We start from the raw sequence: 115,343 nt of genomic DNA, 5'->3' as shown, positions 1-115,343 counted from the left end.
CAGGAAACGGTATCGTGATGCTCGGAATCGTCACCGGAGGCTTCGGCACAATCTTCGCCACCTGCCTGTAGTACGGCAGATACACCGTGGGGCGGTGGCCCATCTTTGCCAGCGTCTTGGGCAGAGCGCTCACAACATCCGCCAATCCGCCGGTCTTGGCCCAGGGAGCACACTCCGAAGCTGCAAATACGATATTCATGCTGCCGTCCTTTATATCCAAACCGTTAGTCTATAAGAGCACAGTCAAAACAGTTGGATGCAAAAACGAAAACCGAAACTCGGCCAGAACTTTCTCGTGGATGACACCGCGCGCCACGCCATCGCGGACGCACTTGGCGATATTAGCAAACGCACCGTCATCGAGATCGGCCCAGGCCACGGAGCCATTACCGACATCCTCGCGGGCCGCAGCCGCAGCCTCATCGCGCTGGAGCTCGACCGCGCCCTCGCCGCAGAACTCACCTTCCGCTTTCGCAACCAGCCGAACGTGAAGATCGTCGAGACCGACATCCTCAAAACAGACCTCCAGTCGCTCATTCCCGCTGGCGAGACGGCGGACGTAGTCGGAAACCTACCCTACTACATCACCTCCGATATCCTGCTGCATCTTTTTGCAGCAGGCAGAGAAGGCGCACTGGCGCGTGCCATCGTGATGATGCAGCGCGAGGTAGCCGAGCGGGTCGCCGCCACGCCCGGCGTACGCGACTATGGCCTGCTATCGGCCACCGCGCAGATGAACGCCCGCGTCGAAACCCTGTTCACTCTGCCGCCATCTGCGTTCTCCCCGCCGCCAGAGGTCTACTCGACCGTGCTGCGTCTGGACTTCGCCCCCCGCTTCGCCGAACTAGGCGTCGACACCGCCGGCTTCGACACCTTCCTGAAGCAGTGCTTCGCACAAAAACGCAAGACGCTCCAGAACAATCTGCGCAACGCCGGGTATTCCCTCCAAACGCTCGCGACAGCATGGCCAGAAGGCACGCCTCCACTGGCACGCGCGGAGTCACTGACACTGGAGCAAATGGCCGCGATATATCGCGCACTCACGCAGCCCGGAGTTTGAACAAAGCAACCTCTCGTGCACAATGTTTGCTGAGCAGAGGAGAGCCCATGCTTCGTCCTGTAAAAACAGCAATCGCAATATGCGCGATCGCCGCTACATATCTGGCCACGGCGCAAACGCTGCCCCCCCATCCACCGCGCCCGACACCACCCACCCGCGACCCGCACACGCCGGGCTATGTCTCCGCGAAGGAACTACCCGATGGCGCGATTCCTCCCGCGGACCAGGACGGCAACTTCATCCTCGGTCCCACGCACACTCCAGCGCCGGAGATGACCGTGCACGACGGAGTCCCTCAGGGCACCGTGTCGGAGTTCACGATGAGCTCCGCCGATAGCAAGCTCTATCCCGGCATCGCGCGCGACCCCGGCACGTTCGGAACGCCCGATCCGCATGATCCAGCCAAGCTGATCGTCACCACCAATCATCCCGCCCCATACACCCGCCGGGTAACGGTATACGTGCCGAAGCAATACGTCCCCGGCACCGTTGCGCCTTTCATCGTAGGCGCAGACGGCCCTGACCGCGGCCTCTTCACCGCGCTCGACAACCTGATCGCCGAACACAAGGTCCCGGTCATGATAGCCATCTCCATCAGCAACGGAAGCGGCGACGCGCAGGGCAGCGAGCGCGGCCTGGAGTACGACACCATGTCAGGACGCTACGCCGAGTTTGTCGAACACGAGGTGCTGCCGCGCGTGGAGACGCTCTACCACGTGAAGCTCACCCACGACCCCAACGGCCGCGCAACGATGGGAGGAAGCTCCGGCGGATCATGCGCCATGATTATGGCCTGGTATCACCCTGAGCTCTATCACCGCGTGCTCACCTACTCCGGCACCTACGTGAATCAGCAGTGGCCATACAATCCGAAAACCCCGCACGGAGCATGGGAGTTCCACGAGCACCTGATTCCTAACAGCCCGCGGAAGCCGCTGCACATCTGGATAGAGGTGGGTGACAGAGATCTCCTGAATCCAAATGCAATGCGCGACGGAATGCACGACTGGGTAGTTGCCAACGAAAATATGGCGCGTGTGCTGGCGGCAAAGAACTACCACTACCAATTCGTCTTCGCCCGCAACGCGGGACACGTGGATCACGCCACGAAGCAGCAAACCCTGCCCGAAGCTCTTGAATACGTGTGGCAGCACTACCGGCCAGTCACTCGATAACGTGAAGCACAGCCGCGTCGTTGGCTTCATCCGCGAAGTGCGCACGAATCTTCTCGGCCGTCGCAGCATTGACGACCGCGGTAAGCGCATCCGGTGGTGCCTGCTTAATCCCACGCAGGCTGCCGAAGTGCTCCAGTAGCCGCTGACGCGTGCGCGGGCCAACGCCCGGGATGGCAAGCAGCTCCGAATCGCGGTCGCGCATCTCGCGCCGCTTGCGATGGTACGTGATGGCAAACCGATGGCTCTCATCGCGTATCTGCTGCACCAGGTGCAACACCGGCGAGCGCCGATCGAGCACGACCGGCTCGTTCTCCTGCCCGTAGACGTAGATGATCTCTTCCTTCTTCGCAATCGAAGCAAGCGGCTGCGACGTGACGCCGATCTCTTCCAGCGCCGAGAAAGCTGCATGAAGCTGTCCCAGCCCGCCATCGATCAGCACCAGCGACGGAAAGGGCTTCTTCTCTTCCAGCAGCCGCTTGTAGCGCCGCTGAATAATCTCGCGCATCGACGCAAAGTCGTCCACCCCACTTACGGTCTTCACCTGAAATTTGCGATAGTCGGCCTTCTTCATCGCGCCATCTTCCCACACGACCATGCTGGCCACAGTCTCCGCGCCCTGAATGTGCGAGATGTCGAAGCACTCAATGCGTGTCGGCAGCTCCTCCAGCGTGAGCGCGTCCTGCAACGCTTCCTGAATGGCCTTGATGCTCGGCTTCATCACACGGAACCGCTGATCGTACGACTGCTTCGCATTCTGGCTCACAAGATCGACGAGCGAGCGTTTCTCGCCACGTTGCGGCACAAGAATCTCAACCCGCTTGCCGGTCTGCGCCGAAAGCATCTCGGTCAGCAGCACGCGATCAGTAAAATCCACCGGCACCAGCACGGTACGCGGAACATAATTCTGATCGAGATAAAGCTGCTTCAGAAAAGCAGAGAAGAAAGCGGCGGCACTGAAGGTACTCGCAATCACCCCCGAAGGAGCATCAGCTTGCTGCTGCTCATCGCCTGCGACTTCATCCGTATCAAGAATCAACTCCGCCAGGTCTTCCCAGAAGAAGTCGCGTCGATCAACGATCTTGCCTCCGCGCATGTGGAAGAGGTTCACCGCGAGCATCTCGTTTTCGTAGTGGAAGCCGAAGACATCGCCGTCCTCATTCTCTACGCTGGCAATGCGCTGCTTGTCGTGCAACTGGCTAAGCGTGATGAGCTGATCACGCAGCCGCGCAGCCTGCTCAAACTGCTCAGCCGCTGCAGCCTCCTCCATACGTTGCGTCAGCGACTGCTCCAGCTCGCTCGGCTTGCCTTCCAGAAAGAGCTGCACATCGCGGACAGCCTGCTTATAAATCTCCGGCGTGGTGAATCCCTCAACACAAGGCCCCAGGCACCGCTTGATGTAGTACTGCAAACATGCCCGCGGATGATAGCGCGACAAGTCAACCTTGCAGCTCGGAATCAAAAAGCTGCGATGGATGAGATCGACGATGCGGTAGGCCAGGTTGCCGGGAAAGTACGGCCCAAAATACTGCGAGCCATCCTTACGTAGCCGCCGCGTGACGAAGACCTTGGGGAAGCGGTCGGCGAGCGTCAGCTTGATATACGGATAAGTCTTGTCATCGCGCAGCAGGATATTGAAGCGCGGCTTCTTCTGCTTGATCAGGTTGTTTTCGAGCGCCAGCGCCTCATGCTCGTTGGCGACCGTGATGTACTCCAGATCGACGGCCTCGCGCATCAGCGTGCCGGTCTTGGCATTGGCCTGCGAGGCGGCCAGAAAGTACGAGCGCACCCGCGCACGCAGGTTTTTGGCCTTGCCGACATAGATGACCTCACCCTCGGCGTTTTTGTACAGATAGCAGCCCGGGCTGGTGGGCAGGGTTCGAATTTTCTCGTACAGATCCATAGGTGACGCGAGATGACGCGGAAGTTCAGTGTAGACGGGTGCTTACCCGCCCGTATGTGCATGGAATTGCAGCGTAGATTTGACGCGTTTCACGAACAAAAGTTCCAGACAAGATGGAGGGAACTGTGAGAGCGATTCTATTCATATTATTGAAAATATTTGGTTTATACCTTGAAAAATGTTTGGCAAGCTGATTGCTCTTACCTCAGTGTCGAGATTTGACACCGAGGAGAAAACATTCCATGAGCTCGAACTTTCAGAATGCCAGCGTGACGCTGTCGAAGATGAAATCTGCCTGCGCGGTGGCTGCGGCCAGCGTGTTCGTCATTGCATTGACGGTCGGCTGCTCTTCTAAGAACTATGTGAGGTCGCAGACCGCACCAATCATCCAGCAGACCAATGAATTGGATGCCAAGACTGCTGCCGACCATCGCTCCATCACCGACACCGATGAGCGCGCGCAGAAGGGAATCAGTGGCGCGATGGACGCGGCCAACACGGCTGACCAGCACGCCCAAGCTGCGGGACAGTCTGCCGATGCGGCCAACAAGTCCGCGCAGGACGTGGCGAACCGCGTAGACAGCCTCAACGGCGTTGTCGCCAACCTGGACAACTACAAGACCGTCTCCGACGTCACCGTGACGTTCGCCTTCGACAAGTCCAACCTGAGCTCTTCCGACAGGAGCCAGCTTGACGCCCTCGCCGACAGTCTTGCTGCGACCAAGAGCTACATCCTCGCCGTCACCGGCGGCACCGACACCATTGGTGATGCGAACTACAACTACGCCCTTAGCCAGCGCCGCGCCGACGCTGTCGTGCAGTATCTGGCCGCGCAGCACAACGTTCCTCCGCACAAGTTCTACCTCATCGGCATCGGCAAGGACGTTCAGATTGCCACCGACCGTACTGCTGCCGGTCGTGCCAAAAACCGCCGCGTCGAGATCAAGGTGATGTCGAATATGAACCAAGACCAGACTCCGGCCACCGCGTCGGTAGCGCAGCCATCAGTACAGCAGCAGTAATTCTTCCAGCATAGCGAAGCGCAACCAGCAGAAAAAGATGCGCCCGGCGAACCACCGGGTGCATCTTTTTTGGCTGGTGGTAGCAGCATCAACGCGGGCGCACGGGGCGCATTTCCGGGCAATCGAGTAAAGTTGAGACATGGCTCTGCCAGCCCCACGAATCCAGCCTGCGGCCGCGACGCCCGACGCGAGCAGTGGCGCAGCCGCAATTGCCGAAGCCATTGCGATCATGGCGAGGCTACGCGGACCGGGTGGCTGCCCCTGGGACCGCGAGCAGACCTTCGACACCATCAAGCGCTACACGCTGGAAGAGACCTACGAGGTCTTCGACGCCATCGAGCGCCGCTCCTGGCCCGACCTCAAGGACGAGCTCGGCGATCTGCTCCTGCAAGTGCTCTTCTACGCGCAGATGGCCTCCGAAGCCGGCCACTTCACCATCGCAGACGTAGCGGCCAACCTCAACGCAAAGCTCATCCGCCGCCACCCCCACGTCTTCGGCGACGCCGAAGCCACCGATGCCAACGCTGTCCTCCGCAACTGGGAGCAGATTAAACGCGAGGAGAAGAGCGCTGCCGAGCCCGCACAGGCCTCCATGCTCGACGATGTACCCCGAACCATGCCCGCCATCATGGAAGCCGGCAAACTCGGCTCGCGCGCCGCAAAGGTGGGCTTTGACTGGCCAGACGCCGAAGGCCTCTTCGACAAGCTGCAGGAAGAGATTGGCGAGCTTCGCGCCGAGATAGAAATATCAGCGCAGAACAAAGCACATCGCATGGAAGAAGAGCTGGGCGATCTGCTCTTCACCACCGTCAATCTCGCACGCCACTTAAAGCTCGACCCCGAAAGCGCACTCCGCAAGGCCAATGCGAAGTTCCGCGAGCGATTCACCACAATGGAGACAAGCGCAGGCGGCCGCGATGCCCTGGCAGCCATGAGCCCTGCAGAACTGGACCAGCAGTGGACTGCGGCAAAGCGCAGGACGGCAAAGCACAGGACGGGGGGCGAATCCTCCCAATGACCAGGCAATCCAGCATCGACATCCGCCCGCTCAGCACGCTCGAACAATTCGAGCGCTGCGTCGTCCTGCAGCTCGAGGTCTGGGGATACAGCGACGGCGACCTCATCCCGCGCCGCGTCTTCCTCGTAGCGCAAAAGATCGGCGGCCAGGTGCTCGGCGCCTTCGACGGAGAAACGGTCGTAGGCTTTGCCATGTCGCTGCCCGGCTACCGCGATGGCCGCTCCTACCTGCACTCGCACATGCTCGCCGTCCTGCCGCAGTACCGCAACCACGGCCTCGGCCGCAGTCTCAAGCTGGCCCAGCGCAACGACGCCATCGCCCGCGGCTTTGACCTCATGGAATGGACATTCGATCCCCTTGAGATTAAGAACGCCCATCTGAATATCGCCCGCCTGGGCGCGATTGTCCGCCGCTATCAGCCTGATTTCTATGGCCCTTCGTCTTCCCCATTGCAGGGAGGCCTGCCGACGGATAGGCTATACGCGGAGTGGTGGTTGAACTCCCCGCGTGTCCGAAGCGTCCTTGCCGGGGAGCAGCCACAGCTCAACATCACCGAACGTGTCACCGTCCCGCATGCCATCTACCAGTGGAAGCAGGACCCCGGGCAGCGAAGCCTGGCGCACGAGCTGCAAGCCCGTAACCGGGAGGCATTGCAGTCGGCATTCCACCGCGGCCTCGCCGTCGTGGGCTATGAACGCGATCCAGACGGCAACGGTACATTCCTGCTGGGGCCGTGGAACGAAGAATCCGCCAGATGAGGGCCAGATGCAACTCCGAACATAATCGCGAGACCTGAACACAATTCATCTCAAGCTTCCACCGATTGAACCACGACAGGAAACCGACATGCTCAACATCGATGCCATCCATCTGCGCGAGATCAACATGCCGCTCGCTCATCCCTTCGAGACCAGCTTTGGAATGACGACAGGCCGCCGCATCCTGCTGGTCGAGCTTGAGTCCGACGGCCTCACTGCGTGGGGAGAGTGCGTCGCGGGTGAGCACCCTTACTTCAGCGACGAGATGATCGACACCGCCTGGATCATTACCGAGACCGAGCTGGCGCCGCGTCTGCTCGAAGCCGACCTCATCGGAGGAGGCAGTTGCCCGGAGGTCTTCAAGCAGGTGCGCGGCCATCGCATGGCCAAGGCAGCTCTCGAAAACGCCGTGTGGGACCTCCATGCCCAGGTAGAGCGCGTCCCTCTCGCGGAGCTGCTCGGCGGTACGCGCCAGAAGATCCCCTGCGGCGTCTCCATCGGCATCCAGACATCCAAAGAAAGGCTGCTCGACATCATTGAAGCCGAGCTCGCCGCCGGCTATCAGCGCATCAAGCTGAAGTGCAAGCCAGGCTGGGACAACAACATCTTCGAAGCTGTACGCGACCGCTGGCCCAACATCCTGCTCAGTTGCGACGCAAACTCGGCATACCGCATGCGCGACTTCGACCACATCACCACATGGGAGAATTACGATCTGTTGATGATTGAGCAGCCGCTCTGGTACGACGATTTCTACTTCCATTCGATGTTGCAGAAGCGTCTCGCCACGCCAATCTGTCTCGACGAATCCATTCGCAATCGCCGCGACGCCCTCGCAGCCATCGACATGGAGTCCTGCCGCATCGTCAACATCAAGGTAGGCCGCGTCGGCGGGTTCAGCGAAGCCATTGCCGTGCATAACGCCGCCGCCGAGCGTGGCATTCCAGTCTGGTGCGGAGGCATGCTAGAAACCGGCATCGGCCGCTCGCACAATATCGCACTCTCATCGTTGCCGAACTTCTCCCTTCCCGGCGACGTCTCCGCCTCCAGTCGTTACTGGACGCAGGACATCATCGAGCCTGCTGTCACCGTCAGCACAAAGGGCGAGATCACCGTCCCCACCACACCAGGCCGCGGCTTCGAAGTGCAGAAAGACCGCATCGAAGCCCTCACAGTCCGCCGCCAAAGCCTCTACGCCAAAGCCCGCGTCACGGCCTAGCCGGCTGGACTTCACCTGTAAATCAGGCTGTCATCCTTGCCAATAAAGCTGTCAACCTCAGCAGATAAAGCTGTCACCCTTCGCAAATAAAGTTGTCATCCTTCGCCGCAGGCGGAGGACGACCTGCTTTTAAATTTGCGTCTCAACCGCGTTCAGCCTTGATCATTTCACCGGCAGCGGCGTGTTGAGCAATATCTTGATCGCATCCTGATACGTCATCGGCCCGGGCAATATCTGAAAATCCGACGTATCGATCTGCGCGTGAACATTCACCGTCTTCACCATCAGCGCACGCACGCTCACGTTCTCAGTAAAGTGCGTGAAGACCCATCTGCCACGGCCCGCATCGGCCTGTTCCAGCAGAAGCGTTCCACCCGGATAGATGTGCGCCACCAAGCCCCAACCCAGATTCACAGGCCGGAAGATGGTTCCTTCCATGCGAACAACATGCTTCGTCTTCACGTCGATCCACGCTCGCCCTCTTAACCCCGTCAAAGCCTCAGCCGTAATGGTTGGCGGCCTGAACTTCGGATTCGGCGCATAGTCCAGCACAATCTGCGGCCCCGCGAAGCCCGCCGCCTGCGGTTGCCCTGGAGTGTAGGTGTAGATCATCGCGTCGGGCATCAGACGCAGCAGGTCATCGGCGAGCTTCCGTCCCGTCGATTCGTCCTTGATGTGTTTGGTGAACTCCGACGGATGCGCCATCATGTCGTTCAGACGCTGGAGCTCGGCCTTGTCCTCATCGGCGGTCAGGGGCTGGCCATTGCGCAGAATCATCCTCGCCACGGTTCCTTCCTGGCTTTCGATGACGTCGCGCGTCATGTCCCGCCGCTCATCCACAATGTGCATGCGATACCGCATGTACGAGTTCGGATGGTGCAGCGCAACCAGCTCATTGTTCACCGCCTCCACCACCCACGAGCGTGGAGGCACAGCAAGCATCGCCGCGTCCGGCTGCGAGATCGCGGTGGTCTGGCGGGACGCGCCATAACTGGCAACGCACCAGGCGGCAGCAAGCGCAGCAGCAAACCATCTCACCTGCACGCGACGAGCAGAGCGCCACGCTCCCTGGGGTACGTCTGAATTCTTCAATGCCTGGCGTTCCTCGCCTTTCTGCGCTTTATCTCGTCTATCTTACGTGCGTAGATAATAAGACGCCGCCCGCGTGTCAAAGTATCCTCGGTTTGCTTACACGCGAGGGCTTGGGTATAGTTCGGCCTAGCGCGTCTGTAAGCCGACCATCCTACTTTGGAGAGTAATGACCTCATGAAGGCAGCAGAAGGTTCCACCGTTATCGGCAAAGCCGTGGTTATCCGTGGCGATCTCTCCGGCAGTGAAGACCTCTACATGGACGGAGACATTGAAGGCACCGTCACGCTCTCCGAGAGCCGGCTCACCATCGGCCCCAATGCACGCGTTCACGCAGACGTTCGCGCCCGCGACGTCGTCGTCCTTGGCCGCCTCACCGGCAACATCACCGCGACCGGCCGCGTCGATCTGCGCGAGTCGGCAGTCGTGGCCGGTGACGTCATCGCCAATCGGCTCGCCATCGAGGAGACCGTTACGTTCAAAGGCCGGGTCGAGTTGAAGGGAAATCCAGAGGCTCCGGCAGCATCGGCGCCGGCACCCGAGGCATCGGCCAAGACACCGCTCTTCACCCAGCCCGGGGCATAGCAGAAAAACCAGGGCACAGCAGAGAAAGGGAAATCCGCCGTATGCGCCATCTTTTCGGCAGCAGCGACTCAGGCACGCACAAAGCATCAGACGAGAGCAGGCATCCACGCCACTCCAGCGGGTGGAAAGAGCTGCTGAAGCATCTGCGTTCGCAGGAGTCGCTGCGTGTGCTTGACATCGGGCCAACCTCGTCGACCAATATCAACTACATCACCAGCCTCGGCCACAGCATCTATATGGCAAACGTCGTGGAAGAAGCGGCGAAGCCCGAGTGGCTCACACCAGGCGCCGGAGACGAACCGCCCACCTTTAACGTCGAGAAGTTTCTCGAGAGCAACCTCAACTTCTCCGGCCGCATGTTCGACGTAGTCATCCTGTGGGACACGGCAGACTATCTGCCTGAGCCGCTGATCGCCCCCGTCTTTTCGCGCATTCACGAAGTGCTGCAGCCAGGCGGCCTGATGCTTGCCTTCTTTCACGCCACCGGCGCATCAGACACGGCCTTCTGCCGCTACCACCTCACCGACACCGAGGTGGTAGAGATACAGCGGGCAGGGAACTACCCGCTGCTGAACTCCTACAGCAACCGCGCGATCGAAAACCTGCTGCGCGACTTCGCAAGCTATCGCTTCTTTCTTGCAAAAGACAGCCTGCGTGAAGTCATCGTCACGCGCTGAAGCACTCGGTCTGCGGGGATACGCGAAGTATTACTTTGATCCCTGCTTACGCCGATCCGCCCAGCGCTTCTTCATGGCTTCAGAGATGCGCTTGCGGCCCGCCGCGCTCAACTTGCGCTTACGCGGAGCGGAAGCAGCTGTGTTCTTGCTTCCCTTAGGACGTCCCGGGCCGGTGCGCACGGCAACTGTTCCAGCCAGCAGCGCGCGCGCCTGCTGCAACTTCGCGATCTGACCGTCAATCTCATTGATGATGCGGCTAACTTCCACGGAGTACCTCCAATTGGCGTACCGACAAGCCAGTTATCCAGACTAACTAGAACCAGCTTCTGGATACCTATTTCCATCTACAACCATATAGAAGCAATTAATCGGGTGCAAATTAATTTCGCGATGCTATCAAGCAATATCAAATTAGTCGAGCAGATAATAACGTCGAATGACAGCGGAATTATGCAAAGATGCTAGACTCATGGCGATGCGACTGATTCCATCGCGGCTCTGGGCGCTGGCCGTCCTTTCCGGCATCCTTCAGGTCTTACCCTTTCCCATCGCAGGCCCCGTGCCCATGTTGCGCACGGAGATATGCTGGATAGCGCTCCTGCCACTACTCGCCGCATTAGTAAGTGAGAACAGACAAGGCAATCCGCTTACTCTAACTCAAGGTGCTGTCCTCGGTTATGTATGCGGAATCATCTGGTATCTGGGCAACTGCTACTGGATTTACCAGACAATGTACCTATATGGGGGCCTGGCAAAGCCAATCGCGGCTGGCATTCTTGCACTCTTTTGTCTTTACCTGGGCCTATATCATGCCTTGTTTGGCACATTGCTCGTCACCCTTCGCCGCAAGTTTGGCCGTCAGGCTGCATTACTTCTCGTACCATTCGTCTGGATCACCGTAGAACTCGCGCGCGCACGTATTACCGGCTTCCCTTGGGACTTCCTCGGCATCACGCAGATAGATAATTCATTCCTGACACGACTTGCTCCGGTAACAGGTACATATGGACTATCTTTCGTGATCGCAGCAGTCAACGCACTCTGGCTCGTGCGTGTTCGCGCGCGTGATCATAAATTTATCCGCCCTGCACTTACTTTGTCTGTGGCTATTATTGCCATCGTGTTTATAGCAGCAGTGAACCGGTCTAGAAATCTTCCATCATCACCTACAACAGCCACGGCCACGCTAGTACAGGAAAATCTCGGCGTAGGCGCAGAAAGCATGGGTGCGCAAGAGACCAAGCAACAACTACTTGAGTCCTTCGCCCATCTAAGTCTCTACCCATCAGACCAATATTTCCTTGGCATCCCAGAACTATCTAGCACACCAGCAGTTGTCTTACTTAGAAGACACTCCCCTATCAACGGAGTCGACGCCGACACCCCACTTCCATCGCCGACTGACCTGATAGTCTGGCCCGAATCACCGGCTCCCTTTGCCGACTACGATCCGGAATTCCGCGCAGCAATATCGACGCTCGCGCGCACTGCGGACGCACCCATCATCGTCGATAACCTTGGAGTTACTCCCAACCCATCCGCTCCCGGAGGCTATGATCGCTTCAACTCCGCATCCTTTATCGCGCCCAACGGAGACTTCGTAGGCCGTTACGACAAGATGCACTTAGTCCCCTTTGGCGAATATGTGCCCTTTAAATCCATCTTCTCCTTCGCCGGAGATCTCCTCGCCGAAGCAGGCGATCTCTCACACGGTACCCGTCGCACCGTCTTCCGCGACGGAGGCCACGCCTATGGAACCTTTATCTGTTATGAGTCCGTCTTTCCCAATGAAGTCCGCCAATTCGTCCTCGAAGGTGCCGACGTCCTCGTCAACATCTCCGACGACGGATGGTACGGAGACACCAGCGCCCCTTGGCAACACCTGAATATGGTGCGCATGCGCGCTATCGAAAACCATCGTTGGGTCCTTCGTGCAACGAACACTGGTGTAACGGCAGCCATCAACCCATACGGACGAGTCACCGAAGCAGCTCCACGTCATATCCGCACCAGCATCCAGGTGCACTTCGGCTACGAAAACAACCTAACCTTCTACACGCGTTACGGGGATGTCTTCGCGTACCTCTGCGCATTAATCACATCGTTACTTTTTGCCGCAAGCCTATGGCCAAAGATCCAGTAAGTCACTCACGCCAGCAACTAAAGTAAAATAGTTACATGCTTAGTGATCTCGAATACTCTTACTCCCCGGTCCGCGAGAAAGTGCGCGATCTGCGGGAGTATCTTTGACTCCGCCCGCCTTCGCCGTGAACTAGCTGCTATTGAAGAAAAGACAGCCGACCCCACCATCTGGGCCGACCCCGCACGCTCGCAGCCACTCATGCGCGAGCGCAAGCGCATCGAAACACTGCTGGCCGATGACACCGAACTCGCCCGCCGCACCGACGACATCGAAGCCTACTTCGAGCTCGCCAAAGAAGGCGAAGACACCGAAGCCGACCTCGCCCGCGAGATTCCCGCGCTGCTCGCATTCACCGAAAACCTCGAAGAAAAAACCATGCTTTCTGGCGAAAGCGACCCACTCAATGCCATCGTCGTCGTTCACCCAGGTGCAGGGGGCACCGAGTCACAGGATTGGGCTGAGATGCTCATGCGCATGTACATCCGCTGGGGCGAGCGCCAGAACTTCAAGGTCGAGATCAACGAAGTGCAGGATGGCGACGAAGCTGGCATCAAGTCCGCAACCTTCACCATCTCGGGCGAATACGCCTTCGGCCTGCTCTCCGGCGAAACCGGCGTCCATCGCCTCGTGCGTATCTCGCCATTCGACTCCGCCAAGCGCCGCCACACCAGCTTCGCCTCGGTCTTCGTCTCACCAGAGATCGACGATACGATCGTCATCGACATCAAGCCCGATGACCTCCGCATCGACACCTATCGCTCCGGCGGCAAGGGCGGCCAGCACGTCAACACCACCGACTCCGCTGTACGCATCACGCACCTTCCGACGGGCCTCGTCGCAGGCTGCCAGAACGAACGCTCGCAGCACAAGAACAAAGAGAAAGCAATGAAGCTGCTCCGCTCACGCCTCTATGAATATGAGTTAGAAAAGAAGCGCGCCGTCTCGAAGAAGCTCGAAGACTCGAAGCTCGACATCAAGTTCGGCTCGCAGATTCGCAGCTACGTGCTCCAGCCCTACCGCATGGCAAAGGACCTGCGCACGCGCGTAGAAGTAGGCGACGTAGACCGCGTCCTCGACGGCGATCTCGAACCCTTCATCCGCGGCTACCTCAAGATGCGCCGCGAAGGAAATCTCCCGGCCGAGATGGCGGAAGAAGATCTCGCATAGGTGAGAAATCTTTCCGCACCTCACAACCCTGCCGAGCATCCAACCTACCATTATGGCTGATGGAGGCAGAATGCTCGGCAAAGCCAACCGCACCGACCAATCGCAGCGCTCTGTAGACGCACTGAAGCCGTTACGCGAGCAGCTAGTAGCCCTCTTGCGCGGCGGCCACGCGCACGTCACCTTCGACGACGCGATTGCAAATGTGCCGGAAGAGCAGCGCGGCGTTGCCCCGAAGGGCCTCGAGCACTCCGCCTGGCAGATACTCGAGCACCTCCGCATCGCCCAGCGCGACATCCTCGACTTCTCCGTGCCGCCCACCGGAGGTTACCAGCCCATGCAATGGCCCGACGATTACTGGCCCAAATCGCCAGTTCCGCAGGGGCCGCGCGCATGGGAGCAATCCATCGCAGCCATCCGCAAAGATCAGGAGACCTTCGAATCGCTCATCCTCAACCCTGACGCCGATCTTTACAAGCCTTTCCGCTGGGGTGAAGGGCAGAACCTTCTACGCGAAGCGCTCCTCATTGCCGACCACAACGCATACCATCTCGGCGAGCTCATCTTCCTTCGCCGCCTCCTCGGCATCTGGAACAAGTAGACTGCCGACATGAACGAATCCGAAACCATCCGCACCATGCTCGGCACACCGCCTCGCACCATCGCCGTCATCGGTCTCTCGGCAAACCCAGCCAAGCCCAGCCACTACGTCCCCGAATACATGCAGCGTCACGGCTACCGCATTCTTCCGGTCAACCCGACCGTAGACGAAGTGCTCGGCGAAAAATCCTACGCCTCGCTCTCCGATCTTCCCATCAAGCCCGACATCGTCAACGTCTTCCGCCTTCCGCAATACATTCCCGCCATCGTCGAAGAGATGCTCCAGCTCGGCCTCCAAAACCTCTGGGTGCAACTCGGCATCCTCAACCGTGAAGCAGCCGCACGAGCCGAAGCCGGAGGAATCCACGTCGTCATGGACCACTGCATCATGGTCGAACACCGCCATCTCAGCAGCCTGTAACCAACCTCGCCCCATCGAAGTCCTACAATCCATACAGATGACCATGCGCCGTCTCCAAACACTCTTCCTGCTCGCACTCTGCGCACTCCTGCCCAGCGCACCAGCCATCGCGCAGATTCAAGTCGTCGGCGACGGAGGCCCCGGCCCCGCGAAGTCGCAGCATCTCACCGTCGAACTCATCTCCGCTGCAAATCAGATTGCCCCCGGCGGCACAGTTCAGGCCGGCCTGCACTTCACCCTCGACAGCCACTGGCACGTCTACTGGCAAAACGCAGGCGACTCCGGCGAGCCGCCAAAAATTACATGGACGCTGCCGCAAGGCATCACCGCCGCGCCGATGCAATTTTCCATCCCCACGCGCCTACCGCTCGGCCCGCTGATGGACTTCGGCTACGAGAACAGCGTCACCTTCCCCATACAAATCACCGCCGCGCCAGACGCCAAACCCGGCCACATCCACCTCGACGCAAAAGTCGACTGGCTCGTCTGCCGTGAGGTCTGCATCCCCGGCAAAGCCCATCTCGGCCTCGACCTCAACGTAGTCCCCGGAGCCGCACCCGCCGCGCCCACAGGCGACCTCGCACAAGCCCTCAGCCTCATCCCTAGGCCACCACCGTCCGGCACGCGCTTCACCATCACCGGCGGCAAATCCGACTTCGTCCTCACCCTCACCGGCCGCACTGCGAACAACGCCGAGTTCTATCCCTTCGACCAGGAGCAAATCGCCAACGCCGCGCCCCAAACAGTCGAAGCAGTCCCCGGCGGCGTACGCCTCCGCGTCCCACGCGCGCCAGAGCTGACGAAGCTCCCCGCCACACTCCACGGCGTCCTCAAACTCAGCCCCACCGAAGCCTACGACGTCACCGCGCCCGTCACACCCGGCGAAGTCCCGGTCGTCGCGAAGAAGTCCTCAACGTCCACACTCGCAGCCATCGGCCTCGCCTTCCTCGGCGGCATCATCCTCAACCTGATGCCCTGCGTCTTCCCGGTGCTCTTCCTCAAGGGCCTCGCGCTGGTGCAGTCCTCCGGTGAAGAGCGCAGCCGTCTCCGCCGCCACGGCCTCGTCTACACGCTCGGCATCCTCGTCTCCTTCTGGATCATCGTCGCCGTGCTGCTCGCGCTGCGCTCCGGCGGCAGCCAGGCAGGATGGGGCTTCCAGCTCCAATCCCCCACCTTCGTCGCGCTGCTCGCCTCCGGCATCTTCTTCTTCACACTCTCGCTCGCCGGACAATTCGAGCTCGGCCTCTCGCTCACCAGCGTCGGCGGAGACCTCGCCCAAAAACCCGGCTATACCGGCAGCTTCTTTACCGGAGTCCTCGCCACCGTCGTAGCCACCCCCTGCACCGCCCCGCTCATGGGCGCAGCCATCGGCTTCGCGCTCGCCCAGTCCACCGGAGTCACCTTCGCCGTCTTCACCGCACTCGCCCTCGGACTCGCCACACCCTACCTCGCACTCAGCTTCCAGCCCGCATGGACGCGCGTGCTCCCACGCCCCGGTCCGTGGATGGAGACGCTCAAACACCTCACCGCCGTGCCGCTCTTCGGCACCGCCATCTGGCTCGCGTGGGTCTACGGCTACCTCTACTCCGGCGAAGGCGGAGTCGGCGTCCCCGGCGTCGATCACGCCGTCCACCTCCTCTGGTGCTTCCTCGTGCTCGCCATCGCCGGCTGGGTCCTCGGCAAGTGGCCCGCACGCTGGAAGAGCGCCATCGCCGCCATCATCATCGCCGCCATCGCGCTCGCAATCCCGCTCTACCAACCCAAAGACACCACGCTCACCTGGCAGCCCTACTCACAGCAATCGCTCGACCAGGCCCGCGTCCAAGGCCATCCGGTCTTCATCGACTTCACCGCCGCATGGTGCCTCAGTTGCCAGGTCAACGAGCGCCTCGTCCTCAAGTCCGCTGAAGTCCAGCGCGAATTCCGCAAGGGCAACGTCACGCTCCTCAAAGCCGACTGGACGCACTACGACCCCGCAATCACCAGCGAGCTTGCCTCGATCAACCGCAGCGGCGTCCCCACCTACGTCATCTACCCCGCAAGTAAAGACGCCGACGCCGATGTGCTCCCAGAGCTCCTGACAAAACAAATCGTGCTCGACGCTCTAAAAAAAGACGTGCACCCATGACCACTCCCAATCAAGACGAGCAGCAAATCCGAGCCGTCATCGACACCTGGGCCAAAGCCACATTCGAGGGCAACCTCGACGCCCTGCTGAACTTGATGACCGAAGACGTCACCTTCCTCATCCCCGGAAGACCACCCATGCACCGCACTGAATTCATCAGCGCGTTCCAATCCATGGTCCGCTCCGTTCAAGCCCTGTCCCGCTCCACGGTACAGGAGATCACCGTGAAGGGCGACCTCGCACTCTGCTGGAACTACATCGAAGTCGATATCGTGCCCATTTTCAGCGGTACAACAACGAAGCGCGCAGGCAACACCCTCACCGCCTTCCGCCGCGGCCCCGACAACCAGTGGCGCGTCTGGCGCGACGCCAACCTCGTCACCGCCGTCTAAGGCCTGCACATTTTTCTTCTCGTCACCTTGTATTTCCATTCCGTAGCGTAGCGGAGGATTGTTCCAGTCAATACTTCAGTTGTCATCCTTCCGCCGTAGGCGGGAGGACCTGCTTTTTCCTACCACATCCTCACCAATGCAGAAGATGGCAGACATACACAGCACATTTCAGCGCTTACTCTTCTTAATCCGCGCAATCTCATCCATCCGCTGCGCCAGCAGCTTCTCTCGACCCTCGCCAGTCGGAAGATAGTACCGCCGCCCGGCCAGCGAATGCGGCAGACACTCCATGTCCGCGACCTTCCCCTCAACATCATGCGCATACTGATAGCCTTTGGCGTAGTCCAGCTCCTTCATCAGCTTCGTCGGAGCATTCCTCAGATGCAGCGGCACCGGCTCCGCTGCCGTAGCCTCAATGTCCGCCTGCACCGCGCCATAGGCGGTGTAAACCGCATTCGACTTCGGCGCGAGTGCCAGATAAACCACCGCCTGCGCCAACGCCAACTCACCCTCCGGATGCCCCAGAAAGTGCATCGCATCCTTCGCGCTCAGGCAAAGATTCAGCGCCTCAGGAGCAGCCAGCCCAATGTCCTCAACCGCCATCCGCACCACACGCCGCGCGACATACATCGGGTCCTCGCCCGCCTCCAGCATCCGCCCCATCCAATACAGCGCAGCATCCGGGTCCGAGTTCCGCACGCTCTTATGCAGCGCCGAGATGATGTCATAGTGCTGCTCGCCCTGCTTGTCATAGAGCAGCACCCTCCGCTGCAAAGCCTCTGCAGCCAGCGTCTTCGTAATCCGCTTCTCGCCGCGCCCTTGCGCCAGCTTCGCCGCAACATCCAGCGCATTCAGAGCATTGCGCGCATCGCCGCTGGCGTAGGCCGCAATCGTAGCCAGCGCCTCATCATCCGCATCAATCCCCGAAGCACCAAGCCCGCGCTCGCTGTCATGCAGCGCACGCACGAGCAGCGAAACAATCTGCTCCTCCGTCAACGGCTGCAGCGTATAAACACGACACCGCGAAAGCAGCGCGGCAATAATCTCAAACGAAGGATTCTCCGTCGTCGCACCAATCAGCCGAATCGTCCCGCGCTCCACATACGGCAGAAACGCATCCTGCTGCGCCTTGTTGAACCGATGAATCTCATCGACAAATAAAATCGTGCGCGAGCCATAGCCTGCGGCCTTCTCGGCCTCAGCCATCACCTGCTTGATCTCCTTAATGCCAGACAGCACGGCCGAAAACTCAATGAAGCTCGCCTGCGTCATGTGGGCGATGATTTTCGCAAGCGTAGTTTTGCCCGTCCCCGGAGGCCCCCAGAAGATCATCGACGTAGGATCATCGCCCTCAATCGCCAGCCGCAGCGGCTTGCCCGGCGCAAGCAGATGCTCCTGCCCCACATACTCATCGAGCGTCCTCGGTCGCATCCGCTCCGCCAGCGGAGTCTGCCGCGAAACACCAGCCGCCTTCGCAACCGGCGAAGCATCGAACAAACTCATCGCGCCACCTCAGCAGGTGCAGTGCGCGCGGTTTTATAGCGATGGGAGGAATGAACCGCCGCTCTCTGTCGCGAAGCCTCATACAGCAGCACCGACCCTGCAACCGCAGCATTCAGGCTCTCAACCGGTCCCGGGCAGGGAACCGTCACCCGCGCATCCGCCAACTCCATCCACTCCGCACCAAGCCCCGCGCCCTCATTGCCAATCATCAACGCGCACGCACCCGCAAAGTCCGCATCCACAGCAGACTCCGTGCGCCCATCCGCCGAACCCACCGCAGCAAACAGCCGCACCCCGCGCACCTTCAACCCACGCAAATCGTCAGTACTCACCCCAACCACTGGCACACGAAACACAGACCCTACACTAGCCCGCAGCGCCTTCTGGTTCCACGCGCTCACCGTCCCCGGCGTCGTCAAAACGCCAGTTGCCCCAAACGCCTCAGCCGACCGCACCAGCGTCCCGAGATTCCCCGGGTCCTGCAAACCAGCCGCAATCACCAACAGCGGAGTCCCAACCAGCGCGTCCTCCATCCCAAACGACGGAGGAGCAATCAGCGCCGCAACCCCCTGCGGCGAAGGCGTCTCCACCGCACTGCGAAACACCGCCTCCGTCAGCCGAACCACCTCAACCCCACGCGGCAGCTCCGGAACCTCGCGCCCGTCAACAAGAAACACAGTCTCCGGCACAATCCCCGACCGCAGCGCCTCTTCCAGCAGATGCAGGCCCTCAATCGCAACCAGCCCGCCGCCCAGCCGCGCATTGCCGTCAAAGGCGGCGCGCAACTGCTTCACCCGCGTATTCGTCTTGCTTGAAATCAGCATCTTAGTGACTGGTGTCTCGAACCCGTTGAGGTAAATCTTACGCTGTTCACGCGCGTGACCTCACCTGTCATTGAGCCGTGCCGAGCGGTGTGCTATGGTGCGGAATTGTGGTCCAATCGCCACGGCCAGCCCCGCGCGGCGACCAGCAAGACACAGGAGACCAACAGTTTGACGGCAGAAACCCTCCGCATCCATCCCGACGAGCCCGAACCCGAGCTGATCAGCCACGTCGTCCAAAGCCTCAACCATGGCCACGTCGTCGCCCTGCCCACCGACACCTTCTACGGCCTCGCCGTCGACCCCGTCAACCTCAAAGCCGTCGACCGCATCTACGAGCTCAAAACCCGCGCTCGCCACAAGCCACTCTCGCTGCTCATCTCCGAGGTCGCCCAGGCCTACGAGCTGGCCCGCAACATCGACTCCGCCTTCGACCGCCTCGCCGAAAAATTCTGGCCCGGCCCGCTCACCATCATCGTCAAAGCCGGCTCGCGCCTCCCCTTGCGCGTCACCGCCAACACCGGCAACCTCGCCCTCCGCGTCCCCGAAGCCGCCATCCCGCGCGCCGTCGTCAAATCACTCGGCCTGCCCATCACCGCAACATCGGCCAACCTCTCCGGCCTGCCCGAGTGCACCTATGCCAGCGGCGTGCGCGAGCAGCTCGGCGACCAGATCCCTCTCATCGTCGACGGCGGACCCACCGCCCGCTCCACCCCCACCACCATCGTCGACCTCTCCGGCGGCGGCAACTCCTGGATGATCGTCCGCGAAGGCGCCATCCCCACGCACGAGATCGTCCTCACGCTGCAACGCTAGCAGCCGCTATACACTAAAACCTCTGCCGGTTCTCTGACGATGATCGTTCCCCAGACCAACCTGCGCCGACGCGGCGGCATTGGCGGCCAACTCTTCCGTCACCTCTCCGTGCTCGCAATCCTGCTTGCGGCGGGCTGGTGCCTCTGGGTCTACTCACAGATCAACACCGTCGCCAGCCAGGACAACGCGCAGCCCGCCGACGCCATCGCCGTCTTCGGTGCAGCCGAATACAACGGCCGTCCATCGCCCGTCTACCACGCGCGCCTCGACCACGCGCTCGACCTCTACCATCGTCAGATCGCGCCCATCATCATCACCCTCGGCGGCGGCGGCGACAAAGACTCCGGCCTCACCGAAGGCGGCGTCGGCCGCGACTATCTCCTCGCCAACGGCGTCCCCTTCGGCAGCATCATCGCCGAAACCCGTTCCACCGACACCCAGCAGCAGGTCGCCCGCCTCGCCGAGATCGCCCGCGAGAACGGCTTCGAGCACATCGTCGTCGTCTCCGACGCCACCCATCTCTTCCGCATCCGCGCCCTCTGCGAAGACGCCGGCCTCGAAGTCTACACCTCGCCCCGCGCCACCATCGGCCATCTCGACCGCTACGACAGCGCCTCGCGCTACTTCCACGAGATCCTCAGCTACACCGCCTTCCGCCTCGGCCTCAACACCAGCTGGTTCGAAGGCAAAGAAGACCCCTACTGAGACCGGTTGCCGTATCGCTTCAATAACGGGTGCCCCAGGTCTCGCTTTTGAGACCTGGGACCTTTGCGCAAAGCGCGAACCGCTTTTTTCCGAACCGCCACAGCCGCTCGGGTGCCCCATCCATCGCGGCTTTATGCGATGGGTGGGAAAGTACAAGGCCCAATCAGCAGCTTTCGCATTTCCATTCCGCAGCGCAGCGGAGGAATCTGCTGTTGCTCTTGTCGTTTCTCACCTACCCCCAACGCTGTCATTTCGACCGGAGCGCAACGGAGCGGAGAAACCCGCTTCTCTACCGATATCTTCCATACTCTTCAGAATCACCACCGCCCCAACACCCCCGCCACCGCCGCCGCAAACAAAGTCGAAGCAAAGTTCACCCAATCATTCCCCACCCACCCCCGCCGCTCCACCGTCGCGCCAAGCAAGCTATCAAAAACCAGCCCCGCACAAGCAGCAACAAACACCACCAACCCCTCCGGCCACAAAGCATGATGCAGCCCGCCAAAACCCACAATCACCAGCGCAGCCAAAACACCCGCAACCGTCCCCACTAAACTCACACCGCCATCGGTTCCCGGAGAAACCCTCCGCCACGAAGTAATCAGCCACGCGGGCCCGCCAACAGCCTGCCCAATCTCCGACGACACCGTATCCGCCGCAGTCTCCGCCAGTGCCGCAATGCACCCGGCATAGCTGCCCACAGCCGCAGCCAGCGCAGCTACACCCAAGTTGGCAACAATCTGCGAAGCAGCGCGCAGCCCCTTGCGCGCCTCCGCCAGTCCACGAGCAGCCTTCCTGGCCCGCCCAAATCGAGTCGCCACATAAGTCAGCACAAAGACCGCAACCAGCGCAGCAATCGCCGGATGAAAGACAATCCGCCCCGAAACCGCAGACGACACCACAGGCCGCCCAGCCAGAATGAAGCAGACAAAAAATCCCATCACCGCCGCCGCGCCGGTAGCCGCGCGCAAAGCCCACACCAGCAAAGCAAACATAGCGCTTAACAGGAAGGGAAGCGCCACCACCCGCAAGCCGCGCCATCCGTGAAAGTCCACCACCACCGGCGCAACCGCGGCCACTGCCAGCAGCGTCCCCACCACCCACACCAGCGCCCGCGACTGCCACCGCTCCCGCTCCGCAGGAACCCGTTTCAGCACATCCGGCATTTCTTCCTCCCGCGCCAACTTCATCCCTCGCTCTGATTTACAATCAAACCTTGAGCATAGCCAACACCAGCCGTACCGTGGGAGCAGTTTTGCGTTTAGCAAGAGTTGAAGCAGAAGGAATCACCCCGTCCGAGCCGTCCCGGCGTTCCAATCGTTCCCTCGCGCGGACCATGCGCTCCGTCGTCGCCCTTGCGGCAGGCGCGGTTGTGTTCGCAGCGCTGGCAGGATGTGGCGATCAATACCGCCCAGTCGTTACGGCCATCAACCCCGTCGGCCCGGCGGGTCAGCCCACCAAGTACGCCATCGCCATCTCCAGTACCGGTCCTAATACGCCCGGCCTGGCTACCATGGTTGACTTCTCCGGCGACACGGTCCTCATCACCGCAAACGTAGGCGTCAACCCCTACTACCTCGCGCTCGATACCTCCGGCGTCAACGCCTACACGCTCAATAGCGACAAGACCCTCACCAGTTTCCCCATCACCACCAGTCTGCTTAGCAGTCAGGTGCTTGAGAGCACGCTGCTCGACAACAACGGTATCCTTCCGCCCAGCATCAACCCCGAAGGCCTCAACACCTACATCTCGCAGCCCGGCCGCAACTCCGTCGCCCAGTACACTAGCACGCCGCTTGCACTGAAGCAGGAGCTGCCCATCGACAGCGCCTACACGCCCACTTACGTTGTGGGTGTGGCCAGCGCGCCGCGCGTCTACGTCGTCAGCAAAGCCAACAGCGGCAGCAACGGCACGGTCTCCACCATTGAGACCGTCAGCAACACCATCGACGTCAATCCCATCGCAGTCGGCATCGATCCCGTCTACGGCGTCATGACCGCCGACACCCGCCGCGCCTTCATCATGAACCAGGGCAGCAACGACATCTCCGTCATCAACGCCCAGACCAACCAGCTCGATACAACGCCGACCCTCACCGATCCGAACGGCACCGCGCCCGTCTGGGCCGACTTCGCCCCCACGCTCAACGAGCTCGTCGTTGCTAATGCGGGTGACGGCGTTCATCAGGGGTCGATCAGTATCTTCAGCATCCCGCTCTGCTCGGCAATCGCCCAGCCCACCAATCCGAACTGCGACCCGAACAACCCGGTCGACGCCGTCGGCTTCGGCACGCTGATCGCCAACGTACCAGTAGGGATCAACCCGGTCATGGTTGCGGTGCTGCAGGATGGCACCCGCGCCTACGTCTTGAACAAGGGCAACGTGAGCCAGCCCTGCGCGGCACCCACGGCCTCAGCGCCGCTGGGGAACTGCACGGTCTCGGTCGTCAACCTGACCAGCAACACGGTCACGGCGACGATTCCCTTGCCGCTGTCGACCGACCCGCTCTCCGCGGCGGCGAACGGGCACCCGAGCTGGATTGCGGCGACCACCGGAACTCCTACCGGCAAGATTTACGTCGTGTCGCCGGAGTCGAACTTCATGACGGTCATCCGGACTGACACCGACGCGCTGCTGACGACGGTCCCTCTGCAGGGAGCAGGCGTCAGCGTCCGGGTCACCCAGCCTTGATCTATCTGTAGAGAGAGGGTACCCCCCTCCCCCTGCTTTTAGTGTCAAAGTCTTCGAAACAGGTGACATAGGTCTGGACTTCCTTTTGAGGTCAGGAATAGAAAAAGCCCGGACGGTGTCCGGGCTTTTCTTCATTCTTTCTATAGTTTAACGGGTGGAGTGAAACTAAACCGCCAACTTTCATGGAGAAATATCTGGCTTGCCATGTGTTAGTTATGGAGTTATGCACAGGTTTGAGGGGTTGACAGCATTTGATTAGAAAAGGCAATGCCAACGATGAGCACATTGGCGATCATGCACTCATCGAGATCTGCCGGTTCAGATGGCCGACAAGCCGCCGTCGACGTTCAACTCTACTCCATTCACGAAGCTCGAATCGTCGGAAGCAAGAAACAGTGCGGCCGTTGCGATTTCCTCTGGGCGGCCCATCTTTCCCCGCGGGATTAAGGATTCGAACATCCGCTTCGCCTCCTCGGTGAGGACCTGATCCTGCATGGGTGTGGCGATCGGCCCGGGGTGCAGGACGTTCACCCGGATATTCCTGCCTTTCAGCTCGTTGAGCCATCCGCGCGCGAATGCATGCAACGCTGCCTTGCTCGCCGAATATACGCTGTAGCCAGGAAAACCTTTTACTGAAGCAACTGATCCGGTCATGATGATCGATCCACCATCGTTGAAAAGCGGCAACGCCCTCTGAACTGTAAACAGCGTTCCACGCGCATTCAGGTCGAAGATCGCATCGAAGTGCTGCTCGGTAATCTCGCCCAGTGGTGCGGCCTCGCCCCACCCTGCGCTCGCGTAAAGGATGTCGATCTTGCCCTTTTCCCGCTTGACTGTATCGAACAGGCGGTCGAGATCGCCAAGATTGGACGAGTCGCCGCGCACGCCGGTAACGTTCCGGCCAATCAGCTTGACGGCCTCATCGAGCTGAGCCTGTCTCCTGCCCGTGATGAAGACGTAGGCGCCCTCTTCAACAAAGCGCCTGGCACTCGCCAGCGCCATACCGCTTGATCCTCCCGTGACGACTGCAACTTTACCTTCAAGCTTTCCCATAATTGCTCCCTTCGGTGGATGTCCGGCATCCACTACTGAGGAGTAGATTTCTTTGATGGTGGACGAGAACTGCTCAGGCGTCCTAATTTTTTGTCTATTCGTCCAAGCGGGGAGGCTAATTTGGATCCGATAACAGACATCTTCCGAACGATGCACGTAACGGCTTTCGGCCAGCACAGGCTCGAAGCCACAGCCCCGTGGGGCCTGGTACAGGAGAAACAGATCGAAGTCACGTCTTCTGGCAACAAGATTTCGCCCACGGATTTAGCGCACTTTGCGATGCTTTCGCGCGGCAACTGCTGGCTGAGCGTGGAAGGGATTCCGGAGCCGATTCCGCTCACCGGCGGTGATTGTTTTTTGCTGGCCCGGGGGACTTCGATTGTTTTGCGCGACAGTCCGCGAACCCGTCCTAGGCGGAGTTTCCGCGAGATCGGCGCCATGGCCAAAAACAATGTCGCTCATTATGGAGGTGGCGGCGCACCGACGACGATCGTCTGTGGGTCCTTGAGTTTCGATCGCGCCAGTCTGAAGCCGATCTCTCAGTTATTGCCGAACTTCATTCTGATTAAGGCCGATCAAGCCCACACGCTTGCTCTTCACAGCACAATGCAAGCGCTGACGTTAGAGATGGCAGAACAGGCTCCGGGATCTGAAGTAGTCGCGAGCCGGCTGGCCGAGGTTCTGTTTATTCAAGTACTCAGGGCGCATATAGCGTCGGGACCGGAAGGCAACAAGGGATGGCTTCGTGCGATCTTCGATCCTCAAATAGGCACTGCCCTGTGCGCCATTCACGACAGAGTGAATACGCCCTGGACGGTGGAATCGCTGGCCGGGGCGACGGGCATGTCTCGCTCCGCATTCGCAGCACGTTTTAAAGCGCTACTCGGACAGACACCGCTGGAATATGTAACCGAGTGGCGGATGCAAAAGGCGATGCAGTTACTCGAACAGCGTGACAAGAAGCTCGTAGACGTTGCCCGGTCGGTTGGTTACGAGTCCGACGCTGCGTTCAGTAAAGCCTTCAAGCGAGTTGTCGGGGCCAGCCCTGGTGGATACCTCAAAAGCGCCCTGTCTCGACCACAGACTTCGGGCAATGCGTTCCCAGGCTGAATGCTGGCATGTTAGACCCCGGGCCCGAGGAGCGTGCCCGGCGATTGGTTTGTCATCTGAAGCTGCGATGATTTAGAAAGACGGACAATGGCTGGTTCAAGTTCACCTGTTCCTCCGGATGAGGTTCCATGATGCAGGATTTCTCGAAGTTGCATACACCTACTGGCGCGCTCGGTCCGCTGCCCGCGGATCGAGATGACTGGCAGCGATATCGCCTCAATGATGAAAGGGTGGAGGCGTTTCACCGCGACGGATTTCTGGCTGGCGTGCAGGTCCTCGACGACGGCCAGGTAGAGGCACTCTGCACAGAACTGGCAGGGCTGATGGAGCCGTCCCATCCGTCGCACAAGCTGTTCCACGAGTATCACTCGAACGAGTCCGGCAACCCGGACACAATCCTCTTTCATGCGCTGGGAGCGTGGCGGACCGGGCCAGCGTTTCACGACGTGCTCTGGAGTCCTGCATTTCTGATGGCGGCGTCACAACTGCTGGACGGGGCTGTGCGGTTGTGGCACGACCAGCTCTTCTGCAAGCCGGCGCATCACGGCGGTGTGGTGGCGTGGCACCAGGATTACTCCTATTGGACGCGGACGCAGCCGATGGCTCACCTGACGTGCTGGCTGGCGCTGGACGATAGCACGCGCGACAATGGCTGCCTGTACTACGTCCCGGGGAGCCACCGATGGAACCTGCTGCCGGTCACGGGACTTGCGGGCGATATGAACGAGATCATGACGGTGTTGGATGAGGAACAGAAGCAGGCGTTTCACCCGGTACCGATCGAACTGAAGCGCGGGCAGTGCACGTTCCACCATCCGCTGACGGTGCATGGGTCCTATGAGAATCGCTCGAAGCATCCGCGGCGGGCGACGCTGGTGAATGTGTTCCGCGACGGAGTGCAGTCCGTAAGCGACGAGCCGTTGCTGGCCGGCGTGCCAGTGATTCCGAAGGGACAGAAGATCGAGGGGCAGTTCTTCCCGGTGCTATTCGATCCACGAGGAGTGGAACAAGGCAGTGACGCTGCGCGCTGACGCCGGGTGAAGACTTCGTTGCCGCTGTTGCTTGACAGGGCAATGTATTATGGGCGCGTGCCGAAATCATCTGGAAGACTGTTTTCTCTGCCTACCTCTGGGACTGCCGAACTCTCTCGTATCGACCGTCGTGAATTCATCAAAACCACTTCTCTGGCTGCTGGTGCGGTCGCGCTTGGTGCGCCTGCGCTTTTGCGTGGCCAGAATCTGAACAGCAAATTGAACATCGCCTGTATCGGAATCGGCGGGAAGGGCCGGAGCGATACGGATGCCTGCGCTGGCGAGAATATCGTCGCGCTGTGCGATGTGGATTCAGGTTCCACGGCTTACGAAGTGCAGACGAAGAAATATCCGGACGCGAAGTTTTACAGAGATTTCCGGCAGATGCTGGAGCAGATGGGCGATCGGATCGATGCGGTGACGGTATCGACGCCGGACCATATGCATGCGATTGTGGCGTCGCTGGCGATGAAGAGGAAGAAGGCGGTGTTCTGCCAGAAGCCGCTGACGCAGACGATCTATGAGGCGCGCTATCTGCGAAACATGGCCCATGACAGAAAGCTGGTGACGCAGATGGGCAATCAGGGCAGCGCCGCGGACGGTTTGCGCCGCGCGGTGGAGACGATTCAGGATGGACTGATTGGACAAGTGCACGAAGTTCACGTCTGGTCGAACCGCCCGATCTGGCCGCAGGCAATGACGCGCCCGGCCGGACAAGACCCCGTGCCTGCGACATTGGAGTGGGACACCTGGATTGGCCCCGCTCCCATGCGGCCGTATATTGGCAGCCGGAACCCAAAGGATCGAGATGGAATTTATGAGCCGTTCAACTGGCGTGGCTGGCAGGATTTCGGCACGGGCGCGCTGGGCGATATGGCATGCCACACAGTCAATGTGCCGTTCCGCGCTTTAGATCTCGATTACCCAACGGAGATTGAAGCGACGCCTCTCGGACCGGTGAACAGGGAATCGTATCCTATTGGCGCCACAATCCGCTTTGCTTTTCCGAAGCGCAAAGGGCATATTCCGCTGGAGCATCCGCATCTGTTCCACCATGACAGAACGATTGAACACGATGCGGTGACGCTGTGGTGGTACGACGGCGGAAAGCCTGATCCGGCGCTTCGTGGCGGTCACGATTTGAGCAATAAGCCTCCGAAAGAGCTGACCGTCGACATTGTCGCGCTGCAGGGCAGGGTTCCGGATAGCGGATGTCTGCTGATTGGCGATGGAGGCACGGTTTTTTCGCCGGATGACTATGGGTCGAATTTCTTCGTGAAGCTGAAGGGTGAAGAGAAATTTGTGCAATACCTGAAGCACCCGGCTGTGGCGCAGTATCCGGAGAGGATTGCTCGGAACCCTTATGCCTCTGCCCCCGCAAATTTCGGCGTTGCTCATGCGCAGGAGTGGATCACGGCTATCAAAGAGAACAAGCCGGAGATGTGCTACTCGCGTTTTGAGATCGGCGCACGGCTTACCGAGATCATGCTGCTGGGATGCGTGTCGTTGCGGGCCGGGCAGAAGATCGAATGGGACGGGCCGAAGATGGTTGCGAAGAATTGTCCGCAGGCAGCGCGGTTTATACGGCGAGAAGACCGTTCGGGCTGGGCTCTTTCGTGAGGGATTTATCTTCGGCAAATATGGACGCCATGTCTACTGCCATCTGAGTGCTTGTTTTTAGGATGGCGGTACGTCTTTGAGGGGCATTCGGATGAATTTGATTGTCTTGCGATTCCAGGTGTAGGTCATCAGGAGATCGCCATTGGTGGCCTGGATGAGGGCTGGGTAGGAGAATTCTCCGGGTGTGTTTTCGAGTGTGGTGAAGATGTGGAAGTGTTCTCCGTCGCGGCTGACGGCGAGGTTCAGTGGGGAGCGGCCTCGGGTTGTGTCGTTGAAGATGAGGACGATGCGGCCGTCTTTGAGGCGCACGGCGTCGATGCCTGAGTTGTTGTTCGGCAGGTCGAGGAAGCGGGCTTGCGTCCAGGTGAGGCCGTTATCGATTGAATCGGCTACGGCGATCTTTGAGGCGATGGTTTGGGAGCGTGCGTACATGCGGAGGTGTCGGCCGCCGAGCGAGACGATGGAGGGTTGGATGATGCCGACGGTGTGGCGCGGGCCTTTGCTCTTGGCGTCGAAGCCGGGGTCGCCGGGCTTTGGATCGGGCGCGGGCGTTGTTGCTTCATCGACTGCTGGTGAGATGGTGATTGGGCCGATCTTGGCCCAGGTTTTGCCGTCGTCGGTGCTGCGCTCCACCCATGCGGCCCAGGTCTTGTATGCCTCGAATGAGGTGCCGGCGACGATGGTGCCGTCGGGCAGCACGAGTGGCTTGGCGCGGATTGGGCCGAGCAGGCCGGCGGGCAACTGCTCGGGCTTCGACCAGGTGAGTCCTTCGTCGGTGGAGAACATGCGCCGCGCTGACCACTCACCGGGAGATGGCCCAACTTTGTAGTAGAGCCAGAGCTTACCGTCTTTGGTGTGGAAGAGGACAGGGTTCCACTCGGGGATGTTTGGTTCGCGGGCGAGCTCGATGGGTTGGCTCCAGACGCCGTGGACGTTGCGTGAGGACCAGATGGCGACGTCGGGGGCGCGCTCGTGCGTGCCGCCGAACCATGCGGCCATCAGGTCGCCGTTCTTGAGTTCGACGATGGTGGAGGCGTGGCTTGATGGGAATGAGGTGCTTCCGGGTTCAAAGATGAATTTGCCGGTTTGTGCGTTTGCGAGCATCGAGCAGGTTGTAGCAATGCAAATGAGGATGTGTCGCAATGTTTTCACGTTTGCCGTCCGTTTGGTTTATGGGTGATCGCCGTGCGTTGATGCGAGCGGTTTGTTGGTGGCTCATTGAGAGAAAAGCGTACCTCAGGGGCTAAAGCCCCAAAGATTTATCAGCGTTTGCGGCACGGCTGAAGCCGTGCCCTTAAGCAAAACAGAGTTTTCACACCCTCAGGAGGAAGAAGTGGTCATTGAGAGGAAACCGTACCCCAGGGGTTAAGAGACGCGTGAGAACAGCGAGCATTACCGGGGCGTAAAAAAATACAGGGGTCTCTCCACTGCGGCGGCAAAATGCGCCGCCTCCGGTCGAGATGACGTGCGTTTTGGCGTGAGAGGGAAGAGGTGTAAGAGCAGATGATTTTCATCAGAGATTCCTTATGGATACTCTGCTAGGATGCAGCTTCCAACTTCAATTGTTAAGGAGTTTGTTTGATGGGCTTCGATTCTGTTTCGCGCCGCTCGTTTATGAAGTATCTGGGAGCGGCTGGAGTTGCTGCTTCGACTAAGGCGGCGGCACAGGGCAGTGATGAAACGCCGCGTGATTCCGCTGCGCAGGCCGCTACGCGCGCGCAGCGGCTGGCCTGGTGGCGCGATGCGAAGTTCGGGATGTTCATCCACTGGGGGCTGTACAGCGTGATTGGACATCAGGAGTGGGTGTTGGAGTCGGAGGGGATTCCCATTCCGCAATATGAAATTCTGGCGAAGCACTTCAAGCCGAAACCGAATGCGGCGCGGGAGTGGGCTCGGCTGGCGAAGGCTGCGGGGCAGAAGTACATGGTGATGACGACGAAGCACCATGAAGGCTTCTGCATGTGGGACACGAAGCAGACGGATTACTGCGCGATGAAGCAGGGGCCGGGGCGCGATCTGGTGCGCGAGTTTGTTGAGGCTGCGCGGGCGGAGGGATTGCGTGTTGGGTTCTACTACTCGCTGATGGACTGGCACCATCCGGATGGAATGCGGTGCGCGACGGATGAAGCGGCGCGAAAGCGGTTTGTGGATTACACGCATGGGCTGATTCGTGAGTTGATGACGAACTACGGGAAGATCGACATCCTTTGGTATGACGTGGACCTGCCATTGACGCCGGAGCAGTGGGAGTCGGAGCGGATGAATCGGATGGTCTTCGAGCTGCAGCCGGAGATTGTGGTGAACAATCGCAATGGGCTGGAGGGTGATTTTTCGACGCCTGAGCAGAAGATTGAGGCGTCGGGGAGCGGGCGGGCGTGGGAGTCGTGCATGACGCTGAATCAGGGATGGGGATTTCAACTGCACGATGATGAGTGGAAGTCGCCGCGAGCGATCATCGATAATCTGGCGACGTGCGCGCAGCAGGGAGGGAACTATCTGGTGAACATTGGCCCGGAGGCGGACGGGACGGTGCCTGCCGCGTCGGTGCGGATTCTGGAGACGGTCGGGAGGTGGCTGGAGGTGAATGGGAGGGCCATCTACGCGACGGATGGCGGCGCTTCGATCAGCTTTGGCAACTATGACAACTTCACGCGCAAGGGCAACACGCTGTTTGTGCATGTGTACTTCTGGCCTTCGGGGACGCCTGCTGCGGAGTGGCTTGAGTTTTATAAGCCTGCGACGGTTGTGGCCTTTGGTGGGCTGAATGCGAAGGTGGTTTCTGCGAAGGTGCTGAAGACGGGCGAGAAGATTGCGTTTACGCAGGATGAGATTTCGGTGCGGTTGACGGGGCTTCCTGCGTCGGCGCCGGATGATCCGGTGACGGTGCTGGAGTTGGAGTGCGACCGGCCTCCGGTGGTGGACCACCATTCGATTCGTGGGAAGTGGCCGCGGTATCGCGTGGGGATTAGCGGATAACTATTTTCGGGAAGGCGTTTTGCCGGGCGGTGGCTGGGTCTTTGGATAGGTGCCATTTGCGCGGCAAATTTTTAACTTGACATATTCTTATATGGGAATATATTTACAACATGGCACGGGCAGCAACAACGACGGATGTTTTTAACGCGATTGCGGAGCCGAAGCGGCGCGAGTTAATTGGAGTGCTGGCGGACGGTCGCGAGTATGCGGTGGGTGATGTCGTGCTGCGGTTGCGGATGCCGCAGCCTGCGGTCTCGAAGCACCTGGGTGTGCTGCGGAAGGTTGGCGTGGTGACGGTGGTGAAGCGTGGGCAGCATAGGATGTACAAGCTGAACGCGGCGGAGTTGAAGCCGGTGCATGACTGGGTGAAGGTGTTTGAGCGGTACTGGACGCATCAGTTGAGCCAGATCAAAGAGCGGGCTGAGCGGAAGGCGCTGGAGCGGCTGGTTTCGGATGGATCGGGCGAGAAGCCTTGAAAATAATTTGAACGAGGGAGCGGTAAACAACTGACAAGGAGATGATGATGGCTACGACGACGGAAGTGGCAGTGCAGACGTTTGAGATTGTGAAAGAAGAAGAGATCGCGGCGCCGATCGGGATTGTGTTCGAGACGATTCTGGAGCAGATGGGGCCGCTGAATGCCGGGGAGGCGGGAAGGCCGATGCCGATGGTTCTGGAGGCGTGGCCGGGCGGACGGTGGCTTCGCGACCTGGGCAACAACTCGGGACATTACTGGGGCACGGTGCAGGCGATTAAGGCTCCGGCGCTGCTGGAGATTTGCGGGCCGCTGTTTATGTCGTGGCCGGCGGTGTCGAATGTGCAGTATCGGCTGACGGAAGAGAATGGCGTGACGCGGGTGAAGTTTGTCCATCGCGCGATGGGATGGATGGATGGTGTGCCGCCGGGCGGTGGTGTGAATGAAGGCTGGGCAGATTTGATGTCGCGGATTCGTAGCGCGGCGGAGAAGAAGGCTGCTCGGTAGTTTCCAAAGTGCGGCTAACAGGGCGCTGCTTACTTTCCCATCCTTCGCGAAGCGAAAGATGGGTACCCGGGCAGATATGCTCGTTGAGGATAAATCCGAAAGGAGAACCACATGTTGATTGCACAATCCTTACTTGCGGAGTTTGAGGCCCAGGCGCCGGTTACGCGGAAGTTCCTTGAGCGCCTTCCCGCCGACAGGCTCACGTGGAAGCCGCATTCCAAGTCCATGACTGCGGGGCAGCTGGCATACCACTTGGCCTTCGTGCCTGGAGGGGTCGTTCGCGGCGCTCAGCAGGACCAGATCGCACCGCCAGGCTTCCAATTTCCCCAGCCCGCCACGGTGCAGGAGATTCTCGATACCTTCGAACAGAGCATCGTCACGGTGCGTGAGGTTCTTCCCAGCTTCGATGATGCTGCCATGAACGCAACATGGCGCATTGTTGACGGCGATCAGGAGATCGCAGCGATGCCGCGTGTCGCTTTCCTGCGAAACATCATGCTCAACCACTGGTACCAGCACCGCGGCCAATTCTGTGTCTATCTGCGCCTGCTTGAAGTTCCAGTGCCGTCAAGCTGGGGGCCCAGCGCCGACGAGGGATCCGCGCTCCAGCGTGAACCTCAGCCGGTGTAACAGCGCCGCAACTGGGGAAGGTGAACGAATGACAAAGGAAGCGAACGACAAAAGGAGAAGAAACAATGAGCTCAAGTTCAGTTGATCTGGGACATCAAGTCGCATCGAGTCAGGAGTGGCTGGCGGCGCGCAAGGCGCTACTGGCAAAGGAGAAGGAATGGACGCGGATGCGCGATGAGCTGAGCCGGATGCGTCGTGAGTTGCCGTGGGAGCGGGTCGAGAAGAATTATGTGTTCGAGGGGCCTGAGGGAAAGGTGACTCTGGCGGAGCTCTTCGGTGAGAAGAGTCAGTTGGTGATCTACCACTTCATGTTTGGGCCGAGCTGGGAGCAGGGCTGCCCGAGCTGCTCGATGGTGGCGGATGGATTTGATGGGGCTATGGTGCATGTGGCGGACCGGGATGTGATGTTGATGGCGGTTTCGCGGGCGACATTGCCTGAGATTGAGGCGTTCCGGAAGAGAATGGGCTGGAAGTTTAAGTGGGTGTCGTCGAATGGGAACGACTTCAACCATGACTATCATGTTTCGTTCACGAAGGAGGAAGTGGAGAAGGGATCGATGTACTACAACTACGCGATCAATCCGTTTCCGAGTGAAGAAGGGCCAGGCGTGAGCGTGTTCTACAAGGATGAGAGCGGGGAGGTGTTTCACACCTACTCGACGTTTGCGCGTGGAGGCGAGCCGCTGATTGGAGCGTATGCGTATCTCGATCTTGCTCCGAAGGGGCGGAATGAGGAAGGGCTCTCGTTTCCGATGGCGTGGGTGCGGCACCATGACCGGTATGCGGGTGCGCCGGTGACGAAGGCGTCGTGCTGTGCGGGAGATCACGCGTGATGGATTGCGTGTGCGAACAGAAAAGGCGGGCTGTTGATGGCGGCCCGCTTTCGCGCTCCGGACGCGGAACTCAGGCTTCGGGGGTGGTGCTGCCTGGGGTGCTGATGGTGTTGGTGCCGAAGTGTCCTATGTGCGTGGCTGCTTATCTTGCCATGGCTGGCGTGGGGATTTCGGTTTCGGCGGCTGCGTGGTTGCGGTGGGGAGTGCTGGCGGCGTGTGTTGTAACGATGGTTGTGTTTGCAGGGCTGGCGTTGCGGAGAAAGATGCTTGTGACTTCGTAGTACGGCGGAGAAAAAGACCGCTCAGTAGTTGCTCTTCGATTTACGGAACGAACCCCATTCATGCCGCGGTGAAGATGTGGCATGAATGGGGTTGGATGTTGAGCGGTAGATTCTAATTTCTGACGTTGACGACGGGGTGCGACTCGTTCACCTTGAGGTAGTTGCCGTAGCCGACTACGACGGTTGAGCCGACCAGGAGCAGAAGGCCTGCGGTAACGAGTGCTTTTGTGCGACGGCTGGTTCCGCGCCACTCTTTGAGCGCGAGGCCCCAGAGTGTGGCGAAGATGATGATGCTGGCCATGTGGAGCGTCCACGACGAGAAGTCGTACTTGCCCATCTTGGTTTGGCCCATGGAATAGAAGAAGAACTGGAAGTACCAGATGACGCCTGCGAGCGCGGCGAAGAAGTAGTTGGCGACGAGGGTCTTTGGCGCGAGGCGGTCGTAGGTCGATGGGTCAGTGGGGTCGAAGTCGACGAGTGTTTCGCCGGTGGCGTGTGTGGCGCGCATGGGGTTGTAGCCGGGCTCGCCTGCGTACTGCTTGACGGAGCGGTTTTTAATGATGAGGACAACCGACCAGATGAAGTTGGTCAGGAAGCCTCCCCAGAGCACGACGATGAGGATGGGCAGGTTCTGCCAGAGGTCGAGGCGGCCGGTGGAGAGCAGCTCGTGTTTGGCGATGTCGCCGATAGGCTTGCCTGCGTCGAGGCCGAAGGCGAAGAAGCTGCTCATGATGCCGGCGAAGATGGCGACGGCGATGCCCTTGCCGAAGTTGTAGTCAAGCTCGCCCGCTTCGGCCTTTTCTTCAGGAGTGATTTCGTGTTCTTTGGAGACGCCTGCCGCTCCATTGACGGCAACGGCGATGAGGCAGACGAGCACTCCGAGCAGGATGACCTGGCCTGAGGTCTCATGGAGTATGGCGTGCATCTCGCCATGATAGATGGGCGGGACGATGGTGCCGAAGACCATGCAGAGGCCGAGCGCGATGGCGTATCCGAGGGCGAGGCCGAGGTAGCGGATAGCGAGACCGAAGGTGAGTCCGCCGACTCCCCAGAGTATGCCCCAGAGGACGGGGTAGTAGATGCTGCCGGGATCAGCGATGTAGGCGGCGTGGAGGATGCTGAGTGGGTGTGGGACGAAGATGCTGGCGAGGAGGATGGGAGCGACGATCCAGGCGGCGAATCCCTGGACGAGCCAGTAGATCTCCCACGACCAGCGCTTGATGCCGCGGAAGGGGATGAAGTTGGTGGCGGAGGCGAAGCCGCCGATCCAGTGGAAGATGACGCCGACGAACGGATTGGTTCCCACGTGTCCTCGTTTTGGGTAGAGGTTTTGATTCGATGATAATGGTTGCCGCGTGCTGGCGGCTGCGACTATCGTACCTGAAGGGGTTGCGTTAGGGGAATACGGTCTCTATTGGATTTTGTGTGAAATCAGCTTTTTATTGATAAAAATATAAGAAGGGTATTGGGAGGCGGTTCTGCGAGTTTCGCTGTTTATTACGTGCTATAACGACACGCTGTTTCCGGAGACGGGCAAGGCCGTGGTGCGGGTTCTGGAGCGGCTGGGGCACACCGTGGAGTTTCCGAGCGGGCAGACATGTTGCGGGCAGATGCACTGGAACACGGGGTATCAGGCGGAGGCGCTACCGCTGGTGGCGCGGTTTGTCGAGCAATTCCGCAATGCAGAGGCGGTGGTGGTGCCGTCGTCGAGCTGCGTGGCGATGATGCGGGACCACTATCCGAAGATGGCGGCGGAGTTGAAGGACGAGCGGCTGATGGCTGAAGTTGAGGCGCTGCTGCCGAGGGTGTTTGAGTTTTCGGAGTTTCTGACGAAGCGGTTGGGGTTGGAGGATGTGGGTGCGTACTATCCGCATCGGGTGACGTATCACGCGAGTTGCCATGGGCTGAGGAATTTGGAGTTGGGCGATGGGCCGATGCGGCTCTTGAGGGCTGTTCGCGGGATTGAGTTGGTGCCGCTTGAGGGGCTGGAGCAGTGCTGCGGATTTGGCGGGACGTTTGCCGTGAAGAATGCGGATGTTTCGAGCGCGATGCTGGCGGAGAAGACGACGGCGGTGCTGAATACGGACGCGGAGGCTTGTACAGCCTGCGACAATAGCTGCCTGATGCATATTCAGGGTGGGCTGCATCGGCAGAGGACCGGGGTGAAGACGGTGCATCTGGCGGAGATTCTGGCCGGGGATGAGGTGGGGCGATGAATATTTTTCAGCGGGGAGATTGGGCGGGAGCGGTTCGCGCTTTCGCGCGAATGGCCCACCTTAGCGACGATAAGGCCGTCGCGAAGATGGGGCACCCGGTTTTGTGGCTGCCAGGATTTTGTGGGGTAGAGCGATGAGTGGTGTGCTTGATCCGCGGACTTCGCCGCCGTTTCCGATTGTGGCGAAGACGATGCTGGGCGACTCGCAGCTCAGGAAGAATGTGCGCCATGCGACGGATGTGATTCAGACGAAGCGCGCGCGTGTGGTGGGCGAGATGCCTGACTGGCAGGCGTTGCGTGAGGCCGGGCGGCAGATTCGTTCGCACACGATGGAGAATCTTGACTTCTATCTTGAAGAGCTTGAGCGCAACTGCACGCGCGCTGGGGGTGTGGTGCATTGGGCGCGGGATGCGGAGGAGGCGCGGCAGATTGTTGTTGCGTTGGTGAAGGAGTCGGGATCGGATGAGGTCATCAAGATCAAGTCGATGACGACGGAGGAGATTCATCTGAATCCGGCGCTGGAGGCGGCGGGGATTCATCCGTATGAGACGGATTTGGCGGAGTTGATTATTCAGCTTGGCGAAGATTGGCCTTCGCATATTGTGGTTCCGGCGCTGCATAAGAATCGTCAGCAGATTCGGGAGATCTTTCAAAAGAAGATGAATCTGCCGGAGCTGGGCGAGCGTCCGCAGGACCTGGCCGATGCGGCTCGGATGTTTTTGCGCGAGAAGTTTCTGCGGGTGAAGACTGGTTTGAGCGGCGCCAATTTTTTGATTGCGGAGACGGGCGGCGTTTGCATTATCGAGAGCGAAGGCAATGGGCGCATGTGCCTGACGCTGCCGGAGACGCTAATTACGGTGGCGGGGATCGACAAGGTACTGCCGCGTTATCAGGATCTGGAAGTGGTGCTGCAGCTTGTGCCGCGTTCGGCCACCGGCGAGCGGATGAATCCTTACAACTCGATCTGGACTGGAGTGAACGCGAAGGATGGGCCGCGGAATTTTCATGTGGTGCTGATGGACAATGCGCGGACGGAGATTCTGGCGGATGAGGAGGCACGGCAGACGCTGAACTGTGTGCGCTGCGGCGCGTGCCAGAATGCTTGTCCGGTGTATCGGCAGACGGGCGGGCATGCGTATGGCTCGGTTTATGCGGGGCCGATTGGCGCGATTCTGACGCCGCAGTTGCAGGAGATGCATCACGCGCAGTCGCTGCCGTATGCGTCGTCGTTGTGCGGGGCGTGCTATGAGGTTTGCCCGGTGAAGATCAATATTCCCGAAGTGCTGATTCATCTGCGCAACAAGGTTGTTGAGCAGAAGGGTGTGAGCGCTGAAGCGTTGGCGATGAAGATGATGGGCATGGTCTTCATGAGCGAGCGGCGGTTTCGCGCGGCGCAGAGGATGGGGCGCATGGCTGAGGTTCCGCTGGTGCGGAAGGATGGGCAGGGCGTGGGCTGGATTGGCTGGCTGCCGGGGATGCTCGGCGGATGGACTCAGGTGCGCGATTTGCAGGAGATGCCGAAGGAGACGTTTCGTGACTGGTGGGAGAAGCGAGGCAAAGATGGCAAGTGAGGTGATGGCTTCTTCGGCAAAGGCGGAGATTCTGCGCCGGATTCGTGCGGCGAATGGACGGGCTTCGTCGCTTGATGCGGGCGGGGTTGAGGCTGAGTGGACTTCGGTTGAGCGCGAGTATCGACGGGGGACTTCGCGGGAGCGCGAGGCGGTGCTGGAGTTGCTTGAAGATCGGCTGCGTGACTATGACGCACATGTGGTTCGTGTGGCGAATACGGGTGTCGCGGCCACGGTAGCGAAGATTCTTTCAGGGCGTGGGAAGAAGCGGATGGTTGTGCCTGAGGGCGTGGCTGCTGAGTGGTTGCCTGCGGGGTTTGAGTTTGTGATGGATGCCGGTTTGAGCGCGACTGAGTTGGATGGATTCGACGGCGTGATGACTGGCTCGACGCTTGCGATTGCAGAGACGGGCACGGTTGTTTTGCAGAATGTTGCAGGGCAGGGACGGCGCGCGGTAACTCTGGTACCCGACTATCACTTGTGTGTTGTGCGGGTGCAGGATGTTGTTGAGACGGTGCCGGAGGCGATGGCGCGGTTGCAGCAGACGGCTGGATTGACGACGACGTTCTTCTCCGGGCCCTCGGCTACAGCGGACATCGAGATGACGCGCATCAAGGGCGTGCATGGGCCGAGGTTTCTGGATGTGGTGCTGGTGGCGTAAGTCGGGCTTTACTTTGCGATAACGAGTACGGCCAAGCCGTGGGCTGGGACTGTGATGTGGAGTTTGCCTCCGGTGAGGTGGGCGTGCTCTGCCGGGGCCATTGCGCCTGCGGCTTTCAGCCTGGCGACCTGTTGCGGAGTGAGGTCTCCTGGGGGGCGACCCATTGCGTTGAAGGCTTTGAGCACGTTGCCGTGGTTGTCATCGATACGCCAGATTTGAACGTTGGCGTTGGGTGTGACGTGCTTCAGGGTAAGAGTGAAGTCTTTCGCAGGAGCGGCGGGACCACTCGGCATGGTGTAGTGCGGGCCTGTGCCGTAGGGTGGGGCGTAGTCCCAGAGCGCGATGACGAGGTTGCCGGCGGCGGTCCTGGTGGCGAGTGCGGAGTCGGAGTCGAGCGCGATGCGGCGTGTGCCGAGTTTGTGGAGCGCGCGGAAGACGTTGAGTGCAGGCTTAGGGATTCCGTCAGTGGCGATGAGTCCGTAGCCGCCGTAGAAAGGCGTGCGTACGATGCCCTGTTCTTCGAAGACATCTGAGAAGGACCAATAGTCCATGCTCTCGGTCAGTCCGTCGCATAGGCGGATGGTATTAGCGAGCCACGGGCCCATGAAGGGCGAGTCTGTTACGTTCGGCTCGTTGGCGTAGCTGGCGTTGTACTCGGAGAAGATGAGCGGCATGTGCGGATAGGGTGAGTGCTCAATCTCTTCGTGGACCATCTTCACGGCGCGATAAACCATCTGGTCGCGAGGAACATCTTCATCGGTGTGCAGTACATCTTTTGCTGTGTCGTTGGCGTAGACGTGGGTTGAGACGAAGTCGGCGGGGACGTTTGCTTGCTTGATGTGCGCGAGGAAGTCTCCTACCCATGCGGCTTGTGCGGTTGCGGGGCCTCCGACCTGTAGACGCGGGGAGACTGCTTTGAGGGCTCGGGCGGTGTGATCGTATAGCTCCCAGTAGGTGGCTTGCCTGGGAGAGCCGCCCCAGAAGTCGAGGTTCGGCTCGTTCCATACTTCAAATTTCCATTTGGCTACTTCGTCGATGCCGTAGCGGGCGATGAGGTGAAGAGCGAAGGCGCTAATCATTGTGTCCCAGTCGTCGTAGCTCTTTGGTGGAGCGACGTTGGGGTGGTACCAGAAGGGATGGCGGGCGTTGGGGTTGGAGGACATCTTGTACGGCATGAAGCTTAGCTCGACGTATGGTTCGACGTGATGGGCAAGCAGGCCGTCGTAGATCTGGTCGATGTAGGTGAAGTTGTAGGCGGAGTTGTCATCGGAGGCTGCGCCTTTCTGGCCAGCGGTCTGCGCGAAGTTGATGGCGCGGCGGTCAGGGTCGTAGAGGCCGACTTCATCGTCGAAGATGCCGTGGAAGCGGATGGATTTGAAGTCGGTGGCCTGCTTCACGGTGTCGAGATCGTCGCGATAGCTCTGGCGGAGTGAGAGGATCGCGCGGCCGGAGCCGAAGGTCTGTTCCCAGAAGTGGGGAAAAGGAGTCGAGGAGCTGCTGGAGTCGATCTGAATCCGTTCCTGCGTCTGCGCGTGGACCGTCCGGGGGGAAGAGAAAGAGAGAAAGGACGAGAGCAGAAGGAAGACAGGCACGGCTTTGAGAGAATTCATTGTGTGACAGGACCCCATTAGTTAATGGATTTAGCTGTATCGAGATTCTACTGTGAAGAGCATCCTGCCGGGAAAGAGCGATAGGCAGCGGAAACGCAGATTTTCTTCGAGAACCACAAATGGGTTGAGGCAATCGTTTGCGCAGATAACGGTATTTCGGCCATCGCGTGGCTGTCAAGAGGGCCGGTCGCATCGGCATGCAAGCATTTCGAAGTTATGAAAGACTTGCGGCGTGGCTCCTTCCAGCAAAAATGGTGGACGTTCGGGTAAGAACCAACCTTCTGGCGCACCCGTTTCTTTGGCGACACTTGCCCAGCATCTTGGGTTATCTCCCGCGTCCATCTCGCGCGTGCTGACGGGCGCGCCTGCGGCGACTTCGATTCCTAAGGCTACGCAGGACCGGATATTTGCGGCGGCAAAGCGGCTGAACTATCGGCCAAACGTGCTGGCGCGGTCTCTGCGGCGGGGCTGGTCGATGACGATCGGCGTGCTGGTGCCGGAGGTGTCGGAGGGCTATACGACGCTGGTGCTCTCGGGTATTGAGCAGGGTCTTGTACGGGATGGGTACTGCTATTTTCTGCTCAGCCACCATCATCACGAGGAGATGATTGCACGCGCGCAGACGATGTTTGCGGAGCGCTCGGTGGATGGGCTTATCGCCGTGGACACACCGCTGCATCATGCGCCGCAGCTACCGGCAATTACTGTGTCGTGTCCGGTAATGCATGAAGGTATCACCAATGTCGTGCTTAATGAAAAGCGTGCTGCGGAGCTGGCCATCGATCATCTTGCGGGTTTGGGGCATAAGCGCGTCGCCGTCATCAAGGGACAGGCTTTCAGTTCAGGCACTGAGTCTCGCTGGCAGGCGATTCGCCATGCTGCTGAACGGGCACACCTGGTTTTAGAGCCGAAGTTGGTTGTGCAGCTGGAGGGCGATCAGGTTGGCCACGAGCCGGGATACTTTGCAACGCAGCGTCTGCTGGCCTCGAACGCGAGATTTACGGCGTTGTTTGCCTTCAACGATATTGCGGCAATCGGTGCTGTACGGGCATTGCGAGAGGCGGGCCTGCGTGTTCCACAGGACGTATCCGTGGTTGGGTTCGATGATGTACAGTCGGCAGCGTTTCAGAATCCTGGATTAACGACGGTGCGTCAGCCTTTGCGGACGATGGGCATACTTGCCGCCGAGGCGATGGTGCGCCGGATCAAGGAACAGGTTCCCGATCCGGCGAGGCAAATATTGGTGGACCCTGAGTTGATTGTGCGCGAGTCTACGTGCCCACCACCCCTAAGAGGGAGCAGATAGAGGCTAAGTCCATTTGGCGGAATATTCTGGTATGAGCGGAAATCCTTTTGACAAATGGTCGCAGGATGGTGCACTCTGCTGGTAATTTCAATAGAGAGTATATTTCTATTTATGAAATAAGGTTGAGGGGGCACGAGGACGGCGATGAGCGCAGCGCAAGAAACAGAACGGGTATGGGCGGCACTGGATGGGTTTCACATCGAGGTCCCGTCGTGGGGATTCGCCAATACAGGCACGCGGTTTGGGAAGTTCGTGCAGGGTGGCGCGGCGACCACGATTGAGGAGAAGTTTGCCGATGCTGCTGAGGTGAACAAGCTGACCGGCGCAAGCCCGACGGTGGCTCTGCATGTGCTGTGGGACCTGCCTGGGGGCAAGGCGGATGTGCCTGTTATTCAAGCGCTCGAAAAGAAGCATGGGGTGAAGTCCGGCTCGATCAATCCAAACCTGTTCCAGGATTTGGAATATAAATTCGGGTCGATTGCGAACCCTAGCTCGGAGATTCGTGCCAATGCGTTGGCACACCTGCTCGATTCGGTGGAGATTGGCCGGGCTCTGGGATCGAAGGATGTCTCGCTGTGGATTGCAGATGGGTCGAATTATCCTGGCACGCAGAGCATCCGCAAGCGGATTGTATGGATGGAAGAGGTGCTTGGAGCAACACATGCCGCGCTGGGCGAAGGACAGCGGATGTTGATTGAGTACAAGCCATTCGAGCCTGCGTTCTATCACACGGACATTGCGGACTGGGGAATGGCGTTGGAACTGGCTCGCCGTGCGGGTCCGAAGGCCAAAGTGCTGGTGGATACAGGTCACCACTATCAGGGCACGAACATCGAGCAGATTGTGGCTTGGCTGCTGCATGTGGATCAGTTGGGTGGGTTCCACTTCAATGACCGTAAGTATGCCGATGACGATCTGACGCTGGGATCGATTGATCCTTACCAGTTGTTCCGCATCTTCCACGAGATTCTAAACTCTACGAAAGAAGACCAGGCTGGGATTGCCTTCATGATCGACCAGAGCCATAACCTGAAGGGCAAGATGGAGGCGATGGTGCAGTCGGTAGTGACGGCTCAGGAGATCTATGCGAAGACTGCGCTGGTGGACCGTGCACGGCTGGCGGAACTGCAGCAGGCTTGTCGGTTGGTGGAAGCTGAGGAGTGCTTCCGCACGGCCTTCTGGCAGGACGTACGGCCGCTGGTGCGGGAGTGGCGTAAGTCACGTGGCTTGCCGGTCGACCCACTGAAGGCGCTGACCGAGAGCGGGTACGTCGAGAAGATTACGGGGGAGCGCGAGAGCAAAAACGCGAAGAGCGTATCGAGCTACGCCTAACCTTCACATACTTTCTGCGAAAACTGTTGCATGTCGTCCTTCTACCCCTCAGTGGGTAGAAGGACGCATTCCGACAGGCGGTTTTCCGCGCGAATTTTAGATTTTTTCCTTTGTTTCCACTTGGCGAATGCAATTTCATTAACGAAACTGAGGCTATTTGTCGCATAATGGAGCGGCTGAGTGCTTGTTCCTCAACAGGAGACGAATGGCAACACGTAAGACGACAAAGAGACTGTATCTGATTCCGGTGCTCTCGAAGGCGCTGGATATTCTTGAGCTTTTACAGGCCGAAAACCAGCCGATGACGCTGGAGGCGATCCATCGGCAGACGCGCATCTCGAAGACGACGGTGTACCGGGTACTGAAGACGTTCGTGCACAGGGGCTATCTGGCGCAGTCGCCCGATGGGCTTTACCGGCAGGTGACGCGGCCGAAGAAGATGCGCTTCGGCTTTGCGGGGCAGAGCGCCGATATGCCGTTTTCCGTGGAGGTTTCGGAGAGCCTGAAGAACTCGGCTGCGTCGGTGGGTGTTGATCTGCTGATTCTGGACAACAAGTACGATGCGGCAACGGCGCTTAAGAATGCTGAGGAGTTTGTTCGCAGCAAGGTGGACCTTGTGATCGAGTTTCAGGTGGAGCAGGAAGTGGCTCCGATGATTGCAGACAAGATCGCCGAAGCGAAGATTCCGATGATTGCCATCGATATTCCGCATCCTCATGCGACTTACTTTGGTGTGGACAACTATCGCGTGGGCGTTGAGGCTGGCGAGACGTTGGCGAAGTTTTCCAACGAGAACTGGGGCGGCAAGGTGGATTGGGTGCTGGGCCTGGATCTTGCTGAGGCCGGCCAGCTTGTGCAGAGCCGCATGACCGGAGCGTTTGAAGGTGTTCGCAGCGGTATTCCCGACCTGCCGGTGGAGTTGTTTGTCAGGATGGATGGGCGTGGGATGCGTGACCGCAGCAAGAAGCTGGTGTCGGACTTTTTGCAGCGGCACCCAAAGGACAAGCACATCCTGATTGCTGCGGCGACGGACTGGAGCGCGCTGGGAGCGCTGGATGCTGTCTACGAGCAGAAGCGTGAGAAGCATGTGGTGATCGTGGGCCAGGACTGCATTGCGGAGGCGATTGCCGAGATGCGGCGGGATCGTTCGCCGCTGATCGCGTCGGTCTCGCACGAGACGAACTCGTACGGGCCGAACCTGATTCATCTTGGGCTGTCGTTGTTGCGCGGACAGACGGTGCCTCCTTACAACTATGTAGAGCACAAGCTGGTGACGCGGGAATCGCTGTTGTAGGAACGTGGAGGTTAAGTAGGACAGTTGACGGTAGAGAAGCGACCAATGAGCCGCTAATTCTGCTTCAGGCTGCTCTCTGGACAGTCGGAGAAGATAATGGCCAGGCGATCAGCTATACGTCTTACTTCAGTTACAGAACACGGGAGTCCTCATCTATGAGAATCAAAGTTATTGGTTCGATGGTTTCTGCGCTGCTCTGCGGCTCCTTCGCGTTCGCCACCCCTATTGCCTACACGTTCACCAATGCCTCGAATTTCACACTGAACGGGACCAGCTACACCGGACCGTATCTCGGTATCCCTCCCTCTGCTCCACAACTGACATTTACGTTGAACGCAGATACAGACAATGTGTTTTCGTCTGGAAGCTTCAATGGCAGTACACCAGGAACCGGATACATCCTGAATAAGATTGGGACGACTACTGTCAGCTACGGCGGCACTACGCTGGCGACACTTACCGATCCGACTGCCTTTGTGATCAGTACGTTTTTCGGCGGTACGGTCTCTTTGGTCGATGAGGTGAACGGAGACATGCTTATCTCCGATCCGCTTGGAATTGGGTATAACGGAATAACCAACTTTCCGGGTACAAACCTTCTGACGGGCGGCTATCCATTCAGCCCGATTGACACCAGCGCAGGCCAACTCGTGATTACTTCCTCAGCCTATCAAGGTCAATTTAAGGCTGCGGTTGCTCCTGCCGTACCTGAGCCGTCGACGATAGTTCTTCTCGGTAGTGGGGCTTTGGGTTTTGCCGGTCTGTTGCGGCGCTGGTTCATTGCGAGTCAGCCCTAAATTAATTAAAAAGAGATATTCAGCGGCAGGCCCGGTCTCGCGGTGTAACAGAGAAGCCGGGCCTGTAGCAGTTTAAGATGGCTCTTTTCTTTCTGGTTTGAAATAGTTGCCGTATTGATGTTAATAGTGGAAAATAAACTGACGGATTTCAGGCGAGCGAGGTTTTCAGATGGCGGGCAAAGGCGGTTTGCGGTTTCTTGAGGACAAGTGGGACGACGCGGTAGCGGCAAAGTTTGATGGCCCGGAGTTGCTGCGCTATCGTTCGAACCTGCTTGGTTCCGATCTGCGGATTACGAACTTCGGCGGCGGCAATACCAGTTCGAAGCTCGAGCAGGTTGATCCGGTGGATGGGAAGACAAAGCAGGTGCTGTGGGTGAAGGGCAGCGGAGGCGACCTGGGGAGCATTAAGCGCGCAGGATTTGCAACGTTATATATGGACAAGCTGCTGGCGCTCGAAGATGTTTATAAGGGCGTCGATTTTGAAGACGAGATGGTGGACATGTATCCGCTGTGTACGTTTGGGAACAATCCTGTCGCGGCCTCCATTGACACTTCGCTGCACGGGTTCTTGCCGTTTCCTCATGTGGACCATCTGCATCCGGACTGGGGCATTGCGCTGGCGGCCTCGGCGAACGGCAAGATCAAGATGGACGAGTTCAACAAGGAGTTCGGCCACAAGCTGGCGTGGCTGCCGTGGCAGCGTCCGGGGTTTGAACTGGGCATGATGCTCAAGAAGATTGTTGCCGAGACGCCGGGTTGCGATGGCGTTGTGTTGGGCGGACATGGCTTGTTCACGTGGGGTAACACGCAGCGCGAATGCTACCTGAATACGATCACGATCATTGACCAGTTGGGCCAGTTTATCGAGCGCCATGCAGGGGCCGCGGGGTACAAGCCGTTTGGCGGCGGGCAGGTGAAGGCGCGTGAAGACCGCGGGGAGATTGCGGCAGGCATCATGCCGTATCTGCGTGGAGCGGTGTCGCGCAAGCAGAGATGGATTGGCAGCTACACGGATGCGCCGAAGGTGCTTGAGTTCGTGGATTCGGCGCATGCAGAGAAGCTGGCGCATCTTGGGACGAGTTGTCCGGACCATTTCATCCGCACGAAGATTCGCCCAATGTTCATCAAGTGGAACCCTGCGAATGATCCGGCGGAGTTGAAGCCGTTGATCGAAACTGCTCTGGAGACTTATCGCGCCGAGTATGCCGAGTATTACGGCAAGCATGCGGTGAAGGATTCGCCTGCGCTGCGCGATGCCAGCCCGACGGTGGTGCTGGTGCCAGGCGTGGGGATGTTCAGCTTCGGCAAGAACAAGACAGAGTCGCGGATTACCGGCGAGTTCTACATCAACGCGATTGGCGTGATGCAGGGCGCGGGTGCGCTGGGTGCGGGCGTGGAGTGCAAGGAGATTCCGCAGGCCGGACCTGCTGCGAGTGCGGATCAGTTTACCGTCTACTCGAACTATGTTGCGTTGCCGCCGAGCGAGGCGTTTCGGATTGAGTACTGGAAGCTGGAAGAGGCGAAGATTCGCCGCCAGCCGCCTGAGAAGGAACTGAGCCGGAGGGTTGCGCTGGTTGTGGGTGGAGGCAGCGGCATTGGGCGCGAAGTTGCACTACTGGCTGCAGAGCGCGGCGCGCATATCGTTGTTGCTGACCGTGATGTGAAGGGCGCTGAGTCTGTCGCGGCTGAGGTTGCGGCGATTGTGGGCAAGGAAGCCGTGACCTGGACCAGTATTGACATTCGCGACCGTAAGGCTATTGGTGCTGCAATTGCCGCGACGGTGAAGCAGTTCGGCGGAATCGACATTTTAATCAATACTGCGGCGCTGTTTCCATCTTCTCCTGATGGCATTATCTCGGACGCACAATGGGCGCTGACGCTTGAGGTCAATGTCACGGCGAACTATCTGCTGACCGATGAGGTAGCGAAGATATTTGCTGAGCAGGGAATTGATGCGAGTGTAGTCCTGACCAGTTCTGCGAACGCGGTTGTTGCCAAGCGGGGCAGCGAGGCCTATGACGTGAGCAAGGCAGCGCTGAGCCATCTGGTGCGCGAGCTGGCTGTGTCGCTTGCGCCGAAGGTGCGGGTGAATGGCATCTCGCCGGCGACAGTGGTGAAGGGCTCGACGATGTTTCCACGTGATCGTGTGATTGCGTCGCTCAAGAAGTACAAGCTGCCGTTTGATGAAAAGGACACGGATGACGGCCTTCGCAATGTGCTCGCGCAGTTCTATGCGACGCGCACGCTGACACACCAGCCTATCGATCCGAAGGACTGCGCTCAGGCGATCATGTTCCTTGCAGGACCTCTGACGCGCTGCACGACCGGGCATCTGATTCCTGTGGATGGCGGACTGACCGAGGCGTATCTGCGATGAAACGTGCGCCGAATAAGGCGTTGAAACCGAAGGACAAGCGGGCGCTGATTGCGGTAGACCTTGGCGCGGAAAGCTGCCGTGTTTCTCTGCTGCGTTGGATGTCGGGCAAACCGGAGATAACTCTGGTACATCGCTTCGGGAACACTCCGCGTGAGGTTGACGGCGGACTGCGCTGGGATTTTGCCATGATTACGGCAGGGCTCGATGAGGGCCTGCGCAAGTGTGCTGCGATTGCAGATGAAGGAGTGCGGTCGATCGCGGTCGATGGGTGGGCCGTCGATTATGTGCGTGTTGACGCGGACGGCACGCCATTGGCGGACCCGTTCTGCTATCGCGATGAGCGCACGATTAAGGCAGAACGATCGCTGCATCGGAAGATCAGCCCGGACAGAATGCGCGAGCTGACAGGCATCCAGTTGCTGCGGATTAATACGCTGTATCAGCTTTATGCCGATGCGCAGGATGGATTACCTGAAGGACGGCAATGGCTGAATCTGCCTGAGTATGTGCTGTCACGCTGGGGCGGTGCCCCAGTGGCTGAACACACCACTGCGACTCACACGCAGATGGTGGAGCTTTACAGCCGGCAGTGGTCACGCGAGATATTTCAAGAGGCGCAACTGGATTTGGCATGTGCTCCAAAGATTGTTCCTCCTGGCACTGAGGTGGGTCGTCTGCGCGGACCGCTTGCGGAGTTGCCAGCCTTTCGCGACACGGTTTTGATTGCCCCAGCTTGTCACGATACTGCGTCGGCGATTGCGGGCATTCCTGCGACGGGAAACGACTGGGCTTATATCAGCTCGGGTACGTGGTCGCTGGTTGGAACGCTATTGGAGCAGCCCCGCAATGGCGCGGCTGCGGCGGAGGAGAACTTTACCAATCTTGGAGCGGTTGGCGGCGGAATCTGCTTCCACAAGAACGTCAATGGTATGTGGCTTATTCGCCAGTGCATCGATCAGTGGGCTGCACAGGGCCGTGCATGGACTGCTCCTGAGTTGGTTGCCGCAGCGGAGAAGATCGATAAGCCGCACGGTTTGCTTGATGTGGATGATCCTGATCTGTTGCTGGCGGGACGAATGCCGCAACGGATCAATGCGCAGCGTGTGCGCAAGGGCTTTGATCCGCTTGATGAGTCGCCGAGCGCGGCGCCAGTGTTTGCAAGCCTGATCTTTCATAGTCTGGCTGCTCGCTATGCGAAGGTTTTGGATCGGGTTGCGTTTCACAGTGGTAAGAAACTCAAACGCTTGTTCGTCGTCGGTGGCGCAAGTCAGAATGATTTTCTTAACCGGCTGACTGCGGAGGCGACTGGTCTCGAATTGTTTCGGGGTTCGCCGGAGAGTTCGACGGTTGGTAACTTTGCGGTACAGATGGCTGTGCTTGAGGGCACACGTGATCCCGTTACGGGTGCGTATGCTGAGCAGGTTTCTCGTTGGGCAGGACAGTTTGTTGCAGCGCTGGAGCATGCCGCGCCAGTTGCGTGATAGGCTGGCGGTGCATGTCCACGCATCCATTTGATCTTGCTGCTGCTGCAACTGCGGAGATGATCCGCGAGGGGTTTCATCCAGGCTTTCCAAACGGGACCGAAGAACAGGTTCAGGAGATTCGTGCCGATGGCCACGTGGCCGTTCCGGGTGGAAGTCTGCGCGATCTGCGCGATCAGGTGTGGTCTTCAATTGACAACGATACGTCACGAGACCTCGACCAGATTGAGGTCGCTGAGCGTGTGAAGGATGGCATCCGTGTGCGCGTGGGGATTGCGGATGTATCGTCCTCGGTGTTGAAGGGAACGCCTATCGACAAACATGCTGCCGACCAGACCCAGACGATTTACACGGCGGTGAAGAACTTTCCTATGCTGCCGAATGAGCTTTCGACGGATCTGACATCGTTGAATGAGAATGAAGATCGCGCGGCGGACGTGGTGGAATATCTGGTGGACGCGCAGGGTGTTGTGGGTGAGTCGAGCATCTACACGGCTGTGGTGCGGAACAAGGCCCAGCTTGCCTACAGCAAGGTTGGCCCGTGGCTCGAAGATACGGGTGGGCCAGACCCGAAGGTGGCGGCTTCGCCTGATTTGCAGGCGCAATTGAAGCTCCAGAACGAAGCGGCGCTCGCCTTGCGCGCAGAGCGTGTGCGTCAGGGCGCGCTTGAGTTCAATCGCACGGAGGCCGATCCTGTCGTCATCGATGGCGCGGTTCGCGAGATTCGCACGGCGACCCACAATCGCGCGACAGACCTGATTGAAGAGTTCATGATCGCGGCCAACGGTGTGGCGGCGCGGAAACTCAAGGATGCGAAGCGGTCGTGTCTTCGACGCGTGGTGAGAACGCCGCAGCGGTGGGACCGCATCGTCGAACTCGTAGCACGTCATGGAACGAAGCTGCCTGCGACGCCAGACTCAGGTGCACTGAACGCTTTTCTTCAGGCGCAGCGGACGAGCGATGCGGTGCATTACCCAGACCTTGCATTGGCCATTATCAAGCTGATGGGGCCGGGCGAGTACGTGCTGACGCCTGGCGATGACCCGAATCCGCTGGGGCACTTCGGCTTGGCTGCGGAGGACTACACGCACTCGACTGCGCCGAACCGGAGGTTTCCCGACCTGGTTACTCAGCGGATTGTGAAGGCGATGCTGGCGAATCAGCCTCCCCCTTACTCGGACAACGAGCTTGCAGCGATTGCGCAGCAGTGCAACATGCAGGAACGCGCGGCGCGGAAGGTGGAGCGCACGATGCAGAAGCGGGTCGCGGCGGTTGCGCTGGCCGATCGCATTGGGCAAGTCTTCCATGGCGTTGTGACGGGCGCGGGCGACAAGGGGACATATGTGCGAGTCTTTCATCCTCCGGTCGAGGGGAAGGTTGTGCATGGGGAGCAGGGGCTGGATGTGGGCGATACGGTGGATGTGAAGCTGGTCCACACCGATCCGGTTCATGCGTTTATCGATTTCGCTCGGGCGTAGTTTTCGCCGTTGATGGCGATCCGTGGCATTGTGCGTAGGTGAAGCATTGGTCTCCGCCAGGTAGTTAGGTCGCGACTCCATTCGGCAGGAACGCTAAGAGTATAGTTGTGCGGATGAGAGTGACGGTTCTTTTTGGGTTGGTTCTCTTTTGGGGGGCTGCATTCAATCAGCCGCGTGCGGTGGCTCAGGATGCTGGTTCGCAGACGGTGTTTCAGTTAGGGACGTTTGATCGGTCTTCGTATGAGTTTGCAGATGGAGATCCGAAGCAGCCGGTGAACTTTGTTGTGGGGAAGAGTGATCCGGCGAAGGACTGGTATGGGATGCAGGCGGTCGCTGTGTTCTCCGGCGCGAAGGAGAGCGGAGTAGATGCGGCTCCGCGTGCGATTCATTTTTCACTGAGTGGTGCGCCTGCCTCGGCTTATAAGCTGCATGTTGCGGTGCTGATTGTGAGCCAGGCGGTGCCTGCGTTGCGGGTGAGCGTCAATGGCAAGGTGGGGACGTTCTATCTGCATCCGCGATTGGATTACAGCAATGGCGATCAGTGGGACTCGTTCGATCCGGCATATTCGTTTGCTGAGGTCGAGGTTGCTTTTCCAGGGAACTATCTGCACAAAGGAGACAACGCCATTACGTTGCAGGCGGTGGAGGATGCCGATATTCCCGAAGGCACGATTGCTTATGACGCAATTGCGTTGAGCCGGGATACTGTGAAGTTTCGTTCGGAGGCTTCATCGGCGCAGATCGTGCCGACTGTGTTTTACAAGCAGCAGGGCGGTGAGCTGGACGAGTTAGTGGATGTGTTTGTGCGGTATGGGCGCGCGGCGAAGGCGGGCTCTGTTGTCGATCTGACTGTCGATGGCAAACATTATCATGGAGCGCTGCGCGGTGGACAGGATTTTGGTGAGGAGAAGGTGGAGTTTGCGGTCGCGGAGTTTCCAGCAAAGTCCGCAGCGGAGGCCTTGTGGAGTGTTAGCGGACGGCGCGAGCATTTTGACGTGGAGATTGATCCGCAGAAGAAGTGGACGCTGTATCTGGCTCCGCATATCCATCTGGATGTGGGGTACTCGGATTATCAGGCGAAGGTTGCGGCCATTCACAGCCATGCGATTGATGAGGCGATGGAGATGACGGCGGCGCATCCTGATTTTCGCTTCAGTTTGGATGGCATGTGGCCGTTGGAGCAGTTTATGAAGACGCGGACGCCGGGGCAGCGGGCGCGTGCGATTGATGCGATCAAGAAACAGCAGCTTTTTGTTCCAGCGAACTATGCGAATTTGCTGACTGGTTTTCCGACGGTGGAGACGCTGATTCGGTCGCTATATCCGAGCGCGGATTTCAGCCGCGACCATGGGACGGCTTTCAACTACGCGACGATTACGGATGTGCCTTCGTGGTCGTGGTCGTATGCTTCGGTGCTGGCGGCAGCTGGTGTGGATGAGCTGCTGGGTGGGAGCAATAACTATCGTGCGCCTGTGCTGTTGCAGGGGCGGTTGAATGAGGACTCGCCGATTTGGTGGGAAGGGCCGGATGGCGGGAAGGTGTTGCTGTGGTACTCGCGGCATTATCAGCAGATGGAGATGCTGTTTCAGCGTAAGCCTGTGCTTGCGGCTGGGCGTGATACGGTGCCGCTGTTTTTGCAGATGTATGAACGGCCGGGGTACCGCGCTGACGCGGCGATTATTTATGGGACGCAGGTGGAGAACTCCGATCTGGTTGCGGCGCAGGCGGAGCTGGCGGAGAAGTGGAATGCGGAGTATGCATACCCGCGGATTGAGTACTCCGGATTTCATGATGCGCTTGCGAAGATTGCTAAGCAGTTTGGTGATGATATTCCTGTGATGCATGGGGACGGCGGACCTTATTGGGAGGATGGGATTGCTTCGGATGCATACTATGCGGCGATGGAGAGGCAGAACGAGAGCCGCGCTCCTTCGGCGGAGAAGCTGGCGACGTTGAGCACGGTGGTGAATCCTTTGCTGGCTGCGGACAAGGCGGGGCTGGACGCGATGTGGAGGAACATGGTGCTGATGGATGAGCACACGTGGGACTCGTATAACAGCGTCTCGCAGCCGGCGAGCAGGGAGGCGCAAGAGCAGTTGCGGATCAAAGACCAGTATGCCGTGAACGCAAAGGCGCAGGTGGACTGGCTGGCGAAGAACAGCATGGCCGCGATTGTGAACTCGATTGCCGCAGGACGCGGGAGCCTGGTGGTGTTCAATACGCTGAACTGGAAGCGCAGCGGGCCGGTGTTTGTTGATGTGGACGAGAGTGACGAGATTGTGGATGCGGCGACGGGAGCGGTTGCGCCGATGGAGGTGCTGAGCAATCACAACGGATTGAACCATGTGCGCTTTGTCGCCGAGGATGTGCCTGCGGTTGGGTACAAGGTCTATACGGTTCGCAAGGGCCAGAAGACGTTGCTCCATGTAACTGACCAAAAGCTCGATTCGACTGTGATGGAGTCTCCGTACTATCGCGTGACTCTGGATGCAACTTCGGGTGCGGTGCGGAGTGTCTATGACAAGGAGTTGAAGCGCGAGCTGGTGAACCAGCAGGCGGCTTATAGGTTTGGGCAGTATCTGTATGTGACGGGCGCGGACAAGGGGCCGAATACGGTGTTGCAGTACAGCCCGGTGGCGCCGAAGCCGCAGCTTGAGGTGCATCCGGCGAGTGGAGGAAGTCTGGTGTCGGTGGTGCGCACGCCGGAGGGGTGGGTCGCGCGGATGAAGAGCAGCGATGTGAATACACCGGAGATTGTGAGCGAGGTGAGGCTGTTCGATCATGAGAAGAAGATTGAGTTTACCGAGGACGTGGACAAGGCGAAGGAGGGTAGCAAGGAGGCAGTGTACTTCGCGTTCCCGTTTGCGATGAGCGCGCCGGAGTTTCGGTATGAAGTGCAGAATGGCGTAGTCGATCCGGCGAAGGATATGTATCCGGGGGCTGGGCATGAGTGGTTTTCTGCGCAGCACTGGGTTTCGGTGGAGCAGGATGGGGTCGCCGGGTCGGTGATGCCGCTGGATGCTTCGCTGGTGACGCTGGGTGATATCTTTCGCGGAAAGTGGCCGGAGAAGTTTGGGGAGCGGCAGGGGACAGTCTTCTCGTATGTGATGAACAATTATTGGGACACGAACTACGCCGCGGAGCAGGGTGGGCACTTCCGGTTCAGGTATGTGGTGACGAGTGCGGCTACTACGGATGCGGCTGCGCTGAGTCGCGTGGGATGGGAAGAGGCGACTCCGCTGGAGGTGGACGCGGTGGCGGATCAGGATAAGGCTTCGGATGCGCCGCGTCCGCTGACGGCTGAGGCTGGGAGTTTTTTGGATGCTGCGGACCCGGATTTGCTGCTGGAGACGTGGAAGCCCGCGGAGGATGGCAATGGGACGGTGCTGCGGTTTCTCGACCTTGGTGGGGCGGCGCGGACTGTGACGGTGCGGATGCCGCTACTTCATTTGGAAAAGGCGTGGGAGACGGATGCTGTCGAGAGAGATAAGCAGCCGCTTGCGATTGTGGGCGGGGATGGGTTTCAGGTGGCGGTGCGTCCGCATGAGATTGTTACGGTGCGGGTGGTGGGGAGCGATGTGCTGAAGCCTCCTGCGCTATAGGTTGTGCTGGCACCTCATTCATGCCGTGGTGACGCTGCGGCATGAATGGGCATCTGTCTATTTGTTACTGCTAGGCTAAGGAAGACGTTTTTCGGATCGCGACTACTCGACGACCAGAGGTGCAGATAGCTTTGCAAATACCCATTGTGCCGCTTCTCCTCACCTGTGGTCCCTTTGTGCTCGCGTCCTTTTCGTGTGTTCTGCTATTCAAGTCAAGTAGCACTGGACGGCCTCGACCTTCCGCCCTTTGGGCGGCGGGGGTTGTCATGGTTGTCTCAGGCTACGCTGCTTATACTTTCCTTTATTACTCTCTAAAACCACCTTTAAATCTGCCTCCATGGAAGGACCCGGAAACTCTGGACCTTGGCCTGCTGTTTCTTCTTGGTCCGATTGGCATCATCTTGACCGTTATTGCCGCAGCGCGCGGTGCTTCCAAATCGGTGGTGGTTCCGCTCATAGTTGCTTCGGCGATTTTATTTCTCGTAGGGCTTCTTGAGGGAATGTCTGTATGAATTGAATCACTGAGAGGCTCCGGTGGTGAGGAGAATCTTGCCGAGGATGCCGGAGGGGATGGGTTTTACCTTGTCGAGGTCCTGCATCTGGAAGCGGTCGCCGTATTTGGCGATGAGGGGTTTGTAGTCGTGTGGCGGTAGCGCGGACCAGGCGTTGAGGGCCGTGTTGTAGACGTGGATCTCGATGTGGTTCTTGCCGGGCTTGAGGAATTTGTGGATGTCGAGCGAGTATGGCGGGTGCCAGAGTGCGCCCGCGCGCTGGCCGTTGATGTAGACGATGGCCGCTTCGTGGACGGGTGGGTCGTAGTACGCGTGCATGCCTGGGCCGGGGCGTGTGATGAGCGGGTTCGGCAGGCCGTTCGGGAGCAGGGCTGGGTGTTCGGGGGCTGAGTTGGGTGCGCCAGGGAGTGGCTTGCCGCCTTCGATTTCGATCGTGGCGTGGGTTTGGTTGGGGGCGAGGGTGACGTCGCGTGAGTAGATGGCTTCGCCGGAGTAGTGGAGGGTGGCTGGGTCTTGCGTCCAGTCGGTGAGGGTGGGTTCGGTTTCGATCTGGTGGAGGCCGGTGAAGTTGACCTTCCAGTTGGTGCTGAGGTCGATGGAGTGGCCGGTTTTAATGTGCGACGGCGTGGGCTTGGCGGGTTCGTCGGAGAAGACGAAGATGGCAGAGCCGTAGGGGGCGAGGCTGGTCGTGATGCGGTTGTTGAGGACCAGAGTGGCTGGCGAAGAGGCTGTGCCATCGTCGGGGTTCCACTGGCTGACGTATTTGTGGGTGGTGCTAAAGGTGCCCAGGAAGCCGACGGGTGAGTTGCCGGTGTTGGCGACGAAATAGATGTCGGCATTGGGGAGCTTTCTGCGGATATAGCCGACTTGGTCCTGCTCGGTGACGGCCATTGGGTTGGTTTGGCCGAAATCGATCTGGAGGTCGGGCTTTGCGGCGTTCCATAAGGCTTGGGGTAGCGCGGAGGTGTCGGGGACTACTGGGATGAAGGCGGTGGTGGAGGCGTCGAGTGGTTTGCCTTCGGCGTCGATGGTGGGGACGTGGCCGATGGCGATGACCTTGCCTCCGGCTTTGACCCAGGCGGCGATTTTGTTGAGCGTGTCGACGGGGATGCGGTCGGTTGGTGGCAGGACGAGGATCTGGTGGGTGCCGAGGCCGACGGAGTTGATGGCGTCGGCGTCGATGAAGTCGGCGTTGTAGCCGGACGAGAGGATGGTGGACATGAGCGCAGGGGTGATGAGGCGCTGCATGGCTCCGGTGACGGTGACGTGGCCGGGGGAGAAGCTGGCCCAGGCGTCGTCGGTGGGGAGAAGGATGGCTACTTGATTTGCCGGCTCGCCTTGTCGCAGCAGGTAGCTGATGCGGGCGATGTAGCGGGTCACGTCGGGCATGACCGGGTGCCAGGGGTTGTGGTCGTTGAGGGCGGCGGCGGCGTAGAGGCTCCAGCCGGGCTCGGGGACTTTGTGGTCGGGTGGCGAGTAGGGCCAACCGTGGCACATGATCTGGTTTTCGCCGGTGAGGAAGTCAACGTCGGCTTCGGACTTCATGTCTAGCGGAGTGGCTCGGAAGACGGGCGAGTGGAGCCAGGTGAAGGTCTCGCCTGAGGTGACGGTGTGGCCGAAGACGTGGTTGGCGGAGGTGGCCCAGCGGAGTGTGGAAAACTGGCGCCACTGCGGACCTTCGCCTTCTGCAAGGGCTACGAGGTTTTGACTTGAAAAACTAACTGCTGGTTCACCATAGGTTTGTGAGCGGAACTTCGTGTTGTGCTCGATGGCCCAGTGATTGATTTGGTTCAGGTAGTTTTCGTTGATGAGTTCGGTAAGCGTCTTGCCCCAGTCATGGCGGACACGCTCGGCTTCGGGGGTTCCTCCGGCGACGAGTTCGGGGAGGTGGGGGATGAGGTCGTAGCCGTTCTGCTTCTGGAACTCGGCGGGAAGGTCGGGGGTCCAGTCGGCCCCGTAGGCTTCGAGCGAGTCGGAAAAGATGGCGTAGGGTGGGGTATTGCCGAAGGCTTTGACGAGCGGCTCGCCTACTTTTTCAAGATGTGTGGCGACGGCCTGGTGGCTGAAGGGATCGAGGACGTAGCCTTCGGCTCCGACGGCGGCGCGCTTGACCTGCTGGCGGGTGTGACTGGCAATGAAGAAGAGGGCTACGCGGGGATGGTCGGATGGACTGACGACAGCAGTACGGTTGGTGAGAGTAAAGGGACGGGCGGTGGCTGGATCGAAGTCGGCCGGGTGGGGCTGCGCGAGGTGGCCTCGGCTGCGGGGGTGGGTTTCGGGCGGCAGGGGTTTGGAGTCGGCGATGGCAAAGGAAATGAGAGAATCGCCTTCTTCCATCTGCGGTTCGGTTGCTGACGTTGCGCCTGCGGGGACGGGGACTTCGGCGACGCGGAGGCGTCCGGCGGCTTCGGCGAGCGTGGTGTTTGAGCCGCCGTAGGGCCAGCCGCTGCCGAGAGTGACGTCGATGCGGAGGCCAAGCTTGCGGCCTTCTTCCTGGGCGTAACGGACGTCGTCGAGAAATTCGGGCGAGAGGAATGGGAGGTTTTTGAGCCCCTTGGCGGGGTCGTCGAGGACTTGCGGGTATTCGAAGGCGAGCTCTGCGCCCTGCATTCCGTCCGCCTTCATCTGCTGAAGCTCGCGGAGGATTTCGGGCTTTTCGACGGCGAGGCCGAACCACCACCAACGCACCATCGGGCGGGCTGCGTTGGACGGGGTCTGAAAGTTCTGCTCGATGGTTTGGATGGATTGTGCGTGGGCCGGGGCGATTGCAGAAAGTAAAAGCGCCAGCAGCACAGAGGAGGCAGCCTTGGAGGACTGCTGGCGGAGGAAACCTTGCATGGGGTAGAAACTCCTGACGGTGCAACGGTAGTTCATTTGGGAGAATGTTTCAAGGGGGAATTTTTAAGGTTTGGTGGAAGTGTTGGTAGTGAAGTGGATTTCTGCTCCTATGGCTTTGGTCAAAATGACAAGGCTCGCTCTGCACGAATGAACCCAGGTCTCAAAACCGAGACATGGGCATCCGTATTTTGGGGGCGCTACTTCTCAGCCATGAGACTGCGCTGCTGTGCCGAGATGACGAGATTTTCCGAGTGAAATGCACGTGTGAAGCTGCTTGAAGCTGTTGATTGATGCGATGAAAATGACACGCGCGCGGGTGTGGGTGAACCGGCAACTCTCGCGGAGAAGATGGCCGTCCTAAAGGGTGTGGGGAAAATAAAACTTTGTACCGAAGTGAAAGCGGCGTCGGTAACCGGAGGTTTGCTGACATGCTGCGTGGTAAAAAGAGGCTGTTTCTAGGCTTCATCTATTTGATGGCGGCAGTGCAGTTTGTGTGGTGCTATATGTCGCTGTCGGAATCCTGGATATCCACCCCGTTGTATGAAAACGGTCTGGCGAAGATGCCATATCAGGGACGGATGTTGATGATGTTCCCACTCCGTTGGGCACATTCGGACATGTTGTTTCACCTTCTGGCGGACCCGCTTCACCTGTCGCACTACTGGTTCAGCAGGCATAACGCGCCGGAGGTGTTAGTCCAGGCGGTGATTAATGTGCTGTGCGTGTTGCTGGCGGGCTATCTGACGACGAAGCTGTATGTGGTGAGCTCGCGGACGGGCTTGCTGCGTGACCTGGTGTTTCCGGTGTTTCTTGTAGCCTGCACGGCAACGTACATCATGCATACGGCGCAGAATCTGCGGTTTGTGTATGACCTTCCGAGTTTGGCGTTCTTTTCGGTGGCGATGTGCCTGATCTATTTCCGCAAGCATTGGGGCTATTTTGTCGCTCTCTTTATTGTGGCGACGGTGAATCGAGAGACGACGCTGTTTCTATTGCCTCTCTTCATGCTCGACCGAGCAGTGGAAGATGGAAGGCTGAACTGGCGGCTGCTGTTTCGACCATCAACGCTGGCTGTGTTCGTGCCGCTGGGTTTCGCGTGGATCGGGTGGGAGGCGTTTGTGCACCACCTTTATGCGCATAATCCGACGGAGATGTATCCGAGGCTGTGGTGGAACGAGAAGTCGCTGCTTCTGGTGTATGCGTGGCCGCAGTTGTTGAGTACGTGCGGATTCCTGCTGCCATTTATGTTCTTGCTGCGGCGGAAGATTCGTGACCCGCAACTGGTCGCGTGGATGTGGATCGTCCCAGTGTGGGGAGTGTTCATGTTTGTGTTTGGAATTCTGGTGGAGACACGGGTGTTTGGTGAGCTGATTCCGTATGTGGTTTGCACGTCGTCGCTGATCTTAGAAGACCTTGTGATTGCCAAGGTGCAACGGATGAAGAGGTACGGCTACCAAGTGCATGAGGAAGGGATTTCTGTGAGACGAGCTGCATGACCTGGGATTAACCACTGATAACAGAATAGGGGTATTCTTTTGGCCTGCGATTTTTAGCGGGAGGGGAATATGTCGATTCGTCCGGTTAAGAGGTTGATTGAGTCCAAGCCAACGATGGAGGGTGCGGGGGTGCACCTGCGGCGGGCGTTTGGGTTTGGAAGCACGTCGGAGTTTGACCCGTTTCTGCTGCTGGATGACTTCCGCAATGATGTGCCGGCGGATTATCTGGCGGGGTTTCCGTGGCATCCACATCGAGGGATCGAGACGATCACGTATGTGCTGGCGGGTGAGGTGGAGCATGGCGATAGCATGGGCAATCGCGGCGTGATTGGCGCTGGGGATATTCAGTGGATGACGGCGGGGAGCGGGATTATTCATCAGGAGATGCCGAAGGGCGATGTGGCGGGACGGATGCACGGGTTTCAACTGTGGGCGAATCTGCCTTCGTCGCAGAAGATGACTCCGCCGCGGTATCAAGAGGTGAAGGCGCCGGATATTCCTGAGATTGTGGATGATGACGGTACGGTGGTGCGGGTCGTGTGCGGTGGCTTCTGGGGTAAGAAGGGGCCGGTGGATGGAATTGCAACAGACCCGACGTATCTGGATGTGTCGGTGGGGCCGGGGAAGCGGAAGTCGTTGCCGGTGGAGACGCGGAGCCAGGCGTTTGCGTATGTGTTTGCGGGGTCGGGGAAGTTTTGCAATGCTTCGGGGCCGCTGGCCGTGCCGACAGAAGGGGTGCAGTGGCTGGATACGAAGCCTCCGGCAGAGGTGGATAACCGGTCGCTGGTGCTGTTTGATTCGGGTGACGAGGTGACGGTGCAGGCGGGCGAAGAGGGGATTCGGTTTCTGCTGGTTTCGGGGCGGCCTCTGCGCGAGCCGGTGGCGTGGTATGGGCCGATTGTGATGAACACGCAGTCGGAGCTGCAGAAGGCTTTTCTGGAACTGGAGCAAGGGAAGTTTTTGAAGGAGCGGTGAAGAGGACAAAAACCCATCTTAGGCGCAACGAAGCCGTGCCTAAGATGGGCGTTTTGTGTCTGTGTGTGGACTAGTGTGGGTGATTCATGGCGTCGTTGAACTGGTTGAAGAAGGCTGTGTATTTTTCGGGGCCGGCGGCTTCGGCGAAGCGGAGGGGTTTGACTCGTTCAACGAGGACTTCGGTGGCGTTGGGTTGAGTCTTGAGAATCTGGATGACTTCGGCGATGAAGTCTTTGAGCGGCATGGCGCGCGGGTCGGAGGCTTGAGCGGAGCCCATCAGCTCGGTCTGGACGTAGGGTGGGGCGATTTCGATGATCTGGACTTTGGTGGATTTGAGCTGATAGCGGAGGGACTGGCTCCAGGAGTGGATGGCGGCTTTGGTGGCGCAGTAGGTGGGAGTGACGGCCATTGGAATGAAGGCGAGACCGGAGCTGACGGTGAGGATGGCTGCGCTGGGCTGTTTTTCAAGTTGTGGCAGTAGGGCAGCGGTGAGGCGAATGGGGCCGAGGAGGTTGGTGGCGATGGTGGCTTCGGAGTCGGCGAGGTTGGGCGCGAGGAGGTTTTCGGGGCGCATGATGCCGGCGTTGTGGATGACGGTGTTGAGGGTTGGGTGGTCTTTGCTGAGCTGCGTGGCGACGCTCTGGATGTCGACGGGGTCTTCGATGTTGAGCTGAATGGATGCCATGCCGGGGTTGGCGGCGGTGGTTTCGTCGAGCGCCTGGCGGCGGCGACCAGCAATGATGACTTTATTTCCGAGGGAGTGGAAGGCTTCAGCGAGGGCGCGGCCGATGCCGGAGCCTCCGCCGGTGATGAGGATGGTGTTGCCGGTAATGTTCATTGGGTTCTCCCGCCAGATATGTAGATGAGACTCTTAATGAGGGAGACTCGTAAATAGTTGTCAGAGATGCAGCGGTGCGCGCGGCTTGCGAAGTTGGCTGTTGATGAAGAGCTGGCGACGCGGGAGAATCGTTGGCATGGTTGGGCGGGCAATCTCGATGTGGAGCAGGGCGAGGTACATGTTTGCCCTGGGTGTTGCTCTGATTGCATTGGGTGGTGTGATTGCCGCGGGGCAGGCGGCTCAGCCGGGGACTGTTGATCAGAAGGCCATACAGGTGCCGACTGCAAAACCAGGTGAGGTGCCGACACTGCACGTGTATGCGGACCTGATTGACGTACCTGTGCTGGTGATGGGACCGGGTTGGGAGCCGATACCACGGATAGCGAATGATCGTTTTCGAGTGAGTATCGGAGGCGGTCCTCCGTATCGGGTGCAGCATGTTCGTCTGGAGGGTGAAGACCCGATTTCGCTGGGTATTCTGCTGGACCTGAGGGGTTCACAGGACGAACTGTTGAAGACGATGGGAAAGGACCTGGGACGGTTGGTTCCGGGGTCGCTGCATGCGCAGGACCGGGTTTCGATGTACGGGCTGGATTGCGGGTTGGTGCGTTCGCTGAACGATGTGCCTGTGACGCAGCAGGACCTGCGGCATGGCGTGAGAGTGTTGCTGGATGCGCGGCAGGTGCGGCGGAACGAAAGACCGAAGCGGGCTTGTCCGACTGGGCAACACTTTTGGGACTCGGTGGGCGCGGTGGTGGTGGAGATATCGCGGCTGCCGGGCCGGCGCGTGGTGCTGGTGGTCTCGGATGGGTATGACAGCGGAAGCAATCATCGTGCGAATAGCGTCAGATTGTATGCACAGTTGAAGGGGGTTGCGATCTTCGGGCTCGCCGATGCAGCGGTTAGCTTGCAGTGGCGGCAGTTGTTTGAGGCTCCTTTTGATGATGTGTGCCAGTTGAGCGGAGGGATGATTGCGCCTGCGGACTCGAAAGGTCTTGCTGGGCAGCTCCAGGCGTTTTTGGCGAAGGTGCGCGGGCGATACATCCTGGAGTTTCCGCGGCCTTACAACGCAACCCCAGGTGGGTACAGTCTTGACGTCAGGATCGACCACAGCGATGCGTGGATTCGCGCGGCAGGCATCTCGTTTCCCATTGAAGATTCAGCGGTGAAGAACGATCCGACGACTGTGCAGGGAGACCCTTCGCTGACGCCGGTGCAGGGGCCGCATCGGGTGTTGGAGGATAAGCACTGAGATGACTCTGCTCAGGGCAGATTCTGACGCTATGCCTGAGCAGAGTGCGCATGATGCTCGTTCGCTATGCTTTGACGGGGAACCAGACTTCGATGAGGCCGGTGCCGGTGGCTGGGTTGAAGTCTTCGCCGTAGAGCTCGATGGTGGGGGCGTCGGCGACCTGGTGGCCGGATTGCGGGAGCCAGGAGTTCCAGATGGCACTGCAGGTCTGGCCGATGGTGGAGACGTGGTCGCGATGGGTGAAGACGGCGTAGCGTTGCTCGGGGATGCGGATGCGCTGGAAGTCTGACGGAATGCGGTTGAAGTCGGAGACCTCGACGCCGGCGATGTAATCGAAGTTGCCGTCTTCATCGAAGTTGTGGACGATGCCATAGGCCTTGCCTCCGACCTGGCCGGGGACATGGCCGATGTGTGGGCCGAAGCGCTGCCATAGCGACGGGATGCCTGAGTGGTTTTCAACGGTGAAGCGGTCGCCGAGTCCCGCGATTAACATGGGAAGGCTGAGTTCAAAGCGAGTAGGTTCGACGGTGATTGTGGGTGCGTTGTTCATATTGAGCGGCTCCGTGAGGTTGAGGTCGTTGAGGTTTTTCTGCACGCGGACGACCTGCGGGGTGAGGCCGAACTGTTGGCAGAATGCGCGGGTGAACGCCTCGTGAGAGTTGTAACCAGCGTCGAGTGCGACCGAGAGGATGTCGGGCGCGCCGTTGGCCAAGGCACGCGCGGCTTCGGTGAGGCGTCGCGAGCGTACGTAACGCATGACGGACTGGCCTGTGGCTGATTCAAACGCTCGTGCCATGTGGAAGCGCGATACACCGGAGTGGGCGGCGATGTCGTCCAGCGTGATCGGGCTGCCGTAGTGGCTTTCGATGAACCAGAGGGCCTTGCCTGCGAGGTACATGCTTACTCTCCTTCAGCGTGTGGTTAGTATGGCCGGGCTGGAAAGGGTGCGTTTGATAGGGATTGCTGTTTTCAAGAAAAAGATGCCAAGCTGCGGTGGTTGGACGCTTAGGTTGTGATTTCCCTTGGGATTTTGTTGTCTCGATTTAGAATCATAGAGATCACCTAGATATTAAAGAGAGATGCATGACTGAGATCGCAGGGAAGAAGAGTGCGCTGACGTTTCAGGAGTTGTTGTTCCGGTTGCAGCGGTTCTGGGCTGACCGGGGATGTGTGCTGCAGCAGCCGTATGACGTGGAGGTGGGCGCGGGAACGATGTCTCCGGACACGTTTTTGCGTGTGCTGGGGCCGAAGCCGGTGAGGATTGCGTATGCGCAGCCTTCGCGGCGTCCTGCGGATGGGCGGTATGGCGAGAATCCTAACCGGCTCTATAGGCATACGCAGTTGCAGGTGATTCTGAAGCCGCCACCGGCGGATATTCAGGAGATGTACCTGGAGTCGCTGGTAGCGTTGGGGATTGACCTGCGCGAGCACGACATCAAGTTTGAAGAGGATAACTGGGAGTGGCCGGTGGGCGGCGCGTGGGGCGTCGGATGGCAGGTGATGCTGGACGGGTTGGAGATTACCCAGTTCACGTACTTCCAGCAGTGCGGCGGTATGGACCTGGATCCGATCTGCGGCGAGATTACATACGGGCTGGAGCGCATTGCGGCTTTCCTGCAGGATGTGGATTCGATTTATGACATTGTGTGGGCTGTGGAACCGGACACGGGCCGCGTGGTGACTTATGGTGAGATGCGGCTCGCGGAGGAGCAGCAGTTTTCGGCGTACAGCTTTGACTATGCCGATGTGAAGAAGCTGTGGGAGCATCTGAATCTTTATGAGGCCGAGTGTTTGGCGCTGCTCGAAAAGGCGAAGGGCCTGGACAAGATGGATGAACTGACGCTGAAGCGGTTTCCGGTGCTGGGTGCGTATGAACTGGCGCTGAAGTGCTCGCATGTGTTCAACCTGCTGGATGCTCGAGGCGCGATCTCGGTGACAGAGCGCGTGGGCGTGATGGCGCGGATTCGCGCGCTGGTTGTTGGTGTAGCGAAGGTTTATGCGGAGCAGCAGCGGCTGGTGGAAGCGATGACAGAGGTTGTGGCTGGTTGAGCGGTTTGTTGCCCACCCATCAGATGAAGCTGAGATGGATGGACACTTGGACTTTTTTGTTTGAGCGAGAGACGAGTTAGAGACAATGGCTGATTTTCTTTTTGAGATTGGGTTGGAGGAAGTGCCGGCGCGGATGATTGCCGGGGCGCAGGCGGAGTTGGCTGAGCGTGTGGTGAAGATGCTGGAGCGTGAGCGGCTGGTGGCGGCTGGCGCGAAGAGCAAGAGCTTTGCTACGCCGAGGCGGCTTGCGGTTTGGGTAGAGGGTGTTGCGGAGCGGCAGGAGGATGTTGCCGAGGAACTGCTGGGGCCTTCGGTGAAGGTTGCGTATAAGGATGGCGCGGCGACTCCGGCGGCATTTGCGTTTGCGAAGAAGGCGGGTGTTGCAGTTGAGGATCTGGAGAAGGTTTCGACGCCCAAAGGTGAGTATATTGCGGCGACGGCGGTGAAGGTTGGGCGCGTGGCTTCGGAGGTGATTGCTGCGGAGATGCCGAAGGAGCTTGCCGGGATTTATTGGGCGAAGAATATGTACTGGCGACTTGGCAGGCCCGAGCGGTTTGTGAGGCCGGTGCAGTGGATGGTCGCGCTGCTGGGATCGAATGTTGTGCCGGTGAGCTTTGGTGGGCATGAGGCTGGCGCGGTGACGTATGGGCATCGTGTGTTGTTTGGTGAGCAGGGGATCACGCTGGCTGGTGCGGGCGCTTATGAAAGCGCTTTGCAGAAGGCGTTTGTTGTGGCCGATGTCGAGGTACGGCGACAGAAGATTCGCAAGGCTCTTGATGCTGTGACGCGGACGGTTGCTGGCGCGCGGTGGCGTGAGGATGAAGAGCTGGTCGAGACGGTGACGCAATTGACCGAGTGGCCTTCGGTGATTTTGGGTGGGTTTGAGAAGGAGTATCTTGTGTTGCCGGAAGAAGTGCTGGTGACGGTGATGCGCGACCACCAGAAGTACTTTGCGGTGGAAGACGTGGGTGGAAAGCTCGCTCCGCACTTTCTAGCGGTTCTGAATACGGAGGCCGATGATGCTGGGCTTGCGGTGATTCGGCATGGAAATGAGCGTGTGCTGCGGGCGCGGTTCAATGATGCGCGATTCTTCTGGGAGTTTGATCAGCGTGTGCCGCTGACGGAGCGCGTTGCTCTGCTGGAGCATGTGACCTTTCAGAAGGACCTCGGTAGCTATGCAAAGAAGGCTGATCGGGTTGCAGAACTGGTGCGGTTGCTTGCTATGAAAGCTGCAGACGGCGGAGTCAGCTTGAATGTGAATGCTGCTGTTGAGGCTGCGCGCTTGTCGAAGACTGATCTGACGACCGACATGGTGAAGGAGTTCACCGAGCTACAGGGCATTGTGGGTGGTTTGTATGCGCGGGCGCAGGGATATCCGGCTGCTGTGAGCGATGCGATCTATGACCAGTACAAGCCGGTGTCGATGGAGGATTCTGTTTCCCGCACAGTTGAGGGTGCGGTGCTGGCGATGGCGGACAAGGCTGATACGATTGCCGGAATGTTCGGACTGGGGATGGAGCCGACGGGGTCGAAGGATCCGTTTGCTCTGCGCCGGGCGGCGAATGGCATTGTGAAGATTCTGGCTGAGAGTGGAGTGGCGTTGCCTCTGAGTTTGCGCGAAATCGCAACTAGTGCTGCGAGTGGTGATCAGAAACTTGCTGAGAAGGTGCGCGCGTTTTTTGTGGAGCGATTGGAGTTCTACCTCCGCGAGGCGAAGGGACAGGCTTATGATGTGGTGAAGGCTGTGCTGGCGGCTGGTGCAGACGATGTGCGCGATGCGATTGCGCGGGCGGAGGCTGTGACCGCAGCGCGCGGTTCGTCGGACTTTGAGGCTGTGTCGGCGGCGTTCAAGCGGATGAAGAACATTCTGGCGCAGGCGGCAGAGAAGAGAATTGCCGTGGGCTCAAATGTGGATGGTGCTCTTCTGACGGAAGCTTCGGAGAAGGCTTTGGCTGCGCGGTCTGAAGAACTTGCCGGGAGCGTAAAGTCCTTGGGCGCGGAGAAGAATTATGAAGGCGCGTTGGAGGCTGTTGCTACGCTGCGGCCGCAGGTAGATGCGTTCTTCGATGCTGTGATGGTAATGGCTCCGGATGAGAAGGTGCGGGCAAACAGGCTCGCCTTGTTGCAGCGTGTGCTGGGAGATTTTTCCGGGATCGCTGACTTCTCGGAGATCGTTGTTGCGGGTTGACGTCGAGACCGTACGAGAGATATCTGGCTTAGAGAGTGAGCTTCGCAGTGATTAGCTGCGAAGCTTTACTGTTTCTGGTGACGCGCCACTGTTGAACGTTACTGGTGTTGTGACGAGGGCCAGGTCGCCGCCATCTACGATGACGCCTTTGCTGCGAGCGCCTTCGGTTGCGAGGAAGACTTTGGTTTCGGTCAGCACGCGAGGGGCTGTGAGCAGCACCTGTTGGCTGTTGATGATGCGTAAGGCAGACTCTGCCTTTGCGTCGGCATCGATGCTAAGGCCCATGACGGAGCAGTCGGTAATGTTGTCGAAGATGACGGCGGGGCGAAGGTCTTGTGACGCGACCTGAAGGCGCACGTTTGAGATGGTGAGGCCACGAACGCCTCGAGCGTAGAGTCCGTAAGCGGGCATTGGTCCCAGCATGAAGTACTCGCCTGCGAACTCGGGAAGATCGCGGCGGGCTGCGTCCTCGGCTGTGCCGCCTCCGCCGAAGGTAAGATGGACGTCCGAGAGGGAGACGTTCTCCATCGTTGCGCCGCCAACGCAGTTGAAGACGATGCAGGAGTGCTTTTCGCCGGGGTTTGCGTTGCTGGTGACTCGGGACTCGTCAATTTGGCCCGGGTTTGTTGTGACGGTGCCGTGGATGTTCGAGAAGGAGACATTGCGCAGGACTGCAGGGGTGGTGGATTCGCCTGAGTGCGCGGTCATCATATCGTCGCGCACTGGCGTGCCGGGCGGAGTGTGACGCGGCGCGCGCGGACCAACGCCTACGTGGATGGGACCGGTCACGTCGTCGAGAACAAGATTGGAGAAAGAGATGTTTTCGTAGCTTGAGCCGGGATTGCCCTGGAACTTGATGGGGCAGCCGTAGACCTGATGAAGCACGCAGTTGGAGATGGCGATATCTCTCACCTGTCCGCCGCCGAAGCGGAAGACGGACCAGCGTGTGCTGAAGGTGCTGTTGGTGATGGTGACGTACTGGCAGCTTCCGAAGAGTGCGCAGGCGTCGTCCTGTGAGAGCACGATGCAGTTGCTGACGGTGAGGTATTGTGCGCTGATGAAATGGAAGCCGTCGTTGTTGCCGTTGACGCGGTTGTGAATGTAGAGGCTGTCCATGTGCACGCGTTTGGACTCGATGACGCGGACGCTGTGATAAGCGCAGTCGATCAGGTCGAGGTGGCGTATGGTGAGACCTTCGCATTGGTATGCCAGGACATGATAGGGACGCTTGCTTCCGCCGATGCCGCTGGGAGGGAGCTGACCGCGCACGGGCGAGTGGAATTGATAGCCCTGGCCGTCGATTGTGCCCGGGCCTTCGATGGTTACGTTCTTCGCGTGCACGGCGTATAGGAGTGCCCAGTTGCCGTCGACAAGCGTGGTGTCTCCGCTGAGTGGAATGGCATCGACAGCGTGATACTGCTTGCCGTCGGCGCTGCCCAGTAGTGTGCCGCCTGCCGCGATGCGCAGGGTTACATTGCTCTTGAGTTCTACGGAGCCGATCTGAAAGCGACCGGCTGGGATGAGGACGATGCCTCCGTTGTCCTGGGCGCAGGTGTTGATGGTGCGTTGCACGGCTGCGGTGTCGATGGAGACGCCGTCACCTTTTGCTCCGAAGTCGCGCACGTTGTAGACGCGCGCTCCGAAGTCGTTGTTAGAGTGAGAGCTTAAGGGTGAAGCCACGGCCTGATCGGGCAACATGCCTGCTGCGGCGGCTCCAGCAAGTGCGGTGACAGGAGCTTTGGTGAGCCATTGGCGGCGTGTCCATAGACTGTTCTGTTCAGAATGCATGTGGCTTCACTCCTGATATTAGGTTGTCTTTCATCGCGGCTCGCGTCAAAGAGGCTTTTGGCGCCACGCAGTATTCATTTGCAAAATTATTATTCAATATACTAAAAAATGAAAACTTGTCTCAGCCAATGCTTCGATCAGAGCGTAATTTTTTGAGGAGCAGGCTCTGTGCCGAGTCGGAGCACGAACGGTGACGCAAGGGATACTCATGCGGCTCAACGTAGAAGGACCACGTGCAGATGTCGGTCATAACATCTACATGTGGCGCTTGTATCAGAGTCTACTTCGGGGAGTTTTGATGGTTCTAAATGAGTCTTTTTATGGGTAGAGTTTCGCGGGACGGATCTCGGGTTCGGGTTCACCGGCGTAGGTCAGGAGTTTTTTAAGTTGCTCGCGGAGTTCGTCTGCCTGTTTGCGAAACTCTTTGCGGCCAGCCAGATTGGTTTGTTCGTATGGGTCGTTACGCTGGTCATACATCTGATACTCCTGATAGACCGGTGAGGCAGGCTGGTTGGTAGTGCCGGTGATTTCGGCGATGCAGTAGGTCCAGTCCGGTGTGCGGATGGCGCGGCCTGTCATGGACTCGCTGATCTGAAGCAACTGCTGGTTGGGCCACGCGGCGCGGGCTTTCTGGTCACGGATGAGTGGCACGAGGCTGTGGCCTTTCATGCTGGAGGGAGCGGATGCTCCTGCGATTTCGAGGAGTGTTGGAGCGATGTCGATGATGCCGCACATCTGGTTGATGCGTTGCGGTGTCTCGAAGCCGGGGCCGTGGATGATGAGCGGGATGCGCGATGAGGCGTTGTGGACGCTGCGCTTGTACTCCTTGTTGCGGGTTTCGAAGTGGCAGCCGTGGTCGCTGATGAAGACGAAGATTGTGTTGGAGGCTAGACCCTGTTCGTCGAGCGTCTTCATGATGCGGCCGACTGAGTTGTCGATGCTCTCGACGGCGCCGTAGTAGTCGGGTAGCTCTTGCTGCCAGTTGCCTGGGAGGTTGCGAAGGTCGGGCGGGACGTAGGAGTTAGCGAAGCGCTCGGCTGAGCCGTTGGGGCCGATGATGCGGTTCTGCATGTCGTTCTGCTGGTGAGGTTCGAGCTGCGAGACGAAGAGGAAGAAGGGCTTCGTGTGCTTCTGGCGGAGGAAGCGCTCGGTGCGATCGGTGATGAAGTCGACGCGGTACTCGTCCTTGTAGGTGATCTCGTGTCCGTCGCCGTCCCAGATTGAGCCGTAGTAGGGATGCGAGGTGTGCTCGAGTTCGTTTGCGCCTTCCCAGAGATCGAGGAAGCCTCCGCGGTATTCGGGACGGACGAAGCCGGGACCACCGCCTTCGGCTATCGTGTGCGGGGCGAGGTGCCATTTGCCGATGAGGTTCGAGGTGTAACCGGATTTGCGGAGTTCGCCTGCGAGCGTGGGGAGTGTCTGGCTGAGTGGAAGGCCGTTGCGCCAGACGCCTGTCTCGGTGGCGAAGCGGCTGGTGAAGAGCACGGAGCGAGCGGGTGCGCAGACGGGTTGGTTGGTGACGGCGTGCGTGAAGAGGGTGCCGCTGTTGGCGAGTGCGTCGAGGTTCGGCGTGTGCGCGGAGCCGTTGAGCTGGTTTGCGCCGAGGAAGTCCCAGCGGAACTGGTCGGAGAGGAAGAGGATGATATTGGGTTGAGAGGGTGCAGCTGGCGCTGGCGTTGCTGTGGCGGTGTTGCCGAGACCGAGGGCTGCTCCGGTTGCTGCTCCGGCGAGTAGGAATTTACGTCGGTCGATCTTCGAGCTGCGTTGCTGCGCCATGCAGAGGTTCTCCTGTGCTTACCTTATCAGGGTGCATGGCTGCGAAGAGCGTGCGCGTCAGCGAGGGATGTCGATCTCGCCGGTCTTGTTTGCTTTCGGTGGAGGATGGTCTTTGAACCAAGTCTTCTGGCTTTCGACGAGTCCGGTTGCGTCGTCGTGAACGTCGCGGATGGTCTCGAGCGCGAGCTTGCGGGAGACGTTGTAGGTCTCGTCGTCAGGTGGCGACTTGATGGCAGATGACCAGCGCTCGGTGGCTTCGAGGAGCTTGGGAAGAGCCTTGCGAATGTCGCGGTGGTCGTTCGAGTAGTCGTCGAGGTTGTCTTCGAGCTCGTTGGCGATGGAGTTGAACTGGTTGAGCAGATCGTGCGTGTCGTCTTCGCGTCCGGGCTTGCGCGGATGAGCGTAGAGGTCCTGAATGGCTTTGACGCGCTGATCGAGGAGCTTGATGAAGAGCTCGACTCGCTGTTGCGGATAGTAAGCGGCGTCGCGAAGCTCTTCTATTTCTCCCTGAGTGAGCGAGTGATCGTCGTCCTGCGCGCATGCGCGATGCGGAAACAGAAGCAGCGCGAAGGAGACGAGCGCGAGGCTGAGAGCAGAGCGTAAGGACATGCGTAATTAGTGGTTGAAGACCTGGTCGAGGAGCTGGTTCTGAACTCCGTTGAGCTGCTTGAGTGTTGCCTGCAAGTTGGCTCGATCATCTCCTGAGGTAAAGTGCAGGGCTTCAGTGAGGTGAGTTGTTGTGCGGTCCATCAGGATCTCTGCGTTCTTGAGGCGCTTTGTATTTTTTGCCAGACTTGATTCGATCAGGTGTGCGTAGTGACTAATTTGCTTGAGCGTGAGGGCGGCTTTGTCGTCGTCTCCGTTGGCAATCTGGTGGACTGCTACGTCGGTCATGGAGTGAATGAGTTCGGCGTAGAGGTAGCATTGGTCACGCGGATTGGCTTGTTGAGCGCGGAGTTCCATTTGGGCTAATGTTTGTGGGTCGGGCGGGTTTTCGTCGATGCTGGCGGCGGAGACTCGGGGGGCAAATATCAGCAGGAGAACTGGTACGAGGATGAGCGCGGGCGTTCTTGCGATCGACTTCATAACGCACCTCGAAGGAGCGTCAGATCAGTGCATGTGATCGAGGGTGATGAGGCGGTGGCGGGCCTCCCACTCCTCGTCCGGATATTTGCCTCCAGCCACGGAGAGAAATTGCCTGTACAGGTTAGACGCTTGTTTAACCTGTTTTAGTTTGTCGTACGCCGTAGCCTCGAGGAACAAACTCGATGGCGACGGTGGCAGAACTGTAGCACGAACCTGGAGCGCCTGCAAGGTGGTAGTTGGGTCATTATTGGCCGAGGCGGCGAAGGCTAAGTGACTGGCTGCCAAGGCAAGATCGTTGTTGTTCGAGTAAGCGGACGGTCTGGCCAGGGCGGCCTTGAGGATGGATTCAGCTTCGCTGAAGTTTTTGAGGTGGATGAGGGTGTCGGCGCGGTCGGTGACGAGGGTCGGGTCGGAGGGATTGGCTGAGATGAGGGCGGCGTAGAGGGGATCGGCCTTGTCGAACTGGCTGTTTTCGGCGTAGAGGCGGGCGAGCAGGCGGGTGAGGTTCGGGTCTGCTGGGTTGGCGGAGTGGAGTTTTTCCGCGAGAGGCAGTGCCTTTTCGGGCTGGTTTTGAGACTCGTAGAGACTGGCTAACTGGGCGTTGAGCGTGGGATCGTTGGGGGTCTTGTTCAGTGCGGCGGTGAGGAGGGTTTCGGCGTCGGACGGCTTCTTCTCGCGGATAAGAATATGGATGAGGGCGGCGGTTCCCTGGGTGTTCGCGGGGTCGGTAGCGAGCAGGCGGCGGTAGGCGGATTCGGCGGCGGCGAGGTCCCCGGAGGACTCGGCGATCTCGCCGGAGAGGAGGATGTCATCCGGGGTCTCCGGGGAGAGACTGAGCGCGTTGAGGAGCTCGGCGCTGGCGTCGGCTGGGCGCGCGGTGCGATCGATGCGGGCGAGCGCCCGGTAGGCGTGGGCTTTGAGGGCCTGATTGTCGGTTTTGAGCGCGACGGCGCTGGCTAGCTCGGCGCGGGCGTCGGTGAGGTTGCCTTCGCGGGCGAGCAGGAGGCCGAGGGCGAGGTGGGGATCGAAGTAGGTTGCGTCGGCGGCGATGGAGCGGCGGTAGGTCTGCTCGGCGGTGGAGGTCTGGTCGAGCGCGTCCTGGGCGGAGGCGAGGTCGTAGAGGATGTGGGCGTCGGTTGGGTTCTTTTCGGAGAGGGTGGTGAGGAGCTTGAGGGCGGTGGAGTAGTCCTGGTGGTCGAGGGCTTCGGTGGCCTGGGCGCGGAGCGGGTCCTGCGCGGCGGGTTGGGGCTGGGAGGTGGTGTCGATGGCTCCTGCGGGGAGTTGGGCGTAGAGCGGAGATGCGGCGAGCAGGGCTGTGGAAAACGCGAGGGCGAGGAGCCGGGTGCGGGGTCTCGGCGGGGTGGAGTTCCGGTGGCTCTGGCGGTCTGGCGACTGACGCATCAGTGGGGTACCCCCTCCCCGTACTTAAGTACCAAAGTATTCAAAACAAAAGTTATAAGTCGCGGTACTTTGTGGTGGTTAAGCGGGGAAGCCCGGCCAGAGTGACCGGGCTTCGCTCAGCTTTTCCTTAAATTCAGGATATCAGGCGCGTCAAGGGAACGGCTGTGGAAAAGTTGCCTAATTCAGGAGGTTGAAGGTGTTGGTGGCGTCGTCTACGAAGTAGACTCCGGCGGAGGTTACGCCGATGCCAAACAATGCGCCTGCTCCTGGGGGAGGGCCTCCTGAGTTGTCTACGAGCTTGACTGCGACCTGCTGGCCGGTGCTGGGATTGGTTTCAACGAGGTTGCCGTCGTTTCCGTTGGCCGTGATGATGTCGTGGTTTGGAGCGAGGGCGAGGCCGAGTGGGTCGTTGATCGCTCCGCCTTGCGATACCGTGACGCCTCCGTGCGATGGTAAGTTGCGGAAGAGGGCATTGGGGATGGCGGCAATCCGGTTGTTCAAGCTGTCGGCTACGTAGAGGGTTCCGGTTGAGTCATCGAACGCTGCGCCGGTGGGGCCGATGACGAGCGCGGCTGGGTCGGTGCGCTCGGAGAAGCCATCGGCGATGACGGTGCTGTCGAGTACGCGGGGCGCAGCGTCGTCGAAGTCGCCGAGGAGAATGCGGACGACAGTGCCGTGATGGACGACTTTGCCGCCTGCCTTGACGGTGTCGTTGAGCACGTTGGTGACGAAGAGGGCTGCGAGCTGGCCGCCGTCAACGGCGGTCATGTCCCATGGGCCGTTGAGGTGGTTGCCGGTAATGGTTTTGACGACACGGCCTGTGCTGTTGAGAACGATCAGGCAACCGGAGCCGATGGTCGCGGAGGTGCCGTCGGTTGTGGGCAGGCTGCCGACGACGACGAAGCCGCTGCGCAGGACGACGAGAGCGGTTGTGAGTCCGACTCCGCCGGGGCAGGAGGTGGTGGTGGGATCGATTTGTGCGAAGAGGCTGAAGGAGCCGCTGGGCGTAATCTGCACGATGGTTGTGCCGGTGCCTTGCAGGTTGCCGGCATTGTTGAAGTTGCTGATGAGGAAGTTGCCTGCGACGAGGTTGCCCTTGGACTGGGGAATGAGGGCTACGCCGTATGGGTTGACGTCGCCGTTGGTGGGGATGGTGGAGCTGAGTATGGTGATGGTGCTGAACCCGCCGATAAACGAAGCTGCGCGTGCGGGGAGGGCTGCTGTTGCCGCGATCAAGGCGAGCAGACCGAGCAGACCGACTTGGGGAGAAGTCTGGTGTCGTTGCATGTCTAGCCTCCTTAAGGCTTGTGCGTGTGCAGTGCATAGTCACGGTAGGCTGCTGGTGGAAGGAGTGTTGTCAGGAAGATGTCTGATTGTTGTAAATTTTCGGCGGCGATGTGGCGTCGCGTGGAGTGGAGGCTCGCATAGACTTGGGGTATGGCGAGCGGACGGGTGATGGGGCTGGATGTGGGGAAGGTGCGCGTGGGCGTGGCGCTTTCAGACCCGCTGGGGTATACAGCGCAGCCTTTGATGACGCTTTGGCGAAAAGGGCGCGGCGAGGATTTGCGGAGCCTGATGCGGCTGGTGCGGAAGCATGAGGTTACGGAGATTGTGGTGGGGAATCCGCTGCATCTTTCGGGCGACGTGAGCGCGTGGGCGAAGAAGGTGCAGGAGTTTGCCGCGGAGTTGCGGGAGCGGTCGGGGCTGCCGGTGCATCTTTGGGATGAGCGGCTGAGTTCGGTGGCGGCGCACGAGATTCTGGATGAGGCAGGTCACGGGAAGCGCGATCGGAAGCATCTAATCGATCAGGTCGCCGCGGTGGTGATTCTGCGCGGATGGATGGAGGCAAGAGAAGGGACCGCGAAGCGCGATCAAGCCAGCCCTGGGCCATAGGGCGCGAAGTATCAGGCGGAATCGAGGTGCTTGCGATGACGGAATTTGATCCGGAACAAGGCGCGGATGAGAAGAGCTTTGAGAACTGTTGTGATACGTGGTGGGACACGTGGTGGCTGCTGCTGCTGATTCTGTTTGGCGTGGCGTTTGTATGGGTGCTGGTGGCGTTTGCGCCAGTGGGGTGAGCGGCTCGGTTGATTCCCGATGCGAACTTCGGAACTTTGATTGTTCGTTGGAGCATTCTCAGTTAGCATTTGAGCAGGAGGATGCTCGATGAGTGCGTCGCATGGTTCGGGATCGTGGATTGACGAGTGGTTTATGTTTCTGGTGATTTGCTTCGGATTGACGTTTCTTGCGGTGCTGGTGACGTTCGCGCCGATTCAGTAGTTGAGGTTGAGAAGAAAAGAGTGGCACGGCTATGGCCGTGCCTTTTCGTTTGTGTGATTGCGTGTGATCGAGTGAGGGTGTGCCTTGTTGGTTGAACACCTATACTTGAATGTGGCAGTGATTACTGGTTTTCTGAGGAGTGTATGGCCGCACTGATTGAAGCGATCAATGTGAAGCGCAAGATGGTTTTTGAGTTTGAAAATACCCCGTTCTACTGCATGGACGCTGAGGTGAGTTCTCCTACGGCTCGCGGCGGACAGACGCTGGTGCGACTGAAGATGCGCAATCTGCTGACGAGTGCCGTTTTCGAGAAGACATTTAAAGCGGGCGAGAAATTTAAGGAGCCGGACCTGGTGCTGGTGGAGGCGACCTATCTGTATAGCGATGGCAGTGGCCATCACTTTCTGGACCAGGAGAGCTTTGAGACGCTGACGCTGAACGACGCGATGATCGAAAATGCGCGGGATTTTTTGATTGAGGGGATTCTGATTCAGGTGCATAAGTACAACGGCAATCCGATAGGGCTGCAGTTGCCGGTGTTTGTCGACCTGGATGTGAAGGAGACGGAGCCGGGCGTGAAGGGTGATACGTCGAGCGGCAGCGTGACGAAGGTGGCGAAGCTCGAGACGGGACTGGAGATTCGCGTGCCGCTGTTTATCAAGGAAGGCGAGAAGGTGAAGGTGTCGACCGAGACGCGGGAGTTTGCGGGACGGGCGTGAGCGCGCAGCGATGCTGCGGTCTGGTTATGCGGTGGTCTGAAGCTCTGGCTCCGGTTTTGGTGCGTTGAGATCGAGAACCGGGGCGAGCCAGTGGCCTGTGTGGCTGGCTGGATTGGCGGCGATCTCTTCGGGTGTGCCGATGGCTACGATCTGGCCGCCGGCGCTGCCGCCTTCGGGGCCCATGTCGATGACCCAGTCGGCAGATTTGATGACGTCGAGATTGTGTTCGATGACGAGTAGTGAGCCGCCGCCTTCGATGAGCTTGCGGAAGGCTGCGAGGAGTTTGGCTACGTCGTCGAAGTGGAGGCCGGTGGTGGGCTCGTCGAGGATGTAGAGCGTGCGCGAACGGGCGCGGGCTGCGGCTTCGCTGCCGGTGCGTGAGGTGTTGGCGCGAGCGGTGGCAAGATGCGCGGCGAGTTTTACGCGTTGGGCTTCGCCGCCGGAGAGTGTGGTGGCGGATTGGCCGAGACGGACGTAGCCGAGGCCGACTTCGTCGAGGACATAGAGTTTGTCGACGATTTTGGGATGGCCGGCGAAGTGGGTGAGCGCTTCCTTCACCGTCATGTTGAGCACGTCGTGGATGTTGCGGCCTTTGTACTTGATGTCGAGGATGGCGGGTTTGTAACGCGTGCCGCCGCACTCTTCGCAAGGGAGCTCGATGTCGGCGAGGAACTGCATCTCGACGGTGACGGTGCCGTCGCCTTCGCAGACGTCGCAGCGGCCGCCGGGGACGTTGAAGGAGAAGTGGCCGGGGCCGTAGCCGCGGCGTTTGGCGTCGGGCTGCGCGGCGAAGAGGGCGCGGATGTCGTCGAAGGCTTTGATGTAGGTGACGGGGTTGGAGCGCGGAGTGCGGCCGATGGGGGACTGGTCGACGAGGACGACGTCGTTGAGGTGGTGCGTGCCGGTGAGCTCGCGGTAGAGGTAGGTGGGGTCGCCTTCGGGCTGGCCGTCCTGATTGAGCGCGCGCGTGAGGGCTCGGTAGAGGACTTGATGGACGAGCGTGGATTTGCCTGAGCCGCTGACTCCGGTGACGCAGACGAGCATGTTGAGCGGGATTTCGACGTCGACGCCACGCAGATTGTGGATGCGCGCGCCGGTGAGTTTGAGGCGCTCGCGGCTGGGCTCGCGGCGGTGTTTGGGGACTGGGATGGTGAGGCGTCCGGAGAGATATTTTCCGGTGATGGAGTTGGGATTGCGTGTGACTTCGGCGACGGTGCCGGAGGCGAGGAGCTGGCCGCCGAGCTCGCCGGCGCCGGGGCCGAGGTCGAGCAGGTGGTCGGCGGCGCGGATGACGTCGGGGTCGTGCTCGACGACGAGGATGGTGTTGCCGAGGTCGCGCAGGTCTTTCATGATGCGGATGAGCTTGGCGGTGTCTCGGGTGTGGAGGCCGATGGAGGGTTCGTCGAGCACGTAGAGCGCGCCAACTAAGCGCGAGCCGAGTGATGTGGCGAGCTGGATGCGCTGGGATTCGCCGCCGGAGAGTGTGGAGCTGAGGCGGTCGAGCGTGAGGTAGTCGAGGCCGACCTGGTGGAGGAAATGGATGCGCTGGCGGACCTCTTCGAGGATCTTGCCGGCGATCTCGGTTTGTGCGGGCGAGAGGTTGAGCGAGTCGAAGAATTGCTGCGCTTCGGAGATAGTGAGCGCGCTAACTTCGCAGATGTTGCGGTTGTTGATGAGGACGGCGCGGGCTTCGGCGCGGAGACGCTGGCCGCGGCAGTCGGGGCATAGGGCGTAGCCGCGGTACTTCGAGAGGAAGACGCGGACGTGGAGTTTGTACTTTTTGCGCTCGAGTGCGGCGAAGAAGCCGCGGATGCCGGGGAAGGAGCCGCTGCCGTCTTCGATGAAGCGCTGCTGTTCGGGTGTGAGATCGTACCAGGGGACGTCGGTGGGGATGCCTGCGGCTTTGGCGGCGCGGATCATCTCGCCGTGGTGCGGGCGGTACTTGGCGCCGTTCCAGGGGGCGATGGCTCCGTTGGCGAGCGACTTCGATTTGTCGGGGATGATGAGGTTGGGGTCGAAGTCGATGGTGTTGCCGAAGCCCTGGCAGCGTGGGCACGCGCCGTAGGGATTGTTGAAGCTGAAGAGGCGTGGCTCGGGCTCGCGATAGGCTCGGTGGCAGGTGGTGCACTCGAAGGCTGCGGAGAAGCGGAGGTTCTGCGGCTTCTCGTTCTCTTCACGCGGGACGGTGTGGAATTGGATTTCGCCGGACTCGCGGTAGCCGGTCTCGATGGCGTCGACGATGCGGGAGCGGATGTCGGTGCTGAGGGCGAGGCGGTCAGCTAAAACGAAGATTGGTTGCGTGAAGTCGAGTTCGAGGAGGGATTCGGGGGTGGAGAATTCGACGACGTTGCCGTTTTGATAGAGGCGGTTGTAGCCACGGCGGCGGAGTTCGGTGAGGCGCTCTTTGAGGGAGTCGGAGACCGAAAGACTTAACATCGATGACACCGATTCCACCGATTTCTTAGAAGCGGATTTTTTTGCGGCGGACTTTTTTGGTTTGGGTGTGGACTCCTCGGTGACTGCTTCGGTGGATGCTGCCAGCATCGGTTCAAGTTTGACTTCGGTGCGGACGATGGGGAAGAGTGCGTAGACGCGTGTGCCTTCTGGCAGCGCAAAAAGCGAGGCGACGATCTCGTCGACTGTGTCGTGCTTGACGATGCCGCCGCAGTGCAGGCAGGTGACGGTGCCGCAGCGTGCATAGAGGAGGCGGAGGTAGTCGTAGATTTCGGTGGATGTGGCTACGGTGCTGCGCGGGTTGCGGGTCTGATTTTTTTGTTTGATGGCGATGGCGGGGGCGAGGCCGTCCATGTGCTCGACGTCGGGCTTTTCGATGCGCTCGAGGAACTGGCGGGCGTAGGCGGAGAGCGATTCGACGTAGCGGCGCTGGCCTTCGGCATAGACGGTGTCGAAGGCGAGGGAAGATTTGCCGCTGCCGCTGACTCCGCTGACGACCGTGAGGGCGTTGTGCGGGATGTCGACGTCGATGCCCTTAAGGTTGTGGGTGCGGGCTCCGCGGATTGTGATCTGGTCAGGCATGAAGGCAGCTAGTTGTCGGTTGGTTGCGGGTGGAAGATTTCGATCAGGAGGAGGCAGGCTCCGATGACGATGCAGCTGTCGGCTACGTTGAAGTCGGGCCAGTGGTAGTGGATGATGTGGACTTCGAGGAAGTCGACCACGAAGGAGTAGACGAGGCGGTCGTAGAGGTTGCCGAGCGCTCCGCCGAGGATGAGCGCGAGGGCTATGCCGGTGAGGGTGATCTCGCGGCCCATGCGCCAGAGCAGTGCGCCTACGATGATGACCGCGATGATCGAGAAGGCGACGAGCGAGTCGCGGACGACGAGGGGTGAGAGCGAGTCGGCGAAGAGCGAGAAGGCCGCGCCGGTGTTGAGCACGTGCGTCAGGCGGAAGACGCGCGGGATGATCGTGATGGCGAAGCCGGGACGGATGTGGTGGATGATCCAGAGCTTCGAGAGGCGGTCGAGCAGGATGACGAGCGCGGCGATGAGGAAGAGGACGGGGCGTTTGTCGGTGGTCTTGTGCTGGCCTGGGGCGCTGGTGGTCATTGAGTGCGTCTCTTCGGAATCTATAAGTCGGGCTTTCAGCCCTCTGGTTCTTTTATTTCTGACCTGGGGCTTCGCCCCAGGCTGGTATGAGTCGGGCCTTTGGCCCTCTTGTTTTGCTCTCCGTGGTCTATGAGTACGGAGGGAAGTTGATGGCGGTGAGGGCTTCTGCGCAGCGCAGGCAGACGGTGGGGTATTTTTCTTCCTTGCCTACGTCGGAGGTGTAGCGCCAGCAGCGTTCACACTTGGTTCCGGTGGCCCGTTCAACAATTGGCCTATAAACACCGCCTCCTTTGAAGCTAACAGCGGCTCCGCCTTGAATCCCGAGATCATTTATTGAAACAGAGGAAACATTGAAAAGCTCAGGTAAGGCAGATTGATACTTCTCTAAAATTCCCACGTAAGAAGCCATCGATTCGATCTGAACGGCAGCATCTAGGCCTTTACCAATCGATCCGGCTTTCCGTAGATGCTCGAGCTGTTCGAGAGTAGCTGTACGTGCTCCCAGTAGGTATTGCCATTCCGTCAGCAACTCCTCTTTCATGGCTGCTGTAACGAAGTCTTCGGGGTTAGGAAACAGGGCCAGGTGGACGCTGGGTTCGCGGCCCTCTATCTTCGGAAGGAGTTGCCAGACTTCGTCGGCGGTGAAGCTTAGGATGGGGGCGATGAGGCGGGTTAGGGTTTCGGCGATGCGCCAGAGGGCGGTTTGGGCGCTGCGGCGGGCGGGGTGGTTTGGCGCGAAGGTGTAGAGACGGTCTTTTAAGACGTCGAGGTAGAGGGCGCTGAGGTCGGTGTTGGTGAATTCGTTGAGCGCGTGGTAGGCGCGGTGGAATTCGAACTCGTCGTAGGCGGTGCGGATTTTTTCGGTGAGCTGCGCTAGCTTGGCGAGGATGTATTGGTCTAAAGGTTCGAGCTTCGCGAAGTCTTTGACTGCGTTCGTTGCGGGATCGAAGTCGCTGAGGTTGCTCAGGAGGAAGCGAAGCGTGTTGCGCAGCTTGCGGTAGTTGTCGCTGACGCGCTGCATGAGGTTTTCGCTGGCGGCTACGTCTTCGCGGAAGTCTACCGATGCTACCCAGAGGCGGACGATCTCGCCGCCGAGACGTTTGGCGATGTCTACAGGATCGACGCCGTTGCCGAGTGATTTCGAGAAGGCGCGGCCTTGCTCGTCGAGCGTCCAGCCGCTGGTGGCGACCATTTTGTATGGCGCGATGCCGCGCATTCCTACTGCGCAGAGCAGTGAGGAGTGGAACCAGCCGCGGTGCTGGTCGCCGCCTTCGGTATAGAGGTCAACGGGGATGGGGCGGAGCGTTGGCTCCTGCTCGACGACGGCGTGCCAGCTTGCTCCGGACTCGAACCAGACGTCGAGGATGTCCATCTCTTTGCGGAACTCGGTGTGGCCGCACGTGCACTTTGTGCCTGCTGGGAGCAGCGCGGAGACGTCGTGGGTGTACCAGGCGTCGGCGCCTTCTTTGTGGAAGAGATCGACGATGCTCTTGTTGATGGCCTTGTCGTTGAGTGGGGTGCCGCATTTTTCGCAGAGAAAGACGGCGATGGGCACGCCCCAGATGCGCTGGCGCGAGATGCACCAGTCGGGGCGCGTGGCGATCATGTTAGAGATGCGCTCTTCGCCCCAGGCGGGGTCCCACTTCACTTTTTTTATCTCGTCGAGGGCACGCTGGCGGAAGGTGGTCTCTGCGCCTTCGGGCGTGAACATCGGGGTTTCCATGCCGATGAACCACTGCTCGGTGGCGCGGACGATGACGGGGTTGTGGCAGCGCCAGCAGTGTGGGTAGGAGTGCTGGAACTCGGTGGCGCTGAGGAGCGCGCCTTTTTCGCGGAGAACCTCGATGATGGTGGGGTTCGATTTGAAGACGGTCTGGTCTTCGTAGGGCTGTGCGGCGTGGCCTCCGTGCTGCGCGGTGTGGCGGTGGCGGCCGGCGTTGTCGACGTATTGGATCTCGGGCAGGTTGTAGCGCTTGCCGGTGTAGAAGTCGTCGACGCCATGGGCGGGGGCGGTGTGGACGGCTCCGGTGCCTTGCTCGGCGGTGACGTAGGGCGCGACTACGCCGAGGACCTGGCGGTCGAGGAATGGATGCTGGAAGGTGGTGTGCTCGAGCGCGGAGCCTTTGAAGCGGGCGATCTCGGTGGCGTCGAGATCGCAGGCTTCGGCCGTTTGTTTGGCCAAGTCGGCGAGGACGATGTACGTGGCGCCGTCGGAGTTTTTGAGTGCGACGTAGTCGAGGATTGGGTTGAAGGCCACGGCTTGCGATGCGGGAAGCGTCCAGGGGGTGGTGGTCCAGATGATGGTATAGACGTTCTGACCACTCAGTTTTGGTGAAATTGCGGTTGGGTCGGATGTGAGCTTGTAGCGGACGTAGACGCTGGGGCTGGTGTGCTGTTCGTACTCGACCTCGGCTTCGGCGAGGGCGGTGCGGTCGTGGATGCACCAGTAGACGGGTTTGAGGCCCTTGTAGACGAAGTTGTTTTCGAAGAAGTCGTAGAAGGTTTCTGCGATGGCGGCTTCGTACTGGAACGACATGGTGAGGTAGGGGTCGTTCCAGCGCCCGAAGACGCCGATGCGTTCGAACTGCGAGCGCTGGAGATCGACGTATTTCTGCGCGTACTCGCGGCAGGCGCGGCGGACGGCGATGGGGTCCATCTCGAGCTTTTTGCGGCCGAGCTGTTCGTCGACTTTGATCTCGATGGGCAGGCCGTGGCAGTCCCAGCCGGGGACGTAGGGGGCGTCGAATCCGGCCATGGTCTTGGTTTTGACGACGAAGTCCTTGATGCACTTGTTGAGCGCGTGGCCGAGGTGGATGGCTCCGTTGGCGTAGGGAGGGCCGTCGTGGAGGATGTATCTGGGGGCGCCGGCGCGGGCGGCGCGAATCTGGCCGTAGAGGTCCTGTTTCTGCCAGGATTCGAGGCGGATGGGCTCGTTGACGGGCAGGTTCGCCTTCATGGCAAAGGGCGTTTGTGGCAGGTTTAGCGTTGACTTCAGGGCCTTAGCGGGCTGGGCGGGGCTTTGATCGGCAACAGGCTTCTGGACAGGCGTTTCCGGCATTCTTTCCTCTTGTTTCCTGGTTGGCGGAGGTGTAGATTGCGCCAAACCTCTATTGTAGCCGGGTGACAGTGTGACGAACGTAACGTCGAAGAGACATTCGGTGTGTAAAGTGCGTCCAATTGTGCAAGCAGAGTGTCGTGAATATTTGTAGAATGTTTTCGGAGCCACGTGACGTGCGCAGGAACACACGATGAAACCGGCGGCAGACCGGGAACGTAGACATAGTAGAGTGAGTGCGCACGACTTTTGATTTGGGGTGGATAGGCCGCGGGCCGGCTCCACCGAGGCGAGCAGTTTATGGCGAACATATTGGTGACACCGCCCGAGACCGAACCGGACAAGCCAGGACCTGTGCTTCGTCCCGGGGCTGATGAGCCGCACCTGAATGAAGAGACCGATGGGTCGATGTGGGTCTCGCTGCTCTCGAATATTCGAGATGCGTTCAGACCGAAGGAAGCTCCGCTGAAGCTGGATTCGCGCCCTGCGGACAATGATCTGATTATTGAAGAAAAGGGAGTTTTTGGCTCGCTGTGGGCGAGTGTGCGGGATGTGTTCTTCCCGGAGAAGCTGCCGCCGCTGCAGTTGGAGTCGAAACCGATCGCTGTTGTTGATCGGATGAAAGTGAAACGGGACCCCACCTCGACTGCGATTGCAGTGGTGGTTCACGGGCTGATTATTTTGATGATCGCGTTTCTGCTGGCGAAGAAGGTGAAGTTCTCGGCGCCGGTGAAGCAACAAGAGTTGACCGATGTGAAGATTCCGCCGATGGCACCCATGAAGAAGGAAGCGATGGGTGGTGGCGGCGGACAGCGTGGACCGACTCCGGTGACCAAAGGAACGCCGCCGAAGTTCTCTGAGACGCAGATTACTCCGCCGAAAGCTCCGCCGTTGCAGCCGCCGAAGATTGCGGTCGAGCCTACGATTGATGTCCAGAAGGACGTCAAGATGGCGTCGAGCATTCCGCAGCTTGGCGTGGCGAACTCTCCGATTGTCGGGTTTTCCATGGGCAATGGGCGCGGCACGGGTATGGGTTCAGGCAATGGTGATGGACTCGGGCCGGGTTCGGGCGGTAACACGGGCGGCGGGGTGAGGCATATTGGGGGCGGGGTTTCGGCGCCGGTGCTGATCTATTCTGTCGAGCCAGAATTCTCTGAGGAAGCGCGAAAAGCCAAAGTTGCGGGTAACGTGCTGGTGAGCCTGTGGGTTGATCAGAATGGGTTGCCGAGCCATGTGCGTGTGATTCGCGGCGTGGGCATGGGACTGGATGAGAATGCTGTGGCTGCGGTGAAGCAGTACAGGTTCAAGCCAGCGATGGAGAATGGCAAGCCGGTGACGGTGGAACTGAATGTTGAGGTGAACTTCCAGATCTTCTAGCATTCGTTGTGCTACCGGGCGAAAAGCAGATTCCTTCCCCTTCGACTTCGCTCAGGGTGCGGAATGGAAATGCAAACGCAGATCCCCTTCGGGGATGACAAACAAGAAATGTACGAGGGTTCTTCGCTTCGCTCAGAATGACAGGCGTTTTGCGAAGATGACGGACGTTTGGAGAAATGACAGAGAGTTCGTGAAGTGGATAAAAAGAGGCCCGCCGGTTGGCGGGCCTTTCGATTTGGACCAGGGGAGCTGCGTTTATACGGGTTGAAGAGAGGGTGAGGTGTGCGGCACGGGAGGCATCGGCGTGCGGAAATGCCTTGCCTCGGCTGATTGCAGGCGGAAGCGATCGACCTGCTGCTCGAGCGCGGCTGCGGTGGAGCGGAGGGACTCGATGCCGGATGCGGTGGTGGCCATCTCGGTGAGGTTGTCGTGGCTGAGTGAGTGGATGGAATCGAGGCTGGCGCTGGATTGATCGGCGGCGGCGGCCTGCTGGGATGCGGCGATGGCGATCTGGGCGATCATGCGGTCGACGCGCTCGGCCATGCCGATGATTTTTTCGAGGGCTTCACCGGCTGAGGTGGTGGTGATGACGCCTTTCTGGACCGTCTCGGTGCCGCTCTCCATACTGGCGATGGCGGTGCGGGTGCGGTCCTGAATGCCTTGAATCATGCTGGCGATTTCGCCGGTGGCTTGCGCGGTGGATTCGGCGAGGCGGCGGACCTCTCCGGCGACGACGGCGAAGCCTCGGCCCTGGTCGCCGGCGCGGGCCGCTTCGATCGCGGCGTTGAGGGCGAGGAGGTTAGTCTTGCGGGCGATCTCGTCGATGACGGTGACGATCTGCGAGATTTTGCGGGAGTCGTCTCCAAGGAGGGTGACGGTGGAGGAGGTGTCGCTGACGGCGGAGGCGATGGAGTGCATGTTGCCGAGTACTTCTTTGACGATGGTGCCGCCGTCGCGTGCGGTCTCGGCTGCGTCGCGTGCAGTTTCGGCGGCGGACTGGGTGTGGCGGGAGACTTCGGCGATGGAGGCGGACATCTCCTGCATGGCTGTTGCGGCTTGTTGGGTTTGCTGGCTCTGCTGGTCGATGCGGCGGTGCATCTGGTCGCTTGAGTTGCGCATGGAGACGGCGCTGGAGCTGAGCGAGCCGGAGGTGTTGGCGACGGTGCCGATGATGCTGCTCAGGCTGGACTGCATCTTCGACATGGCAGCGGCGAGGGTGCCGATCTGGTCGTTGCTTTCGAGGTCGAGCGGTTGGCCGGTGAGGTCGCCGTCGGCGATGGCGTCGGCGCGTTCGGCGACGAGCGTGATGGCGCTGGTGATGCGGCGGGCGAGCAGGAACGAGATGATGCCGCCGACGAGCGCGCCGAAGATGGTGGCGAGCCAGAGCGTCCAGAGCGTGGAGCGGTTGGCGGCGCGGAGCTGGGCGAGCTCTTCGTTGGTCTGGACCATCTGGGACTGGGCCATGTCGGCGATGGTGGAGTGAATGTTTCTCTCAAGCGGGAGGATCTGGTTTTGCAGGGTGTCGTAGGCCTGCGCTGTGCCTTGTGAGGTCTTAGTCTCGTTGAGAGTCTCGACTTTTTCTTCAAGAGGTTTGAGAGCGATGAGACCGGATTCGATGGAGGCGAGGCGTGGTGCATCGCCTCCGAGGTCAAAGTGCATCGAGTCCTGATGGACCTTTTCGAGCGAGGCTTCGGCCATGGAGAACTGCTGCGCGCGCGCCTGGCGATAGGCGGCGGAAGAAGCTGGGTCGAGGCCGAAGAGGATGTAGGACTCGAGGCCGCTGATGGTCGCGGTGAGGTGCGAGTCGACGTCGTTGCTGCCGACGAGGAGAGGGATGCGGTTGTTGTTGATGACGTCGGAGAGGTGATTGGCCTCCTCGATACGGACATGGGCCGTGAAGGCGCTGAGGAGCATGGCCACGATGAGGCAGCCAGTGCTGAGGCCGAGCTTTGATTCGAGTTTCATGTGTGTGTCCTTACCTTGCGCGGTGGTTGTCGGTAACGAGAGATCGGTGCAAGAGCGGAGTTGCGGCAGCGGCGAGAAGCAGGTCCTCCCGCTGCGCGGAAGGATGACAATCCACTTGCAGCAACTGCGATGGTCTACTGGCCGTCGATGTCGAAGTTGACGTCGATTTCGGATTCGGTGGGTGCGGGAGCAGGGGCGAAGTGCCAACGCTTGACTGCGTCCTCGGCTGCGGGAGCGAGCAGGGCGTGGCCTGATTCGACCTTGGTGTTGGAGACGGTGCCGTTGGCGTCGACCGAGACCAGGAGCACGACTTTGCCGCCAACGTGCATGCGGCGGGCGAGCTCTGGATAGACCGGAGCGACGCGGGAGACGATGGCACGATGGACATTGACGGCGTGAGCAGTGCCAGCCACGCCAAGCACCATGCTGCCAAGGGCGAGGAGTGAAGATGATTTACGGATTCGGGTAGCCAAGGGAACCTCCATGGGATAGAGGTTGTATCGGCTGGAGCGAGGGAGGCTTTAACGCTGAAGCAGGGCTGCGGTCTCGCTGAAGGTGAGGTTTTCGGCGGGGCTTCCGGTGCGCTGCTTCCAATCGAGGAAGAGTTTGCCGTAGCTGTCGGTGGTGCAGGAGGCGTGATTGGTGCCCAGTTTGGCGAGGGTTTCGTCGATCCATGCGGGCGGGCCTTCGAGCTCGGCGAAGGTGCCGATGGGGGTCTCGTCGAGGACGAGATGGCCCGTTACTTTGGTGCTGATGGACTGCGACCATTCGCTGCGGTACTTCTCGTAGACGAAGACGGGAGCGTAGCCGAGCTGGGAGAAGATGTCGGCGAGGGCGTCGGCGTCGGCGACGGTGGTCTCGGTTTCGATGCGGAGTTTGTAGCGGGTCTGGTCGACGCCGGCTTCGGTGGACATGCGCTTGTGCGTGACGGTCGCGGTGGAGCCGTACTGGCGGATACGGAGGATCTGGCGGGTGGCGCGGAGGGCGCGATCGGGGGTGTCGTAGAGGGTGTTGTATTCGAAGGTGCGGGGGGTGTCCTGGTGGAAGCCGAGCTGGACGAGGCGAGATTCGAGGGATGCGATGTCGGCGACGGGGAACTTCAGCTCGATTTCGGGGGCCTGCATGGGGTGAGTATACGGCTGATGCGGGGTGCGCGGATAGGATGGAAGTATGGTGACTGAGAGGCTGGAGGGTGGGTTGGGTGTGCTGCGCGCGGCGGAGTTGCTGAGGCGCGGCGGGACTGTGGCGTTTCCGACGGAGACGGTGTATGGGCTGGGCGCGAATGCTTTGGACGCGGAGGCGGTGGCGAGGATTTTTGCTGCGAAGGAGCGGCCGGGGTGGGACCCGGTGATTGTGCATGTGAGCGATCGGCTGATGCTGGAGCGGGTTGCAGTGGTTTCGGATGAGATGGCGGAGCGGGTTGAGGCACTGATGGCGGCGTTTTGGCCGGGACCGCTGACGTTGTTGCTGCCGCGCAGTGCGGCGGTGCCGGATTCGGTGACAGCGGGTAGGCCGCTGGTGGGGGTGAGGATGCCGTCGCATCCGATTGCGCTGGAGCTGATTTTAACGGCGCAGGTTCCGGTGGCGGCGCCGAGTGCGAATCGGTTTGGGCGGATTAGTCCGACGACTGCTGCGCATGTGCTCGGAGATTTGGACGGGAGGATCGACGCGGTGCTCGATGGCGGGCCGACGCAGGTTGGCGTGGAGTCTACCGTGCTGGATGTGGGGCAGATGATGATCTATCGGCCAGGTGCGGTGACGGCGGAGATGATTCGCGCGGTGGCGGGCGAGATGCGGGTGTTTGCTGGCGGGGATGCTGTGAGCAAGCCGGAGAGTTTGCCTTCGCCCGGAGTGGGAATGCGGCATTATGCTCCGCGGGCTCGGCTGGTGCTGGTTTCAGGGGAGGCTGCGTTGCAGGAGGTCGTGGCTGGTCTTGTGGATGTTGGCGTGATGTTGCCGGATGGATGGAATGCTGGGGCGGCTGTGCGGGAGTTTTCCTGGGGGGCTTGGGATGATCCGGCGGTTTTGGCGCAGAGGTTGTTTGCGGGGTTGCGGGAGTTGGATGAGGCTGGGGTTGCGGTAATTGTTTGCCCGGTGCCGGAGATGGGTGGGTTGGGGGATGCTCTTCGGGACCGGTTGGAGAAGGCTGCTCGGGTGAAGTAGGACTAGTCGGCTGAGAGTGGTTGGAAGGCAGCGGTTTCGGCGCCGGGTTCCTGATCTTTGTACTGGAGTTGGTAGAGCTTCCAGTAGAGGCCGCGGTGGGAGAGCAGTTCCTGGTGGGTACCTCGCTCGCGGAGATGTCCTTTGTGCATGACGAGGATGGTATCGGCGGACTGGATGGTGGAGAGCCGGTGCGCGATGAGGATGGACGTGCGGCCGGTGATCATGCGGGAGAGGGCGAGGCGGACGCGGAGCTCGGTGTCGGTGTCGACGGAGCTGGTGGCCTCGTCGAGGATGAGGATGCGGGGCGAGTGCGCGAGTGCGCGAGCGAAGCTGATGAGTTGCTTCTGGCCAGTGGAGAGCGTGGCGCCGCGCTCCTGCACGGGTTCGTTGAACTTGCCCGGCAGGGTGCGGATGAAGTCGCCGATGTTGACGTCGTCGCAGGCGCGCTGGAGGCGCTCGTCAGTGATCCAGGAGGAGCCGAGGCGGACATTGTCGGCGATGGTGCCGGTGAAGAGGAATGGGTCCTGCAGGACGACGCCGAAGCGTTGGCGAAGTTTGGTGAGGTCCTGCTGGCGGACGTCCACGTCGTCGACGAGGATGCTGCCGTGCTGGATATCGTAGAAGCGCATCATCAGTGCAGTGATGGTGGTTTTGCCTGCGCCGGTGTGGCCGACGATGGCGGCGGTCTCATCGGGCTCGATGACGAAGCTGACGCCCATGAGGACCCACTCGATGTCGGCGAAGGTGCGGAGGTCTTCTTCGGTGGCGGTGGCGATGCGGGCGCGTTGGGCGTCGTCGAGCTTTTGATAGGTGAACCAGACGTTGCGGAACTCGATGCGTCCTGAGTTGTTGCCGGGGATTGGGTTAGCGGGCGAGACGATCTCGGATTGCGTGTCGAGGAGCTTGAAGACGCGCTCGCTGGCGGCCATGGCGGCTTGCAGGATGTTGTATTTGTCGCTGAGGTCCTGAATGGGGCGGAAGAATCGCTGCGCGTACTGGATGAAGGCGATGAGGACGCCGAGGGTGACGGTGCCGAAGATGCCTTCGATGCGGCCTGAGAGCGCAGCTTCGTTACGCAGGACGGCCCATCCTCCAAACCAGATGATGAGCGCGATGGCGGTGGAGCTGAGGAACTCGACGATGGGGTAGTAGAGGGCGTAGGCGAAGATGGCGTCGGTCCAGGCCTTTTTGTTTTCGGCGTTGACCTGGGAGAAGTCGTGGAAGGCGCGGCGCTCGCGGTTGAAGAGCTGCACGACGCTCATGCCGGAGACGTACTCCTGCGTGAAGGAGTTGATGCGGGCGGTGGCAGCGCGCTGGCGTCGGTAGCTGTCGCGGACGTAGCGGCGGAAGATGCGCGTGGCGTAGAGGATGATCGGGATGACGGAGACGGCAAGCAGTGCCAGAGGCCAGCTCATGCGCAACATGATGATAACGATGAAGCTGAGGACGAAGACGTCTTCAAAGATGGCGAGGACGCCGGAGGTGAACATCTCGTTGAGCGCGTCGACGTCGGAGGTGACGCGGGTGACGAGGCGGCCGACTGGGTTGCGGTCGAAGAAGGCGGGAGACATGCGCTGGAGATGACGGAAGATCTGACTGCGCAGGTCAAACATGATCTTCTGGCCGGTCCACTGCATCATGTAGGTCTGGAGGAACTCCAGGCCGAAGGTGATGAAGAGGGACGCAAGGTAGAGGGCACCGATCTGGGCGATGCCGGCCAGGGGATTGCGGTTGAGGTGCCGGGCGAGCCAGCCGAGTTTCTCGTATGGCGTCCTGGTCATGTAGGTGTCGACTGCGACTTTGACGAGCCAGGGGCCGGCTACATCGCTGCCTGCTTTGAAGATGATGGCGAAGGCAGAGAGGATTGCCTGCAGCTTGTACGGGCGGAGGTAGGTGAGCAGACGGCGCATCAGGCGTCCGTCGTAGGCTTTGCCGACAACGTCGTCTTCGAGTGCGGTCTTCTTTTGTGGTTCGGACTTTTTGTCCGGCTTCGCGTCTGCCATGTTCCCAGGTACATTATTCCAGATGCGCAACGTCGATATACGATTCGGCGATCCCGGCAATTATGGTGTGACGGAAGCGGTAACTGCGCCCAGGACGGGGCCGTTGTCTTTGCTTTGAGCGAAGACAATGAGGCGCATTGCGGCTGGCTTAGAATCTTTTGGGGCTTCGATGGTAAATGAGTGTGGGCCGGAACGAAGGTCCTTCAAGCTGCCGATGTGCTGGAAGGTGCGGACGACGTTTACAAACTGGAGGCTGTGGCCTTTGTTTTCACCGCCGCTGACATTGGTCGTGTCGGAAGGGTCGACGAGTGCAGCGTAGAGGTCGCCCTTCAGGGTATCCGTTGGCGTAGCAATCGATATAGAAGCGGCTATGCGATCGCCGTCGACGTTGGCCTTCGAGAGAACGAGATTGAGCTTTGTGGCCTGCGACTGATGCTGAATTGCGTCGAGAATATGCCTTGAATCGGTGCCGACGAACTGGCTGGCACCGTCAACGACGATCTGTGGGGTATAGATGTCTGGAACCCGGAAGATGGTTCCGTAAGCGCGCTGCCGATCGGTAAGCGAGGCAGAGGAGAAGCGGTCGCGCCAGCCCTGGTGATCCCAGTAATCGACATGTTCGCTGAGCACGATGATATTGGCGGTTTGGACTGGCTGGAGCTCGCTGAGCTTTGCCAGCAGCGTGTCCGCGGGTGGGCAGCTCGAACAACCTTCTGAGGTGAACAGCTCAACCAGCACCGGTGTACGGGTTGAGGTCTGTGCGTCGGCGACGCGAAGAGACGCTGAGAACAGGACGAGAAGCGCGGCACTAACGGTCAATGCGCGCAGTCGGGGCTGACGATCCATGAGCACACTCCTGCTTACGGCATTTTGACGCAGCGGATATTGAAGGGATTCTATTATTTACAAAGATTTGCGCATTTTTAGATCGCAGAGTCGAGCCATGCGAGGGTGCGGCTACATGCCGCCGATGTGCAGCAGAACAGTGAGCAGCGCTATCACTGCGGCGCTGATGGCGATTGTGCGTATCCACCTGTTGACATGCCCACCCATTTGCTTCACCTGTTCCTTACTTTGTTAGACGCGAAAGTCCGATTTAAAGTCGCTTTCTTAGCGGTGAGAATGGCATGAAACAATCATGAAGAGGCCTCTGTATGACTTCGCCGGTGGGTGTCTATATCTCGGTGCCGTTCTGCAAGGCGAAGTGCAGCTTCTGTAACTTCGCTTCGGATGCTTTTGCTTCGGACAGGATGCAGGGATATGTGGACCGGCTTTGCAGGGAGATGAGCCAGGCGCATGATGGGGCGGCTGCGCTGGGAGCAACACTGCCCACGGTTGCGGATACCGTTTACTTTGGCGGAGGGACGCCGAGTTTATTGTCTGGTGGGCAGTTCCGGCAGATATTTGATCGGTTGCGTGAGGAGTTTGAGCTGGCGACGGGTGCGGAGATTACGCTTGAGTGCGCTCCGGGGCAGGTTGCCGACGAGACGCTGGAGGAGTTGCTGCGGCTGGAGATGAACCGCATCAGTTTTGGCGTGCAGTCGTTTGTGGATAAGGAAAGTAGTGCAGTGGGACGGCTGCACACACGCGAGGAGTGTCTTGCGGAGATTGCGCGGGTGAGAGCGGCTGGCGTTCGAGATACCAGCCTTGATTTGATTGCTGGGTTGCCGTATCAGACGGAAGAGAGCTGGCGGTTTTCGGTGGAGCAGGCGATTGCGAGTGGCGTCGAGCATGTGAGTGTTTACATGCTGGAGGTGGATGAAGAGTCGCGGCTTGGGCGTGAGGTGATGCGGCAGGGAACGAAATACCATGCGGCTGCAGTGCCTTCGGACGATCAGGCGGCTGAGTGGTATCAGTTGGGGTGCGAGATGTTTGAGGCGGCGGGCGTGCAGCAGTATGAGATTTCGAACTTTGCGCGGGAAGGGCATCGTTCGCGACACAATTTGAAGTATTGGCAGCGGCAGCCTTATGTGGGGTTTGGGCTGGATGCGCATTCGATGTTGCTGACGGAGACGGGTGGGGTTCGGTTTGCCAATGTAGATGATCTGGATGCGTATGTGGGCGGGCCGTTTGCTCCGCGTGTTGCGGCGACCCCGGATTGGATTGGCGCGGAGCAGGCGTTTGAAGAGTCGTTGTTTCTCGGGTTGCGACTGAATGAGGGGGTTAGGCTGGAGCAGTTGCAGAATGAGTTTGGTGATGCGATGGTTGCGGCTGTGATGCCTGCGCTGGCTGAGGTTCGGGATGCAGGGCTGGTCGAGGTTGAGGGCGATTGTGTGCGGCTTACGGCGCGGGGGCGGATGGTGTCGAATGAGGTCTTCAGCCGGTTGCTGATTGAGGCAGCGGTTTAGTTCTGATATTTGAGGCGCGGATGACTGAGTGGATTGATCTGAGGAGCGATACCGTTACGAAGCCTACGGCGGCGATGCGTGAGGCGATGGCGGCGGCTGAGGTGGGCGACGACGTCTATGGTGAAGACCCCACGGTGAATCGGCTGGAGCGTGAGGCTGCGGACGTCTTTGGCAAAGATGTTGCGATCTTTGTGCCGACGGGCACGATGGGGAATCAGATTGCGATTCGACTGCACACGCAGCATGGGCAGGAGGTCATCTGCGAGTCGCGCGCGCATGTGCTGGATTGGGAGATGGCGACGATGGCGTCGTTCTCCGGCTGCGTGGCGCGCACGGTTGCTGCTGAACGCGGGATTCTGACGTGGGAGCTGGTGCGGAAGGTGATTGGGCCGAAGCTGTATTTTCGCGCGCAGACGGGGTTGATCTGCGTGGAGAACACGCACAATATGGCTGGCGGCACGGTGACTCCGCTCGGCAATCTGCGGGAGATTTGGGCGGGCGCGCGTGAGGCGGGACTGCCGGTGCATCTGGATGGCGCGCGTATCTTCAATGCGGCTGCAGCACTTGGGGTGAGTGTGGCGGAGCTTTCGAGCGGCTTCGATACGGTGATGTTTTGTTTATCGAAGGGGCTGGGCGCGCCGGTGGGGTCGATGCTTGTGGGGAGTCGCCCTGCTATCGAGCGTGCGCGGATCTTTCGTAAGGCTTTGGGTGGGGGAATGCGGCAGGCTGGTGTGCTGGCTGCTGCTGGATTAATTGCTCTTAACGAGATGCCGAAGCGGTTGCATGAAGATCATGCCAATGCGCGATTGCTCGCGGAGGCGGTTGCGGGGCTTCCTGGTGTGGAGATCGATTTGGAGTGCGTTCAGACGAACATCGTTATCTTTTCGTTGTGCGATGGTGATGCTGGTGCGTTTGTTGCTGCGCTAAAACAGAGAGGTGTGCTGGCGAGCGCGATCGGGCCTCATGCGGTGCGGTTTGTGACGCACTACGATGTGAGCCGTGAGGCTTGCGAACGAGCTGCAGGGATTGCGTCGGAGTTGCTGCGGGCGAGGTAAGGGCTTCAGTCGCCGGCGGCGATGATGGGGTTGGAGGCGAGGAAGACGCTGACGGAGGTGCCGTGTGAGTTGCCGTTGGTGTTGCTGGCGATCTCGATTGCTCCTCCGTGTTTGCTGATGATGCCGCGGCTGACCCAGAGACCGAGTCCGGTGCCGTGTTCGCCTTTGGTGGTGAAGAAGGGCTGGAAGAGATGGGGGCGTACATCGTCTGAGATGCCCGCGCCGTTATCGGCGATGATGATGGTGGCGCCGTCGGGGAGCTTCTGACCGTTTGGACCGGGGCCAGGGGGATTGGGTGCGATTCTTATCGAGACCTCGCCACCTCGACCTGCTGCTTCGGCGGCGTTGGTGATGAGGTTGGTGAAGACTTGTCGCAACTCGGCGGGGTAGCCTGCTACGGCGACGTCGGCTGGCAGGTCGATGGCGACGGAGACGCCGAGGTCGGCGAAGCGGCGGTCCATCAGCAGGAGAATCTCCTTGAGCATCCTTTTGAGATCGACGGAGACCGGGGCCTTGGATTCGCGGTAGAGGCCGAGCATGGCACGGCTGATCTGAGTAACACGCGCCAGTTCCTGTTCAGCCATGTCCATGAACTGCCGTGATTCCTCCGGGGTTACGCCATTGCGCATGAGATAAAGCAGGTTGGAGACGGAGTCGAGCGGGTTGTGGATTTCGTGCGCGATGGTGGCGGCGAGACGGCCAGCGACGGCCAGCTTTTCGTTGGCGAGCAGCGCCTCCTGCGTGCGGCGCTCGAGGGTGATGTCGCGGAAGACGAGGACGATGCCAGTGATCTCGCCGTTCTGGCCGCGGATGGGCGCGCCGCTGTCGGCGATGTTAAGCTCGGTGCTGTCTTTGCGGATAAGGATGGTGTGGTTGGCGAGATCGATGACGCGATCTACCTGCTTCACTTTTGCAACAGGGTCTTCCATCGGGTTGCGGGTGGTCTCGTGGACGATGTGGAAGACTTCGTGGAGCGGCTTGCCAAGCGCATCTTCGAGTACCCAGCCTGTCATGTTGCATGCCACGGGGTTCATCATCTGCACATAGCCGGAGGTATCGCAGGAGATGACGCCATCGCCGATGGAGGCGAGCGTGGTGCGTAGGCGCTGCTCGGATTGATATATTTCTTCAGCTCGACGGCCGAGGACTTCAAGAGATGTACGGTAGGCTGCGGAGACGGCATGAAGGCGACTGCGGGTGAAGAGTCCGATTAATATGCCAATCGCCAGCGCAAGCACGAGCAATGCGGCGAGTGTGGCGTGAACCTGGTGGCGCCAGTGGGTGATGCGTTCAGCACGGTTCTGTTCAGCGGTGTGGATGATGCTGGCGACGTCGGCGCGGATTTCGTCCATCAACTCTTTACCGTGTAGGTTCAGATTGACGTCGTTGGTTTTGCCTCCTGCTTTGACGGTGGCGATGAGGGGTAGGGCGAAGGCGTCGTGCCAGGTCTGTTGCTTGTCCTGGAGATCGGCGACATAGCTCATTTCTTCGATATCGCTACCGGAGATGTCGTTGAGGCGTTTGAATTCGGCTGGCAGGCGAGTTTCGGCGTCGAGAAATGGCTGGAGGAAGCGAACGTCGGAGGTGGTCTCGTAGCCGCGGAGGCCGGATTCTTCGTCGACGAGTAGTTTGGAGACAAGTGTTGCCTGGGTGATGCGGGCATCGGAGTCCTGGATGAGCCGGACGGTGTGATTCGCGCCTTGAATTTGCCAGACCAGCGCAGCTGCGGCAATGAGGAGCGCAACAATCGGGAGCAGGAGTACCTGCTTGAGAATCCTGTTGAACTGGCTGAGATTCACGCGGTTCCTCGTCCTTGTCCGGTAGCAGCAGGTTCGCTTGCGGTTTGAAAGAGGGTTTGCAGCTTGTGGAGAAGGATAGGCGCTCCTTCGCCTTTCGTCATATAGAGATCGACCAGGGAGGTGACTTCGGTGGGGAGACCAATGTAGGCGGAAAGCAAAAGGATTGGCACTTCCGGCTTAATTTCGCGCATTTTGGCAGCGACTTCGCCGCCGTGCATCCCGGGCATAGAGTAGTCGAGCACAACAGCTTCGACCGGCTCGGCACGAAAGATGTCGAGCCCTTCCTGTCCGTTGGACGCGGTGAGGACCCTGTACCCGGAACGTTCCAAGAGGATCTTGCGGACCTTGAGGCCGATTAATTCGTCGTCGACGCAGAGGACTAGATGGGGTACCTGTGCCATAGAACTCCGGGTGCTTGTTAACAGTATAAGAGGCTGTGCTTAGGGCAGTGGGGCCAAGGATTCATCGAATGTTAGCAATTGTTTCTGCAACCTTGGGTTAACCTGTTTGTAATTGAGACGATAAATAAGGGGTTTCGGAACGTGAGCCAGACTATTTTTGTGCTGGAAGATGAACCAGATATTTCACGACTGATCCAGTATCACCTGGAGAGCGCAGGCTATGTCGTCCGCCCGTACTTGGCGGCAAACCATGTTTTGAGCGATGCGGAACGCCAGCCACCGTCCCTGTTTCTGCTGGACATCATGGTCCCGGGTGGCGATGGACTGGACCTGTGCCGCAGGCTGCGGCAGAACCCGGCGCTGAGTATTGTGCCAATTATTTTTCTCACGGCGCGGGCTGCGGAGAATGATCGCGTCCTGGGACTAGATGCGGGTGCCGATGACTACATCACCAAGCCGTTTTCAACACGCGAGCTGTTGGCTCGGGTGAAGGCAGTACTGCGGAGATTTGAGCGCCCGGCAGCGCCTTCGATGGTGAAGTTTGAGGGCATTGAAATCGATGCTGGAGCGATGCAGCTTCGAGTCAACGGGGAGCTGGTGACGACGACGGCAACGGAGTTTCGGCTGCTGGATTATCTGGCGCGGCACCCGGGGCGCGTGTTCAGCCGGGATCATCTGTTGGATGCGGTGTGGGGTGATGCACGGTTTGTGACACCGCGCTCGGTCGATGTGTACGTGCGGCGCATTCGCGAAAAGATAGAAGCCGATGCAGAAGAGCCGCGCTATCTTAAGACCATGCGCGGAGCAGGTTACAGGTTCGAGATCCCAAAGACCGCAGTTGCAGCTCAAACTGTCGCATAGGTGCTGTCTGTGACACGAGGACTGTCTTTTGCGTTTTTTCTGCGGATGGTGGTTGCGCTGGCCTTGGCTGTGGCGCTTGTGGTGTGGCTGAAGCCGCACGGGTGGGGGGCGTGGTTCGTTGCGGGGATTTTGATGTTTGTGTGGGCCGCGGGCAATGCAGCTGTGCTGACGCGGTCGATTGAGAAAGACATCGGTGCACTGGAGACAGCGACTATCGCCATTCCTGAGCGGAAGATCGCTGCACCAGCCGAGAGATTCAGCGACTTTGATGGGCTTGCTCGCGCACTCTCCGAGGCTTCCATTCGGGTGGAACGAGTGCTGAGTGATGCATCCGAAAGCCGACGTGAGCTAGAGGCAATGATCGACAGTATGCAGGACGCGGTCGTTGCAGTAGACGCAGGAGGGCGCATCCAGTGGACCAATCAGCAGATGCAGCGACTGATGTCTGGGCCGGCGGCAGGCAATGCTGTGCGTGTGGGGCATGCTTTGGTGCAGACGGTTCGTGACCCGGAGGTGCTGGGCTGCGTGCGCGTGGCGATTGAGGCTCGCGAGGTGTGTGAACGTCGTTCGACGTCGCTGCTTCCTGGGAAGATATTTGAGGTAAGTGCATCGCCGATGCCTGGAGGTGGGGCGGTTGCGGTGCTGCACGATATTACGCGGATTGAGCAGGTGGAGCGCGCACAGAGAGATTTTGTGGCGAATGTTTCGCACGAGCTGCGCACGCCATTGACCTCGATCAGCGGCTATGTCGAGACTCTGCTCGACCATGAGACGCTTAGCCCACAGGCACGAGAGTTTCTGGGGACCATCCACAAGAATGCTACGCGTATGGGCCGGCTGACTGAGGACCTGCTGGTGATGGCGCGAATCGAGTCTTCCGAACAGGAGCTGCACCCTGTTCGAGTGCGTGCGGATGTACTGGTTCGTGATGCGGTCAAGGCGATGAGTGGCCTGGTGCATGACAGTCTTGCCCTCGTGGAGATCGGCGATGTGAGTGACTCTGACGTGATGGCTGATACTGACGCCGTGCTCCAGGTGCTTAGTAATCTGATTGAGAACGGGATCAAGTATGGACGGCCCCATGGCGGGGGGCAGTCACGTGTTGTCGTGAGCTCATGTGATGTCTCTGAGACTCCGGGTGGTGCAGCGGTGGAGTTCAGTGTGCGTGACTTCGGTCAGGGAATTGCTTCTGAGCACATTGGCCGAATCTTCGAGCGGTTTTATCGTGTGGATAAGGCGCGTTCGAGGGAGTCCGGTGGCACCGGTTTGGGGCTGGCGATTGCGCGGCATGTCGTCGAGAGCCTGGGGGGAAGAATCTGGGCGAAGAGTGAGATGAACCAGGGAAGCACATTTCTGTTTACACTGCCGCGTGTGGGAAAGTGACGGAAAATAAAGAGATTCGTCGGGATTTCCCCGTTTTGTAACCTTGGTGTAACAATTCTTCTTCAGACTTAAGGAAGCTTCACATCCGCTCGTTGCCAGCAGAAATTTGAACCATAGGGATAGGATCTGTGTCTTCCGGACGCATGACGACTGAAAAAGAACCCACGCCTTTGGAAGTTGCCGCTTCCTCCCCCTCGGGAGCGACAGACGAGGCTCATGGCGGAGAACGGTTGGATGCGTTTGGTGGATCGCTTTCGCCAATTCGGACTTATCTGAGCCAACGTGGTAGCGGCAGGATGGCAGATAACAGTTTTGCCGGCATTGTGCTTGCCTGTGCGTGCAGCATCTTTGCCATCGTTCTGATGATCCTTGTGATTCTCATAGTCCGCTCGCACCTGACACTGGTGCAGTTTGGGTGGAAGTTCTTTACGAATCAAGCATGGGACCCTGTATCGGGGAATTTCGGTGCGCTGCCGTTTATTTATGGCACCATCACCACCTCTATTCTTGCGCTGATTATCGCTGTGCCGCTGGCTCTGGGAGTTGCGATCTTTGTTACAGAGCTTTGCCCGCGCCCGCTGCGTGCGCCGATCTCATTTTTGACCGAGTTGCTGGCTGCGATTCCAAGCGTCGTTTATGGGTTGTGGGGAATCTTTGTGCTGGTACCGTTGATTCGCGATGTGGTGGGGCCGTTTCTGGCGAAGACGCTTGGTTGGACAGGGTTCTTTGATGGGCAAAACTTTGGCGTGGGGATGCTGACGGCAGGGATTGTTCTGTCGATCATGGTTTTGCCGATTATCTCGTCGTTGACACGAGACATCATGCTATCGGTGCCGAACAGCCAGCGCGAGGCAGTGCTAGCGCTGGGCGCGACGAAGTGGGAGATGATTCGTATTGGCGTGCTGCGCAACTCTCGCATCGGCATTGTTGGTGCGGTGATGCTGGGGTTAGGGCGCGCGCTGGGCGAGACGATGGCTGTGACGATGGTGATTGGCAACAATCCACAGATTGTGAAATCGCTCTTTGCGCCGGGGTATACGCTGGCAAGCGTGCTGGCAAACGAGTTTTCCGAGGCGACTGGCGATAGGTATTTGAGCGCGCTGATTGAGATTGGACTTGCGCTGTTTTTGGTGACGATTGTGGTCAACGCGATTGCGCGTCTGATGGTGTGGGCGGTAACACGCGGCGCTCCGGCGAAGGTGAGCTAGACGATGAGTACGCAGCCATTCAACTCGCAGCCGATCGAGACACGCCGCAAGCTAGCCCGGTTCAATAGGGTGAGGCGCTCGGCTACGAACTATGTTGTCGGTGGGCTTTCTGTTTTGGCGACTATCGTAGTGCTTGCGCCGCTGGCGGCGATTCTGGTTTACCTGATCTTCAAGGGTGCGAGCTCACTGAATCTGGCTTTTTTTACACAGGTTCCCGCGCCTGTGGGCGAGACGGGCGGCGGCATGGCGAACTCGATCATCGGCTCGGGGCTCATCCTGATGGTGTCAAGCCTGATCGGTGTGCCGATTGGAATTGCAGCGGGCGTTTATCTTGCCGAATATGGACGCGGTACGATGCTGGGCAATGCAGTGCGCTTTACGGCAGATGTGCTGAATGGTGTTCCGTCGATTGTGATGGGCATTGCTGCGTATTCGCTGGTGGTTGTTCCACAGAAGCATTTTTCGGCCCTGGCTGGCGGCATCGCGTTGGCCATCATGATGGTGCCGACGATTACGAGGACCACGGAAGAGATGCTGGCGACGGTGCCACATGCGATTCGTGAAGCCGCGCTTGGGCTGGGTGTGCCAAAGTGGAGGACGACGCTTTCGGTCAGTCTACGGACGGCATCGCCCGGCATTATCACGGGTTGCATGCTGGCGTTTGCGCGCGTTGCGGGTGAGACTGCCCCGTTGTTATTTACGGCATTCGGCAACCAGTTCTGGAGCTTTAAGCTGAACGAGCCTATCGCTGCGTTGCCTTTGCAGATTTATGTCTACGCAATCTCGCCGTATGATGAGTGGCACCGGTTGGCCTGGGCTGGGTCGCTGGTCTTGATCGTTCTCATCATGGCGTCGGTTACGTTGGTGCGCATCTATGCAAATCGCGGCGTGCTCAAGGGAGGAAGCTAGTGGGAGTTGGCATTCTGGTGGAAGACCTGAACGCCTGGTACGGTTCGACGCATACGCTGCAGGACATCAACCTGCACATTCCGGCGAACCATGCTACTGCGCTGATCGGGCCCTCGGGCTGCGGCAAATCGACGTTTGTTCGCTGCCTGAATCGTATGCATGAGACGAATCCGATTGCGCGCGCGACCGGCATTGTGAAAATGGGCGATCTGGACATCTATAAAGATGTGTCTCCTGTTGAGATTCGCCGCCGAGTGGGGATGGTGTTTCAGCGGCCTAACCCCTTTCCTACGATGTCTATTTACGACAATGTTGTGAGTGGGCTGAAGCTGAATGGCTTTCGCAACCGGCGTGTGCTGGATGAGATCTGCGAGCGGTCGCTCAGGCAGGCTGCACTATGGGAAGAGGTTAAGGACGATCTGAAGAAAAAATCAGGGGCGAGCCTCTCCGGAGGCCAGCAGCAGCGTCTTTGTATTGCTCGTGCATTGGCCGTCGATCCTGAGGTGCTGCTGATGGATGAGCCCGCATCGGCGCTCGATCCGGTATCGACTTCAAAGATTGAAGATCTTATCTTTCAGCTCAAGAGCCAGTACACCATCGTGATTGTGACGCATAATATGCAGCAAGCCGCACGCGTCGCAGAGAACACGGGGTTCTTTCTGAACGGCAAGCTCGTTGAGTTCGACTCGACGCATAAGATATTTACTAATCCGCGCGACAAGCGAACGGAGGATTACATTACGGGGAGGTTTGGCTGATGCGTATTAAATTTCAGCAGAGCCTCGATGATTTGAAAGAGCGGCTACTCATTATGGCAGGGCTGGCGGAGCAGGCCATTCAACGCTCGATTGAGGCGTATATCACGCGTGACACCAGCATCTGCGAGCTTGTGCTGCAGGCTGAACCTTCCATTAATAAACTTGAGCGGGAGATCGACCAGATGGCTCTCGATCTTCTTGCCATGGAACAACCCATGGCGATCGACCTGCGCTTCATTCTTTCGGTGATCCGCATCAATGCTGATCTTGAGCGTGTGGGAGATCAAGCAGTGAACATTGCCATGAGAGTTCGCGAGATGGGCGCCTTTGCGAATGTGGATCTGCCTGTAGATATTCCACGGCTAGCATCGCTGGCGTCGGCGATGGTGCGGAAATCGTTGCAGGCCTTTATTGAGGGTAATGTCGAGCTTGCGCAGTCTGTGCTGGCGCTCGATGATCAGGTTGACAGGATGAACGATGCAGCCTATCAAGCACTAAGCACGCTTATCAAAGAAAGGCCTGAGCTTACTCCGCAGTCATTGAATGCGCTGATTATTGCGCGCAATCTGGAGCGAGTTGGCGATCATGCGACAAACATTGCAGAGGATGTGATCTTCTGGGTGCGGGGAGCCGACGTTCGTCATAATCCTGCAGGAGCGCAGGCTGTGTGAATTTATAAATCCGGCTCCCACCAAATTAGCTTCGGGAGCATTGGGAAATAGAGCGCTACACGAATATCTGTTCCTGGCTGGCTGGTTCGGATGATGCGTGCGTAGCTTGTCAGTTGTCCTTCGTATCTGGCGCGTTCTCCGGCCAGAAAATCTCCAATGTCTCCTCCCACATGCAGGGTGGTTTTGTAATCCACAATCCACACACAGTTATCCCCTTCTGTCAAAGGCTCAGTTCCGGCGCGAAAGATGCGGTCGAGTCGCACGCTTGTTCTTTCTTTCTGCCACGAGGTTATGGCGAATTCACTTGAGCTATTTTTGCGGAAGGCCAGTATCCAGCGACCTGCGGCGTCTTGAAGAGCATTGGTCAGTGCGGTGATTACCTGTTGTGCATAGCGTTCGAGACGGTTAGGAGGCATGCTCTCGGCGCGCAGTACTGCGATGATACGCGGTTTCCAAGCGACAATTTCGAGCAGAAGCTGATCAGTCTCCGTGCCTGATGCAACACGTCTCGCCATCTGTTCCAGAAAAGCGTGTACTGTGTTGCCTAAGACTCTTGCCTCAAAAGAACCTTCGGGTCTTGTGAACGACGCGGCATTGCGCAGAGTCGTACCGGTAGAGGGCAACCTGGTCGTTGTCTTAAAACGCGATTGAGGATGGAACGCAAGAGGAAGTCGCTGCAAACGCGGATGCATGCTCGCATTGCCGGATGCTGCGAGAGCAAGGCCTGAAGCGTTCTCAGGCAGATGGAGCTGAGCAGATGCTTGCTGTGTGGTTGGCGATACAGAAAAATGCTTTTGTGCTGCTGGCCATGCGGTTTCAAGAAGACTGCCGGAGGGCGGTCTAATTTCTCCTTTGGCGTTCAATCTTGGAGCAGCGAACAGATGGAGCTCCTCTTTAGCGCGTGTGCAGGCAACGTAAAACAGACGTTTCTGTTCGGCGATCTCTCGCGCGCTGTGAATACCTTGAATCCATGCGTTGAGTATTTTCGATCCCTCGCCTTTGCCCGCGATTGGAGCCAGGACAAATGGTGAGGAATTTTCTCCAGTCGGGTTGAGTTCTTCCCAGCTCAGCAAGCGTCCACGATCTCGTCGTGGGGATTTCTCCATACCAGGAACGATCACCAGGTCCCACTCCAAACCCTTTGCCTTGTGAATGGTCAGCAAATCGACTGCATTTTCGGTTGTGCTGGTGTTGGCGAAGAGGCTTGCCATGCGGCGTTGAAGCAGAGGGAGATTGATATCGCCCGCTTCCATCTCCAATTCGGCAAGGAGCTGCAGGTAACGGAGCGCATTCGCAGTTTCATTTGCGCCGAGGTAAGCATCGCCTCCGAGCGATCGCCATGTGCGTTCCACAAGCTGCGACGCGGTGAGTTGAGTTTGTTTGTCTGCTGCAGCACGCATGATGGGCCACAGGCGGGTTAATCGCTCACAGCTCTCTTCGCTCAATAGGTCGCCGCGTTCGTCGATGAGGCTCTCCATGGAACGTTGCGCGTAGTCATGGTTGTCTGCGCCTGCTAACAGGTGTAATTCAGCAAGGCTAAGACCACACCATGGTGCTCGAAGCACGGCTAGCCATGCGGTGCGATCTGCCGGATGCAGCAAAGCGCGTGTGAGTGCGAAAAGGTCAAGGACCTCTTGCCTGTCTCCCAGAGATTCAATGTCTACCGCGCGATATGCGATTGCAGATGCTTTCAATTCCGCGATGATGTCGTTCAGCAGGTGTTTCGTGCGCACGAGAACAGCAATTTTCCATGGTTCTGTGCGGCCCGAGGGGAGTGGGCGGGAGCGCCACAGTTCGATGGTGGAACGGATCGACTCCGCATCGAGATGACTTTGATCAGGTATGGCCGCTTTGCTATTGTGGCGATTCTCCTTGGGGGGTAAGACGGTGCCGTGCCACACAATGTTTTGTGCGTCGCTGGATGGTTCTCGTCTCGAAACTGCTCTGGCATAAGGGACTTCTTCTGGATTCGAGATGTCTGATGCGGAAGGGAAGAGCTTCGAGAAGTCTTCGTTGAATGCACTTACCAGACCGCTCTGCGAGCGGAAGTTTGTCGTCAACTGCAAGCGCTCAATGGGAAGGTCGCCGAACTCTCCAGTGAGCATGGTGCGTACGAACCGTTCCACGCGAGCGTGCCGGAAGAGATAGATGGACTGTTTGGGATCACCGACGAGAAAGATGGTCTGACTCTGACCGTCCCAGCCGCGGGTCAGCATTTCAAGCAATTGATATTGAATGGTTGAGGTGTCCTGCATCTCATCGACAAGCAGGTGTTGAAATTTTACTCCCAGGGACTCGGCCAAAGCGTTGGAGGAGTTTTCCTGATTCAGTGCTGCATGCGCGAGTAGCTCTAGTTCGGTGAAATCGCATTCGTCGTGCTCTGCGAAGACAAGCTGTAGCTCGGCGAGCGCGCGGCGCAGGACGCGGAACAATACTTTAATAACTGCCCATTGCTCGTCAGGATATTGTGCAGGGGGAAGCTTCGTGACTTGCCGAAGCGCGGCGAACAATTCATCATTCGCGCACAGATCGTCGTGTAGATTCCTGAGTCTGAGCGCATGGTGAGATTCAAATTCGAAGCCGAGATGCTTTTTGTTTCTGGTCTTTCTCCAGCCGTCATTTGTGGTGAGGATGTGGGCCAGGGAACGCCATCGCTCCAGCTCTTCTACGCTTTCACCTGGTTCGATGTGAATACCTGCAAAGTGTGCGATTGGCGATGCGGAACCCTGATAACCGGGGGCATGGGCCATATCCTCAACGAGCGCTGTAAGTTCTGTTAGCTGCTCTTTTGGAAACACTGAGGTCAAACGTGCCAACCCGGACTGTACCGATTGCTCCAACACGCGTTGTAGTTGTGTGCGAACAATGCCATCAAGATACGTTTCGCTCAACGCTCCTCCGGAAAGTGGGATTAGCCCACCCCATTGGTCGCGGAGAGAGAATATCTCCATGAGCAGACGTTCGCAGTCGACGAGATTGCCGTCGCGATGCAATAGGAGGGTGCGCAGAGCTGCACTAAGCTCCGCATCGGTGCCGCCAAGTTGCATCAGGGTTCGGCGTGCTGCTTCCTGATAGAGCACGCTTGCGTCTTCGACAGGAGACAATGCACCGCCTGCGCCGGAGAGCACGGGGAGTGAACGCGCGATCTCACCACAGACAGAGTGGATGGTGCGAATATTCAGTCTGCGTGGGTGGTTGAGCAACTCCCATCCGAGCATTTGGTCACGACGTAATACAACCTGCGCCAACGCCCTTGTTTCACGCTCGAAGGAGGTCTTAGATTGATCGGATCCGGTGGCGAGCTGCAATTGCTTCACGATGCGCTCGCGCATCTCCGCGGTTGCCTTGACGGTGAAGGTGATGGCGAGCACCTGCTCGGGTTGCTGGACGCTCTCATCGGCGAGCAGCTTGAGAAAGCGCTGAATCAGTAAGCCGGTTTTGCCGGAGCCGGCAGGGGCTTCAACGATCCATGACCGATGCACGTCGAGCGCATCTCTGCGAGCTTGCCAGTCTGGCGGCAAGGTCTCTTCTGTAGTTGGCTGGATTACATCTGGGTTTGGAAAGAGGAATAGTTCACCCAAGCTCCACCTCCACTTCGTCATCCTCCTTTTGCAGTTGCGATGGATCGAGACGACAGAGGATTCTTTGGCTGCAGTGCTGGCATGTCTTCGGATAAGCCTTGGGGTCCACGCTGGCATCGCCTTGGGAAAAATTGACGGCAAGATTGTCGAGGACACGTCTCCAATCTTCAACCTGATTTTCCAGAGATGCGAATTTGAGTTTGCGCTGATGCAGTATGACATCAGTGGCTGCGCCAAAGCCGGTCAGGTCGCGGTCGTCACCTGCGCGGACCAGTCCGAATGCTACTCCCTGCAACTTCGTGGCATCTGTGACTATGGCATAGAGCGGAAGCTGCGGCTCGTCAGGCCGGTCGGTGAGCCACTCGTTTGGCGTAACTTTCCCGGTCTTATAGTCAATCAAGATTCTGCCGTCTTTGGTTGAATCGACGCGGTCGACGCGAACCTTCAGGCGCAGCGGGCCGACGTGGACATCGCTGAGGCCTTCTTCCTGGGCAACAACTTCAAAGCTCGGGCGCTTTATCTCGAGCTCAAGCCAGTGGATGAGCAGGCGGTTCATGCGGGCGCGTTGCACCTGCATGTATGCGGTATCCCACGCGGTCCCGCTAAGGGAATCCATCTTTGCGAGGCTCCGCAGGACGCACCGATCGACCATCTCGGCAAGTTCGCGAGAAGGCATCTCCTTGAGACGTTGCTGTGTTCTTACTTCGCTCCAGAAAAGCTCAAGCGCGCGATGTACAGCAATACCGCTTTCGGCTGCGCTCATTCCAGGAACTGATTGTTCAATTTTGGAAGACCGCAGCCGATGTTCGGCGAATGCGCGAAATGGGCATTTTGCCTGGCTCTTCAGAACTTGCGCGCCACCGTGGACGATAGCGTCCGGCAAGGGCTGGATGGGTTCGTCATCGTTCAGCAGTTCAAGCTCGACAAGAGCGTAAGGTGCCTCAGGGGCCGCGATGTCTCCGGTGTCAATTTCAGATAGACCCAATCCTTCAAGTGAAGATGAATGTTGTTGCTTGCCCTCAGGTGTTTCGGTTGCGTAGCTCACGATGGCTGTGGTCGCACTTGCAACGATTCGCTCGGTCAGCTTATGTGCATCGCTGCTGTCGCGTGCAACATCTGAACCGGGCATCTGCAGTTCGCGCTGAAGACGCCAGGAGAGTAGAGGATTCGTACTGGTCGGAAGAGGCCAGCTCAGATCTCCGGCGCGCATTAGCCAGATGGCGTCGAATGTTGCACCTGCGGCTTCGAGAGCGCCTATGATCTGAATAGGCGCTTCGTGCGACTCTGGAGCAAACATATTTTGCTCTACGATGCGTTCGAGCGATTTCAAGGCATGGCTGAACTCGACGCGCGATCCGTCGAAGTCCAGAGCTGCCAGTTCATCGAGCGCGCTTTCCCACTTTCTGCGTATCTGAAACTCAATGCTTGTCTCGTGTTCCGAACGCCAGCGGGCAATATCGAGCAACTCGTGCATGGTTTGTGCCCATTCGGCGTGGGTTTTTTGCTGGGGTTTGCTAAGACGCAAGGACAGCGGATGCAAAGCTTGCAGTGCGGAAGAAAGGCGTCTGAGATTCTTCCTGCGCGGCGATTTATATGTCGCTGTGCTCAACCAGTCGAGTAAGATTTCTGGACGAAGTCTGTGCGCCTTGCGCATTTCGAAGACGTCAAACTCTGCGCGTGCTGCTCGTTCGGCCGGCTCCATGGAAAAGTAGGGTGAGAGCACTAGGGCACTTGCGCGATCGACTGAAATAGGTCCAATGGCGAGGTGAAGCAGGTCCAATGCGGTTCGCACCATTGGTGTTTGCGCAAGTGGGGTCCCAAGCGAGAATTCATATGGACAGGTATCTTCGGAAGCCGCGATGTTTTGCAGTTCGGGTGCGAGAATCCCGCGGAAGGTCCTATCCATTTGGGCTCGGTGTTTTTCGAGAGATGGGACGACGATCGCGATCTGTGTTTCAGGGCGCTCTTTGAGAAGTTGCCTGGCCCATCTAGCAGCGGTCACGATCTCGTCTTCTTCGTCAGCCGCCTTGATGAGCAGTCGCTTCTCTGTTGGAAAAGTTGGCTGCAGCTCACTGACATTGCAGCCCGCCGACTGGATGGCTTTGAGCAAAGCTGATTGTGCGGGGGTAAAGCGATCGAAGCCGAGGAGGGCGATCTCTGTCTGTTCAAGACGCAGATCATTGGTTGTGGCCGCGCGAGTCAGGGCATCTTCGAGTTCTGCCTGAGCCAGAAAGTTGCCGTCTCTGCATTTGCGATGGAATTCGATTGCCCATCGTTCAAAGGCCATCGTGTCCGGGGTAGATGCTGTGCCGCGCAGTTTACTTTGCCCGCAATAGCTGCACAGGCGTTGCCAGGCGTCGGCTGCCAGTGTAGCGAGCGCATCTTTTGAGCGTAGACTTTTCAGCTCGTTGTCGGTTGCGAGAATGCCGAGCCAGATGGAGTGCTCCTGCGTCCGATTCACGAGTAGACGTGAAACATGGCCGTCGATGAGCAGCCGACGCCAGAGTGTTGACGTCCATGTATCCCATGAAAAGACCTGTGCAGGTTGCCAGCTGCCGAGCCCTAATTGTCTGTTGCGGAGATCAAATGCTCGCATCAGGGTCCGCGCTGCACGCTGATTGCCCGTCACGATGGCTGCACCGTTGTCGAGTGCCTTGGCTATCTCAGGATGCAGCGGCCCGGTGCTGTTCATGTCTTCGGTTATACGCCTGGAGGTTCTGGAAAAGACGCTTGTCTGTCAGAGTGCTTTGGCGAGAAGGCACTCATGACGAGTAGTGCAAGAGCGGTCGCTAGCGGAATGGCCAGCGCAACCTGCAATGACTTCGCTCCGGTGGAGACGACGCCCATCAGCCATGGCAAGGCCGCGGCACCAAGTCCAGAGGCGGCCAGCACGATGCCAGCCTGTCGAGCAGTGGGGCCTTCGACCATGAGCAAAGCCCATGTTGAAGGGAAGAACGGTGCGAGGCTCAGGCCCAGCAGCATCGCGAATGCGGCGATGGCGATTGCGGAGTGGGAGAAGGCGAGTCCTGTCGTAAAGATCGCAGTCAGGAGCAGGCCCCAGCGTTGTACGGTCTTTTCACCGACGCGCAACATGACAGCAGATGCGGCTGCGCGCCCTATGGTAAGTGCCATCCAGAGCAGGAGCGTTGTGTATTCGCTGACGGCCAAGGTTTTATCACCATAGCGTAGGGCAAATGTAGTCAGCCACCCACTCAGGCATGTTTCCAAACCGCCGTAGAGGACCAGAAGGCCTGCGAAATAGAGATAGATCTGAGGTCGCAGGCTTTGATTTGAGCTTGTGGTTGCTGCTGGTTCGAAAGGCTCTATCAATTCTGCTTGAGAGCCGCGCATCTCGAGCAAAAGACCGCAGACACCGATGACGAATGCGCCTGCAAATAGTTCGAGCAGAGGTCGCAGAGCGAAGAGCGGCAGCAGCCAAGCAGCCAGCAGTGCCGAAAGCATTGCGCCCAAGCTGAAAGAGAAGTTTAGTAGCGAGAGAGCCGAGCCGCGGTGGACAGTGAATCTGCGTCCTGCGAGGATGTTGGTTGATGTGATGATCTGGCCGATCCCGAATCCCGCGACGAATAATGCTGCGGCTCCTAAAACCATGCCTGGTGCGATGGAGAAGTAGCCGAATCCCGCAGCGCTGGCTGCTAAGCCCACGAGCAGGCTGCGTCGCAGGTTGCGTGAGACGCTGACGCCGCCAAGAAATGCGCCGCAGAATTTCGTGAGCATCAGGACGCCGCTCTGCGAGTCCTTCATGTGCCACTCTGTCGCGAGGACGGGCAGGATTGGCCCCAGTAGCGCGGTTCCCAGACCTGCCAGCAATAGCGAAAAGTGCATGAGTCCTAATGATGGAACAGACTTCGTTCGTCCAGCCAAACTAACCCCCGCCGCGGTAAGTCTTATACAACAAGTATCATCGAGAGAGGAGCTTTTTCGTGTTGCGTAAATCTTCTGTGTTGCTTGTTCTTGCCCTGGGTCTTATTGCCGGATGCCATCGATCTTCAAATTCTGCTGCATCGAGCGCAAGCGCTGCGCAGAAGACATTCACGATTCGCGGTAAAGTCGTGAGCACAGATCAGGGCAGTGTCATGCTCGATGGCGATGCGGTGCCTGGCTTCATGGACGCGATGACCATGCCATACAAGCTGAAGGACCCGAGTGTGGCAAGCGAGCTTCATCCTGGCGACCATATCACAGCCACCGTGCTTGCCGATCAGGAAGAAGATGGTTTCCACGATGTTCGACTGGACAACATTGTTGTCACGGCGCAGGCGCGCCCAGACTATAAGCCGGCAGTGCAGTACCATGTCCCGACTCCTGGTGACGTTGTGCCGAACTTTAAGCTGCTGAATCAGAGCGGGCGCACCATCGACTTCGCAGAGTTCAAGGGGAAGGTGCTGCTGGTTACTTTTATCTATACGCGCTGCCCGTTGCCGGACTTCTGTGTGCGGATGAGTCGGGACTTTGCTACTGTCGATAAGGACCTCTCCGCTGATCCGGTGATTTATGCGAAGACGCATCTGCTCAGCATCAGCTTCGACCCGAAGTACGATACTCCGAAGGTGCTGCGCAGTTACGGTGGGGCTTATACCGGGCGCTATACGAAAGAGACTTTTGAGCATTGGGATTTTGCGGCACCCAGCGAAGAGGAGCTTCCGAAGATTACGCAGTATTTTGATGTGGGCGTAACGCCGGGCGACGCGAGGACGCTGACGCATTCGCTTTCGACTGTGCTGATCGGCAAGGACGGCAAGGTGCTGGCGTGGTATCCCACGAACGATTGGAAACCGGAAGACGTAGCGGCTGCGATGAAGAAGGCCGCGAACTCGTGATGGCGTTGATATTCTGATTCTGAATCCAAAGGAGCCTTTTGCGTCATGGCAAAACTTACGGTTGTCTTCGGTGTCCTGCTGGTGCTGCTTAGCGCAGGCGCCTTTGCTTTTGTCAGCCACTATCCACATACGTTGATTCCCGGCGCGTTTGGGGTTGTTCTTATTATTCTCGGCATGCTGGCGCATACTCCGGATGCGAAGCGGAGGATGCTTTTTATGCATATTGCCGTGACGGTTGGGCTTTTAGGATTTCTGGGAACGATTCCTGGGATCATCGGCATTGTGAAGCTGTGGGCAGGGCAGTCGGTTATTCGACCGGATGCGGCAAAGGTTCAGGCGCTGATGGGCAGTCTTTGCCTGATCTTTGTGCTTCTTTGCGTCCGATCGTTTATTGCGGCGCGCCGTGCGCGGCTTTCGTAGGTCGGCATAACGCGCACAAAAACTGTATCCCGGCAGATGCGGGATACATCCAATGCAAGGCGGGTTTGCAAGGCTGCTTTGTCATTGTTTTGTTGCGTCTTGTATTCCCGTTTGATTTGCGGCGTAAACTGCCTATAACTTATGGCTTCATACGGTCCATCCAGTTTCGGCGGCGGCATGAAGGCGGTGGATCGCCCGTCGCGTAGTCACGGCCGCGTAGGGGCATCGGATCAGGCTTCGCGGCCGAAGCCCAAGCTTAAAAAAGTTCTGCCCGAGGTTTGGGAACTCATCAAGCCATATCGCCCGTTGCTTGCGGGCAGTTTTGTGCTGATGGTCATCAACCGTGCCAGTGGGCTTGTGCTTCCCGCTTCAGCCAGATTCCTCATCGATAACGTCATGTACAAGCATCAGATGGGGCTGCTGTACAAGATTATCGAGGTTGTTGTAGCGGCGACGGTGGTGCAGGGAATCACTTCGTTCACGCTCACGCAGATACTATCGAAGGCGGGCCAGCGTCTGATTGCCGAGCTGCGCAAGAAGGTCCAGTCACACGTGGGGCGCTTACCCGTCGCGTTCTACGATGAGAACCGCACCGGGACACTGGTCTCGCGGATCATGACCGATGTAGAAGGCGTGCGTAACCTGATGGGGACGGGCGTCATCGACTTCTTCGGCGGCATCCTCACAGCGCTGTTTGCCTTCTGTTACCTCATCAAGCTGAGCGTGCAGATGACGATGATTACCTTCGTCCTGCTGGCCGCATTTGCCTTGATCCTGCAGCGTGCATTCAAGACCATCCGCCCCATCTTCCGCGAACGCGCAAAGATCAACGCTGAAGTCACAGGTCGACTCACCGAATCGCTCGGCGGCGTGCGTGTCGTCAAGGGCTATCATGCGGAGGCGAGTGAGGCGAACGTATTCGCCTCAGGTGTCCAACGCCTGCTTGCCAATGTGATCTCATCGCTCACCGCGCAGTCGCTCATGTCCCTTGCATCGACTGCGGTGATCGGCGTCGTGGGCGCGCTGGTCATGTTTATGGGAGCGCATCAGGTTGTTGCGGGGCGCCTGACCCCTGGTGGTTATGTCACGTACACCATGTTTCTCGCGTTTATGACCGTTCCCATCGTGCAGCTTGTCTCCATCGGCACGCAGCTCACCGAAGCTCTCGCCGGGCTGGACCGCACGCATGAGATTCTTGCTGAGAACGAGGAAGACTCAGAGACAGTACGGGTTCACAATCTCGCCACGATTCATGGTGATATAGCTTTTCGAGACGTGACCTTCGCTTATGAGCCGGGCAAACCTGTGCTGCACGGCATCAGCTTTGAGTCGAAGCCTGGGACGGTGACTGCGCTGGTTGGCTCTTCGGGTTCAGGTAAATCTACCATCATCTCGCTGATCTGTGGTTTTCATACTGCTACGACCGGACAGGTGCTTGTGGATGGGATCGACCTGGCTACGATTCGGTTGAGCAGCTATCGTCAGCAGCTTGGCGTGGTGCTGCAGGAGACGTTTCTCTTCGATGGGACGATTCGTGAAAACATTCTGTTTTCGCGCCCCAATGCGACCGAAGAGCAACTGATGAATGCCTGCCGCATTGCGCGTGTGGATGAATTCGCGGAGCGCTTTCCGGAGAAGTACGATACTGTCGTCGGCGAGCGAGGCGTGAAGCTCTCTGGCGGGCAGCGACAGCGGCTTTCGATTGCACGCGCGATCCTGGCTGATCCCCGCGTGCTGATTCTTGACGAGGCTACCAGCTCGCTCGACTCGGAGTCAGAGGCGATGATTCAACATGGTCTCAGCTATCTGATGCAGGGCAGGACGACCTTCGTCATTGCGCATCGCCTCTCCACCATTCGCCGCGCGGAGCAGATTCTTGTCGTCGAACAGGGAGAGATTGTTGAGCGCGGTACGCATGAGTCGCTCTATGCTCTAGGCGGGCGCTACTACGATCTCTACACCAGACAGCATGGGCTTGAGACGAATCTCTTTCTGGCTCCGGGCGAGGGAGACAGGGTTGAAGAGCCTGAGGCATCGAAGGTTTGATTCCTTCAATCTCATCTCTGAAAAATGCGGTCACGGCGAACCGTGACCACATGAGAGAGCATCGTGTCATTCAACGACGATGCGCGTTGCAGAGATCGTTCCTGTGATCACCTGGCCTGTAAATGTGCCGTCCAGGTTCCAGATCTTGAAGGTGAAGGTGCCGGAGTAGGTCTTTCCGTCGGGCGAGACGGTGTTGACCTCGTCGATGGTGAAGCTGTTGGTCGCATTTCCGGTGGGATTGCTGGGATTGAAGATCCATCCGATGTGATGGAGCTTGACGGTGTTGGCTCCGACAGACTTCCATACGCCGACGCAGACGTTTCCTCCCGCGGGTGCGAGATAGGCGCTTTCAAACTCGGTGCCGTCGGCGTGCCAGACGTCGAAGGTGTCGTTGAAGGTGCTGTTGTTGTCCGACTCGGTATAGATGACATGCCAGAGTCCGACGATGCTCCGGTTCCAGCCGCCGAGGTCTGGAAGCTGACCGCCTGCGGCGAGCATGGGAAGACGGGCGGCGCCTTTGGAGTTGATGGCTCCGAAGCTGCCGCAGGCTGCCAGGGCGTTGGTTGGAAGCAGAGAGGCTGCGGCAAGGACCAGCAGAGAGAGTCCGATGGACAACAAACGTCGGGCCGGATTATTTTCGCGGCCTTCATTCAATTTCAAGATGTTCCGATTCATGACAAGCTCCTTTTCTTCTCCAAATCCAGCTCTCTTCTTTGCCGGTCTGTTCGGAGTGGTCAGGAGTTTGAGACAGCCTCGCCAGAATTGCAATGGATAGCGGGTGAATGTTGCGTCCCCGTGCAACCTCTGTTCATTCATATGGTTACGTCAAGATATACCCTGATTTTCCAAGCCTGGCGCAGCGGACTTTTGGCATATATGGAACGGTCGGCTAGTGCTACACTCGTTCGTGCGGCAGAGACGGAGGGACTCTGTGCCGGTTTCCTACTCCAAATCTTCGGTCAGGTTTGGCCTCTTTGAAGTTGATCTGGAGGCGAAACGGCTTAACCGAAATGGCATGAGAATCAGGCTGGCCGGCCAGCCATTTGATCTGCTTGCAATTCTGCTGGAGCGCCCAGGCGAAGTCGTAACCCGCGAAGAGTTGCGTGAGCGGCTGTGGGGGCCGGAGGTCTTCGTCGACTTTGAGCATGGTCTGAACAAGGCAATGCAGAAGTTGCGGGAAGCGCTTGGCGATTCTGCGGAGTCGCCCCGATATATCGAGACGATTCAACGCACAGGGTACCGATTCATCGCGCCCGTCTCCAGCGAGACAGGCGGAGATGTCGCACAGAAGAACGGCAGTGCACGGCCAGGTGACGGCGAGACGGCACTCGCTGTCGAAGATCAGGATGAAGTAGCTCAGCCTTCTGATGAGATCTCTTCGCATCGAGTATGGTATCGATCCTGGAAGGCAGTGGCCTGCGTTGCAGTGCTCGGGCTCGCGGCGACCGCTGTCTGGATCAGTCATCTCCGGTCCCAGTCGTCCGGCTCGATTCACGCGATTGCTGTACTTCCGCTTAAGAACGCATCCGGGGATCCGAGCCAGACATATTTTGTCGATGGCATGACTGGAGAGCTGGCGACGATGCTCGTCAGAGATTCAACTTTGCGAGTAAGTTCAACAGCATCGGCTATGCAGTACAAGGGCAGCAATCAGCCACTGCCCGAGATCGCCCATGCACTTCATGCAGATGCGCTCGTTGAGGGTTCTATCGCTCGCACGCAGGAGGGAGTCCACCTGGCGGTGCACCTGGTGCGCGCAGATACCGGAAGAGTTATCTGGACCCAAAGCTATGAGCGAAGCACAGAGGCGACTGCATCCCTGTCAGATGAAGTTGCTCGTGAGATAGCCTCTCGGCTCCATAGCGTTGCGGCGCAGTCGGTAATCGTTCCTGCAGTCAGTTCTGCAGCGCACGATGCGTATCTGCGCGGCCGCTATTTCTGGATGGTTGGAAGGAATGATGAGGCCGGGAAGTACTTTCGCCAAGCGGTTGAGATTCAACCCGATTATGCGGCCGGATGGGCAGGGTTGAGCTCGTATTACACCGCAGGCGCCCTTGGCAACGGATTGGACCCCGAAGATGCTTTGCCACGGGGCAAGGCGGCTGCGCTGAAGGCAGTCCAACTGGACGATAAGCTTCCGCTGGCGCACGCCGCGCTCGGGGCGGCCATCTTTTTTAGCGACCACGATGGGGACGCCGCACTCAGAGAGGTGAGGCGCGCCACGGAACTCGATCCTGAATTGTCGGAGGAATACCATCTGCAAGCGCTGATTCTGTCTGCTCTGGGAAGATATGATGAAGCGCTGGCGGTGCAGAAGCGCAGCACCGCAATCAATCCGATCACGCATCCGGCGGCGATGGCGGAGATCCTTCTGATGTCGCGCCAATATGATCAGGCGCTGAATGATGCCCGCATCCGGCTCCACGACTTTCCTGATGCTCGGGATCTGCTTTCGAACCTGGTGGAGATTTATCACTGGAAAGGGATGGATCGAGAGTCTGCCGAGATGGTCGCGCGGCTCTACGGCCAGAGCGGCAAGCCGAACCCGGCGGTGATGCAGGTCTTTGCCGCTAAAGGACATCGCGGTGTGGTGGAGTGGATGCTGAATGAGCTGAAACAGACCGCGGCAAAGTCCCAGTATGTGTCTCCGGCGCTGCTGGCCCGCTACCACGCTCAGCTTGGCGAACGCGACGAGACGATTGCCCTGCTCGAGCGTGCCGCCGATGAAGACGATCCGAAGCTGGTCTTCATCCAGACCGACCCGTCCTTCGACTTCATTCACGAAGACGCGCACTATCGCGCGCTGCTCCAGCGGATCGGCCTCTGGTCAGGGAAATGAGCGACTGCCTGCTTTATTTTTCTATGCCTAACTGCGTCAGCAGAAACGCGTAGTCGAAGGCGATCTCTTTCAGATAGTCGTAGCGCCCGGATGCGCCGCCGTGGCCTGCGTCCATGTTGATGTGCAGCAGCAGGGGAGAGTCGTTCGTCTTCAGGGTTCGCAGCTTTGCCACGTACTTTGCGGGCTCCCAGTACATGACCTGCGAGTCGTTCAGGCTGGTCTTCACCAGCATCGCCGGGTACGAGCTCTGCTTCAAATTGTCGTAGGGCGAATACGACCGCATATATGCGAATGCCTCGGGTTCGTTCGGGTTGCCCCACTCTTCGTACTCGCCGACAGTCAGCGGCAGGCTCGAATCGAGCATGGTGTTCATCACGTCGACGAATGGCACGTGTGAAAGCACTACGCTGAAGAGATCGGGGCGCTGGTTGACGACAGCACCCATGAGCAGTCCGCCCGCGCTTCCGCCCTCAATGGCTACGCGGTCTTGTGCGCCGTAGCTTTTGGCCACTAGATATTCGGTGACGGCGATGAAATCGGAGAAGGTATTCTTTTTCACCTGCATCTTGCCGGCGTCGTGCCACGCATCGCCCATCTCGCCACCGCCGCGGATGTGCGCGTAGGCCATGACGACGCCGCGGTCGAGCAGCGACAGACGCGATGGACCAAAGCTGATCGGCAGCGGATAGCCGTAGGAGCCGTAGCCGTAGACGTAGACGGGATTCGTTCCGTCGCGCTTGAAGCTGTCGCGCCGGTAGACGAGTGACACAGGCACCT

95 protein-coding genes (2 of these 95 running past the window's edge) are annotated in these 115,343 nt (G+C 59.1%); 60 read left to right on the top strand and 35 right to left on the bottom strand.

The annotated features are described in order from the left end of the window. Positions 1–199, bottom strand: partial view of a glycogen synthase GlgA gene (gene glgA, locus IEX36_RS05370; protein ID WP_188758244.1) — the 5' end (the start) only. The gene continues 1,250 nt to the left of window position 1, outside the view; the window shows 199 of its 1,449 coding nt (coding positions 1–199); its start codon is at positions 197–199; its stop codon lies beyond the left edge, outside the window. 57 nt (positions 200–256) lie between these two features. Between glgA and rsmA the strand changes: the two genes are divergently transcribed. Together rsmA and IEX36_RS05360 are read left to right on the top strand one after the other, a co-directional pair. Next, a complete protein-coding gene (gene rsmA / locus IEX36_RS05365) occupies positions 257–1,060 on the top strand; it encodes a 16S rRNA (adenine(1518)-N(6)/adenine(1519)-N(6))-dimethyltransferase RsmA (RefSeq protein ID WP_188758243.1) in 804 nt (267 codons plus the stop codon). A gap of 47 nt (positions 1,061–1,107) precedes the next feature. Next, a complete protein-coding gene (locus IEX36_RS05360; RefSeq protein ID WP_188758242.1) occupies positions 1,108–2,235 on the top strand; it encodes an alpha/beta hydrolase in 1,128 nt (375 codons plus the stop codon). On the opposite strand, the gene uvrC is transcribed toward IEX36_RS05360, so the two are convergent. Then, entirely contained in the window at positions 2,225–4,135 is a 1,911-nt protein-coding gene (gene uvrC / locus IEX36_RS05355) for an excinuclease ABC subunit UvrC (protein WP_188758241.1), read from the bottom strand. The genes IEX36_RS05360 and uvrC overlap by 11 nt on opposite strands. Positions 4,136–4,377: 242 nt before the next feature. On the opposite strand from uvrC, the gene IEX36_RS05350 reads away from it, so the two are divergent. The 4 genes from IEX36_RS05350 to menC all read left to right on the top strand — a co-directional run bounded on the left by IEX36_RS05350 (position 4,378) and on the right by menC (position 8,152). Continuing rightward, on the top strand, positions 4,378–5,157 hold the full coding sequence (locus tag IEX36_RS05350; protein ID WP_188758240.1) for an OmpA family protein: 780 nt from the start codon (positions 4,378–4,380) through the stop codon (positions 5,155–5,157). A 139-nt stretch (positions 5,158–5,296) separates the two neighbouring features. Next, positions 5,297–6,175, top strand: a complete 879-nt coding sequence (gene mazG, locus IEX36_RS05345; RefSeq protein ID WP_188758239.1) for a nucleoside triphosphate pyrophosphohydrolase — start codon at positions 5,297–5,299, stop codon at positions 6,173–6,175. Beyond that, entirely contained in the window at positions 6,172–6,933 is a 762-nt protein-coding gene (locus tag IEX36_RS05340; protein WP_188758238.1) for a GNAT family N-acetyltransferase, read from the top strand. Before mazG ends, IEX36_RS05340 begins: the two co-directional genes overlap by 4 nt. An 88-nt stretch (positions 6,934–7,021) precedes the next feature. Continuing rightward, positions 7,022–8,152, top strand: a complete 1,131-nt coding sequence (gene menC, locus IEX36_RS05335) for an o-succinylbenzoate synthase (protein ID WP_188758237.1) — start codon at positions 7,022–7,024, stop codon at positions 8,150–8,152. Positions 8,153–8,314: 162 nt separating this feature from the next. On the opposite strand, the gene IEX36_RS05330 is transcribed toward menC, so the two are convergent. Next, positions 8,315–9,244 carry a hypothetical protein gene (locus IEX36_RS05330; RefSeq protein ID WP_188758236.1) on the bottom strand — a complete coding sequence of 310 codons (930 nt, stop codon included), beginning with the start codon at positions 9,242–9,244 and terminating at the stop codon, positions 8,315–8,317. A gap of 174 nt (positions 9,245–9,418) precedes the next feature. On the opposite strand from IEX36_RS05330, the gene IEX36_RS05325 reads away from it, so the two are divergent. Together IEX36_RS05325 and IEX36_RS05320 are read left to right on the top strand one after the other, a co-directional pair. After that, positions 9,419–9,826, top strand: a complete 408-nt coding sequence (locus tag IEX36_RS05325; RefSeq protein ID WP_188758235.1) for a bactofilin family protein — start codon at positions 9,419–9,421, stop codon at positions 9,824–9,826. A 41-nt stretch (positions 9,827–9,867) separates the two neighbouring features. Continuing rightward, positions 9,868–10,503 carry a class I SAM-dependent methyltransferase gene (locus tag IEX36_RS05320; protein WP_229668735.1) on the top strand — a complete coding sequence of 212 codons (636 nt, stop codon included), beginning with the start codon at positions 9,868–9,870 and terminating at the stop codon, positions 10,501–10,503. A 30-nt stretch (positions 10,504–10,533) separates the two neighbouring features. On the opposite strand, the gene IEX36_RS05315 is transcribed toward IEX36_RS05320, so the two are convergent. Next, the gene (locus IEX36_RS05315) at positions 10,534–10,770 is read right to left on the bottom strand and encodes a hypothetical protein (protein ID WP_188758234.1); all 237 of its coding nucleotides are present in this window, start codon (positions 10,768–10,770) and stop codon (positions 10,534–10,536) included. A 202-nt stretch (positions 10,771–10,972) separates the two neighbouring features. On the opposite strand from IEX36_RS05315, the gene lnt reads away from it, so the two are divergent. From lnt to IEX36_RS05285, 6 genes are all read left to right on the top strand, one after another. Continuing rightward, positions 10,973–12,646 carry an apolipoprotein N-acyltransferase gene (gene lnt / locus IEX36_RS05310; protein WP_229668734.1) on the top strand — a complete coding sequence of 558 codons (1,674 nt, stop codon included), beginning with the start codon at positions 10,973–10,975 and terminating at the stop codon, positions 12,644–12,646. Positions 12,647–12,681: 35 nt separating this feature from the next. Then, positions 12,682–13,813, top strand: a protein-coding gene (gene prfB / locus IEX36_RS05305; RefSeq protein ID WP_188758233.1) for a peptide chain release factor 2 whose coding sequence is annotated in 2 segments (ribosomal slippage) — positions 12,682–12,750 and positions 12,752–13,813 — 1,131 coding nt in all. Because the reading frame shifts where the segments join, the coding sequence is not laid out codon by codon here. A gap of 70 nt (positions 13,814–13,883) precedes the next feature. After that, positions 13,884–14,411 carry a DinB family protein gene (locus IEX36_RS05300; protein ID WP_188758232.1) on the top strand — a complete coding sequence of 176 codons (528 nt, stop codon included), beginning with the start codon at positions 13,884–13,886 and terminating at the stop codon, positions 14,409–14,411. Between the two features lie 9 nt (positions 14,412–14,420). Then, positions 14,421–14,831 (top strand): CoA-binding protein, encoded by a 411-nt coding sequence (locus tag IEX36_RS05295; protein WP_188758231.1) that lies wholly within the window; start codon positions 14,421–14,423, stop codon positions 14,829–14,831. 43 nt (positions 14,832–14,874) lie between these two features. Continuing rightward, positions 14,875–16,959: a protein-disulfide reductase DsbD family protein gene (locus tag IEX36_RS05290; protein WP_188758230.1), complete on the top strand. Its 2,085-nt coding sequence runs from the start codon at positions 14,875–14,877 to the stop codon at positions 16,957–16,959. Beyond that, positions 16,956–17,351, top strand: coding sequence for a YybH family protein (locus IEX36_RS05285; RefSeq protein WP_188758229.1), 396 nt, complete (start codon positions 16,956–16,958; stop codon positions 17,349–17,351). The genes IEX36_RS05290 and IEX36_RS05285 overlap by 4 nt, the downstream gene beginning before the upstream one ends. A gap of 168 nt (positions 17,352–17,519) precedes the next feature. Here IEX36_RS05285 and IEX36_RS05280 read toward each other — a convergent pair whose 3' ends face one another. Together IEX36_RS05280 and IEX36_RS05275 are read right to left on the bottom strand one after the other, a co-directional pair. Then, a complete protein-coding gene (locus tag IEX36_RS05280; RefSeq protein ID WP_188758228.1) occupies positions 17,520–18,854 on the bottom strand; it encodes a replication-associated recombination protein A in 1,335 nt (444 codons plus the stop codon). Beyond that, a complete protein-coding gene (locus IEX36_RS05275; protein WP_229668733.1) occupies positions 18,851–19,678 on the bottom strand; it encodes a TrmH family RNA methyltransferase in 828 nt (275 codons plus the stop codon). The genes IEX36_RS05280 and IEX36_RS05275 overlap by 4 nt, the downstream gene beginning before the upstream one ends. Positions 19,679–19,846: 168 nt before the next feature. Between IEX36_RS05275 and IEX36_RS05270 the strand changes: the two genes are divergently transcribed. Next, positions 19,847–20,491, top strand: coding sequence for an L-threonylcarbamoyladenylate synthase (locus IEX36_RS05270; protein WP_188759842.1), 645 nt, complete (start codon positions 19,847–19,849; stop codon positions 20,489–20,491). A 39-nt stretch (positions 20,492–20,530) separates the two neighbouring features. Next, a complete protein-coding gene (locus IEX36_RS05265; protein ID WP_188758227.1) occupies positions 20,531–21,196 on the top strand; it encodes a YdcF family protein in 666 nt (221 codons plus the stop codon). Positions 21,197–21,513: 317 nt separating this feature from the next. Here IEX36_RS05265 and IEX36_RS05260 read toward each other — a convergent pair whose 3' ends face one another. After that, positions 21,514–22,386, bottom strand: a complete 873-nt coding sequence (locus IEX36_RS05260; RefSeq protein WP_188758226.1) for a DUF92 domain-containing protein — start codon at positions 22,384–22,386, stop codon at positions 21,514–21,516. A gap of 65 nt (positions 22,387–22,451) precedes the next feature. Between IEX36_RS05260 and IEX36_RS05255 the strand changes: the two genes are divergently transcribed. Then, the gene (locus IEX36_RS05255) at positions 22,452–23,888 is read left to right on the top strand and encodes a YncE family protein (RefSeq protein ID WP_229668732.1); all 1,437 of its coding nucleotides are present in this window, start codon (positions 22,452–22,454) and stop codon (positions 23,886–23,888) included. A gap of 318 nt (positions 23,889–24,206) precedes the next feature. Here the strand turns inward: IEX36_RS05255 and IEX36_RS05250 are convergent, their stop codons facing one another. Further along, complete coding sequence (locus tag IEX36_RS05250) at positions 24,207–24,941, bottom strand: SDR family NAD(P)-dependent oxidoreductase (RefSeq protein ID WP_188758225.1); 735 nt, start codon at positions 24,939–24,941, stop codon at positions 24,207–24,209. A 120-nt stretch (positions 24,942–25,061) separates the two neighbouring features. Here IEX36_RS05250 and IEX36_RS05245 point away from each other — a divergent pair, with 120 nt between their 5' ends. The 3 genes from IEX36_RS05245 (at position 25,062) to IEX36_RS05235 (ending at position 28,702) form a co-directional block, all read left to right on the top strand. Further along, entirely contained in the window at positions 25,062–26,051 is a 990-nt protein-coding gene (locus tag IEX36_RS05245) for an AraC family transcriptional regulator (RefSeq protein WP_188758224.1), read from the top strand. Between the two features lie 128 nt (positions 26,052–26,179). Further along, positions 26,180–27,082 carry a phytanoyl-CoA dioxygenase family protein gene (locus tag IEX36_RS05240; protein WP_188758223.1) on the top strand — a complete coding sequence of 301 codons (903 nt, stop codon included), beginning with the start codon at positions 26,180–26,182 and terminating at the stop codon, positions 27,080–27,082. Positions 27,083–27,100: 18 nt separating this feature from the next. Further along, positions 27,101–28,702, top strand: a complete 1,602-nt coding sequence (locus IEX36_RS05235) for a Gfo/Idh/MocA family protein (protein WP_229668731.1) — start codon at positions 27,101–27,103, stop codon at positions 28,700–28,702. A 57-nt stretch (positions 28,703–28,759) separates the two neighbouring features. Here the strand turns inward: IEX36_RS05235 and IEX36_RS05230 are convergent, their stop codons facing one another. Then, complete coding sequence (locus IEX36_RS05230) at positions 28,760–29,854, bottom strand: sialidase family protein (protein WP_229668730.1); 1,095 nt, start codon at positions 29,852–29,854, stop codon at positions 28,760–28,762. A gap of 429 nt (positions 29,855–30,283) precedes the next feature. Between IEX36_RS05230 and IEX36_RS05225 the strand changes: the two genes are divergently transcribed. The 6 genes from IEX36_RS05225 to IEX36_RS05200 all read left to right on the top strand — a co-directional run bounded on the left by IEX36_RS05225 (position 30,284) and on the right by IEX36_RS05200 (position 34,404). Further along, on the top strand, positions 30,284–31,678 hold the full coding sequence (locus IEX36_RS05225) for an alpha-L-fucosidase (protein ID WP_188758222.1): 1,395 nt from the start codon (positions 30,284–30,286) through the stop codon (positions 31,676–31,678). A 110-nt stretch (positions 31,679–31,788) separates the two neighbouring features. Next, on the top strand, positions 31,789–32,154 hold the full coding sequence (locus IEX36_RS05220; protein ID WP_188758221.1) for an ArsR/SmtB family transcription factor: 366 nt from the start codon (positions 31,789–31,791) through the stop codon (positions 32,152–32,154). Positions 32,155–32,201: 47 nt separating this feature from the next. After that, the gene (locus tag IEX36_RS05215) at positions 32,202–32,660 is read left to right on the top strand and encodes an SRPBCC family protein (RefSeq protein WP_188758220.1); all 459 of its coding nucleotides are present in this window, start codon (positions 32,202–32,204) and stop codon (positions 32,658–32,660) included. Positions 32,661–32,771: 111 nt separating this feature from the next. Continuing rightward, a complete protein-coding gene (locus tag IEX36_RS05210) occupies positions 32,772–33,290 on the top strand; it encodes a DinB family protein (protein ID WP_229668729.1) in 519 nt (172 codons plus the stop codon). A gap of 65 nt (positions 33,291–33,355) precedes the next feature. Continuing rightward, positions 33,356–34,123, top strand: a complete 768-nt coding sequence (locus IEX36_RS05205) for a DUF899 domain-containing protein (RefSeq protein WP_188758219.1) — start codon at positions 33,356–33,358, stop codon at positions 34,121–34,123. Between the two features lie 8 nt (positions 34,124–34,131). Continuing rightward, positions 34,132–34,404, top strand: coding sequence for a hypothetical protein (locus IEX36_RS05200; protein ID WP_188758218.1), 273 nt, complete (start codon positions 34,132–34,134; stop codon positions 34,402–34,404). Between the two features lie 112 nt (positions 34,405–34,516). Here IEX36_RS05200 and IEX36_RS05195 read toward each other — a convergent pair whose 3' ends face one another. Then, entirely contained in the window at positions 34,517–35,710 is a 1,194-nt protein-coding gene (locus IEX36_RS05195; protein WP_188758217.1) for an L-rhamnose/proton symporter RhaT, read from the bottom strand. Positions 35,711–35,882: 172 nt separating this feature from the next. Between IEX36_RS05195 and IEX36_RS05190 the strand changes: the two genes are divergently transcribed. From IEX36_RS05190 to IEX36_RS05180, 3 genes are all read left to right on the top strand, one after another. Continuing rightward, positions 35,883–36,620 (top strand): (Fe-S)-binding protein, encoded by a 738-nt coding sequence (locus IEX36_RS05190; RefSeq protein ID WP_188759837.1) that lies wholly within the window; start codon positions 35,883–35,885, stop codon positions 36,618–36,620. A 133-nt stretch (positions 36,621–36,753) separates the two neighbouring features. Next, positions 36,754–38,190, top strand: coding sequence for a LutB/LldF family L-lactate oxidation iron-sulfur protein (locus tag IEX36_RS05185; protein WP_188758216.1), 1,437 nt, complete (start codon positions 36,754–36,756; stop codon positions 38,188–38,190). After that, positions 38,180–38,848: a LutC/YkgG family protein gene (locus IEX36_RS05180; protein WP_188758215.1), complete on the top strand. Its 669-nt coding sequence runs from the start codon at positions 38,180–38,182 to the stop codon at positions 38,846–38,848. Before IEX36_RS05185 ends, IEX36_RS05180 begins: the two co-directional genes overlap by 11 nt. A gap of 8 nt (positions 38,849–38,856) precedes the next feature. Here the strand turns inward: IEX36_RS05180 and IEX36_RS05175 are convergent, their stop codons facing one another. After that, positions 38,857–40,458: a GH39 family glycosyl hydrolase gene (locus tag IEX36_RS05175; RefSeq protein WP_188758214.1), complete on the bottom strand. Its 1,602-nt coding sequence runs from the start codon at positions 40,456–40,458 to the stop codon at positions 38,857–38,859. 298 nt (positions 40,459–40,756) lie between these two features. Between IEX36_RS05175 and IEX36_RS05170 the strand changes: the two genes are divergently transcribed. From IEX36_RS05170 to IEX36_RS05130, 9 genes are all read left to right on the top strand, one after another. Beyond that, positions 40,757–41,764: a LacI family DNA-binding transcriptional regulator gene (locus IEX36_RS05170; protein ID WP_229668728.1), complete on the top strand. Its 1,008-nt coding sequence runs from the start codon at positions 40,757–40,759 to the stop codon at positions 41,762–41,764. A 144-nt stretch (positions 41,765–41,908) separates the two neighbouring features. Beyond that, positions 41,909–43,096, top strand: coding sequence for a sugar isomerase (locus IEX36_RS05165; RefSeq protein WP_188758212.1), 1,188 nt, complete (start codon positions 41,909–41,911; stop codon positions 43,094–43,096). Positions 43,097–43,301: 205 nt separating this feature from the next. Further along, positions 43,302–44,390, top strand: coding sequence for a substrate-binding domain-containing protein (locus tag IEX36_RS05160; protein ID WP_188758211.1), 1,089 nt, complete (start codon positions 43,302–43,304; stop codon positions 44,388–44,390). A 155-nt stretch (positions 44,391–44,545) separates the two neighbouring features. Continuing rightward, positions 44,546–45,187 carry a PEP-CTERM sorting domain-containing protein gene (locus IEX36_RS05155; RefSeq protein WP_188758210.1) on the top strand — a complete coding sequence of 214 codons (642 nt, stop codon included), beginning with the start codon at positions 44,546–44,548 and terminating at the stop codon, positions 45,185–45,187. A gap of 169 nt (positions 45,188–45,356) precedes the next feature. Next, positions 45,357–47,564 (top strand): bifunctional rhamnulose-1-phosphate aldolase/short-chain dehydrogenase, encoded by a 2,208-nt coding sequence (locus IEX36_RS05150; protein ID WP_188758209.1) that lies wholly within the window; start codon positions 45,357–45,359, stop codon positions 47,562–47,564. Further along, a complete protein-coding gene (locus IEX36_RS05145) occupies positions 47,561–49,045 on the top strand; it encodes a rhamnulokinase (protein WP_188758208.1) in 1,485 nt (494 codons plus the stop codon). Before IEX36_RS05150 ends, IEX36_RS05145 begins: the two co-directional genes overlap by 4 nt. 14 nt (positions 49,046–49,059) lie before the next feature. Further along, positions 49,060–50,523: an RNB domain-containing ribonuclease gene (locus IEX36_RS05140; RefSeq protein ID WP_188758207.1), complete on the top strand. Its 1,464-nt coding sequence runs from the start codon at positions 49,060–49,062 to the stop codon at positions 50,521–50,523. 113 nt (positions 50,524–50,636) lie between these two features. Next, positions 50,637–54,125, top strand: coding sequence for a polysaccharide lyase family protein (locus IEX36_RS05135; protein ID WP_188758206.1), 3,489 nt, complete (start codon positions 50,637–50,639; stop codon positions 54,123–54,125). Positions 54,126–54,391: 266 nt separating this feature from the next. Beyond that, positions 54,392–54,637, top strand: coding sequence for a hypothetical protein (locus tag IEX36_RS05130; protein ID WP_188758205.1), 246 nt, complete (start codon positions 54,392–54,394; stop codon positions 54,635–54,637). A 6-nt stretch (positions 54,638–54,643) separates the two neighbouring features. Here IEX36_RS05130 and IEX36_RS05125 read toward each other — a convergent pair whose 3' ends face one another. Continuing rightward, the gene (locus IEX36_RS05125) at positions 54,644–57,475 is read right to left on the bottom strand and encodes a glycosyl hydrolase (RefSeq protein WP_188758204.1); all 2,832 of its coding nucleotides are present in this window, start codon (positions 57,473–57,475) and stop codon (positions 54,644–54,646) included. 428 nt (positions 57,476–57,903) lie between these two features. On the opposite strand from IEX36_RS05125, the gene IEX36_RS05120 reads away from it, so the two are divergent. Together IEX36_RS05120 and IEX36_RS05115 are read left to right on the top strand one after the other, a co-directional pair. Further along, a complete protein-coding gene (locus IEX36_RS05120; protein ID WP_188758203.1) occupies positions 57,904–58,971 on the top strand; it encodes a hypothetical protein in 1,068 nt (355 codons plus the stop codon). A gap of 69 nt (positions 58,972–59,040) precedes the next feature. Continuing rightward, on the top strand, positions 59,041–59,946 hold the full coding sequence (locus IEX36_RS05115) for a pirin family protein (RefSeq protein WP_188758202.1): 906 nt from the start codon (positions 59,041–59,043) through the stop codon (positions 59,944–59,946). A gap of 70 nt (positions 59,947–60,016) precedes the next feature. On the opposite strand, the gene IEX36_RS05110 is transcribed toward IEX36_RS05115, so the two are convergent. After that, positions 60,017–60,784, bottom strand: a complete 768-nt coding sequence (locus IEX36_RS05110) for an SDR family oxidoreductase (RefSeq protein WP_188758201.1) — start codon at positions 60,782–60,784, stop codon at positions 60,017–60,019. Positions 60,785–60,920: 136 nt separating this feature from the next. Here IEX36_RS05110 and IEX36_RS05105 point away from each other — a divergent pair, with 136 nt between their 5' ends. Then, positions 60,921–62,036 (top strand): vWA domain-containing protein, encoded by a 1,116-nt coding sequence (locus IEX36_RS05105; protein ID WP_229668727.1) that lies wholly within the window; start codon positions 60,921–60,923, stop codon positions 62,034–62,036. A 64-nt stretch (positions 62,037–62,100) separates the two neighbouring features. On the opposite strand, the gene IEX36_RS05100 is transcribed toward IEX36_RS05105, so the two are convergent. Then, positions 62,101–62,934, bottom strand: coding sequence for an AraC family transcriptional regulator (locus IEX36_RS05100; RefSeq protein WP_188758199.1), 834 nt, complete (start codon positions 62,932–62,934; stop codon positions 62,101–62,103). 185 nt (positions 62,935–63,119) lie between these two features. On the opposite strand from IEX36_RS05100, the gene IEX36_RS05095 reads away from it, so the two are divergent. After that, on the top strand, positions 63,120–64,085 hold the full coding sequence (locus tag IEX36_RS05095) for a glycine--tRNA ligase subunit alpha (RefSeq protein ID WP_188758198.1): 966 nt from the start codon (positions 63,120–63,122) through the stop codon (positions 64,083–64,085). A gap of 85 nt (positions 64,086–64,170) precedes the next feature. Further along, positions 64,171–66,273, top strand: a complete 2,103-nt coding sequence (gene glyS / locus IEX36_RS05090; RefSeq protein ID WP_188758197.1) for a glycine--tRNA ligase subunit beta — start codon at positions 64,171–64,173, stop codon at positions 66,271–66,273. A 51-nt stretch (positions 66,274–66,324) separates the two neighbouring features. Here the strand turns inward: glyS and IEX36_RS05085 are convergent, their stop codons facing one another. The 6 genes from IEX36_RS05085 to IEX36_RS05060 all read right to left on the bottom strand — a co-directional run bounded on the left by IEX36_RS05085 (position 66,325) and on the right by IEX36_RS05060 (position 73,611). Then, positions 66,325–68,061: a glycoside hydrolase family 28 protein gene (locus IEX36_RS05085; protein WP_229668726.1), complete on the bottom strand. Its 1,737-nt coding sequence runs from the start codon at positions 68,059–68,061 to the stop codon at positions 66,325–66,327. Between the two features lie 318 nt (positions 68,062–68,379). Further along, entirely contained in the window at positions 68,380–69,837 is a 1,458-nt protein-coding gene (locus tag IEX36_RS05080; protein ID WP_229668725.1) for a sulfatase-like hydrolase/transferase, read from the bottom strand. A gap of 57 nt (positions 69,838–69,894) precedes the next feature. Next, positions 69,895–70,446: a hypothetical protein gene (locus IEX36_RS05075; RefSeq protein ID WP_229668724.1), complete on the bottom strand. Its 552-nt coding sequence runs from the start codon at positions 70,444–70,446 to the stop codon at positions 69,895–69,897. Between the two features lie 6 nt (positions 70,447–70,452). After that, a complete protein-coding gene (locus tag IEX36_RS05070) occupies positions 70,453–70,923 on the bottom strand; it encodes a hypothetical protein (protein WP_188758196.1) in 471 nt (156 codons plus the stop codon). A 24-nt stretch (positions 70,924–70,947) separates the two neighbouring features. Next, positions 70,948–72,324 carry a tetratricopeptide repeat protein gene (locus tag IEX36_RS05065; RefSeq protein WP_188758195.1) on the bottom strand — a complete coding sequence of 459 codons (1,377 nt, stop codon included), beginning with the start codon at positions 72,322–72,324 and terminating at the stop codon, positions 70,948–70,950. 177 nt (positions 72,325–72,501) lie between these two features. Beyond that, positions 72,502–73,611, bottom strand: coding sequence for an NHL repeat-containing protein (locus IEX36_RS05060; RefSeq protein ID WP_229668723.1), 1,110 nt, complete (start codon positions 73,609–73,611; stop codon positions 72,502–72,504). Positions 73,612–73,761: 150 nt separating this feature from the next. Between IEX36_RS05060 and ruvX the strand changes: the two genes are divergently transcribed. The 3 genes from ruvX (at position 73,762) to efp (ending at position 75,323) form a co-directional block, all read left to right on the top strand. Further along, positions 73,762–74,217, top strand: a complete 456-nt coding sequence (ruvX, locus tag IEX36_RS05055) for a Holliday junction resolvase RuvX (protein ID WP_188758194.1) — start codon at positions 73,762–73,764, stop codon at positions 74,215–74,217. Between the two features lie 35 nt (positions 74,218–74,252). After that, positions 74,253–74,402 (top strand): hypothetical protein, encoded by a 150-nt coding sequence (locus IEX36_RS05050; protein ID WP_188758193.1) that lies wholly within the window; start codon positions 74,253–74,255, stop codon positions 74,400–74,402. A gap of 345 nt (positions 74,403–74,747) precedes the next feature. Next, positions 74,748–75,323, top strand: a complete 576-nt coding sequence (efp, locus tag IEX36_RS05045) for an elongation factor P (protein WP_188758192.1) — start codon at positions 74,748–74,750, stop codon at positions 75,321–75,323. Between the two features lie 24 nt (positions 75,324–75,347). Here the strand turns inward: efp and uvrA are convergent, their stop codons facing one another. The 3 genes from uvrA to ileS all read right to left on the bottom strand — a co-directional run bounded on the left by uvrA (position 75,348) and on the right by ileS (position 81,944). Further along, on the bottom strand, positions 75,348–78,359 hold the full coding sequence (gene uvrA / locus IEX36_RS05040) for an excinuclease ABC subunit UvrA (RefSeq protein ID WP_188758191.1): 3,012 nt from the start codon (positions 78,357–78,359) through the stop codon (positions 75,348–75,350). An 8-nt stretch (positions 78,360–78,367) separates the two neighbouring features. Beyond that, on the bottom strand, positions 78,368–78,886 hold the full coding sequence (gene lspA, locus IEX36_RS05035) for a signal peptidase II (RefSeq protein WP_188758190.1): 519 nt from the start codon (positions 78,884–78,886) through the stop codon (positions 78,368–78,370). A gap of 127 nt (positions 78,887–79,013) precedes the next feature. After that, complete coding sequence (gene ileS, locus IEX36_RS05030) at positions 79,014–81,944, bottom strand: isoleucine--tRNA ligase (RefSeq protein WP_188758189.1); 2,931 nt, start codon at positions 81,942–81,944, stop codon at positions 79,014–79,016. A gap of 297 nt (positions 81,945–82,241) precedes the next feature. Here ileS and IEX36_RS05025 point away from each other — a divergent pair, with 297 nt between their 5' ends. Further along, the gene (locus IEX36_RS05025; RefSeq protein ID WP_188758188.1) at positions 82,242–83,318 is read left to right on the top strand and encodes an energy transducer TonB; all 1,077 of its coding nucleotides are present in this window, start codon (positions 82,242–82,244) and stop codon (positions 83,316–83,318) included. A gap of 255 nt (positions 83,319–83,573) precedes the next feature. On the opposite strand, the gene IEX36_RS05020 is transcribed toward IEX36_RS05025, so the two are convergent. From IEX36_RS05020 to IEX36_RS05010, 3 genes are all read right to left on the bottom strand, one after another. Next, positions 83,574–85,283, bottom strand: coding sequence for a methyl-accepting chemotaxis protein (locus IEX36_RS05020; protein ID WP_188758187.1), 1,710 nt, complete (start codon positions 85,281–85,283; stop codon positions 83,574–83,576). A gap of 134 nt (positions 85,284–85,417) precedes the next feature. Further along, on the bottom strand, positions 85,418–85,756 hold the full coding sequence (locus IEX36_RS05015; RefSeq protein ID WP_188758186.1) for an energy transducer TonB: 339 nt from the start codon (positions 85,754–85,756) through the stop codon (positions 85,418–85,420). 48 nt (positions 85,757–85,804) lie between these two features. After that, positions 85,805–86,407 (bottom strand): class IV adenylate cyclase, encoded by a 603-nt coding sequence (locus IEX36_RS05010; protein ID WP_188758185.1) that lies wholly within the window; start codon positions 86,405–86,407, stop codon positions 85,805–85,807. 46 nt (positions 86,408–86,453) lie between these two features. Between IEX36_RS05010 and IEX36_RS05005 the strand changes: the two genes are divergently transcribed. Next, positions 86,454–87,446, top strand: a complete 993-nt coding sequence (locus IEX36_RS05005) for an L-threonylcarbamoyladenylate synthase (protein WP_188758184.1) — start codon at positions 86,454–86,456, stop codon at positions 87,444–87,446. Positions 87,447–87,448: 2 nt separating this feature from the next. Here IEX36_RS05005 and IEX36_RS05000 read toward each other — a convergent pair whose 3' ends face one another. Then, a complete protein-coding gene (locus tag IEX36_RS05000) occupies positions 87,449–89,449 on the bottom strand; it encodes an ABC transporter ATP-binding protein (RefSeq protein WP_188758183.1) in 2,001 nt (666 codons plus the stop codon). A 60-nt stretch (positions 89,450–89,509) separates the two neighbouring features. Continuing rightward, the gene (locus IEX36_RS04995; protein ID WP_188758182.1) at positions 89,510–90,295 is read right to left on the bottom strand and encodes a DUF1223 domain-containing protein; all 786 of its coding nucleotides are present in this window, start codon (positions 90,293–90,295) and stop codon (positions 89,510–89,512) included. Between the two features lie 308 nt (positions 90,296–90,603). Here IEX36_RS04995 and hemW point away from each other — a divergent pair, with 308 nt between their 5' ends. After that, positions 90,604–91,797, top strand: coding sequence for a radical SAM family heme chaperone HemW (hemW, locus tag IEX36_RS04990; protein WP_188758181.1), 1,194 nt, complete (start codon positions 90,604–90,606; stop codon positions 91,795–91,797). A gap of 20 nt (positions 91,798–91,817) precedes the next feature. Continuing rightward, positions 91,818–92,852: a low-specificity L-threonine aldolase gene (gene ltaE / locus IEX36_RS04985; protein ID WP_188758180.1), complete on the top strand. Its 1,035-nt coding sequence runs from the start codon at positions 91,818–91,820 to the stop codon at positions 92,850–92,852. A 5-nt stretch (positions 92,853–92,857) separates the two neighbouring features. On the opposite strand, the gene IEX36_RS04980 is transcribed toward ltaE, so the two are convergent. Beyond that, positions 92,858–94,651 carry an ATP-binding protein gene (locus tag IEX36_RS04980; protein ID WP_188758179.1) on the bottom strand — a complete coding sequence of 598 codons (1,794 nt, stop codon included), beginning with the start codon at positions 94,649–94,651 and terminating at the stop codon, positions 92,858–92,860. Next, a complete protein-coding gene (locus IEX36_RS04975) occupies positions 94,648–95,052 on the bottom strand; it encodes a response regulator (RefSeq protein WP_188758178.1) in 405 nt (134 codons plus the stop codon). Before IEX36_RS04975 ends, IEX36_RS04980 begins: the two co-directional genes overlap by 4 nt. A 141-nt stretch (positions 95,053–95,193) precedes the next feature. Between IEX36_RS04975 and IEX36_RS04970 the strand changes: the two genes are divergently transcribed. The 6 genes from IEX36_RS04970 to phoU all read left to right on the top strand — a co-directional run bounded on the left by IEX36_RS04970 (position 95,194) and on the right by phoU (position 100,842). Next, positions 95,194–95,913, top strand: coding sequence for a winged helix-turn-helix domain-containing protein (locus IEX36_RS04970; RefSeq protein ID WP_188758177.1), 720 nt, complete (start codon positions 95,194–95,196; stop codon positions 95,911–95,913). 9 nt (positions 95,914–95,922) lie between these two features. Continuing rightward, on the top strand, positions 95,923–97,296 hold the full coding sequence (locus tag IEX36_RS04965; protein WP_188758176.1) for a sensor histidine kinase: 1,374 nt from the start codon (positions 95,923–95,925) through the stop codon (positions 97,294–97,296). A 296-nt stretch (positions 97,297–97,592) separates the two neighbouring features. After that, positions 97,593–98,504: a phosphate ABC transporter permease subunit PstC gene (pstC, locus tag IEX36_RS04960; protein WP_229668722.1), complete on the top strand. Its 912-nt coding sequence runs from the start codon at positions 97,593–97,595 to the stop codon at positions 98,502–98,504. Positions 98,505–98,507: 3 nt separating this feature from the next. After that, positions 98,508–99,413, top strand: a complete 906-nt coding sequence (gene pstA / locus IEX36_RS04955; protein WP_188758174.1) for a phosphate ABC transporter permease PstA — start codon at positions 98,508–98,510, stop codon at positions 99,411–99,413. Then, positions 99,413–100,171, top strand: coding sequence for a phosphate ABC transporter ATP-binding protein PstB (pstB, locus tag IEX36_RS04950; RefSeq protein WP_188758173.1), 759 nt, complete (start codon positions 99,413–99,415; stop codon positions 100,169–100,171). The genes pstA and pstB overlap by 1 nt, the downstream gene beginning before the upstream one ends. Continuing rightward, on the top strand, positions 100,171–100,842 hold the full coding sequence (gene phoU, locus IEX36_RS04945) for a phosphate signaling complex protein PhoU (protein WP_188758172.1): 672 nt from the start codon (positions 100,171–100,173) through the stop codon (positions 100,840–100,842). The genes pstB and phoU overlap by 1 nt, the downstream gene beginning before the upstream one ends. Positions 100,843–100,844: 2 nt before the next feature. On the opposite strand, the gene IEX36_RS04940 is transcribed toward phoU, so the two are convergent. The 3 genes from IEX36_RS04940 to IEX36_RS04930 are packed head-to-tail and all read right to left on the bottom strand — an operon-like array spanning position 100,845 to position 108,266. Beyond that, positions 100,845–104,423 (bottom strand): UvrD-helicase domain-containing protein, encoded by a 3,579-nt coding sequence (locus tag IEX36_RS04940; RefSeq protein ID WP_188758171.1) that lies wholly within the window; start codon positions 104,421–104,423, stop codon positions 100,845–100,847. Then, a complete protein-coding gene (locus IEX36_RS04935) occupies positions 104,416–107,115 on the bottom strand; it encodes a PD-(D/E)XK nuclease family protein (RefSeq protein WP_188758170.1) in 2,700 nt (899 codons plus the stop codon). Before IEX36_RS04935 ends, IEX36_RS04940 begins: the two co-directional genes overlap by 8 nt. An 8-nt stretch (positions 107,116–107,123) precedes the next feature. Beyond that, positions 107,124–108,266 carry an MFS transporter gene (locus IEX36_RS04930; protein WP_188758169.1) on the bottom strand — a complete coding sequence of 381 codons (1,143 nt, stop codon included), beginning with the start codon at positions 108,264–108,266 and terminating at the stop codon, positions 107,124–107,126. Positions 108,267–108,364: 98 nt separating this feature from the next. On the opposite strand from IEX36_RS04930, the gene IEX36_RS04925 reads away from it, so the two are divergent. The 3 genes from IEX36_RS04925 (at position 108,365) to IEX36_RS04915 (ending at position 111,727) form a co-directional block, all read left to right on the top strand. Beyond that, positions 108,365–109,261: an SCO family protein gene (locus IEX36_RS04925; RefSeq protein ID WP_444542337.1), complete on the top strand. Its 897-nt coding sequence runs from the start codon at positions 108,365–108,367 to the stop codon at positions 109,259–109,261. Positions 109,262–109,306: 45 nt separating this feature from the next. Then, complete coding sequence (locus IEX36_RS04920) at positions 109,307–109,681, top strand: hypothetical protein (RefSeq protein WP_188758167.1); 375 nt, start codon at positions 109,307–109,309, stop codon at positions 109,679–109,681. A gap of 141 nt (positions 109,682–109,822) precedes the next feature. After that, a complete protein-coding gene (locus IEX36_RS04915; protein WP_188758166.1) occupies positions 109,823–111,727 on the top strand; it encodes an ABC transporter ATP-binding protein in 1,905 nt (634 codons plus the stop codon). A 66-nt stretch (positions 111,728–111,793) separates the two neighbouring features. On the opposite strand, the gene IEX36_RS04910 is transcribed toward IEX36_RS04915, so the two are convergent. Then, entirely contained in the window at positions 111,794–112,402 is a 609-nt protein-coding gene (locus IEX36_RS04910; protein WP_188758165.1) for a hypothetical protein, read from the bottom strand. 340 nt (positions 112,403–112,742) lie between these two features. Between IEX36_RS04910 and IEX36_RS04905 the strand changes: the two genes are divergently transcribed. Further along, entirely contained in the window at positions 112,743–114,566 is a 1,824-nt protein-coding gene (locus tag IEX36_RS04905) for a winged helix-turn-helix domain-containing protein (RefSeq protein WP_188758164.1), read from the top strand. Between the two features lie 13 nt (positions 114,567–114,579). On the opposite strand, the gene IEX36_RS04900 is transcribed toward IEX36_RS04905, so the two are convergent. Beyond that, a protein-coding gene (locus tag IEX36_RS04900) for a S9 family peptidase (protein ID WP_188758163.1) crosses the window boundary here: on the bottom strand, positions 114,580–115,343 show its 3' end. Its footprint extends 1,321 nt past the window's final position; 764 of the gene's 2,085 nt are visible here — the last part of the coding sequence; the start codon falls outside the window, past its right edge; it ends in the stop codon at positions 114,580–114,582.

This window comes from Edaphobacter acidisoli, from assembly GCF_014642855.1.
Taxonomy (GTDB): Bacteria; Acidobacteriota; Terriglobia; order Terriglobales; family Acidobacteriaceae; genus Edaphobacter; species Edaphobacter acidisoli.
The sequence above is the reverse complement of the archived record's forward strand: the minus strand, read 5'-3'. Positions and strand labels throughout refer to the sequence as shown.

Excerpts from the sequence above, each read along its gene's own strand:
- IEX36_RS04905 (WP_188758164.1), top strand. The coding sequence starts at position 112,743 with ATGAGAATCAGGCTGGCCGGCCAGCCATTTGATCTGCTTGCAATTCTG.
- IEX36_RS05275 (WP_229668733.1), bottom strand. The coding sequence starts at position 19,678 with ATGCTGATTTCAAGCAAGACGAATACGCGGGTGAAGCAGTTGCGCGCC.
- IEX36_RS05285 (WP_188758229.1), top strand. The coding sequence starts at position 16,956 with ATGACCACTCCCAATCAAGACGAGCAGCAAATCCGAGCCGTCATCGAC.
- IEX36_RS05135 (WP_188758206.1), top strand. The coding sequence starts at position 50,637 with ATGAGAGTGACGGTTCTTTTTGGGTTGGTTCTCTTTTGGGGGGCTGCA.
- IEX36_RS05160 (WP_188758211.1), top strand. The coding sequence starts at position 43,302 with ATGGCAACACGTAAGACGACAAAGAGACTGTATCTGATTCCGGTGCTC.
- IEX36_RS05065 (WP_188758195.1), bottom strand. The coding sequence starts at position 72,324 with ATGCGTCAGTCGCCAGACCGCCAGAGCCACCGGAACTCCACCCCGCCG.
- IEX36_RS05105 (WP_229668727.1), top strand. The coding sequence starts at position 60,921 with ATGGTTGGGCGGGCAATCTCGATGTGGAGCAGGGCGAGGTACATGTTT.
- IEX36_RS05060 (WP_229668723.1), bottom strand. The coding sequence starts at position 73,611 with ATGCAACGACACCAGACTTCTCCCCAAGTCGGTCTGCTCGGTCTGCTC.
- IEX36_RS05145 (WP_188758208.1), top strand. The coding sequence starts at position 47,561 with ATGAAACGTGCGCCGAATAAGGCGTTGAAACCGAAGGACAAGCGGGCG.
- mazG (WP_188758239.1), top strand. The coding sequence starts at position 5,297 with ATGGCTCTGCCAGCCCCACGAATCCAGCCTGCGGCCGCGACGCCCGAC.
- IEX36_RS05300 (WP_188758232.1), top strand. The coding sequence starts at position 13,884 with ATGCTCGGCAAAGCCAACCGCACCGACCAATCGCAGCGCTCTGTAGAC.
- IEX36_RS05295 (WP_188758231.1), top strand. The coding sequence starts at position 14,421 with ATGAACGAATCCGAAACCATCCGCACCATGCTCGGCACACCGCCTCGC.
- IEX36_RS05000 (WP_188758183.1), bottom strand. The coding sequence starts at position 89,449 with ATGGCAGACGCGAAGCCGGACAAAAAGTCCGAACCACAAAAGAAGACC.
- IEX36_RS05215 (WP_188758220.1), top strand. The coding sequence starts at position 32,202 with ATGGCTACGACGACGGAAGTGGCAGTGCAGACGTTTGAGATTGTGAAA.
- IEX36_RS05340 (WP_188758238.1), top strand. The coding sequence starts at position 6,172 with ATGACCAGGCAATCCAGCATCGACATCCGCCCGCTCAGCACGCTCGAA.
- IEX36_RS05320 (WP_229668735.1), top strand. The coding sequence starts at position 9,868 with ATGCGCCATCTTTTCGGCAGCAGCGACTCAGGCACGCACAAAGCATCA.
- IEX36_RS05120 (WP_188758203.1), top strand. The coding sequence starts at position 57,904 with ATGCTGCGTGGTAAAAAGAGGCTGTTTCTAGGCTTCATCTATTTGATG.
- IEX36_RS05150 (WP_188758209.1), top strand. The coding sequence starts at position 45,357 with ATGGCGGGCAAAGGCGGTTTGCGGTTTCTTGAGGACAAGTGGGACGAC.
- glyS (WP_188758197.1), top strand. The coding sequence starts at position 64,171 with ATGGCTGATTTTCTTTTTGAGATTGGGTTGGAGGAAGTGCCGGCGCGG.
- IEX36_RS05075 (WP_229668724.1), bottom strand. The coding sequence starts at position 70,446 with ATGTCCTTACGCTCTGCTCTCAGCCTCGCGCTCGTCTCCTTCGCGCTG.
- IEX36_RS05125 (WP_188758204.1), bottom strand. The coding sequence starts at position 57,475 with ATGCAAGGTTTCCTCCGCCAGCAGTCCTCCAAGGCTGCCTCCTCTGTG.
- IEX36_RS05250 (WP_188758225.1), bottom strand. The coding sequence starts at position 24,941 with ATGGGAAAGCTTGAAGGTAAAGTTGCAGTCGTCACGGGAGGATCAAGC.
- IEX36_RS05140 (WP_188758207.1), top strand. The coding sequence starts at position 49,060 with ATGTCCACGCATCCATTTGATCTTGCTGCTGCTGCAACTGCGGAGATG.
- IEX36_RS05165 (WP_188758212.1), top strand. The coding sequence starts at position 41,909 with ATGAGCGCAGCGCAAGAAACAGAACGGGTATGGGCGGCACTGGATGGG.
- IEX36_RS05325 (WP_188758235.1), top strand. The coding sequence starts at position 9,419 with ATGAAGGCAGCAGAAGGTTCCACCGTTATCGGCAAAGCCGTGGTTATC.
- IEX36_RS05260 (WP_188758226.1), bottom strand. The coding sequence starts at position 22,386 with ATGAAGTTGGCGCGGGAGGAAGAAATGCCGGATGTGCTGAAACGGGTT.
- IEX36_RS05050 (WP_188758193.1), top strand. The coding sequence starts at position 74,253 with ATGACGGAATTTGATCCGGAACAAGGCGCGGATGAGAAGAGCTTTGAG.
- menC (WP_188758237.1), top strand. The coding sequence starts at position 7,022 with ATGCTCAACATCGATGCCATCCATCTGCGCGAGATCAACATGCCGCTC.
- IEX36_RS05290 (WP_188758230.1), top strand. The coding sequence starts at position 14,875 with ATGCGCCGTCTCCAAACACTCTTCCTGCTCGCACTCTGCGCACTCCTG.
- IEX36_RS05205 (WP_188758219.1), top strand. The coding sequence starts at position 33,356 with ATGAGCTCAAGTTCAGTTGATCTGGGACATCAAGTCGCATCGAGTCAG.
- IEX36_RS05240 (WP_188758223.1), top strand. The coding sequence starts at position 26,180 with ATGATGCAGGATTTCTCGAAGTTGCATACACCTACTGGCGCGCTCGGT.
- rsmA (WP_188758243.1), top strand. The coding sequence starts at position 257 with ATGCAAAAACGAAAACCGAAACTCGGCCAGAACTTTCTCGTGGATGAC.
- pstC (WP_229668722.1), top strand. The coding sequence starts at position 97,593 with ATGGCAGATAACAGTTTTGCCGGCATTGTGCTTGCCTGTGCGTGCAGC.
- IEX36_RS05115 (WP_188758202.1), top strand. The coding sequence starts at position 59,041 with ATGTCGATTCGTCCGGTTAAGAGGTTGATTGAGTCCAAGCCAACGATG.
- IEX36_RS05020 (WP_188758187.1), bottom strand. The coding sequence starts at position 85,283 with ATGAAACTCGAATCAAAGCTCGGCCTCAGCACTGGCTGCCTCATCGTG.
- lnt (WP_229668734.1), top strand. The coding sequence starts at position 10,973 with ATGGCGATGCGACTGATTCCATCGCGGCTCTGGGCGCTGGCCGTCCTT.
- IEX36_RS05005 (WP_188758184.1), top strand. The coding sequence starts at position 86,454 with ATGGTGACTGAGAGGCTGGAGGGTGGGTTGGGTGTGCTGCGCGCGGCG.
- efp (WP_188758192.1), top strand. The coding sequence starts at position 74,748 with ATGGCCGCACTGATTGAAGCGATCAATGTGAAGCGCAAGATGGTTTTT.
- IEX36_RS05110 (WP_188758201.1), bottom strand. The coding sequence starts at position 60,784 with ATGAACATTACCGGCAACACCATCCTCATCACCGGCGGAGGCTCCGGC.
- IEX36_RS05010 (WP_188758185.1), bottom strand. The coding sequence starts at position 86,407 with ATGCAGGCCCCCGAAATCGAGCTGAAGTTCCCCGTCGCCGACATCGCA.
- IEX36_RS05100 (WP_188758199.1), bottom strand. The coding sequence starts at position 62,934 with ATGTACCTCGCAGGCAAGGCCCTCTGGTTCATCGAAAGCCACTACGGC.
- IEX36_RS05225 (WP_188758222.1), top strand. The coding sequence starts at position 30,284 with ATGGGCTTCGATTCTGTTTCGCGCCGCTCGTTTATGAAGTATCTGGGA.
- IEX36_RS04910 (WP_188758165.1), bottom strand. The coding sequence starts at position 112,402 with ATGAATCGGAACATCTTGAAATTGAATGAAGGCCGCGAAAATAATCCG.
- IEX36_RS05080 (WP_229668725.1), bottom strand. The coding sequence starts at position 69,837 with ATGGCGCAGCAACGCAGCTCGAAGATCGACCGACGTAAATTCCTACTC.
- IEX36_RS05265 (WP_188758227.1), top strand. The coding sequence starts at position 20,531 with ATGATCGTTCCCCAGACCAACCTGCGCCGACGCGGCGGCATTGGCGGC.
- hemW (WP_188758181.1), top strand. The coding sequence starts at position 90,604 with ATGACTTCGCCGGTGGGTGTCTATATCTCGGTGCCGTTCTGCAAGGCG.
- IEX36_RS05095 (WP_188758198.1), top strand. The coding sequence starts at position 63,120 with ATGACTGAGATCGCAGGGAAGAAGAGTGCGCTGACGTTTCAGGAGTTG.
- uvrA (WP_188758191.1), bottom strand. The coding sequence starts at position 78,359 with ATGCCTGACCAGATCACAATCCGCGGAGCCCGCACCCACAACCTTAAG.
- IEX36_RS05085 (WP_229668726.1), bottom strand. The coding sequence starts at position 68,061 with ATGCATTCTGAACAGAACAGTCTATGGACACGCCGCCAATGGCTCACC.
- uvrC (WP_188758241.1), bottom strand. The coding sequence starts at position 4,135 with ATGGATCTGTACGAGAAAATTCGAACCCTGCCCACCAGCCCGGGCTGC.
- IEX36_RS05220 (WP_188758221.1), top strand. The coding sequence starts at position 31,789 with ATGGCACGGGCAGCAACAACGACGGATGTTTTTAACGCGATTGCGGAG.
- IEX36_RS04930 (WP_188758169.1), bottom strand. The coding sequence starts at position 108,266 with ATGCACTTTTCGCTATTGCTGGCAGGTCTGGGAACCGCGCTACTGGGG.
- IEX36_RS05350 (WP_188758240.1), top strand. The coding sequence starts at position 4,378 with ATGAGCTCGAACTTTCAGAATGCCAGCGTGACGCTGTCGAAGATGAAA.
- IEX36_RS05025 (WP_188758188.1), top strand. The coding sequence starts at position 82,242 with ATGGCGAACATATTGGTGACACCGCCCGAGACCGAACCGGACAAGCCA.
- IEX36_RS05280 (WP_188758228.1), bottom strand. The coding sequence starts at position 18,854 with ATGAGTTTGTTCGATGCTTCGCCGGTTGCGAAGGCGGCTGGTGTTTCG.
- IEX36_RS04995 (WP_188758182.1), bottom strand. The coding sequence starts at position 90,295 with ATGGATCGTCAGCCCCGACTGCGCGCATTGACCGTTAGTGCCGCGCTT.
- pstA (WP_188758174.1), top strand. The coding sequence starts at position 98,508 with ATGAGTACGCAGCCATTCAACTCGCAGCCGATCGAGACACGCCGCAAG.
- IEX36_RS04935 (WP_188758170.1), bottom strand. The coding sequence starts at position 107,115 with ATGAACAGCACCGGGCCGCTGCATCCTGAGATAGCCAAGGCACTCGAC.
- IEX36_RS04975 (WP_188758178.1), bottom strand. The coding sequence starts at position 95,052 with ATGGCACAGGTACCCCATCTAGTCCTCTGCGTCGACGACGAATTAATC.
- IEX36_RS05155 (WP_188758210.1), top strand. The coding sequence starts at position 44,546 with ATGAGAATCAAAGTTATTGGTTCGATGGTTTCTGCGCTGCTCTGCGGC.
- IEX36_RS05070 (WP_188758196.1), bottom strand. The coding sequence starts at position 70,923 with ATGAAGTCGATCGCAAGAACGCCCGCGCTCATCCTCGTACCAGTTCTC.
- IEX36_RS05180 (WP_188758215.1), top strand. The coding sequence starts at position 38,180 with ATGGCAAGTGAGGTGATGGCTTCTTCGGCAAAGGCGGAGATTCTGCGC.
- IEX36_RS05175 (WP_188758214.1), bottom strand. The coding sequence starts at position 40,458 with ATGAATTCTCTCAAAGCCGTGCCTGTCTTCCTTCTGCTCTCGTCCTTT.
- ltaE (WP_188758180.1), top strand. The coding sequence starts at position 91,818 with ATGACTGAGTGGATTGATCTGAGGAGCGATACCGTTACGAAGCCTACG.
- IEX36_RS05185 (WP_188758216.1), top strand. The coding sequence starts at position 36,754 with ATGAGTGGTGTGCTTGATCCGCGGACTTCGCCGCCGTTTCCGATTGTG.
- IEX36_RS05360 (WP_188758242.1), top strand. The coding sequence starts at position 1,108 with ATGCTTCGTCCTGTAAAAACAGCAATCGCAATATGCGCGATCGCCGCT.
- IEX36_RS05130 (WP_188758205.1), top strand. The coding sequence starts at position 54,392 with ATGGTTGTCTCAGGCTACGCTGCTTATACTTTCCTTTATTACTCTCTA.
- IEX36_RS04915 (WP_188758166.1), top strand. The coding sequence starts at position 109,823 with ATGGCTTCATACGGTCCATCCAGTTTCGGCGGCGGCATGAAGGCGGTG.
- IEX36_RS05210 (WP_229668729.1), top strand. The coding sequence starts at position 32,772 with ATGTTGATTGCACAATCCTTACTTGCGGAGTTTGAGGCCCAGGCGCCG.
- ruvX (WP_188758194.1), top strand. The coding sequence starts at position 73,762 with ATGGCGAGCGGACGGGTGATGGGGCTGGATGTGGGGAAGGTGCGCGTG.
- IEX36_RS04920 (WP_188758167.1), top strand. The coding sequence starts at position 109,307 with ATGGCAAAACTTACGGTTGTCTTCGGTGTCCTGCTGGTGCTGCTTAGC.
- lspA (WP_188758190.1), bottom strand. The coding sequence starts at position 78,886 with ATGACCACCAGCGCCCCAGGCCAGCACAAGACCACCGACAAACGCCCC.
- ileS (WP_188758189.1), bottom strand. The coding sequence starts at position 81,944 with ATGCCGGAAACGCCTGTCCAGAAGCCTGTTGCCGATCAAAGCCCCGCC.
- phoU (WP_188758172.1), top strand. The coding sequence starts at position 100,171 with ATGCGTATTAAATTTCAGCAGAGCCTCGATGATTTGAAAGAGCGGCTA.